This window comes from Herbaspirillum chlorophenolicum, from assembly GCF_001189955.1.
Classification (GTDB): domain Bacteria; phylum Pseudomonadota; class Gammaproteobacteria; order Burkholderiales; family Burkholderiaceae_D; genus Herbaspirillum; species Herbaspirillum chlorophenolicum.
Genome location: NZ_LFLT01000007.1, coordinates 57,473 through 160,210, shown reverse-complemented (window position 1 = coordinate 160,210; position 102,738 = coordinate 57,473). Strand labels below are relative to the sequence as shown.

The following is a 102,738-nucleotide window of genomic DNA, read 5'->3' as shown; positions in this document are numbered from 1 at the left end:
ACCTGCCCGATCATCGTCAAGAAGGCGATTTCCAAGGTCGAAGGCGTCAGTAAAGTTGACGTGACCTTCGAGAAACGCGAAGCGGTCGTCACCTTCGATGATGCCAAGACCAGCGTGCAGAAGCTGACCAAGGCAACCGAGGACGGGGGCTTTCCGTCCAGCGTCAAGCAGTGAGCCACTGAAAACGGCACCGCAGCACATCTGACGCCATCGCCTAATGCCACAAACGATAAAGGATCTGTCGCATGACCCATCTAAAAATCACCGGCATGAGTTGCGACTCGTGCGCGGCGCACGTCAAGGAAGCGCTGGAGAAAGTGCCCGGCGTGCAGTCGGCGCTGGTGTCCTATCCGAAGGGCATAGCGCAACTCGCCATCGAGGCGGGCACGTCACCGGATGCGCTGACTGTCGCCGTGGCCGGACTGGGCTACAAGGCAACGCTTGCCGATGCGCCACCGACGGACAAGCGCACTGGATTGCGCGACAAGGTGCGCGGCTGGATGGGGGCCGCCGATAAGCACAGTGGCAACGAACGCCCGTTGCAGGTAGCCGTGATCGGCAGCGGTGGAGCCGCGATGGCAGCAGCACTGAAAGCCGTCGAGCAAGGCGCGCACGTCACGCTGATTGAGCGCGGCACCATAGGCGGCACCTGCGTCAACGTCGGCTGCGTGCCGTCCAAGATCATGATCCGCGCCGCCCACATCGCCCATCTGCGTCGGGAAAGCCCGTTCGACATCGGCATCGCGACGACCGTGCCTGCGATTGATCGCAGCAAACTACTGACCCAGCAGCAAGCCCGCGTCGATGAACTGCGCCACGCCAAATACGAAGGCATCCTGGACGGCAACCCGGACATCACCGTGTTGCACGGTGAAGCGCGTTTCAAGGACGGCCAGAGCCTGGCTGTCCGTTTAAACGACGGCAGCGAGCGCGTCGTGATGTTCGACCGCTGCCTGGTCGCCTCGGGTGCCAGTCCGGCCGTGCCGCCAATTCCAGGCTTGCAAGAGTCGCCCTACTGGACTTCGACCGAGGCCCTGGTCAGCGACACCATTCCCGAACGCCTGGCCGTGATCGGCTCGTCGGTGGTGGCGCTGGAACTGGCGCAAGCCTTTGCCCGGCTGGGCAGCCAGGTGACGATCCTGGCGCGCAGCACCTTGTTCTTCCGGGAAGACCCGGCCATCGGCGAGGCCGTGACAGTCGCTTTCCGTGCCGAGGGCATCGAGGTGCTGGAGCACACGCAAGCCAGCCAGGTCGCCCATGTGGGCGGCGAATTCGTGCTGACCACCGGACACGGTGAATTGCGCGCCGACAAACTGCTGATCGCCACCGGTCGGGCACCGAACACGCGCAGCCTCGCGCTGGATGCGGCAGGGGTCACTGTCAATGCGCAAGGTGCCATCGTCATCGACAAGGGCATGCGGACGAGCAACCCGAACATTTACGCGGCCGGCGACTGCACCGACCAGCCGCAATTCGTCTATGTGGCGGCAGCGGCCGGCACGCGCGCCGCGATCAACATGACCGGTGGCGACGCAGTGCTCGACCTGACCGCAATGCCGGCCGTGGTGTTCACCGATCCGCAAGTGGCGACCGTGGGCTACAGCGAAGCGGAAGCGCATCACGACGGGATCGAGACCGACAGTCGCACCTTGACCTTGGACAACGTGCCGCGCGCGCTTGCTAACTTCGACACACGCGGCTTCATCAAGCTGGTGGCCGATGCCAGCAGCGGGCGATTGATCGGCGTGCAGGCGGTCGCGCCGGAAGCCGGCGAACTAATCCAGACGGCGGCCCTGGCAATTCGCAACCGCATGACGGTGCAGGAACTTGCCGACCAATTGTTCCCCTACCTGACGATGGTCGAGGGGCTGAAGCTCGCGGCGCAGACCTTCAACAAGGATGTGAAGCAGCTTTCCTGCTGCGCCGGTTGAGAAAAGGAGGTGTTCTTCAATGAACGCCTACACGGTGTCCCGGCTGGCCCTTGATGCCGGGGTGAGCGTGCATATCGTGCGCGACTACCTGCTGCGCGGATTGCTGAGGCCGGTGGCGTGCACCCCAGGCGGCTATGGCCTCCTTGCAGCAGCTGTGCTTCGTGCGGGCTGCCTTCGAGGCGGGGATCGGCCTGGACCTGCTGACCCGGCCGTGCCGGGCGCTGGACGCGCCGGATGCCGGTGAAGCGTCGGCGTGGTTAGCCGAGTTACGCCAGCTAGTTGAACAGAGACGCCGGGCACTGGCGGGCCTGGAGGCGCAGTTGAGCGCGTTGCGAACCGAGGTTGCCCGGCAGGAAGAGGCGTTGCCATGAAGGCCCGGAGCGCAAGCCTATCACCGGCTACCTGTGGGCCGGGTTGGCTGTGTTGAGCTGCCCTTGCCACCTGCCGATCCTGGCCGTCGTCTTGGTCGGCACGACCACCGGCGCGTTGCTCAGCGAGCATTTGGGTATCGCGGCGCTCGGGTTGATCGGCTCCTTCGTTCTGTCCCTGTCGAGGGCATCACGGGCGTTCAGGAGCACCCCTTTCAACGTCTTTGAGCAGAATTACCCGTAAGCTCCCGCCTGAGAAGAAAACAGGAGCAAAAAATCTGGCAAGCGGTTGTTGAGAGGTTCGAGCACACCGGCGCGGCGAGCGTGATGGCGCGCCTGGCGCTGGACAAGGCGCTGCCGGCGCAGTGGATCGACGAGGTGTTCCAGGAGCACCGCCAGCGCCAGTACCCGCGCGAGTTGCTGTTCTCCACCGTGGTGGAACTGATGACGCTGGTCACACTGGGCCTGCGCCCATCGCTGCATGCGGCGGCGCGCAAGATGGACGAGCTGATGCCGGTGTCGCTGGCGGCGCTGTACGCCAAGGTCAAGCGCACCGAGCCGGCGGTGCTGCGCGCGCTGGTGCAAGGCAGCGCACAGCGGCTGGCGCCGGTGGCCGCAGGTCTTTGCGGGCCGCCGAGCCTGCCGGGCTGGCAGCTGCGGGTGTTCGACGGCAACCACCTGCCGGCCAGCGAGAAGCGGCTGGCGCCGCTGCGCGGCTTTCGCGGCGCGGCGCTGCCGGGCCACACGCTGGTGGTCTACGACCCGGACAGCGCCCTGGTGTGCGACATCGTGGCCTGCGAGGATGCCTACGAGAGCGAGCGCGTGGGCGCGGCCGAACTGATCGAACGCGCCCAGGCGGGACAGGCCTGGATCGGGGATCGGCATTTCTGCACCCAGGCGATCCTGCAAGGCCTGCACGAGCGCGACGCCGGCTTCATCGTGCGCGAGAGCATATGCGCCACCCCAAGCTGGCAGCGCAAGGTCCGTGGGGTGGCTACACGCCCATCGAGACGGGGCGGGTACGCGAACAGCCCATCGAACTGGTCGAGCCGCCCCAAGGGATGGTGCAGCAGCCATGGCGGCGCATCGAGATCGAACTGGACACGCCCACCGAATCGGGCGACACCAGCATCGCGCTGTGGAGCAACCTGCTCCAGGAGATTGATGCGGCCACCATTGCACGGCTGTACCGCAAGCGCTGGCGCATCGAAGGCATGTTCCAACGGCTCGAATCGGTACTGCACAGCGAGATCAGGAGTCTGGGCCATCCGCGGGCCGCGCTGCTGGGCTTTGCCGTGGCGGTGCTGGCGTACAACGTGCTGGCGCTGCTCAAGCGGGTGACCGAACAGGCGCACCGCGCCACGCACCCCGAACTGGACGTGTCCACCTACCACCTGACGGTGGAGATCACCAGCAGCTACGAGGCCATGGTGCGCCTGCTGCCGCCCGAGCATCTGCCATGCGCAGACGACGATCCCGCGCAGTTGCTCCAGCGGCTGTTGCGCCTGACCAGCCGGCTCAGCCCCAGGCAGCTGGCCACGAGCAAGCGTAAGCCCAAACCGGCCGTGCCCAAGGGCTACGTGGACGGCTCCATCGCGCGCTCACACGTCGCAACTGACCGGATGCTCAAGGCAGCGGACAAAAGACGTTGAAAGGGGTGGCGTTCAGGAGATGGATATGAATGGTCGCACTTTGCTACGCAGCTAAGCCGGTTACAGCGGTCGTAGCGGTCCTGAATTTGCCACGCTACGGCTACGTAGGGGTTTGCGAAACAACAGAATCAATACCGCCGAGTCTCGCGATAAATTGTATGTAGTAGGCCCTGCGAAATTCAGCCCGTCGTCGCGGCAATGATTGCCGCCTGCAGCGCTGCCAACCAAGAGGCGTAAGGAAACTGATTGATGCGCCCACGGATGCAAGCGTGTGTTTCTTGTGGCAAGTGGTGGAGATGGTCTTGATCCCGCCGAAGTATTTTTTGAGCATGCAGGCCTGCTCGGGGATTCTTCTGCGGGCGGCTCGCCGTGGCAAGAAGCTGCCTGCGCTGCTGGACCTGACGCTGCAGGCGGATATGCCAGACTGAAGCAGCCTTACGGCAAGGTCACGACGACGTTCGTCTTCAGTGGCGGCACTGGCCCCGTTGATGTGGCCATCATGCCTGATGGCGGCGGATCCGAAGCACGACATCCACACTGAGACGTTCATGGTGCAGACGGTCGCTGGCGGCATCAGCCACCCCCTCAGCACCGCCAATGGCGGCAAGGGCAGCAGCGAGGACGGCACGGGCAAGGGTGTCCCGATCATCGCGTTCACCGCCCAGGGATGAGGAGCGGATGCAACGATGGAGCGGGCTCCGACGCTGCGCGCGGGCGGGCATCGCAATAGCCATGCAAATGCGGGCGTGGTGCCTGCCATTGCCTTCGCGCAGAACAATCGCGGCGAGGTGCGCTTCAAGTCGGGCCATGGACAGGTGACTTGCACCATGCTGTCCAGCGGCAAGCCGGGCTATGGCGTGCCTATGGTGGCCTGCCTTTCCTTGCCTTGCCTGGGCGTCAGCACGGTCTGGTGGCTGAACCGGGCGGCGGGGACAAGGGGTATGCACTGGCGCCCGACTACGAAGCGCATTTCCGCTACGACTGGAATGACCCCACCCCGGGGGACTGGTCGCAGTGGCGCGTGCGGCAGCTGATGCCGGTGGAGTGCGAGCGACTGCAAGGCATGCCCGACAACTACACGCTGGTCCCGTACCGCGGCAAGCCTGCCGCAGACGCCCCGCGCTACAAGGCCATTGGCAACTCCATGGCCGTTCCGTGCATGGCATGGCTGAGCGGCCGTCTTGTGCAGTGCCTGCACAAGACGGGCTCGACCGCTTCGGATTGATCGACGACGCAGCCTGCGGGCCGCTCCATTCTCCCTCCTGCATTGCCGACGTATCGGCAGCAGCCCGCAGCCAGGGTGTCAAGGCTGCCGTGGGTTTCGCCCACGCCACCCGCCAGTTCGCCACGGCATCTCACCGGCGAACGCTGCCCGCCGGGGTATCGATGCCTCCCTTCTCAAACCCACGGGATGGTCGCCACGTCCCGTCAAGGGCGTGTCGCCACCCGGTCGATTTCAGGACTTCCCATGGAAACTATCACCAAGCAAGACCGCATCACGCTGAAGAACCTCAAAGTAGCCGACTTCGCCAACGAGGAAACGCTGTGCTTCAGCGCTACCGTCGTGTTCGACGGCACTCCAATTGCCGAGGCCCACAACGAGGGCCACGGTGGCTCGACGTTCATGCGCGCGCTGCAGGGCCAGGCCGCGTTGCTGACACAGGCCGAGGAATTCGCCAAGAGCTTGCCGCCGACCTCGCTCAACATCGAACGAGAAGACGAAGAGGCGCTGCTCATCGACATCACGCTCGACTTCCTGGTCGATCAACTGGCCGATGCCATGCACGCCGAGCGCAAGCTGCGCACCGCGTTCAACCGCGACATCGGCAACAAGGTGCTGTTCATCAAGAACGGCAAGCTGTTGTTTCTCAAGGGCATCAAGCTCAAGGCCATCGCCGACCGCAAGGCGTATTTCGCTTCGCTGCGTGCGCGGCAGAAGCAGCCCATTGTGGTTCTGGCCGAACTGGGACAGGACGAGGCATTCGCCCTGTGGAAGCAGCATGTCCTGGGCGACACGCCCGAGTGAGCCAACGCACCCACGCACCACCCTGACAGCCCGCACTCGATGCGGGTTTCCTTTCTCCGCGCCCATCAATCCGGGCTGGGCCGAATGCCGTTTTCCAACTGACGCAGCGCGGCCCCCGCATGAAGCTGCCCGCATGTTCGCTGATTCGTCAGCACATCCCAGCAGCCATGGGTTCCAGGCTGCCGCGGGTTCTTCCCGCGTAACCCGCCAGTCCGTATCGCATCAAGTCTGCGGACGCGCGTCCCCGTGACGCCGATGCTTTTTATCCACCGCGTGCGGGAGCTGCCATCCCGTGAGGGACAAGGCCTCGCTTTTCCAAGGAGCCTACCCATGTCCCACAAAGCCTCTTTCGGCCAGTTGGCCTTGACCTATTGCGGCAAGTTCCTGCCGCTCGAAGTCCTGCAAAGCGCCGCCGGCCACTACATCGGCACGCGCGATACCGAAGGTCCCGTTTCGCGGGAATCGCACGAGTACTTCCGCAGCCATGCGGCGGCTCAACGTGCCCTCGAAAGAGGCGGCTGGTCCCAGCTCGCCATTCCCTGATCCAACTGGAGGAATCACGCCATGAATCAACTGCTGCCGCAGGAAGTCGTCGATCAGATCATGCGGGAAGAGCAGCATTTCGCTGCCGCGCCCCAAGCCTTCTTCGAGGCATGGAAGCGTGGTGCCGAGATCGCTGGCCCCGAATGGTTCGGCGACGGCACCCGTGACGGCCTGAACCAGGCCAAAAGCAAGTGGGATCTGCGTCCCAACATGCTGCGGCTCAACGATGCCCTCGGTGTCCTGAGCAGCGGGCAACGCATGTTCCTGTCCGCCATGGTCAGCTTCTACAACGCGCACGAGGGCGGTGCCATGCTCAAACGCTGCCACTTCCACGGGCTGTCGGACTTCGACGGTCTCGACCTGGAACGCCGCAAGGTCATTGCCGACTTGATGCTGAACTACAGCGGCTGGTGAGCCGGCCTCCGGCACACCACCGTTTTTTCGTTCCCCAAAAGGGACATGCGCCTACACGGTCATATCCCTCAATTTCCTTTCCGCTGCCCAGCGTAAGGCTGAATCAAAGCCAACGATCACCTCTGCCTGACGCATTTTCCCCTTTCAACCCACCGGGTCCAATTCCCGGTGGCGGGAATTGGCTCCATTATTCAATCTGGAGCGTTCCCATGTCTCAGAATCCCAATCCCTTTGTTCGCGGCTACTGGAATTTAAAAATCGTCCGCACGCTGTCCATCAGCTACGAGGACGGAAGCCCGCATGTCTGGCGAAACATCCACCCGAGCCAGCAGCACCTTTCCGACGAGGAACTGATTGCATCCTCTTGCATCGTCACCAGCGATTTCGCGGTGGTCACGAACGGCTCTGAACCTGTGAGTGCCGAGGTGCTGGCCGACTGCGATGCCGATGAAGGCGTTAACGGCGAAGGCGTGATCGGTGTCGTGGTTTATGCCATTCATGGCGAGGACTTCGACGGTCGCCTGATCCACGTCGGTGACAGCTATTCGGTCGAGGCCGCGCGGGAAGTCGTGCAGCGCCTGAGTTTCGAGACCGGCTACTACAGCCGATGCTGGGAGATCAGCAGCACGCACATCAGCCAGGAAACCGGCCAGTACCTCGCCAATCTGGCGGACCTTGCCACGCCGGAGGCCTTTTTGTTCATCGCCTTTCGGGTTCCGTACAGCCCGGCGATCGGCGTCAAGCTGATCTCCACGCCCTGGACGGACAAGAACCTGGAGTACGCCGAGGGCATCACCGCCGAGCAGCTTCGGCAGGAGCACCGCAGCAAGGGCATGCCAGACGACCTGGCGAACATCCTGGAACTGGCTGGCCAGGCCGATGTGCGCATCCTCATCCTCGACGCTGACGCGCCCGTGTTGCTGGGCCTGCCGCTGGCCGAGCCCTAGCAAACACACCACGCGCCCACCTTCCTCTTTGTCCTCCATACCAGCCCGTCTCCTTTCTGGGAGCCGGGCTGGTCCAATTTCATAGGAGCACTTTATGTTCCCCGACCTCATCTCGCCCGCACGCGACTTCGAGCATCAGCTTGGAGCCTGCGTCAACGCCATGGGCCAGGACGACGCCATCGGCCAGATCCTGGTATTCGAGCGCTTGAGCGGCATGCTGCACATGCGCCATATCGCCAGCGCCGATCTGGCAGACACCGACATTAATGCCTACGAAATGGTCGTCTTCGACGGTGGCAACACCGGCGGCGACACGTGGAAGCATGTGTTCTTTCCACGTCAGCGCGAACACTACTTCGTGTACCAAGCCTGACCACCCAGCCCCTTTCGAGGGGCCTTTTCTTGTCGCGGCGCAGGAAAGCGGGTGCGGCGCGGTGCGGTTTCCTGAGCGCAGGCGGCTCACTCCAGGGCCATCCTTGCCCCATGTTCGTCGGCGTTGCCGACACATGCCCAGGCAGCCAAGCCCTTCAAGGCTGCAAGCGCGGGAAACCGTGCTGGTTGTTTCTTCCTACGGACGCATCGCGCCCATTCACCCACAAGGGACCTCTCCCTTGCGGGCGGGGAATCCCTTGTTCTTCCTCAAGGAGATTCACATGGATCGCTCTCTTATCAAGACTCTGATGCCTTCGCTGGTCGCAGGCCATGTGCCCCGCAACGTGCGGTCGTTCAAGTACCGCGTGTTCGATGATCAGCCACAGTCCTCGACACTGGGCTTTGTCATCGATCCCCAGCCCTTCGACGGCAAGGTGGTCGCAGCCAGCGAGGACGCCATCGTCGTCAAGCTCAAGCCCAGCGAGTTCGCGGTACTCGATCCCAACCTGGTGACCACCGTTCCCAGCGAGGGCACCAAGGTGCATGTCCAACCCTATGCCCGTCGTCGTTTCGACGGTCTGCGTGCGGACACGCCAGAAGAGCGCACCGAAATGATGTCCGACGGCACTCCCTACACCGTCAAGACACACATCCTCGGCTCCGCGCCGGCCAAGCTGCCCATTCCCGAGCCGCAGTGCATAGAACTGGGTCAGCTCATCGAGCAGTTGGAGGAAATGCCGGCGCCCGACGGGTTCCGGCGCATCACCCATATGCTGGTCGATGCGGGCGCCCACGACTTCACCTGGGTCGATCCGAAGCCGTCCAGGATCATCGAAACGCCTCCGGCGATCAGTTTCACGGTTTCGACCGCGAAGTTCGCCGGCCAGGTGACGATCCTCTACCAGCGCGGCAGCGATACCTATGCGGTGGAGCTGTGCCGCGACGGCGAGTTGGTCGATCGGCACGACGAGGTGTATTTCGACATGCTCGGCGAAGTGCTGGAGCGGCTCATCGACGACGGGCGCTGGCGTCTGATCGATGTGAGCGTGATCGGCGCGGAGACGTCCCGACGGCGCCGCGCTGTACCGGCGTAACACCACGAAAAGAACCAGGCGACATGCCCCCCACAGGCCCTCCCTCCATTCGGAAGGAGGGCCTTTTTTCTGCCGTGTGAGATTTCATCAAAGGGAATCGCCCGGATGCCGATTGATGGCTGTCTCGCGCGCGAGGCCCGGCCATGCTGAGCCCATGCTTGCTGATGTTGTCAGCGACATGCCAGGCAACCATCGGTCTTCGAGGTTGCGGCGCAGTCCCCACTGCGTGACCGAGCCAGCTCGCACCGCATCCATCCGCGGGCGGCCACCAGTCTCTGGTGGTGGATGCTTTCGCCTTATCAACCCATCGCGGGGTTACGCACCTTTCCCCGCAGCGTGGGGCCGGTGTGTCTCCGCTTCATCCCTATGGAGATTCACCATGAACACCACGTCCAACGAGAAATCGTATTTCGACCTCCACACCTCGGGCATCGGTTACATCCAGCGTGTCCGTGAAGTGCCTGTTCGGGGCGGCCGCCGTGCGCAGCCTTTCCTGGCATGCACCATCGCCGCGCTGGTCGGTTCCGCAAAGGACCCCAGCTATCGCTATTTCGACGTCAAGGTCTCGGGTGCCGAGGCCAAGAAGCTGGTCGAGCGCTACATCGGCGTTGACGATCCCAAGCAGCGCCCACTGGTGCGCTTTCGCCTCGGCGACCTGTGGGGCGATGCGTACATCCGCGACAAGGGCGAGCAGAAAGGCCAAGCCGCCGCGTCCCTCAAGGCGCGACTGCTCAAGGCCGAGCCGCTTGACCGGGCCGAACTGGCTTCGATCAGGCAGCACGAGCTGATCACCCGCGGCATCGGCTACCTCAGCCGTCCGAAGGACGTCACGCCCAAAGATGGCGACCCGTTCCTCTCTTGCACCGTCGCCGCGCTGGCCGGGCCTGTCGATGAACCGGAGTATCGGTACTTCGACACCATCGTCACCACCCCTGAAGCCGAGCATCTGGTTCGCCGGTGCGTGCAGGCCATCGAAGGGGACTGCAAGGTGCTGATCGCCTTCCGTCTCAACGACATGAAGATCGATCCGTACATCCGCACCAAGGGTGAGCGCGCTGGGGAACCGGCCGCGAGCCTGGATTCGACACTGATCCACATCGGCCTGATCAAGATCGACGGCACCAAGGTCTATCCGACGAGCCCCGCGCAAGCCGATTCGCCGCCGGCTCAGGACGTTCCCGCGCCCGAAGCCGAGGACGCCGAACCCGCTGCCGATCAGCCTTCTGAGCCCGCCGAGTGCAAGCTCGAAGGTGAAGTCGAGGAGCAGGAGCCGGCATTGGCTGCTTCGTTCTGATCCGGCATGGCCCCTCATGGGGCCTTGCCGCTTCTCCTTGCTGCATCTGCAGCGTCCTCCATCCGCATAGCGCGCTCGCGCATTTCTTCCCCCGAGTTCCGCGTGGTCAGACGGCTGCGCGGTTGTCGCATTTTTCAAAGGAGAACAGCCATGTCTCTGGCATCCCGTTTTGCTCCGCAGTCTCCGATCCTGCGCTCAGATCGCCCGCTCTCGGACGACCGCATTCGCGCCATTGCTCCATCAATCTTCGCCGACGCTCCTCATGGGAGCCGATCCGAGCGGTATGCCTACATACCGACCTCGACCGTGCTCACCAAGCTGCGCCAGGAGGGTTTCGAGCCCTTCATGGTGTGCCAGACGCGCGTGCGCAACGAGGATCGGCGCGAGCACACCAAGCATCTCATCCGACTTCGCCATGCCAGCCAGATCAACGGCGACGAGGCGAACGAGATCATCCTGCTCAACAGCCACGACGGCACGAGCAGTTACCAGATGCTGGCAGGCATGTTCAGATTCGTCTGCCACAACGGCCTGGTCTGCGGCGATACCACCGCCGACATCCGTGTCCCGCACAAGGGGGATGTGGCCAGCCAGGTGATCGAAGGTGCCTACGAAGTCCTCGAAGGCTTCGAGCGCGTGAAGGACTCGCGCGATGCAATGCGCACCATCACCCTTGATGAGGGCGAAGCAGAAATCTTCGCGCACTCCGCGCTGGCACTCAAGTACGACGATCCTGCCAAGCCGACGCCTGTCACGGAGCGTCAACTGCTCGCGCCCAGGCGCTGGGACGACCGCAAGGATGACCTGTGGGCCGTCTTCAACCGCGTCCAGGAGAACCTCGTCAAGGGGGGCCTGAATGGACGCTCGGCCAATGGCCGCAATCAACGCACCCGCCCGGTGCAAGGCATCGACCAGAACCTGCGCCTGAATCGGGCGTTGTGGCTCCTGGCCGAAGGCATGCGCCAGCTCAAGGCGTGATGCCAAGTGGACCTTGCCCATCTCGGGCGAGGTCCATTTCCTCTCATCCACCGGGTGCCACCAACCGCCCGTCATTCATCATCAGGAGTACCGCCATGGCAGTCAAATCGGCACCCGAACAATCGGTTTCGCCCATCATCGTCCCCGGTCAACTCACGCTGCGTACCATCCGAGGCAAGAACGGCCCCTTCACAGTCGGTCGCCTCGCCACGCACCTGGGTACGTTCGAGGTTAAGGACCCGGAGCTGGAGCAATACCCCGAAGGCAAGTACGACGGGGAATTCATCATCAGGTATATCTTCCCGAAGTCCTACCCGGTCGGTGGCGGCATGCGCTTCGAGATCCGCGCCAGCCTGGACGGAATGACGCTCTACGACATCGACAAACTGAGCCGTGACGAGGCACGCAGCTTCGCCACCCAGGACCTCGATCCACTTGATGAAGAGTTGGGCGCACAGCCTGCAGTAACACCGGCAACACCGGCCAAGCCCAGCAAAACTTCCAGGCCCGCCAAGCCAGCACCCGTGCAGGCATCCACGGACCCGCTGGTCGATACCACGCCCTTCGGCGTGGATGCGCCGACGCCCGCTGCGGCAACTTCTCCCGGCAGTACCGAAGATGGCGACGCCGCGCTGTTCAGCTTGCTCTGGCCGCTGGGCGAGTCCGTGAAACTGGATTCGACCATCGACCGCCGCACCCTGCGCACGCAGATCGCCCGCCTGGGCGAACTGGGCTACGCGCTGGACTTCAAGACGCAGGAGTGGAGCCGCCAGGCCGAACTGCAACCTGCGTAGTACTGGGCACCGCATCTGCGGTGTGCTTTATCCACCCGCCGGGGGTCTTCCCCACCGGGGAGGCTTCTGGCTCAATTTTTCCAGGAGGCCTCTCATGGGCTGGTATTTCTCACCCCAATCGCGGTCTGAACTGATCGCGGAACTGATCGCACCGCAAGAGACCGAGCGCGCCAGCGTCAAGGTCATCGCCCACGCGCTGCGTGGCAACGTCCTCTGGTCTGTTGTGCAAGTGACGGCCAAGGCCGAAGGCGTACACCGTGATCTCGCACCGGGCCAGTCCCTGTGCACCATCCGCTGCGATCTGCTGGAACGCAGCGGCGGCCAGTGGGGCTATAAGCCACTGGACGAATCCATGCACCCGTACTACTACTCGTGCCCGCTGTCCTATCTGAACCTCGCACCGGAGCAATCCGCCGACTGGCGTGCAGGCGTTCGCGCCTACCACGCGCGGCGGCGCACATCCAAGGAAGCCACAGCTCCAGCTACGGCGCTGACGGTCTGAGTCAGGGACGCCTTTTTTCCACCCCAAGGGGCAGTACTTGCCCCCTGCGGGCGGTGCTGTTCCCGTTCATCCGAGGACACCACCATGCCCGCAAACACTTCTTCCACCACGCTGTACCGCATCGACGAATGCCCGGACGTGATGGCCGACGCTTGCGTCGGCGATGACCAGGGCAACCTGATCTTCCTGTCGATCTGGGCGCGGGACACCGCCGTCCAGCAGTTCCTGGCTCGCCTGACCCTCGGGCGCGACGAGCAGGGTCTGGAGCAGTTCCACGTCATCACCGACCAGGGCGGCAGCGTCCCGGTGTTCGTCGGCAACGTCGATCGCCTGGAAAAGCGCATGACCCGCGCCTACCGGCGAACGCTGTTCGGTTCGCTGTCCAACGTGTGGCTGTTCGATCGGCGCTGCGTCAAGCCCGACAAGGCCAACGCCAGCGCACTGGCATTGCTGCCCCGCGATAGCGACCACCGGCTTGACCGCCTGTGGACGTTGGTGCAGGACACCTGCCCACTGCCGTTGCTCGACCACTGGCGCGAAACCGTGCTGGAACTGCTGCAAAGCCGCGAGATGTTGACCCGCCTGCCGTTTGCCCTCGGGCCTTTGGTGGGCCATCGGCTCGCCATCGACGTGCCGGCGCTGACCCAGGCGCTCGGCTCGCTGATCCGCAGTGACGTGCTCACCGCCTATCCCTATCCGGCCAAGATTTGGACGCCGGAAACGGTAGCGGCTTGAACCACCTGCGCAGGCACGCCAAGGCCCACCTGCGCCATTCATCCCCGCCAACCAGGAGACTTCCATGGCTCTCATGTTCCCGCGGCTCGCCCGCAATTTCGTGAAGAACGGGTACTTCCCGACCGACGAACCAACGCTCGAAAGAGCCCTCAATGCACTGATGCCCAGTGCGCCTGAATCCAATGGGCCGATGTGCATCCTCGATCCCTGCGCCGGCGAAGGCGTGGCGATTGCCGAAGCGGCTCATGCCCTCGGGCGCGAGCAGGCCAAGGCGTTCGCCGTCGAGTTCGACGCAGAGCGGGCGCGCCATGCCCGCAGCCTGGTCGATCACTGCCTGCACGCGGACCTGATGGACACGATGATCTCCAAACAGTCCTTTGGGCTGCTCTGGCTCAATCCGCCGTATGGCGACCTGTCCAAGGACGTCAACGGCAACATTGGCTATCAGGGTCAGGGCCGTGCCCGCCTCGAAAAACTGTTCTACCAACGCACGCTGCCCCTGTTGCAGTACGGCGGCGTGCTGGTCTTCATCGTCCCCGGCTACGTGCTCGACGCGGAGCTGGTCGGCTGGCTGACGCGCCACTACACCGACCTGCGGATCTACCGAGCGGTGGAAACGCAGTTCAAGCAGGTGGTGATCTTCGGACGCCGGGTGCGCCAGCGCGAGCAGACGCCCGATGGCGTCAAGGCCGTGCGCAATCTGCTGCTGCAGGTTGGGCTTGGCGAAGTCGAAGCTGAGGAACTGCCGAGCGAATGGCCGTTCCTGCCGTACATCGTCCCCGCCAGCCCGGCGGAGCCGGGGCATTTCTTCCGCGTGACGATGGAGCCGGAGCAGTTCGCCGATGAGGTTGGCAGGCTGCAAGGCCTCTGGCCGTCGCGGGATACGCAGTTGGGGGCCGCGCAGCAGACGCTGCGTCCACCGGCGCGGGCCTTGTCCCACTGGCATCTCGCCCTGGCTTTGGCCGCAGGCGCGATCTCGGGAGTCGTGCAATCCAAGACGGGGCGCGTGCTCGTCGTCAAAGGTGACACCCACAAGGACAAGACGCTCCAGCGGGAATTCACCGAACGCGAAGACGGCTCGATCGCCGAGACCCGCATCCTCACCGACAAGTTCGTTCCCGTCATCCGCGCGTGGGACATGACGCCTGGCTCCCCGACACGGGGCGAGGTGTTGACCATCCGCTGATCGTTTCCACCACCGACGGTTCGCCGTCGATTTTTCCACCCACCGGGGTCCAGTCGCCCCGATGGGGTGCCGTGGCCCCTCCATATCCAGGAGCCTTCCATGGCAGCCCAAGCACTTTCCATCAGCCAGACACCGAGCCTGCGCTTCTCGCCAGGCCAGGTGGTCATGACCTGCGGCGTCGATGACCTGGTCCAACAGGGCCGGCTCAACCCGACTCCCTACCTGCGTCGTCACCTCGGCGGCGATTGGGGCGACCTCGACGACAGCGATAGGCGGCAGAACGATGCCGCGCTGAAGTCCGGCGAGGATCGTCTGTTTTCTTCTTACGAGGTCACACCCGGCCTGAAAATTTGGATCATCACCGAATGGGATCGCAGCGTCACCACGCTGTTGCTGCCCAGCGAGTACTGATCTTCTCCAACGCGGGGCCACCGACACCCCGCAAGGGTGCCATGGCCCCTATTACTCAGAAGGAAGCCACATGACATCCAACCAACATGACAAGCACCGCCGCAAACGGCTGTTCGAGATCGGTGCGCTGGAGTTCAGCGAAGGCGTCGAACGCCTGATGAACGAAGGCCGGCTCGATCCCATGCCGTTTTTCGAACGCCACATGCGTGGCGACTGGGGCGACGTCGCCGACTACCAATGGCAACAGAACAACGCTGCGTTGGAGTCTGGCGAACGCCTCGATTCGTTTTACGTCGTCACCCGTGACCTGAGTATCCGCATCTTCACCGAAGCAGATCGCAGCGCGACCCGCATCGTGCTGCCGTCCGAGTACTGACCGCGAGTTGTCACCGCAGGCCACGAGCGCCTGCACTGTCCAACCACCGACGGTTCGCCGTCTCTCTTCCCACCACGGGGCATGCCATCGCCCCGCTGGGGTGGTGCATGTCCCATTTTTCTTTGGAGCATCACCATGTCCCTCGATCTCGACACCACCGCCAACGATGCAGAGCCCGTACAGGGCGAACTGCTCGAAGCGGAATCCAACCCTCTCACCCTGAGCCTTCAGGATTTTGTCGGCGAGTTCGGCGACGAACTGCTCGACTCTCTCAACCGCGCCAACCCGCCGGTCTATACCGGCCAAGCGCAAGCACAGCGGCAACTCGTCGTCGCCAGCCTCAAGCGCAAGTTGTTCCAGGCCCAGGCCGAAGTTGTCCATGCCGCCGCCGAGCTGCTGGTCGATCAAGGCGAGCGCGCTGCGATCGTCAATGGCGAAATGGGTTGCGGCAAGACGACCGTCGGCATCGCCACGGCCGCCGTGCTCAACGCCGAAGGCTACCGCCGCACCCTGGTGCTTTCGCCTCCCCACTTGGTCTACAAGTGGCGGCGCGAGATCCAGGAGACGGTGGCTGGTGCCAAGGTCTGGGTGCTCAATGGCCCGGACACGCTGGTCAAGCTCATCAAGCTGCGCGAGCAGTTGGGTGTGCAGCCCACGGGCCAGGAGTTTTTCATCCTGGGCCGCGTCAGGATGCGGATGGGGTTCCATTGGAAGCCGGTCTTCACCCAGCGGCGCACCCGCCACGGCGACGTGGCGGCCTGCCCGGACTGCGGCACGCTCATCACCGACCTCGACGGCGAGCCGGTCAACCCGATCGGGCTCGAAGCCGAGGAGTCCCGCAGGAAGTGCAGCCACTGCGCCGCGCCCCTGTGGACGCTGATCCGCCCGCGCAGCCTGTCCGGCAGCGACCAGTCCTCGGTCGTCCTCAAAGCCTTGAAGCGCATCCCGACCATCGGGGAAGTCACCGCGCAGAAGTTGATGCAGAAGTTCGGTGACGGCTTCCTGGCCTCGATGCTGGGTGACAACATCCATGAGTTCATCAACCTCATGGATGGCAACGGCGAGCTGGTGTTTTCCGACCGTCAGGCCACGCGCATGGAACGTGCGATGGCCAACATGGAGTTTGGCTTTGGCGAGGGCGGCTACCAACCGTCCGAGTTCATCAAACGCTACCTGCCGCAAGGCACGTTCGACCTGCTCATCGCCGACGAGGCGCACGAGTACAAGAACGGTGGCAGTGCCCAGGGCCAGGCCATGGGCGTGCTGGCGGCGAAGGCTCGCAAGACCTTGCTGCTGACCGGCACGCTAATGGGCGGCTACGGCGATGATCTGTTCTACCTGCTGTTCCGGGCACTGCCAGGACGGATGATCGAAGACGGCTACCGCCCGACCACGAGCGGCAGCATGACCTCGGCTGCGATGGCGTTCATGCGCGATCACGGCGTCCTCAAGGACATCTACTCCGAGAGCGCCGGCACGGCGCACAAGACGGCCAAGGGCACCAAGGTATCGGTGCGCACGGTCAAGGCTCCCGGCTTCGGCCCGAAAGGCGTCTTGCGCTGCATCCTGCCGTTCACGATCTTTCTCAAGCTCAAGGACATCGGTGGCAACGTCCTGCCGCCGTATGACGAGGAGTTTCGTGAAGTCCAGATGGACGTGGCGCAAGCTGCGGCCTACCGCGATTTGGCGGGTCGGCTGACCGCAGAGCTGAAACAGGCTCTGGCGCGACGCGATACGACCTTGCTGGGGGTGGTGCTCAACGTGCTGCTGGCTTGGCCGGATTGCTGCTTCCGGTCGGAGACCGTGGTGCATCCGCGCACGCGCAACACCTTGGCGTTTGTCCCGGCTCAGTTCAATGAGTTCGAGATCAGCCCCAAGGAGCGTGAGCTGATCGATATCTGCAAAGCGGAGAAGGAACAGGGCCGCAAGGTTCTGGCCTACACGGTCTATACCGGCACGCGCGACACCACGTCGCGCCTGAAGGGGCTGCTGGAGCAGGAAGGCTTCAAGGTGGCGGTACTGCGCGCAAGCGTGGATGCCAGCCGCCGAGAAGACTGGATCGCCGAGCAACTGGACCGTGGCATCGACGTGCTCGTCACCAATCCCGAGCTGGTCAAGACGGGACTGGATTTGTTGGAGTTCCCGACGATTGTGTTCATGCAAAGTGGCTACAACGTGTACTCGCTCCAACAGGCAGCACGCCGCTCCTGGCGCATCGGGCAGAAACAGCCCGTGCGCGTGATCTACCTCGGCTATGCCGGTTCCTCGCAGATGACCTGCCTGGAACTGATGGCCAAGAAGATCATGGTCTCGCAGTCCACCTCGGGCGACGTGCCCGAATCGGGGCTGGATGTTCTGAATCAGGACGGTGATTCCGTCGAGGTCGCACTGGCCCGGCAATTGGTCACCGCCTGATTTCCACGCCATCGCCGGCCTAGCGCCGCCGGCTTTCTATTGTTCACAACTTGCAGCCCCACTCGCGTTCTTCGTGGGCGGGGCTGCGTTTTTCTCTCATTCCAAAGGGTTCCCGTGAAGGCCCAGCACTTGCCCAAGGCAGAAAACCGGGCACCACCCAGTTCGCATTCCTGGCTGACCGCACGACACCGTGCCGCCAAGGTATCGGCATCGCAACAGAAGAGCCGATGCCATGCCCGCAACCCATGTATCCCGGCGTCTGGTCGGCGCTGGTCTCCTGGCCGCAGCGCTGGCCAGCGGCTGCGCGACCACCACCGCGCCGCTGGTGCCAGACGCCGTAGAGGCAGTCTTGACCATTCCCGAACCCGACGCACCCGAGTTCATTCCCGTCGTGCGCTATGGCCGCTACACGCTGGTCGAGCTGGCACCCACGGCGGCGCAGCGTGACTTGCTGTTGCAGACCATCGACGTGTCCATGCCCGAGGATGCCCGTGCCACGGTGGGCGATGGCCTGCGGCATGTGCTCAAACGCAGCGGCTACCAACTTTGCGAGACGCCTCGCGCCGTGACCGAGTTGTATGCGCTCCCGCTGCCGGCGGCACACCTGCATCTTGGCCCCATGACCTTGCGCGATGCGCTGCTCACCCTGGCTGGCTCGGCCTGGGAACTGCATGCGGATGAACGGACACGGCAGATTTGCTTCGAGCGGCCTGGAGGCAGTGCGACTGCCGAGCACGCACACGAGCCGCCTGCTGCCGAGGCGGTGCAGACGTTTCCGCTGATGCCTTCGGTTTCGGGAGGCCAGCCATGAATGCCGCGCAGTCTCCCCGGCGCCCGATCACCGCCGTGGTGTTGCAGAGCCTGATGTGGCTCTGGCTGATCGGCCTCAGCGTTTTCGCTGCCCTGAGCTACCAGACCATGAACGACCAGGCCGACCAGTCGCTGCTTGATTCCCGCCTGCAACGTCTCGAAGCGCAGGCGGCGAGCCTGGCCGAGGCCATTGAGGCCATCCAGGAGCGTCCGGCCGTCGCAACAGCGGCAGACCTCAAAGATACCCGCGAACTCCTGGAAGCACGCGCTGCCCAGGTCGAGACAACGCTGAGCGGCTATGCCGCTGCCGAAGATCTTCAGGCGCTGCGCACCGAGGTCGAGCAAATCAAGACGCGCCAGACTGTTGCGCGTGCCGCAGCGCCCGCTCAGCCGCGCTCACCGAGCAGGCCCACCGCCAAACCAGCGCCGCCGCCACTGCCATTTCGCATCGTCGGTGCCGAGCTTCGGGCTGGCCAGCGCAGCCTGTCCGTTGCGCCGAGCGCCGGGTCTTACACGCCCGACCAGCTTGAGGTGCTGCTGCCCGGCGATTCGCTCGGCCCATGGCGCTTTCAGGCGATCGAGGGCAACACCGCGGTGTTCCAGACCGGCGACCAGACCCGCCGTTTGGCGATTCCGTGATCGGAGCGCACGACATGAAACCGTCGATCATCCTTTCCGTGCTTCTGCTGGTGTCTGCCCAGTTGTCCGCTTGGGCGCAGCAACCGGCCACGGCTCCCGCCGGCAATGCGCACAGTCAGGAGCGCCCGCTGGTTACTCGCTCCCTGGACGACCGGGCGGCAAGCGACTGGGGCCTGCAACCGCAGGAGTGGGCGCGCTATCGCGAACTGATGGACGGGCCGCTGGGCATCTACTCGCCCAACCTGGACCCACTGTCCGCCCTGGGCATCGAGGCGCGCACCGACGAGGAACGGCGCCGCTACGCAGAGCTGCAGGTGCAGATCGAAGCGCGCCGCGTCGAGAAGCTGCTCGCCTACCAACGTGCCTACGACGAGGCCTGGCTGCGCCTGAATCCCGGCATGCAGCGGGTGAACCTGCCTGACGACAAGCCCGGCGCCGGCACCAGCGCCAACCCCTTGCGCGGTTCAGGCCGCACGGCCGTGTTCATCAAGGACGGCTGCGCGGCATGCGGGCAGCTTGTGCAGCGCCTGCAATCGTCCGGCACCGAGTTCGACCTGTACATGGTCGGCAGCCGCCAAGACGACACGCGCATCCGCGACTGGGCCAAGCGTGCGAACGTCGATCCGGCGCGCGTGCGCAGCGGTGGCATCACGCTCAACCATGATGGCGGGCGGTGGCTGTCGCTGAGCTTGCCCGGAGACCTTCCTGCGGTCGTGCGCGAGGTGAACGGTCAATGGCAGCGCCAGCCATAGCGGCCACCTCCGTTTCGCAGTGCTTGCGCGTACTGGTGATCGCGGCGGGCCTGTGCGCCTGCGCCGCCCATGCCCATGCCCAGGAGCTTCCGCCACCGGCTTACCAGCTTGCCGCACAGCGCGCGGGCATCCCCTCGTCGGTGCTCTACGCCGTGGCCTTGCAGGAGAGCGGCATCCGCCGCAACGGGCGCATCGTCCCATGGCCGTGGTCGCTCAACGTCGCCGGTCAGTCGCGCCGCTTCGCCACCCGTGCCGACGCCTGCGCTGGTTTGCAGCAGGCGATGCGCGCCACGCCGCACACACGCATCGACGCGGGCCTGGGCCAGATCAACCTCGGCTACCACCAGCAGCGCTATGTCAGCCCGTGCGACTTGCTCGACCCGTACCGCAATCTCTCCATCGCCGCTGAAATCCTGAAGGAGCAGCACACCTCGGGCGAGGACTGGTTGCTGGCGATCGGTCGCTACCACCGTCCTGCGGGCGGAGAACCTGCCGCCCGTTACCGGCGCAGCGTGTCGCGCCACCTTGCCCGTGTGCAGGGCACGCACCCAACCGCCGCGGCCTTCGCCGCACGCCAGGAGAGCACCCCATGAAAACATCCCATTTGACCCATCTCACACTGAAGGGCTTGCTCGTGCTGCTGGCGGCTCTGCCGCTGGCCTCGCGTGCCGGCGAGCCGCTGATCGTGGTCGAAGACCGTGGCGGCACGTCGGCGCTGCCGTACTACGAGGCTCTGAACCTTCAGCCGCGCGCCAATGCTCCGGCCCGACCGCCCATCCCGATGCTCCCGGTGCCCGCCACGCCCATGGATGAGGCCGCGATGTTGCCGGTGCGCAGTGCCAAGCTCACGCCTGGCACCGTCGCGCGGCGGGTGATCGAGGCACCGGGCCTGCGGCCTTTCGTGGTCGTCGGCGACGACGAGGCGTCCCACGCCTGGCTGCGCAGCCAGGCAACACCCCTGCGCGAGCGCGGCGCGGTGGGCCTGGTGGTCAATGTCGAGACCGTGCAGGGCCTGGCACGGCTGCGCGCCCTGGTGCCGGGCGTACCCCTCGCGCCTGTGGCCGGTGACGACCTGGCCGAGCGCCTGGGTCTGCGGCATTACCCGGTGCTGATCACAGCCACCGGCATCGAGCAATGAAGCCATGTCGGGGAAACAGCCGGTCGAGGTTTTGCTGCGCCCAGCGGTGGAGCTCTATACCGTCGCGGCGTGTGCAGGCGCCGCGTTTCTGTCCCTGGTGGCCCCGTGGTCGCTCGCGCTGAGTCCCGCCATGGGCGTCGGCAGTGCGCTGGCGTTCTGCGCCTACGGCGCCATCCGCTACCGCGATGCCCGCGTCATCCTGCGCTACCGGCGCAATATTCGCCGCTTGCCGCGCTATGTGATGACCAGCAAGGACGTGCCGGTCAGCCAGCAGCGTCTGTTCGTGGGGCGCGGATTTCTGTGGGAGCAGAAACACACCCATCGGCTGATGCAGACATACAGACCGGAATTTCGCCGCTACGTCGAGCTGACGCCGGCCTACCAGCTGGCGCGCAGGTTGGAGGAACGGCTGGAGTTCGCGCCATTCCCGCTGTCCCGGCTGCCCGCGCTCACGGGCTGGGATGTGCCTTTCAACCCGGTGCGCCCGCTGCCGCCTGTGGGCGGCCTGCCGCGCCTGCACGGCATCGAACCCGATGAGGTGGACGTCAGCCTACCGCTGGGTGAGCGCGTCGGGCATTCGCTGGTGCTGGGCACCACGCGCGTGGGCAAGACGCGGTTGGCCGAGTTGTTCGTGACTCAGGACATCCGGCGCAAGAGCGCCGACGGCGAGCACGAGGTCGTCATCGTCATCGACCCCAAGGGCGACGCCGATCTTTTGAAGCGGGTGTACGTCGAGGCCAAGCGTGCGGGCCGCGAGGGCGAGTTCTATGTCTTCCATTTGGGCTGGCCGGACATTTCCGCGCGCTACAACGCCGTGGGCCGCTTTGGGCGCATCAGCGAGGTGGCCACCCGTGTTGCAGGGCAGCTCTCCGGGGAAGGCAACAGCGCGGCATTTCGCGAGTTCGCGTGGCGCTTCGTCAACATCATCGCCCGCGCCCTGGTGGAGCTGGGGCAGCGCCCGGACTACATGCTGATCCAGCGCCATGTGATCAACATCGACGCGCTGTTCATCGAGTACGCCCAGCACTACTTCGCCAAGAACGAGCCCAAGGCCTGGGAGGTGATCGTCCAGATCGAGGCCAAGCTCAACGAGAAGAACATCCCGCGCAACATGATCGGGCGCGAAAAGCGCGTGGTGGCGCTGGAGCAGTACCTCTCCCAGGCGCGCAACTACGACCCCGTGCTCGACGGCCTGCGCTCGGCAGTGCGCTACGACAAGACTTACTTCGACAAGATCGTCGCATCGCTGCTGCCGCTGCTGGAGAAGCTCACCAGCGGCAAGATCGCCCAGCTTCTGGCCCCGAACTACTCCGACCTGACCGACCCGCGTCCGATCTTCGATTGGATGCAGGTCATCCGAAAGCGCGCTGTGGTCTATGTCGGCCTGGATGCGCTGTCCGATGCCGAGGTCGCTGCGGCGGTCGGCAATTCAATGTTTTCCGACCTGGTTTCGGTCGCCGGCCACATCTACAAGCACGGGATCGACGACGGCCTGCCGGGCGCATCGGCGGGCTCGCGCGTGCCGATCAACGTCCACGCCGATGAGTTCAACGAGTTGATGGGTGACGAGTTCATTCCGCTGATCAACAAGGGCGGCGGCGCTGGCCTGCAAGTTACCGCGTACACGCAGACCCTCTCGGACATCGAAGCCCGCATCGGCAACCGCGCGAAGGCCGGTCAGGTGATCGGCAACTTCAACAACCTGTTCATGCTGCGCGTGCGCGAGACGGCTACCGCCGAATTGCTGACCCGGCAATTGCCGAAGGTCGAGGTCTATACGACCACCATCGTCAGCGGCGCGACCGACAGCTCGGACATTCGCGGCGCGACGGACTTTACGTCAAACACCCAGGATCGCATCAGCATGTCCAGCGTGCCGATGATCGAGCCATCGCACGTCGTCGGCCTGCCCAAAGGCCAGTGCTTCGCGCTGCTGCAGGGTGGCCAGCTCTGGAAGGTGCGCATGCCGTTGCCGACGCCAGACCCGGATGAAGTGATGCCGGCGGACTTGCAGCAACTGGCTGGGCACATGCGCCAGAGCTACAGCGAGGCCACGCAGTGGTGGGAGTTCACCAGCTCCCCGGTCTTGCAGGACGCGGCCTTGCCGGACGACCTGCTCGATGAGGCGGCCATCGCCACACCCATCACCGACACGGGCGACACGGCCAGCGAAGAGGCCGCGCCATGAGCGATGCCGCCTCCACTGCGCAGCGCGAGCAGAACCGCCGCCAAGGTCTGATCGTCGGCACCATCACCTTGCCGTTCCGGCTGCTAGGGGTACTGGTCGGCTCGCTGCTGTTCTCGATCCTGATGGAGTGCATCGGCATGCACCTGTTCTGGAAGGACCAGGGCTGGCAGCACTCCCAGCAGATGTTGCAGTACGAGTTGGGGCACCTGTCCAACCACTTCACACGCAGCGTGGTCGTGCAGGAGCCGGGGCGCACGGCGCATGAGTTGGTGGACACTGGCTACGAATGGGTGTTCGTGCGATCGGGGCTGCTGGAGCGCATGAGTCAGACTGCCGAGCGCGCCCGTGCGCCCAGCCAGGGGCAAGCGCGGAACTTCCGTTACTTCATCAGCCAAGTCTATGTTTGGGCCGAAAGCTACCTGATCGCTGCCGCCTTCACCACGCTCACTTTTCTGGTGCGCCTGTTGGTCCTGGCGCTCACACTTCCGCTGATCTTCACGGCGGCATTTGTTGGTTTGATCGACGGCTTGGTGCGCCGCGATGTACGCCGGTTCGGCGCGGGCCGCGAATCCGGCTTTATCTATCACCGTGCCAAAGCCAGCCTGATGCCGCTGGCCGTGCTGCCTTGGGTGACGTATCTGGCGCTACCGATCTCGGTGCATCCGTTGCTGATTCTGCTGCCGAGCGCCGCCTTGCTGGGACTGGCGGTGAGCCTGACTGCAGGGAGCTTCAAGAAGTACCTCTAGGCCATCAATCCGGTCATCCGCAGGTTCTTATTGTTTGCGGCCTGAAACGCCTCTGATCGCCACGATCAAGCCATTGCTGATCACACAGGAATGGCGCGATGTTGGCTCCGATCTGGCTGCGCGCCGCGCATCGCGGCGTGCCCACCTTTCTCGTGACGGCCCTGCTGATGGGGCAGTCTTCGATGGCGTTGGCCGAATCCCCGGCACAGCGCCAGGAGCTGGTCGCTGCGCTGCGCCAGCTCGATGCGCTGGAGCGCACCGTCGCGGGCGGCGCTGCACAGGTTCCCATCCAGCCGGGCGAGCGCTATCACTTCGATTACCCGCAACTGCTGGCTGACCTGGCGCGCGTGCGCGCCGGCATCCAGGCCCATCTCACACCGTCGCGCGCACAGCCACGCGATCTCTCCGAACTGACTGGCGAGTACCGCACTGAGCGGGCCGCCCCGCCATCGCTGCCGACGACTGCGCAGGGCAAACCATGAACGGCGCCCAGGTCTCGGCATTTCAAGCCAACAGCGGTATCGCGCCGTCCGCGATGGCGACCGTCCTGGTCGGCGTCGTGTTCGCGGTTCTGCTCGTCTGGGGCGTCTGGGCCATCCGAACGGCCTACGTGGGGTGGGCCGAGAACCGCCTCAACCAACGCCAGTTCCTCGGCGTCTGCATCCGCTTCGTCGCGATGTACCTCGTCCTGACGTTCTTCCTCCTCTCCTGACCTGAAGGGTTTGACCATGCAAAACCGCATCCTCACTACTCGTTTTGCCCAACGCGCCGCCGTCGCCCTGGGTGCCACCGCGCTGCCCGTGCTGACGTTCGCGCAAGGGCTGCCGCAGTTGGAAAACCCAACCCGCGGCGCTGGCAGCGGCATCATGGAAACGATCAGGAACTACGGCTACGACATCATCATGCTCGTGGCCCTCCTGGTGGTGGCGTCGATGTTCATTGGCGTGTGCTACCACGCCTACGGCACCTACGCGGAAATCCACACCGGCCGCAAGACCTGGGGCCAGTTCGGCCTCACGGTCGCCATCGGCGCCGTCCTGCTCGTGATCGGCATCTGGCTGCTCACCGAAGCCACCGGCATCCTGTAAGCGAGGACGGGCCATGTCCGAGCAACAGCATGTCCGTGCCGATGGGACGGTCACGTTCCTTCCACACCGGCTCAACAGGCACCCGGTGGTCGTGCGCGGCCTCACCGCCGACGAGTTGTGGATCTGCTGCGGCCTGTCCGGCGCTGCCGGCCTGGTGGTTGGCGCGCCGCTGTCCTGGATGTTCCGCACGATTGCCATCGCGCCGACCTTCGTTGTCTTGGGCGTGGCGCTGGGCGTTTTCATCGGCGGCGGCATCCTGCGCCGCCTCAAGCGTGGGCGTCCCGACACCTGGCTGTACCGGCAGTTGCAGTGGCGCATTGCCACGCACTATCCGCTGATGGCGGGCTGGGTGGGCGGCCATGTGCTGATCTCGCGCTCTGGCTTCTGGACTACCCGCAGGGGCACGCACGGGGGCGCACGATGAGCCGTTTCAAGAACGAGATCACCCACCTTCAGGCGCACATCAAGACGCTGCGCCTCGGCGCGGGCGCGCTGGTCATTGTCGCCCTGGTCATGGGCGGCGGCTGGTGGAGCGCACCGCGCGATCTGACCATCCATGTCCCGCCCGACCTGCGCTCCGGCAGTACCCGCAAGTGGTGGGAAGTACCGCCCGAGTCGGTCTATGCATTCACGTTCTACGTGTTCCAGACACTCAACCGCTGGCCGACGAATGGCGAAGAAGACTACCCGCGCAACCTCCACATGCTCTCGCCATATCTCACCCCGTCCTGCCAGGCGTTCCTCAAGGCGGACTACGACTATCGCCGCAGCACCGGCGAGCTGCGCCAGCGTGTGCGCGGCATCTACGAAATTCCCGGCCGCAGCTATGGAGACAACCCCACGGCGCGCGTGCGTGTCATTTCCGACCGCGACTGGGTGGTGACTCTGGACATCAGCGCCGACGAGTACTACGGCGCCGAGCAGGTCAAGCGCGCCCTGGTGCGCTACCCCGTAAAGGTCGCACGGGTGGACGTCGATCCAGCACGCAACCCGTTCGGCCTGGTGCTCGACTGCTACGAGGGCACGCCCCAGCGCATCAGCGCACCGGAGCCGACGCGCCCGGTGCCTGGTGGCCTGACGCCGCAAGCGCCTCAAGGAGGCAATTCCCCATGAATTCCATGAAGCATCCTGTACTCGCGCTGCTGGGGCTTCTGGCCGTGGCCGCCACAGTGGTTGTGTCCCCCGCTGTCCAGGCGGTGGAGATCCTGCGTTGGGAGCGCATGCCGCTGGCGGTGCCGTTGAAGGTCGGCCAGGAGCGCATCGTGTTCATCGACCGAAACGTCCGCGTGGGCGTTCCCGCAGGTGTCGGTGAGCGGTTGCGCGTGCAGAGCGCGGGCGGCGCGGTGTACCTGCGTGCCAGCGAGCCGATCGAGCCCACGCGGCTGCAATTGCAGGACGTCGATACGGGCGCGCTGATCCTGCTCGACATTGCGGCGGAGCCGCCCAAGGACGGCGAGGCCGAGCTGGAGCCGGTGCGCATCGTCGAGGGCAACAGCTCGCCAGCGCGCTATGGCGATCAGCCTGACGGTGCCGATGCGCCCCACGCGCGCGCCCAGGATCAGGCGGACACCTGGACGGCGCGGCGCGAAACGCCAATTCCCGTCGTGCTGACACGTTTTGCTGCGCAGAACCTCTACGCACCGCTGCGCACCGTGGAACCCTTGCCAGGCGTCATGCGGGTCAACCTGCGCCGCGACCTCGACCTCGGCACGCTGATGCCGACCTTGCCGGTGCGCGCTGTGGCGCTCGCCTCGTGGCGTCTGGAAAACCAGTGGGTCACTGCCGTGCGCCTGACCAACAACAGCAGCGACTGGATCAGCCTCGACCCGCGCATGCTGCAAGGCGATTTCCTCACCGCCACCTTCCAGCACGAGGCGCTTGGCCCGCGCGGAACCTCCGAGGACACGACCGTCCTGTACCTGGTGACGCGCGGTCGCGGCCTCGCACAGTCGCTGCTTCCAGCGATCCATCGCTTCGACCCCGCTGTGCATCGCCCGCAGCCAAAAGCAGCAGCCAGCGACGACAGGGAGGCTCGCCATGCGCAGTAACGGACTCCTGAAGTGGCTGCTGATCCCCGTGGCCCTGCTGGTGCTGTTCGTCGCCATCCGGCTGCTCTCCGGTGGAGGTACGGCGGCACCGCCTGTCGCGGATGGCGGCGGCAGGCTCACGCCGGAGGAAATGAAGGCGCTGGGCATCGAGGGCGATACCCCGCGCGACACCGTGGCAACACTCGTTGCCCAGGTGAAGCAGTTGCGTACCGAGCTTCAGACCGCGCTGTCCGACAACAGGTCGCAGCGTGAGGAGAATCAGCGACTGCGCCAGCGCGAGAACGCCATCGACCAGCGCATCAGTTCGGCCCTCGAATCCGAGCGCTCCAACTTGCGGCGCGACCAACAGCAGGCGGCCAGCGCGCGCCAGCAGACCGAGGGGCTGCTCGCTGACCTGCAGCAGCGCCTGGACAGCATCGGCGGACGTGGCGGCGGCCATGCCGATTTGCCGGTGGGGCTGGGCCTACGTGACGGCGACGAGGCTGGCATGGAAGGCGGTATGCGCTGGGTGGAGCCAGATGACGCGAAACAAAGCGACGGGCGCGGCAGGTCGAATGGCGGCATAAACTTCCCCACCAGTTTCGGTTCTGCACAGAGCACGCTGGAAACCACAGCGCAAACCGTGGCGAACGCGGGCGCACGCGCGGCAGGCGTCAAGAGCGCGACGCCCGTCTATACCGTGCCGACCAACTCAACGCTGATGGGGTCGGTGGCGATGACGGCGCTGATTGGCCGCGTGCCGATCGACGGTACGGTGAACGACCCATACCCCTTCAAGGTCTTGGTCGGGCCGGACAATTTGACCGCGAACGGTATCGACATTCCCGATGTGGCCGGAGCCGTGTTCTCCGGCACCGCATCGGGCGACTGGACGCTCTCGTGCGTGCGCGGCCAGGTGCGCAGCATTACCTTCGTGTTCCATGACGGGACCATCCGCACCATTCCCGAGGATCGCGAGGGCAACCAGCAAAACAACCAACAACGCGACGGCCTGGGCTGGATCAGCGATCCGCACGGCATTCCCTGTGTCAGCGGCGAGCGGCGCAGCAATGCGCAGCAGTACCTCGGCACCCAGGCGCTGATCACGGCGGCTGGCGCTGGCGTGGCCTCACTGATCGAATCCGACAGCGGCAGGGCGTCCTATGTCGGCGCCGACGGCTCCATCGGCAGCGTGGGCATCAGCGGCCAGGAAGCCGTGGGCCGGATTCTCGCCAGTGGCGTTCAGGACATGTCGAGCTGGGTCAACAAGCTCTACGGCCAGGCCTTCGCTGCCGTTTATGTGCAGCCCGGTGCCAAGGTCGCCATCCACCTCGAAAAGCCGCTCGCCATCGACTTCGACCCAGAAGGCCGCAAGGTCGATCACCGCGCAGGAGAAAGCCATGCTCTCGAACTTGAATAGCTGGGCTCAAGGCCTGGCGCTGGCCTTGGCCGTCGCGCTGCTCGGCGGCTGCGCCACCAGCAAGGAAAAGCTGCTGACCCACGGCGACAGCACGATGATGGACATCTGGCAACAGAACGCCGGTGACGGCGGCGGTGGCGCCGGCCAGGTGGCGCGCAGGCAGTTGCTCGATGCACGCCAGAGCCTGCGCAGGCCGCTGACCGAGATGGATGTGCAGGTAGCACCTGCCGAGCAGATGCGCTACACGCGCACGGCGCGCAACGAGGTCTATCGCCAGTTCCAGCGCCTGCCCAACCCCGACCTCGTCATGTACGTGTATCCCCATTTGGCGGGCACCGACCCGGTGCCGATTCCGGGCTATACGACCGTGTTCCCGCTGTACCAGCGCGTGCAGTACGCCATGCCAGGCGAGCGCGTGGAGGACTACTGATGCGCTGGAAACTCCCCTGGCCGAAGCTGGCCGCGTCCGGCGCTGCCGATGACGAGCAGCCGGACGGCTGGCAGCGCCACGTCGAGGCACTGCACCAGGCCGGCCTCCCCGAACCCGGCGCGGCGGTGCAAGCTCGCAGGCCGGCGACCATGGCAGACGAGCAGGCGCTGTACGAGGTCGCGCCGTCGTTCGTGGAACTGCTGCCCTGGGTGGAGTTCCTGCCGCAGTCGAAGGCCATGTTGCTGGAGGACGGGCAATCGGTGGCGGCGTTCTACGAGCTGGTGCCGCTGGGCACCGAAGGCCGGGAACCCGGCTGGCTCGCGCAGGCCCGCGATGCCTTGGAGAACGCGCTGCAGGACAGTTTCGATGAACTGGACGAGAACCCCTGGGTGCTGCAGCTCTACGCTCAGGACGAGCCCAGTTTCGACCAGTACATGCAGACCCTGCGCGACTATGTGCAGCCGCGCGCCCGTGATACGGCGTTCAGCGAGTTCTACCTGCGCTTCTTCGGCCACCACCTGCGCGCGGTGGCCAAGCCGGGCGGCCTGTTCGAGGACACGGTGGTCACACGGCTGCGCTGGCGCGGCCAGACCCGGCGCGTGCGCATGGTGGTCTATCGCCGCGTGACCGGCCAAGGGCAAAACGGCCGCCGCGGCCAGACGCCCGAGCAGATGCTCAATATCGTCTGCGACCGCCTGTGCGGCGGACTGGCGAACGCCGGCATTCAGGCCAGGCGCATGGTGGCTGCGGATGTTCACGACTGGCTGCTGCGCTGGTTCAACCCGCGTCCCACGTTGCTTGGGCCTGGGGCCGAAGACCGGGAGCGCTTCTATGCGCTGGCGCGCTACCCCGAAAGTACGGAGGCCGGCGAAGACGGCGAGATCGAATTGGCGAGCGGGCGGGATTTCAGCCAGCGGCTGTTCTTCGGCCAGCCGCGTACCGACGTGGCGCACGGCACCTGGCATTTCGACGGCATGCCGCACCGCGTACTGATCACCGACCGCCTGCGCATGCCGCCGGGCACGGGGCACCTGACCGGTGAAACCCGCAAGGGCGATGCGATCAACACGCTGTTCGACCAGATGCCCGAGGACACCACCCTTTGCCTGACGATGGTCGCCACGCCCCAGGATGTTCTCGAAGCGGATCTCAACCACCTGGCGAAGAAGGCCGTGGGCGAGACGCTGGCGTCGGAGCAGACGCTCAAGGACGTGCATGAAGCCCGCTCCCTGATCGGCAGCGCGCACAAGCTCTATCGCGGCACCCTGGCGTTCTACCTGCGCGGGCGCGATGAGGCGGAACTGGACCGACGCGGCCTGGACCTGGCGAACGTCATGCTCAACGCCGGCTTGCAGCCGGTGCGCGAGGATGACGAGGTGGCGCCGCTGAACAGCTACCTGCGCTGGCTGCCGTGCTGCTACAACCCCGGCCAGGATCGGCGCAAGTGGTACACCCAACTGATGTTCGCCCAGCACACGGCGAACCTCTCGCCCGTGTGGGGCCGCGCCCAGGGTACGGGGCACCCCGGCATCACGATGTTTAACCGCGGCGGCGGGCCGATCACCTTTGATCCGCTCAACCGCCTGGATCGGCAGATGAATGCCCACCTGTTTCTGTTCGGCCCGACGGGTTCGGGCAAGTCGGCGACCCTCAACAACCTCTTGAATCAGGTCACGGCGATCTACCGGCCACGGCTGTTCATTGTCGAGGCCGGCAACAGCTTCGGCTTGTTCAGCGATTTTGCCCGGCGCCTGGGCCTGACCGTGAACCGGGTCAAGCTCGCGCCGGGCTCGGGCGTTACCCTGGCGCCATTCGCGGATGCGCGGCGGCTGATCGAGACGCCCAGCGACGTGCAGACGCTCGATGCCGATGCGCTGGATGAAGACCTGCCACTCGATGCTGTGGCCATGGAGGCGGATGAGCAGCGCGACGTGCTGGGCGAATTGGAGATCACCGCGAGGCTGATGATCACCGGCGGCGAAGACAAGGAAGAAGCCCGGATGACGCGGGCCGACCGCTCGCTGATCCGCCAGTGCATCCTCGATGCCGCAGAGCACTGCCACAGCAAGGATGACGAGAAGCGCACCGTGCTCACGCGCGATGTGCGCAACGCGCTGCGCACGCGCAGTCAAGACCCGATGCTGCCGGAAATGCGGCGTGTGCGACTGCTGGAAATGGCCGACGCCATGGACATGTTCTGCCAAGGCACGGACGGCGAAATGTTCGACCGCGACGGTTCGCCGTGGCCCGAAGCCGACATCACCCTGGTTGATCTGGCGACCTATGCCCGCGAGGGCTACAACGCGCAGCTCTCCATTGCCTACATCAGCCTGATCAGCACGGTGAACAACATCGCCGAGCGCGATCAGTACCTGGGCCGCCCGATCATCAACGTCACCGACGAAGGGCACATCATCACCAAGAACCCGCTGCTCGCCCCCTACGTGGTGAAGATCACCAAGATGTGGCGCAAGCTGGGGGCCTGGTTCTGGCTCGCCACACAAAACATCGACGATCTGCCGCGCGCCGCAGAGCCCATGCTCAACATGATCGAGTGGTGGATCTGCCTGTCGATGCCACCCGATGAGGTGGAGAAGATCGCCCGGTTTCGCGAACTGTCACCCGCTCAGAAAGCATTGATGCTTTCCGCGCGCAAAGAAGCCGGGAAGTTCACCGAGGGTGTCATCCTCTCCAAGAGCCTGGAAGTGCTGTTCCGGGCCGTGCCACCGAGCCTCTATCTCGCACTCGCGCAGACCGAACCCGAGGAGAAAGCCGAGCGTTACCAACTCATGCAGCAGCACGGCATCAGTGAACTCGACGCGGCCTTCAAGGTGGCCGAGAAGATCGACCAGGCGCGCGGCATCGAGTCGCCAGCCTTGGGCCTGCCGCAATAGCCGCCGGAGACTGCCGTGAAACCGAAGCGTCCTTCCATTCCTATGCCGGTGCAGGCGTTCCGCCATCGGCGCTCGCGCAAGCGCTGGCCCTGGTTCTTGGCCGCTGGATTGATCGCGCTGCTGTTGATATGGCTCGTGTCCCGCATTCCCAGCGAACCCGCGTCGCTGCCTCCCGCGCCGGTCAGTACGGCGCAGGTAGCCGGGCCTCCCTGGCAGATGGGCAACCCCGAGGGCCGATTCACGCTGACGCTCTATGCCGACCTCGAATGTCCCTTCTTCCGAGCGTACTTCCCGCAGCTCAAGCGCTGGGTGGGTGCCAACGCGGACGTGGCCCTGCAATGGCACCACCAGCCGCTGGTCGCGCACGAGCCGGCCGCCTCCGCCGAGGCACGCCTGGCCGAGTGCGCCGCCGAGACAGGTGGGCATGCGGCTTTCTGGCAGGCCATTGAATGGGTCTATGCGCACACGCGCAGCGACGGCCTGGGCTTGCCTGAGGGACTGCGTTATCCCGGCCTCAACCCAGCCGTCGAGCAGTGTTTGGCAAGCGAGCGACCCGAAGCGTTGATTCGCGCTCAGGCCGAGGAAGCCATGAAGGGCGGCGTGACCGCGACGCCTTCGATTCGTCTGCACGATCGCCAGACCGGCCAGGCGATCCTGCTGCAGGGGCCGATCGAAGGCGATGCGCTGTTGTCGGCCATGGACATGCTGGCGGCTGAGGATTCCGTCGCTTCACCTGCCACCGAAATGCCTGCCGACGTCGTCGGCGACATGCCCAGGTAGCCCGCGGTCATTGAGGCTACGGCGCAGCACACTGCGCTGACCGCTACCCGTTCGCCTCGCATCCTGGCCGCGAACGATCACCGCAGCAGCGGTGATGGATGCACCTTGTTCCGTTGTTCCATTCCCTGGAGGGCCTGCCCTCCTGGGGCATGTGCGCCCTCCGATTTCCCTGTCTGGAGGTTCGCCATGTCTGTCGTCATCAATGACTCCTGCCTGGAGTCGCTTTCCAATATTTCTATTCAGAACGAGGACTGGATCGTTCAGCAAGCCATCGTGTTGCTGGAGCGGCGGGTTTTCAAAGCAGGGCCGCGCCTTGAGCGGCCCGCAGCGGTCAGGGACTACCTTCGCTTGAAGCTGGTCGCCGAGCCCAATGAGATATTCGTCGTCGTGTTCATGAACAGCATGCACGACGTGCTGGCCGTGGAGCCGATGTTCCATGGAACGATCAATGCGACCTCGGTTTATCCACGTGTCGTGCTGCAGCGCGCTTTGCAACTGAACGCCGCTGCGGTCATCTTCGCCCATCAGCACCCCTCGGGCACCACCGAGCCATCCAATGCGGATCGCGTGCTGACCGAGCAGTTGAAGACGGCCTTGGCGCTTATCGACGTGCGGGTACTCGACCATTTCGTGATTGGCCAGGGCACACCGTACTCGTTCGCCGAGTCTGGTCTTCTGTAATCACAGCGGGGGCTTCGGCCTCCGCTTTCTCCATGCGGCTGCACAACCAGGTATGCGGGGTGCTCGCGATGCGCATTGTTTGTTGGGGCGGCAGCGGGTTCGCGTTCGACTATGGCTCTGATCAACTTCCAGGGCACGCGACATGCCAGCATCTTTACTCCGCTTCGCAGCAGGCTGGCGAACCCTTGGCCTGGCCGTTGCACTACCGGCATCCTTGGCCGTTTTCAGCCCAGCCACCTTCGCCGCCGATGTGGTGGTCGTCACCGACAGCCGCTACCCGGTCAAGACCATGGGTGGTGAGCGGCTGATCGAGCTGGATGAAGGCCCGCGCATCGAAGCCGAGCTTTCCGCACAGCTGCCCGCCGACCCTGAGCAGGCCACGGCCATCGTCAAGCGCCGCCTGAACAACGGCGGTGCCGACCTCCAGCGCCGCATTGCGTCGGCATACCAGGGCGTCGCCGACGCATGGAGCCTGGGCGTCACCAGCATCCCGGCGGTCGTGGTGGATCAGCGTTACGTGGTCTATGGCGAGCCGGACGTGGCCCGTGCCGTCGCGCGCGTTGCGCAACACCGGAGGCCGCAGCCATGACCCGACCCTTCGAGCGGATGCGTCGCCTGCGTGCTGGCGTGGCCTCAGTGCTGCTGCTCAGCGCCACGGGCAGCTACGCCCTCAACACCGCAACCATCGTTGGTTCAGTGGCCTCGCCAGACTGCCTCGAATACCGCGTCGTCGGCATCTGCTACTGGCTCTACTGCACCTGGACGGGCTGCACGGTGCGCACGTCGATCAAGGTACGCCACTACATACCCGATGCGGTCGTCTCCAGCTACAGCAACACCGGCGAGAACCCCTGGGTCGAAGTCCGGGCGATGAGCGTGCCCAACCCGTCCGCACAGGCCGGCGGAGACGGCACCACCAACGAAGACCACGAAAACAATCTCGCGAAGTTCAAGAACGCGGACGTCATCGGCCATCCCGGCGTCGAGGTGTTCAACCAGTTCGTCTCGTCCTCGGGCTATTTCTGCGAGGGTGCAGGCACAGCGTTCATGCCGTATCTGCTCAGCACCCTGGACACACTGGCCTGGCGCTACAACGTGCCGGAGATGGCCTACCCGGAAGCGCTGATTCCGGGTAGACGCGAGGTCGGCGCGCGCACCACGCTCAACCTCTGGGGCAACGTCTATCCGCGCGGCGGCTTCCTGCACCAGGCCGACGACCACAAGGCTGGCTCCGTGGTGGCCCAGCGCGCCGGCGATGTCGTGACGCGCCGTGGGCAAATCCACGTCTATCAGCCGCTGCTCGCCAACTCGCGGCCCGGTTACTGGCCTGCCGGCGCGCTGATGGAAGGCGATGCCTCGACAGGCAAGTGGCAGGAACTTACCCCCGTCCTGTCCTCGTCCTGCACGGTGTTCCCGCGCAGCGGCTTCCTGACTCAGGCCCAGCAAGGCGACTACGCCTGGGCGCTGTGGCGGCCCTATGCGTGCTGCGAACGCCGGGGCCAGGTGTTCCTCGGCAGCGTCGATTTCCAATGAGGGTACGGCGATGAAGCGTCCTGAACTGACAAACCTCTCCACCAAGGCACGCCGCCTGCTGCGTCCAACGGTATTGGCTGGGGTGCTGGCTGGCGCGCTCGTTCTTGGCGGCGGCCTCGCGTGGGCGCAGACCGGCTTTCAAACCGGCGGCTCCGTGATCGGCGACGAGGTGATGTATTCGATTGGCGGCGGCAGCGCAGTGTCCATGGGCCGCGCTGCCGGCATGCGCTCGATCGGCGTTGGCGTGGGCTGGAACAGCAACCTGATCTGCGGCGACATGAGCATCCAGACCACGCTGCGCAACCAGCTCAACGGCGTCACCAACGGCTTTCAGCAGATCATGAGCAACGTGATCCAGAGCGCCACCAGCGCGGTGGCATCGCTGCCTGCGCTGATCATCCAGCGTGCCGATCCGGGCCTGTACAACCTGCTGACCAACGGCGTGCTGCAGGCACGGCTGGATTTCGACCGCTCCAAGCTGACGTGCCGCGCCATGGCCGAGAAGATGGCCGACACGGCGGGCGGACAACTTGGTTGGAGCCAGGTCGCCGAAGGCATGGCGTTGCGCGACGCGGTATCGAGCACGGACGCCGTGTCGGCGATCGAACAGGCCGAAACGCGCCGTGGCAACGACGGCGTACCCTGGGTAGGCGGCAGCAACGCGGGCGGCGCAGGTCAGTCGGCCATCCGCGTGGTCGGCGACGTCACCCGCGCGGGCTACAACCTGGTCAACAGCCGCAGCGTGACCGACACGTCGTCCATCGCTTCCGCCAGTTGCGCCAGCCTGTCCTGCCAGACCTGGACGTCGCCACAACAAGCGACCGAATGGGCCACACGGGTTCTCGGCGAACAGGTGCAGCGCACGTGCGATTCCTGCACCAAGACCGAAACGGTGCCCGGCGTCGGGCTGACGCCGCTGATCCAGGAGGAATACGAGGCCAAGCTGGAAGCTTTGCAGGAGCTGGTCTCGGGAACGCGCAACACCACCTTCGAGAACCTGCGTGCGGCCGGCAGCACCTCGCTGCCCATCACGCGCGGCGTCATCGAGGCGCTGCGCGACGAGCCGGACCAGGACCTGCTGGCGCGGCGCCTGGCCTCGGAGGTCGCGCTGGCGTCGGTGCTGGAGAAGGCATTGCTGCTCCAGCGCACCCTGCTCACCGGCAAGAAGGAGCCCAACGTCGCGGCGAACCAGTTGGCGGTCGAGGCCGTGAACCACGAGAGCGACACACTCGACCAGGAGATCCGCAACCTCAAGACCGAGCTGGAGCTGCGCCGCGAGCTGGCGAACAACTCGCCGATGGCCATCATCCAGCGCCACGGCACGCGCGCGGCTGGCTCGCGTGGCATCTACGAAGGCGATCCCATTCCCGACCGCCTAGACCGGCTTCAGAAGGGCAATCCGGGAGGCAACCCATGAACCCGCCGCGCGCCAGTTGGCTGCGCCCGCGCTGGCTGCTTAACCGGCGCACGGCGAAGACGTTGCTGTGGGCAGTGGTGCTCGTCGCCGCTGCGGTGGGCGCCAACATCGTCGGCATTTATCTCGTCGGCAGCGTTGCCGGCTGGGAGCGCTGGCTGACGGCCACGGCGGGCTACTTCCTGGTGTGGCGGCTGTGTCTGTACGGCGCGACAGCCTACGGCTGGGTCTGGATGCGTCGCCGGCTACTGGCGCGTGAGGCCCAACGCGGAGCGGATAGGCAGGCGCGGCGGCGCCTGTTGCGCAGCGAGATCGCCGGCGTCGCCGCCATTGTGGCGCTGGAAGCCAACCTGTTGATGCAGGGCTGAGGGGAGATTCGCGCCATGACGCTTTTCACGACCGACTACCTGGAGTACTACCTGACGCTGGTGTCGTGGATCGTCCATAACGGCATCTGGGCCGTGCTGGTGGCGAGCGGTGTATTCGCGCTGCCTTTCATTGCCATCATCGTGCAGGAATGGCTGAAGGCCCGTGCGGAGGGTGCCGACGAAGGCAACAAGGGCGTGCTCTCGGCTGCGCGCATCGAGAACCGGGTGTTCGTCGCCATCGTGGTGGTGATGTTCGCCGGCATACCGTTCATCGACGTGGATCTCAACACCATCCGCTACGACAGCGCACGCTCGGCCCAATGCCAGGTCAGCGTGCCGCAGCCCACGGATACCGGCTGGTCACAGTCCTTCAGCACCATCAACAACCAGTCGGCGAAGGTGCCCGTCTGGTGGGCCTTTATGCACACACTCTCACGCGCCGTCACGGGGGCCTCGGTGGCGGCGATCCCTTGCGGAACCGATCTGCGGCAGATGAGGATGGAGATCGACGCGACCCGCATCGACAACCCGGTGCTGGCTCAGGAAGTGGCGGATTTCTCGCGCGACTGCTACGGACCGGCGCGCGCCAAGCTCTTCATGCAGCGCCCGAACCTCGATGAGGCGCAGATGCACGACGTGACCTGGATCGGCTCGCGCTTCTTCACGGACACGGGCGGCTACTACGACACCTACCGCTCCAGCACACCACGCGATGACTGGCCTTACGACAGCAACCGTGATGCTGGGCTTGCGCAGGTGGCCAGCGGTGGCGGCTATCCGTCCTGCAGGCAGTGGTGGGCCGATGGCAGCAATGGCCTGCGCGCACGCCTGCTGGGGCAGGTAGACCCAAGCCTGCTGAATCGATTGGCGGGCTGGGCCGGCTTTTTGAGCCGAGCCGATGTGGACGACTCGGTGATCCGCACCATCGCCTCGCCGAGGCAGCAGAAACTGAACCAGGGCAGCGTCTATACGGACTACGGCGGCCAGATCGACAAGACCCTGCCGAACATCGTGACGCGGGCCACGGGCGACGTCGGCATGGCTGTCGGCGCGATTGCCGCGTTTCCCGCCATGGACGTGGTGCGCCAGGCGCTGCCTATGGTGCTCGCCTTGCTCAAGATGGCGCTGGTCATCTGCATCCCGCTGGTGCTGGTCGTGGGCACCTACGACCTGAAGACCGTCGTTACCGTGAGCGTCGTGCAGTTCGCGCTGTTCTTCGTCGATTTCTGGTTCCAGCTCGCGCGCTGGATCGACAGCACCATCCTCGATGCGCTCTACGGCTGGGGCTTCGGCTGGAACCGGCCACACAGCAACTTCGACCCGCTGGTGGGGCTGAACAACGCCTTTGGCGACATGCTCCTGATGTTCGTCATGGGCACGATGTTCATCGTGCTGCCTACGTTCTGGATCATGGCCCTGGCTTGGGCGGGCGTTCGCGCCGGCAACGTCTTACAAGGCCTGGCTGGAGCCACCGGAGATGCTAAAGCCGCTGGCGGAAAGGGAGGAAGTACCGCAATCAGCGCGGTGTCGAAGAAGTGATCACAGCTCGTCGTCCTGGACATGGGGATCAACGCGAAAACCATCGTAGGTGTACAGGCCGAATCCGGCGGGCCCGTTTCGCCATTCTGGCTCGGGCAGCTCATCACCCAAGTCGGAATTGCGCGCTATCCAGGCCACCACCATGACGAACACCAGCAGCAGCGCCAGCCAGAAGGCGGCATAGAACAGCAATCCCAACACAAGCAGCTTGACCGTCCACAACAGCACGGCGGCACCAGCTACCGGCACGCCCCTGGATACCAGCCAGATCGACGCCCGCCGTTCGCCACGCACATAGGCACGCCATCCACGGCCAAGGGTGCGCCCGAGGCGTTCTGCGGTGCTGGTGCGAGTCGTGGTGTTCATGGTCGTCTCCGGCTGCTTCAGGACGCTTCGTCATCCGGCCCTACCGGGCCGGGGTCGGGTTCCACACCGATGCGATAGCGGGCAACGAAACGCGGCCAATCCACATGGTCAATCAGGTCGATGTCCTCGATGATGCTGACCTTCGTTCCCGCACGTTCGAACAGGGCGATGCTCTTGGCGGGATAGTTGTTGCGCGACGGATAGAGCACCCCGTCGAACAGCGGCTGGCCGTCGTCTCCGAGCATCGCATGCACTTGGGCGGACACCTGCTGCGTATGCGTGTAGTCGCGGCTGGCCAACTGCTCCAGGTTCAGACCAAAGTAGCCGGCCATGACACCCGGTGCGGTTAGATCCGCCAGAAGCACGTCAGCCACCACGCCTACGGCGCGCACCATCCGGCTCTGGGCTTCTTTCAGCGCGATCGAGCGCTTCTTGTCCGCAAGCCACTGGTGTTTGTGGAACACCGACTCCATCAGCGCCGTGGGCAGGTCGCGCCCCAAGTAAAGCACGCCGTAGACCCGCGCCGGATCATCGTAGCGATTGGTGCTGCTGCGGCCATAGTACAGCGGGCTGCCCCGATAGACGACGCGGCTCACATGCTGGAGCAGTTCACCGGCATCGATCAGGAAGGATGGCAGCTCGCGGTTCATGACGGTTTCACTTCAATGCACCTGGACGCCCAGCACGTTGAACACCGCCTCGGCCACGTCGTCGATCGTGCCATGCGTCACCGCATCCAGCGGCGAGCGACCGCCTAAGCCTTCGAGCGGTTCGGACAGTGCGCGGTAGATCGTCCAGTGGTCGATGCCCTCGACCTCCTGAAGTACGGTTTGGGTCAACTGCTGCTTCACCGGGTCGAGTTGCCAGTCGGGCAGCTTCTGACCGCGCGGCCCCACGTTCAGCGCCAGCAGCCGACGGGCAACGATGTCCTTGTAGATCTGCTGGCGGGACTTGTCCGCCAGTTTGGCGAACTCGGGGATCGGCAGGTTGTGTGGCTGGTTGAAGGCTTCCAGCAGCATGGCGCGGCCACGCTGGACGTCGGTTTTACTCGGTGCCCAGCGCGTGTCGACACGCAGCGCGGCCGCCTTGCGTGCAAGGGCCTGCTCCACCGTCTCACCCTCCAGGTTGGCGGGCAGTTTTACCGCCTCCACACGCTCGTGGACGAACGCCTGCAACTCGGCCGCAAAAGCCTTGGCGTCCCGGATTTCGACGGTATCCGCGAAGCGACGCACATCCTTCACCGTGACGCGCGGCAGACGGTCGGCAATGAATTCAATGGCAGTGGGCATGGTCATCTCCCAAGTAGGTTTGAGACAGGGTTCACTCTAGTCGCCCTTGTCGCATTTGTCAACTTAGACGCCCGGAGTGAAAGCAACCTACCTGGCGGAAGCAGCGTTCCCGCAGCATAGGCCGAGGCCAGCGCCGGGTCGCCGTCCAATCCATTCGAGCGGGTTCCACATTGACGCTGGAGCCACTCCCCACGCCCCGCTATACCGAAACGGTTGAAGGCCAAAGGGCCGAAATGGCAAGGGAATGGGGTGCAAGGGGAAAGGCCCTACCCGAAAAGGCGAAAAGGCCTCCCGCTTGGCCCGCCACCAGGACACCCACATGCTCTCTCTGTTCCAGCGAAAACGGGCCTCGGGCGCTGTCGCTCCGTCGCCAGCACCCGTCACCGATCTCCCGAAAGGGCTGCTGCAACCCGAATCAGCCGCATCGCTGCTGGCGACACCGCGCCGACAGAAACTGCTGGAACACATCTGGCAGCGCACCTCGCTCTCGCGCAAGCAGTTCGCCGCGCTGTACCGCGCGCCGCTGGAGCGTTATGCCGAGCTGGTTCAGGCTTTCCCTGCCTCCGAGGCGCATCACCACGCTTACCCAGGCGGCATGCTCGACCACGGCCTGGAAATCGTCGCCTACAGCCTGAAGCTGCGCCAGTCTCATCTGCTGCCCATCGGCGCCAACCCCGAGGATCAGGCCGCGCAAGCCGAGGCCTGGACTGCTGCCATCGCCTACGCCGCACTGCTGCACGACATCGGCAAGATCGCTGTCGATCTGCACGTCGAGCTGGCCGACGGCAATACCTGGCATCCGTGGCACGGCCCGCTGCATCAGCCATACCGCTTCCGCTACCGTGACGATCGCGAGTACCGGCTCCACAGCGCCGCGACAGGCTTGCTCTACCGGCAACTGCTTGACCGTGAAGTCCTGGACTGGCTCAGCTGCTATCCGTCGCTGTGGGCACCGCTGCTCTACGTCCTGGCCGGGCAGTATGAGCACGCTGGGGTGCTGGGCGAACTGGTGGTGCAGGCCGACCGTGCTTCCGTGGCCCAGGAACTGGGCGGCGACCCCACACGCGCCATGGCTGCGCCCAAGCACGCGCTGCAACGCAAGCTGCTGGAAGGGCTGCGTTACCTGCTCAAGGAGGAGCTGAAGCTGAACCAGCCCGAAGCCTCCGATGGCTGGCTCACCGAGGATGGTTTGTGGCTGGTCAGCAAGACGGTCTCGGACAAGCTGCGCGCACACCTGCTATCCCAGGGCATCGACGGCATCCCAGCGAACAACACCGCCGTGTTCAACGTGCTGCAGGATCACGGCATGTTGCAGCCGACAGCAGACGGCAAAGCGATCTGGCGCGCTACCGTGACCAGTTCCACCGGCTGGAGCCACTCGTTCACCCTGTTGCGGCTCGCGCCCGCGCTGATCTGGGAATCTGGTGAGCGGCCAGCACCGTTTGCCGGGACGGTAACGATCGACACACCCACCGCAGGCGAAGCTGCCGAGGCAGCGGCCATCCGTTCTGCGGACGGCGCGGCGTCAGCCTTGGAGAACCAAGACACTCCGCCAGCGGACGGTAGTGGCATCGCATCGGCCCCTCCACCCAAGGCCCAGGCCACCCCTGACGTAATGGAGGACATGCTGGCGATGGTGGGAACGGGAAATTCGCCAACCACAGATCATGATGCGGAAATCGTCCCGGACGAAGCCCCCATCTTTCTTGCCGATGTGCCCCTGCCGACCTTGGCCGGCGCTGCGCCTTCGCCGCCGGCCTCCCCATCCTCGACGACACAGCCATCCGGCGAGCACTTCATGGCGTGGCTGAAACAGGGCATCGCCACGCGGCGGCTCATCATCAACGATGCGAAAGCGCTGGTGCATACCGTGAGCGACACCGCCTACCTGGTCAGCCCTGGCGTATTCCAGCGCTATGCGCAGGAGCACCCGCAGGTAGGGAAACTGGCCAAACAGGAGAACCTGCAGGATTGGCAGTGGGTGCAAAAGCGCTTCGAGCGGCTGCAATTGCATCGCAAGCAATCCAGCGGATTGAACATCTGGACATGCGAAGTCACCGGCCCCAGAAAATCACGGAAGCTACATGGCTACCTGCTTCTCGAACCCAGCTCGATATTCATTGACGAGCCTCCAAATAACCCATTCTTGGAGTTGGCGTAGTCAACAAAAAATAGGACGATTTCAGCGATTGATCTACTGCTGTGCAGCGCTACGGTTCGTAGCCGCATGAGGAGAGGTAGTGTCTTCTGCTTTCTTGGCAGCAGCAGCAGCAGCAGCAGCGCGTTGAGCTGCTTCCAGGTCTGCGATATGCGCCCCCAGGACACTTACTTGTTCTCGAAGCGTTTCGTTCTCATGCTGTACTGCAGAACGCTGCTGATTCCCTTGCTCGATGGCGGTCAGCAGCTTCACTTGCCACTGATCCCCGGAGGAGCTGTTGTCCCGGTCTTGAAGGTAGGCAAATCCCGAGACGATCAAGGCGAGCAAAGCCAATACCGCCGTGATACCAACCGACCAAACCGCGATGGTGATTTGCTTGCGCGCGGACTTGTCTGTTTTTCGGTCGCGCTCGTCGAACTGCTCCATCAGGGTAGTCGCCGCTTCGGCCAAATCCTTGAGCGTCTTGGCGGACTCCGCCGTCATCTGTCCAGTCAAGCGAGCCAACGCCATTTCTTCGGCGCGCTCCTCCGCACGCTCCCGTGCTTGCTCCACCATGCGCCTGTTCAAAGCATCAAAGTGATCTGTGCGAATCGGCTGGATTTCCGGTGGCGATGGCTTTGCAAATTTTGTGAGTTGTTCGTATGCGCTCAACGTCGAGCCCAAAGCGAATGTACTCTTGCGCACCTGATCGAATATGCTGCGACTGGAGCCAAGCATTTTCTCGTGCAACTGCTTTGCGGACTGGTGCTGCTGTTCGACTTCCTCTCGAACCAACCGAATCAGATAAGCCGAGGCCGTTTCGCCATCCTCCCGAGCAACAGGCTTGCGATCCTCATTGCCCTCCTGGATCTTCTTCCATACAGACGATTGCACATAAGCTTCGGAAAGCAGCTCTAGTTCATCGTCCGAAAGTGTTTTGGCTATCTCAGGATCGAGAGGAATACGTTCCTGTGCCTCATCAGATTCCAACGTCAGGCTGCCAATGCTGGTGAGGAGGTTTCTGACCTGATCGATCGCCTCCGCAGGTTCCATGTTTTCGAAGTCAGTCATATCTCGTACCCGCAGCGGGTACAGATAGATGCGGCCAATCGATGTCTCAACCTCGGCAACGGGCTTCGACCTCAGCAGTAGCTTCAGCGATTTCTTCTTCGGCTCGTCGCCATGCGGTTGTGTCGGTTCCGTCATCGACCAAATTCCGTTCTCAAATCGTGCCTCGCAACGCGACAAACTGGTTACTCGGGCCTTCTGATCGAAGGATCAGGCTCGGGCTGTTCGCCACCAAGTAAGCCAAAGGCCGCGTCAAGTTGAACGGGAACAGCACGGGCAGCGACTGCAGACTGGGTACTGAAACCGGCTTGCCGGCGTAGCGCACGGCAGCTTCGATCAGCCAAACCGTGAGCGCATCGTTGTCGATGCTCGTCTGTGGCAGGCGAATGACCCGCTTGCCTTTCTCGACCCGTTCCACTGCGCCCCAGCTCGCCTGGCTCTGAATGACCATGTTGGTCATGCGCCGCGTGCCTTCGCGCTCCCCATAGGTTTCGCTCATGCGCCGATGCACTTCGGCGGCTGCGCAGTCGCCCTGGATGGCGGACAGGCGGCCCACCAGCTCGGCCACCTTGCCAAAGAACGGGTACGTCGCCACGGACATGCCCCAGCACAGGGCGGCAACCGGAATGTCCGGCTGCGTCTTGTGGATGGCCACGCCGCGATCGGCGTAATCGACCAGTTCGGCGCGCGGCTCCAGCCACAGCCGATTCAACACGGTGCGCGTTTTCTTCTTGGCTTCCACGCCAAGCTCGGCTGCATCGAGCAGTGCCTTCAGATCATCTAGCCCAGCCACGCCTGCACGTATATTCAGTGCCGCAGCCGCCCAATCAAGCTGAATGAACCGATCAAAGCCTATTTTTGGGGCTGATGAATTCATTCGGTACCTATCACATAACTGACTTTCACAAAGGGCACGATCAGTTCTTCGACCGACACCCCGCCGTGGACCACCACCTGGTCGCCCTCCGGCACAAAGGCGGTTCGTCCGCCTGCGAACAGGGGCATGAAGTTCGCGGGAAGGCCTGCGACGTCCAGCCTGACCGTGCTGGGATAGGCCGCTGCGGAGTCGGCCAGCAATGGCTCACTCCGATACACCCGCACGCGCTCGCCGCGCGTCTCGGCAATCACGCCCTGGTTAGGTCTGCCGACGCCGGTGGACTCCACGTTGCCGTGGTCCGCCGTGAGGTAGATGTGAAACCCCTTGTCCAGCAGCATCGAAAACAGCCGGTCAACGAAACCAGTCGTCAACCAGTTGCCGATCCACATCGCCACGTCTTTCTTGGATCGCTCCTTGTGGAGCCGCTCATCCACCTCATCGATGACCAGGCCCACCACCTTCGGGCGCCGGTCGATCAAATCGGCTTCCAGTGCGTCGAGCTGATTGATCTGACGCAGTGCGCGTCGATACATCACCTCATTCGAGTTGACGCCTTCGTTCTGCCAAAACGTCTTCCACAAGGATTCCTCTTTGTCCGTGCGGTCAATGGAGTCCTCGAACTCGCGCGGCTTCAGGCCAGAGAATAGTGCCTGGCGTGACACCGAGGTCACCGTCGGCAGCCATGCGAACGCGGTTCCCTCGTCAAATGCGAAGCGCTTTGTGGTGGCAATCAGCCGCTCGCGGATCTGCACCCACTGGTCGAAGGCCAGCCCGTCGAAGACCAGCAAAGCGAGCTTGGTTTCCCCTGCGGATCGCCGATGGCGCAAGAAGCGCGGTACGTGGTGCACCATCACCGGGCCTTTGCTCACCGGCTGCAGGATCAGGTCGGCGTAATGCTTGGCCGCGACCCAGGCTTGCAGATGTTCGTCTGATTGCGCCTGCAAGGTCTTGATCCGTTCCCCGATTTGTTGAGACATGGCCGGCAGGCTCGCGCTGCCTTCGGTGCCCGGCAGGCCCTGCGTGCGGGCCAGGATTTCACCGTAACGCTTGGCAAACTCGCCCCAGTCCTTGTGCGAAGAGGCTGCTGTTGGCGTCGTCCCGATCAGGCCATCGATGCCTTTGAGCACCAAAGCCTGCAACGCCGCCGGGTCCTGAACAATGCCGGCCTTGATCCAGCTCGGCATCGCCGCCGGAACGCTGTGTACTGCCAGCGGATGCAAGCTGCCGTCGAGAAACATGGAATCGACCAGCACCTGCACATCGGAGTGGTCGAACGGAATCTCGATCCCGGCCACGCCATCTTTTTCACAATAAGCGGGTGGCGGCGGCTCCCCTGTACGGGTGCCATCCAGCCCCAGCGCCGTCAGGTAGCGATTCCATGCGTCCTGCACTACGCGCAGCAGCGCGCTCTTGGAAGCCAGCCAGGTGGCAACGGGAAGGCCCGTGAACAGCCCCTTGCCTTGGATGATGCCTGCGGCGTGCTGGGCGAACAGGGGCGGCAACGAGCGGTTGGCAAAGTGCATCCGCAGCAGTTCGCGCCAGAAGTCCACCGGGTTACGGATAGACCTGGGCGCAAGCTGGTAGACGTGTTCGAGGATGAAGTCCTTCGATTCGTTCTCGCCGCGCGCAGACTGCAATTCGGTCTGGTGGGCATGAAACAGCCCGGCAAAATGCTCCGGCTCGACTTGCTGTACCGCGCTGTATGCCAGCCTGGGAAAAATCTCAGCAAGACTGAGCCGAACCACACGCCCGTGATGCACGATGTCCCACGGCAAGGCATTCGCATCGGCGCTGCGCAAATGCAGAACCAACGAAGGCGCTGGCCCTTGCTCCCCCCGATCCCATGCTGCGCGGTAGCGTTCCTCGTACTCCGCACGGAAGGCGAACGGGTCTTCGTACAGCATCAGCTCGAAGCCCCGGCTGCGCAGTTCGGTTAGCAGCTTTTCATCCAGCAGCACATCGTCGGGGTCGCAGGCCACCCACAGCCGGGTGAGATCGACCGTGAAGTGACTCAGGATGCGCTCCGTCCAAAGGCTCATGCCTCACCTCCGACGCGCACCAACATCACGGCGTTCAAATCCGGCACGCTGACCTCCATGTCGTCCAGGGCGGCCATGCGTGCATCGTGTTCCTGTTGCAGCCGCTTGCGGCGGTGCTCGCGCACGGCGGGCAGGCCGATTCGCCCAATGGCCTGGCCTCGGGCCTCGAAGGCATACAGCGCCCGTTCGCGTTCTTCCTTCAACCGGTCGCGGTGTTCGGTCAGCAGCTCGGTGAAGATCCGCTCACCCTGGGTACTGGCCGCTGCATGGGATGCTTCAAACCACTTCGCCGACGCCTCGGCACCGGTCACGGCATGCACGTCTACGGTTTCAGTCAGCAGCAAATCCCATACGCGCTTGGCTGTTGGCACAAAGGGGCGACCTTCCTCGTTGATGAACACCGGCAGGAAGCGCTTGCGGTGCCATGCCTCACCCATTTGGCCCTCAGCCGCCAGGCTGATCTCCCATAGCGACCAGATGCCGCGCACCGAATCGGGCAAGCCGGTCACGCGGATCACCGGCAGCGGCTGCCCGGCGACAAAGCGCGGTAGCTCGCTGATCACTGCCCGAGCGCGCGGGTCTTCCATGGTGACCCATTCCAACGCCGGGTTTTCATCCGCCGTGCGCGCGTCAAAACAGGCCTGGGCCGACTCGCTGCCGTCCGCCCACTTCACTTGCCACGCTTTGCCAGCCTTCGTTGCTGAGCCGCCGCGCGCAGCCAGCCCGTTGATGATGGCCCGCTCCAGCCAGAACTGCGCCGGGTGATCACGCCACTTGCGGGCATCCTCGGCGTCCAGATCGTGCTCGGTGGTGAGCAGATCGCTGTTGCTCTGGGACTCTGACAGGGTGGATCGTAGTTGGGACACCACCGCGTCGCACTCCTGCTCGATGGCTTCCGGGTTCTGCAAGCCATGCACGAACAGCTCGTCGAAGATCGGGTCGGCTTCGACCGAGTCCATCACGTCGGCCGCCTTATCGACGCCGAACTCCTGCGCGATGACCTCCAGTTTTTCTTCCAGCACTTGGCGCACGCGGTGCTCTACCGTGTCTTCAAGCACGAAGTTGATGGCACGCACCACATGCTTCTGGCCGATACGGTCCACCCGGCCAATGCGCTGTTCGATCCGCATTGGGTTCCACGGCATGTCGAAGTTGACGATGACGTGACAGAACTGCAGGTTCAGACCTTCACCGCCGGCGTCCGTCGAAATCAGCACGCGCACATCCTTGGAGAACGCCTGCTGCGCACGGGTGCGCGCTTCCAGATCCATGCTGCCGTTGAGCGTCGTCACCGAGAAACCACGGCTTTCCAGGAAGTCGGCCAGCATGGCTTGGGTGGGCACGAACTCGGTGAAGATCAGCACCTTCAGCGCCGGATCGCCTTCTTCCTGCTGCAGCTTGTAGATCAGCTCCAGCAGCGCTTCAGCCTTGGCGTCGGTGCCGGCGGCCTCGGTTTCGCGGGCCAGCTCCAGCAGCATCTCGACTTCGGACTTCTCCAGCTCCCAGCCACTGGACTGCATAGCCAGATCCACCTGAGACTGGCCGTCGAGGTCTGCCCATTCGTCGGTGCTGGTGTGCTCAAACAGGTTGGCCTGGGGCTGCGGCACATCAAGCAGGGCCTGGCGCTTTTCCAGCGTGGTGCGGATGGCCGCTGTGCTGGATGTCACCAGCCGCTGCATCAGGATCATCAAAAAGCCGATGTGGCGCTGCTTGGCCGCCATGGCCTGGTTGTAGCCGTGGCGCACATAGTCGGTCACCGCCTCATACAGGCGCTGCTGCGAGCCATGGCGTGCCTGCCAAGCCACTGCCTGCAGCCGGGTCACGCGCGGCTTGAACAGCGGCTGGCCTTCGGCATTAATGGATGCGCGCTTTTCGGTGCGAATCACGAAAGGCCGCACCCGCTCACGGTTGACGCTGCCCTCATCCGGGAAGGCTTCCCGGTCGAGCAACTGCATCAGCCGCATGAACTGGTCGGTCTTGCCCTGGTGCGGCGTGGCCGACAGCAGCAAGAGATAGGGCGATGCTTCGGCCAGCGCCGCGCCCAACTTGTAGCGGGCCACCTGCTCGGTGCTGCCGCCCATGCGGTGGGCTTCGTCGATGATGACCAGATCCCACGACGCCGAGATCAGGTCCTCGAAGCGCTCGCGGTTGTAGGTGTTGAGTTGCTCCAGGCTCCAGCCTCGCCGACTTTCCATGGGTTTGACCGAGTCCAGCGAGCAAATCACCTGGTCGTGCATGCGCCACAGGTTCTCTTCCTCGCCCGCGCCGCCGCTGCGCCACTGGCGGAAGGCCGCCAGCTCGGACGGCTCGATGAACTGAAACGTCTCGCCAAAGTGCAGGCGCATTTCCGCCTGCCACTGGCGTACCAGCCCCTTGGGCGCCACCACCAGGATGCGCTTCACGCGGCCACGCAATTTCAACTCGCGCAGCACCAAACCGGCCTCGATGGTCTTGCCCAGGCCCACCTCATCGGCCAGCAGGTAGCGGATACGGTCGCGGCTGATGGCGCGGTTCAGTGCATAAAGCTGGTGCGGTAGCGGCACCACGCTGGACTGGATCGGCGCCAACAGCAGGTTGTCCTCCAGCGCATCCAGCAGCTTGGCTGCCGCCGTGGTGTGCAGAATCTGCTCCACACTCGGGCGCACGCTTTCCAGTGCGGCCAGGTCAACCGCCCGTGCACGCACCACCGCGTCCTTGGCTGGCAGCCACACGCGGTAGGCCACCTCGCCCCACACGTCCTGCCGCTCGATCACCCGGCACGGCGATGCCTGCCTGGTGAACCAGCACCAATTGCCGACGGTGAAGTCGCGCCCGGCTTGCGTCATTGGCCCACCTCATCGCGCAGCGCTCTGCCTTGTGCGGTCAGGCGATAGCGCTGTTTGCTGCTGTTAGGCTTGTCAGGGATGGTCATTTCGACCAGATCCAATGCCAGCAAAGGCGTCAACACCACCTCGCGGAACTTGCTCCTGTTGCTGCGACCGACCCACTGCATCAAGGTGGCCACATCGTGTTCATCGGTCATCTGAGCCAACATCCTGTGTTGCTCAGCACTGAGTCCCAACTTAGGCCCGACTTGGTCCCGACTTGGTCCCGACCTGGCCCCGGCTTGATCCCTGGCCTGTGCTTGCGCCTCTTGGGCAAAGCGCTGACGAATCGCCTCGCGGGCCTGAAACTGGGTATCGCTGAGCGGATCGAGCAGTTGCTGCCGCACCAGATGGTCGGCCACGGCGCGGGCTTGCTGGGTAGTGCTGATACCCAGGCTGCGGATTGCCGTGAGGGTGAGCGGCTCCCCGTCTGGCAGCGACAGCGACAACGCCAGCACATCCGCCTGCTCGGGCGTCAAGTTCGCCCCCAGGGTTTGGCGCAAGCGCTGCATGGCCTCGGTGACCAAGGGCTTGTTGATCAGCACCAGCTCAAATTCCTTACGCGCCTTGTCGTTCTTCAACTGGGGTGGGGTGCGCCCCAGCTCATGCCAGTTGCGGAAGATGGCGCGAATACCGGTGCCGGCCTGATCTGACAGACCAATGCGGCGAAACGCCTTGACGATGGCCGGATTGCGCACTTCCTTTTCGGTGGGGTCCAACAGCTCGGCTTCGGTAGCGAAGGCATCGCCTGGGTTCCAGAACACCGTGCGGTCGGTAAACAGCTTGATGGATGCCTTGCGCCCGTGGTCGCCGTAGTCCTGGTGGATCAGCAGGTTGATGGCCGCTTCACGGAAAGCCACATAGTCGGGCGGATCATCGTTGCGGCGCAGGGTGGCCGGATCGAGCGAGAACGGGTGCTCGGCGATGCGCATATAGCGCGCTACCAGGCCCTGCCAGGTCTGAAAGACGTTCTCCTCGAACACATAGCGGTCATGCCAGCGCTGCTCGGCAGACCACTGCTCAAAAGCGGTGTCGATGCGCTGATAGTCCAGCACCGGCCTGGGCAGTATCTGGCGCACAAAACGGCCCGTGCCAAACAGCAGCACGCCTGCACGGGTGGGGTGCAGTTTGCCGCCTTGCTCGACCACGAAATTCCAGTTCAGCAGGAAGGCAATCGGGTCGGTGATCTCGGCGTGCTCAGGGTTACGCCGTGCAAACTGGGCCTGATACCACTTGACGGTATCCAGATCGAAGCAGGCGTCCGCAGCAAGCTCGGTAAGCACCGTGCCGTCATACCGCTCTTGCGCCGCGTCGCGCAAAAATCGCTCCAGCTCACTTTGTGTGAACTGTTCATCGCCCGCGCCGCGTCGCAGGTAACTCTGGCGCGGGTCGCCTTTGAGGTAAACCGGCTTCTCCAGGCGTGGCATCTCCGGGATGTAGAAGGCAAACACATGCTTGCCGTCGATCTCAAAGCGATGCGGCTCTACCGCAATCACCCGGTTCAGCTTTTGCCCACCACGCAGCACCGCCAGAAAATCGTTCTGAACCTTGTCGGGTTCCTCAACGCCGGTCACTTCCAGCCGACCATTGGCCTCACTGACACCAAACACCAGCCAGCCGCCTGCCGTATTGGCAAATGCCGACACGGTTCTGTAGGCATCTTCCGGCACGCCGCGCTGCGCCTTTTTGCACTCGAAATCGTTCCATTCGATGCCGTTGAGTCGTGCCAGCAATTCGTCTTGGTTCATCGAGCGGCTCCGCGTGGGCTCATCAGATACCGTCCTCGGTACGGGTCAGCGCCATGTCGTACAGGGTCAGCAGCTTTTCGTCCTCTTGCAGCGTGGCTTCCGGCAGCTTGTTGGCGATTGCGAGGATGGTGGCGTAATCCTTGCCCGCCCACGCGGCGCGGAAACCCGCGCGCAGCACTTCCAGACGCGATTCCTTGATCTTGCGGCCCGTGAACGACCGATAGACCTCGAACTCCTTGAGCAGCGCCTTCTCGCGCTTCTTCTCCAGGTCTTGCGCCTTGTTCGGATCGGGCACGTACCAGCGATCCCGAGCCTTGGCGATCAGGCGCGGATCGTTCTTCTCCAAGCTGCGCAGGTCGTGGTAGTTGGTGGACAGGTAACGGTGAATCTGACTGGGCACTTCATCAACGCCGTCAAAGCGCAAGAAGTTGGCTTCCAGCAGCGCCGAGAGTTCTGGGCGGGTTTCGTGCTTCTTCCATCCTGCACCCAACTGTTTGATGAACTCGGGGTGGATGTCCTGATAGGTGGAAGGCCGCGCCTTCAGGTAATCCGCCGCCCAGTCGATGGCGCTGCGCTCATCGCTGACGAACAGCTCCATCTGCGGCGCTTGCGCCACTTGCGCGCGCTTCTTGTCGTATTCGGCCACCTGATCGGCGAGAAAGACCATGCCGTCGCGTTCGGGGAAGCGGTTGCGCAGGCCGTCCTGAAATTCCTGACTGGAAAGCGGCACCGGCGCGCTGTGCCGGACGAACCACGCCACCATGCGGTCGAACAGGATGCGCGGGTCGCGTTCAGCGATGTATTCCAACTCACTACCCCTCAGCTTCACGACTGGAAGCTGCCTCAAGTGGGTTTGAACAAAGTCCCACGCCGATTCCGGTGTCGCCCCACGTTCCGAGAAACGCTGCTCCAGCCCGCCATTCGGCTTATAGGCAGAAATGACAAGATCCTGTTTGACTGCAGTTGTCGACGTGTAGGAGTTGATGCTTCGCTGTTTCTTATCCAGCGTCGAGACATTTGCGATAACAAATCCCGCTTCTGAAAGACTACTTTGAATGCTGTTCCAAATGGCAGCACTCGTATTTGAAAATTCGACTGTCATCCATCTTCCGGGCTTCAGCACTCGGTAGAACTCTGAGAAGCATGCCCGAATGAGTGCACGATACTCGGTTACGCCCTTCTTCTGAACATGATTCTCTATTGCTTCGGAGGCTGTGTTCGTGCGAACACCGAGCCAGCACTCCCACAGGAAGTTCAAGTCGGAGTACATTATGTTCGACCCGAATGGCGGATCGACGAACACATAATCAATCGAGGAGTCTGGCAGATCCGCCAGCTTAGAAGCAGCCCCCGTACTGACAGCAGGACGGAGTGTCACACCCCTCTTCGCGTCAAGGAATCGGACGATATCTTCGAGCTTTTTCTCGTAGATCTTGCTTACGCGCCCTTCAGATGAAAGCGCCGGTATGTACAGTGTGTTCGTCTTGGGCCTATGCCCACCGCCAGCGTTATAGCGGCGCATCAAGGTTGCATGCCAAGATGTGTTGAGGAAAGCAAACCGAAACAATGGATCGCCAACTTGTAGGTGATTCCATAGCCGCGCACAGGCCAGTAAGTTCCTAGGCGTATAGAAGTGATGGAAGTGAGTCACCCCCTCCAAAGCAAGGTTGCGTTTGTAATGGCTCTCGTACATGGTCGGCAAATCGACTATGGGAACATTAAGCTGCCGCAATTCGGCCTCGACATCGTCGTAGGAGTTCCCGTCTTCGCTCAACCAAATATCCATGGCTGCACCACTCGATGGTCGGATCCTCGCAAACCGCTGGATCCGTTTCTTTGTTTGAATGACAGCATCTAGAATCGGATCACGGATCGCCGTGCGAACGTGTGTCAGTGTTTTGGATGCAATCTTTGAACCGCAGGACGGACATTTCATTTCCGCAGCAACATTCCTTGAATCAGGGTCAAAGCTCTCCGACCACTGATCGAACTGATGCTGACAGTTCGAACACTCGACAATGGCCGAGTAGATTGTGAAATCGCTCCAGCCTGTATCACGGCGGTACAGCGGCTCAACCGAGTCGTTAACTTTTGCCATCACACCTTCGATCTTTCCCTTGAAATCGATCGCCGTAGTTGTAGTGCAAAAGTTGGCGGCCAAAAAGGTTGCAAGCGGCGATAGGTCACACAGGACGGCATGCCGACCAGTTAGCTGTGCCGCGACACCTGTCATTCCGGTACCACAAAAACCATCAAGGACGATGTCGCCAGGCTTCGTGTAGTGCTCTATGTAGTGAACGATTGCCTTGTGGGGAACCTTCGTATGGTATGAATGAGCGTTGTAGACGGGGTCGTTCTTTCCTTCGCTGACATCTGAGACAAAGGGCGTTCTGCTGTATGACTCAGACGATGCGTATGGCCTACCATAGTGCTGAACGAACTCCGCCAGCCACGGGTTCGGGCAGGCGGTGTAGTACGGCGGATCGGACATGGCGAGGATGGCTGCATCCGTGCCCTGCGGAAAACCTTCCTGCTGGCGAAACGCCGGGTCTTGCAGCTTCTCGGCCAGCAGCTTGGTGAAGTGCTCCCGCCGGGCTTGCTCGCTGGGGAATGTCTGACCAAGGCATTCCACCGGGCCTGAATCTTTTTGTGTGGTGCTGAATAGATTAGTCATTTTTTTCCTCGGCGCTTTGGGCCTTGATTGCCGCGTTCGCAGACTGCTTGACCACGCCGCTCAGGTTATCGATGGATTTTCTGACCCGCTCCAACTCCTCTACGACAGGATGGCGCGGAACGCTGGTGCCCATATAGGGCCGCAGGTCCACGTGGGTCTTTTCGCTGTACTTGTTTTTCCCATACTCGTATTCGGCTGACACTTCGAATGTATGCGGACAAATCGTCGGATCAGCTCCGCTTTCAAATATCTCAAAGCCCATTCCAAGATCGAAGAGCAGCTCCGACATGGGCGGTAGGCAGTCGATAGGCAGTGAGAAGGCCGATTGCTTGGCGAGATTGCGACTCTCGCCTTGTTCGCCAAACTGAAAGAAATCCCGATCAAGGCGTAGCCGGAGATTCTGCGCAGGCGAGCGGCCCACATTCCTGATCAGCAATTGGATGACAGGTGTGCCCATGCGCACCTGTACAGTCACTGCGACAAACGGGCGATTCTGATCAGCCATCTGCTCACGCATTGCACCCACTGCGGCACGGTTGGCACGCAGAATGAAAAACGTGAGTCCGGCAAACATCGCGGTCAACAGGACGTTGGCCAGCGTCAGCCATTCCGGCAAGTTCGCCGGCATCATCAATGAGGCGACATCATTCATTCTAGGAAGCTCCGCCTTCATCCGATGCTTCCTTGTCTGGCACAGGTGCTATTTGTTGCCAGTCCTCTGCAATCGCCGTCCAATCCACGGTGCGCTCGACAGCCTCTATCTCGCCTGTTTCGTTCTCCTCCTTGCCCGACCATACCGCCCAAAAGTCCGGGTCGTCGGATTTTGGCCGTTGGCCTTCAGGCAAGGCATTCATCTGCACCAGCACGGGCAACTCAGAGGCCCAACCCAGCAGGATGGCGTGGCGTGAGGGTAGCGAAGGAAGATCGCGCAGCAGACCACGCAGGTTGTCTGGAACGAGCTTGTGCACCAATTCCTGGTCACGGTCATTGCTGATGCGGTGCAGCAGGTAGCTGTTGCATTGAGACAGCACTGTGGGTGACAACTCGCTGGGGCGCTGGGATGACAGCACCAAACCCAATCCGAACTTGCGCCCCTCGCGGGCAATTTTCTCGAATACCTGACAACAAATGGCGGCTGAGTTCTGGTTCTCAGCATCGTCCTGGTAGCGCTTGATAAACGTGTGTGCTTCTTCCATCACCAGAACGGTAGGCAGCGTTTTGCCGTGGTTGAGCTTGCGGTAGCGCTGCATGGATTCCAGCGTCATACGAGCAATAACGGCGGTGACAATGTGCACCACCTCAGCGGGCACCAGCGATAGGTCGATGACAGTTACCGTGCCGTTGGACGCTTGGTTGTCGCCGATGATGTTGGCCAGCCAGTCCTGCAAACTTACCTGATCTGAAGCTGTAGTTATTCGGCTGATCCTTGTGTCCGACAGCATAGTGCGGATACGCATAATCAGGTAATCAAAGAACTGCGCGTTGTTTTCCTGGCTGGCCAAACTTTCCAAGTGATCCGCAAATTGTGCGCCGTTAAAACGTAGCGGCGCATCTTCATTAGGGCCAGCTTGGTAGACGATGCCACCAATACTATTCAGATAGCCTTGAAGATTCGACATAACGACTTCCACTGCTGTAGCAGGAAAATCGTTATACCCGGTTTGCCCATTTTGCTTTCGGTACGTCTGCTGAGGCCGGTTGAGCAGTGCCTGCATTTGATTGCGCAGGTACTCAATGCTGTCACTGTGATCAGAGAACTCGCGTGAATATGCCTCCAGGTCCTCTATGAATACAGGGAGCTTGGGGCCAAATTTCCAGCCTTCGTAGTTTTCGCCATTCCTGACTTGAGCTTTAAGCGTGATCAGTATTGAGCTAATTTTTCTTCGTAATATAAAAACCGGATCTTCTGTGACGTCAGCGCCACTGCGCATTTCGCGTAGAGCGCGCCGAAGCAGTGGTCGTTGGGCACGTTCGCTGGCTTGAGTAAACGCACTCCACTCAGCGCTGTTCCAGAACCAAAGCGGCACCTGTAGCTGCTCAATGCCACTGTCAGGCTTCGGCTCGACAGCGAATACGCGCACTTTCCCCAAACCATCAAATGCCTTGGCGTATTCGCCGTTGGGGTCGAGCACAATGAAGCGGGCATTGGGGTCTGCTCCGCCGCGTGCTTTGCGGGCTTCTTCCATCGACCAACGGATCAAACCGGCGACTGAGCAGGATTTGCCACTGCCGGTGTTGCCCAGCACGGCCAGATGACGACCGAACAGGCGATCAGGGTCGATCTTGACCTCTGCATTGGCGGCCAGCGGACTGACGCCGATTTTCACCCGGCGGTTATCGCCAGATTCGACGATGGCGCGTAGCTGGGTTTGGGTGGGTAGCAGTACGGGGTCGCCTACCGTCGGGTAGGCTTCCACACCACGCCGGAAGGAATAGCGTTCCTTTCCAGCAATCTGGCCCTCGTAAGCCAAGCCACCCAGCGGGTTGAGGCTCATCTTGCGCAGCGGATAAGGCAAATCAACCAGGCCGAAATCCTGCATGCCCTTGCGCTTGGGGTACTGAGACCGCTCGATGGTGATCCACTCCACCTGTGCGACCAGATAACCTGTCTCACTAGGCACGAGGACATAACCATTGATCCGCGGGAACGGCCGTGGAGTACCTGTGTTCAGAGCGAGGTTGTCGGGTGCTTCGATGTCCAGCAGAACCTTGATTTCGTCGGGCGAGACAAAATCGATGCTGCCGATACGCAGTGAGTCGGCGTAGGCCAGGGGCGAGAAGCTCATATCTGGTCTGCCCCGTCAAAATCACCACCAGGTTTCGCTGCTGCCGGGCCTGGATGGGCTTCGGTGCCGAAACGCTGCTTGAGCAGTTCGCTCATGCGGAAGGTGGTTTTGTCGATAGCGGCCTTGGGCAGGAAACTTTCGGTCAGGATTTGCAAATCAGCCAGAGCGGGGCCGATCAGCAGGCTGATCTGCGAGGGACGTCCCAACTCTTGGTAGGTCTGCATGATCCGGCCAAGCGGATCGTTATAGGCAATGATCACCAGATGGGTGGACGGCACTGTGAGCATGTCGCGGATGACGCGGTTGATGTGCTCGTCACCAAAGCTGTAGCCATAGGTAATCAGCGTGCTGTTAGGGCGGCACACGGCGGCGGCGAGGTCTCGGAACAGTTCCACATAGGGGTGATCCGAAGTCTCCCGGTCCTTGGCGGCATTGGGGTAGATCATCAGCTTGTGGGCACTGGCACCATTAAGCCCAGGCGCTTGCAGATAGGGCGCGACATCATCAGCGCCGAAGGGCAGCCCGACGCGGCGGATATCCCTATCGGCCTGCACCCAATCTACCGAGCCGTGCAGCTTGGTAAAGCGAGCGACCCCCTCCAGATAGCGCGGTTCACCGCGTATGCCTGGCGGGTTGTAGTGCATGTCCAGATCCAGCCGCGATGAACGAAAGATCGGCATGAGGTTGCCGAGGAAGCGGTCCAGCAGATGCAGCCCGGCCAGTTCGGCCCCAGCTTCGATCAGCCGGTCATAGTTGGTGGTGAAGATGTTCAGCCGATCACGCACGCCGGTGCGGCTGGCGAAGCTCATCAGGAAGGTGACCAGCACATTGAGCGCTTGCTCACGTTTGTCTTCATCTGCCCTGGCAATCCCGGCTTCGCTTTCGAGGATGGACTTGGAGAAGTCTTCCAGCGTGCTGGTCAGCTCAGTCAGCAGCGTTTCGGCTTCTGCTGAATCGCCCAGTATCTCAAGCCCTCGCAGCAATTCGTTGGCGGCGCGAAGCTGGTCTTCCAGATTACCCGTTTCCCGGCCTGATCTTTGGGCGGCTTCTTTCGCTGCTTTCCTGATTGCATCCTCGTAGATGGTCAGGGTTACTTCGTTCATTCCAGCCGCTGGCTTGCCTGTCGCCAGATGGTGCACGGCATGGGTCAATCCTGAGCCAGCAAGCAGCGAAAGATGCTCCGACTGGAATAAGGCGGTCAGCCAAGGCTCGACACGGCTTCGCAACACCTTGATGTCGAAATTTTGGCTCTGAGTTAGCCAGGAGGCTTCTGCGCCTTCGCAAAGCTTGAACTTGCCGGCATCCTCGGCGCTTGCTTCGAAGCAGATAGGGGCGTGGTCGTCCCTGACTTTCAGTGTGTTGCTCATGGCAGCAGTTTCCTGTTCGTTTGCAGAGTCATGGCATCACTCGATCACGAAGCGCAGCTTGGTGGCATCCTTGCCCTTGCAGCGTTCGTTCATGAAGGCATCGAAGCGCTTGCGCAGCTCATCCGGCGTGGCCGGCGATCCGCCTTGCAGCAGTGCCTGCTTGATCTCGTCGCCTTTGACCGCGATCTTCTCCAGCCCCGACAGCGCCTCTTGCACGGCATTGGCGAACTCTTGGGTCAAGGGCTCCGGCAGCTTGCGTGAGGCCAGAAAGGCGTCGATCAGTTTCTTGCTTGCTGCGGGCAACAGGCCGAGGCTGTCCTGGGTGAACGGGTCTTCCAGGTTTTCCAGCAGGGTCTGCTGCCAGTTGGCCAGCAACTCATCCAGGTCATCGTCCAGCTTGTGCAGGCGGTTGACGGCAGGCAGCAGCTCCAGTTGCTCGGCAGCCGGGCGGAACTGGCAGTGCGGGCAGACGGCGGCCGTGACCAGCGTCGGCTCATCCAGCGATGAGCAGCTCTTTAAGCCGTTGAGGGATTCCTCGAAGGCGGTGAGCTGGCTGGTAGGCATCAGCGACACGCCGGCCAGTACGCGCAGTGCCAGCAGGCGGTCGTCCTTGCGCAGGGCGTTGCGGGTCTTGTCCTCGGCCACGCCGAGGCGCGCCTTGCTGTGGCTGGCGATGTAGGCGGTGATGTAGTCCTTCTTGAGCTGGGCCAGCGTCTGCCGGCCATTACCCAGAATCAGGGCAGCGTGCTCGGCGCTGCGGTCCTGGCTGATCTTGTCGAAGATGGCCTTGCGGGCGGCTTCAGCCTGTTTCAGCCACGGGTGCTCGGCGGGCAACACCATCTCGGCCTGCGAGAGGTAGGACGCCGTGCTGCCCAGCTCCGCCACCAGTTCGAGCAGACGCTCGACGGCAGCCAGGATTTCCAGATTCTTTTTCTGACCGTCCAGGTCTTCCTCGGTGACGCGTAGGTTCTTGAGTTTGCCGACGGTGTTGTAGGGTGTCAGCGACTCGGTGAATTTCTTCAACGAATCGAGCCGGGCGTACCAGTCCTTGGCTTCTTCCTCGCGCAGCAGGTTCTGGCCCCAGAAACCGAGCTTGCCTTGCTGCAGATCGGAGCCGGCCTTGAGCACGCGCGGCACCAGCGCGCTGACTTTTTCCTGCAGTTTGATGACCGGTTCAATGTCGCCCTGGCTGGCCTTCTGGGCCAGGCCAGACGGCAGGTCGAACAACTCGAACAAGGCGCGCAGCACGGCGAGGTTGATCTCCTTGGGCGCCTCGATGTGCTTGAACTGCTTGAGTTCCTCCAACGAGCGTTCTGCCAGTTGCGCCAGCTTGCCGGAGTCGATCTTGTCGCCGGTGATCGACAGCACGATGTCGCCGGAATAGACCAGACCGCTCAGCACAGTGACCAGCAGGTCGGGTTCCAGTCGAAATTTGTCTGGTGTGAAATACTCAATGTCGGACGAGCCTGACAGCAGTTCGTTGCGGTTGAGCACCTGGCCGTGGCCCTTGGCTTTGAGCCGGTTCAGCACTTCCTGCGCGTAGCGGGAGTTGGCCGGATCGACGCGGTCGCCATCGAGCAGTTCCAGCGCATCGAGCATAGCTGCAGCATCCTTGGTGCGCGTACCGCCGGCCAGAGCGCGCAGTGCGTTGCCGATCAGTTGCTTGCGGTTGGTCTCGGTGACCAGCACGGAAAAGCTGGGGTATTCCGGCGCGAGATCGCCGAAACGCTGGCCCAGTACCAGGCCCGAAATGACGTTCACCACGTCGCGGAAGTTGATGCGCTCGTCCGCACCGAGGCGCGCCCGGTCACGCAGCGACACGCCTTTGGCCCAGTCCTGCAGGTTCTTTTTCTTGCCTTGGTAGGTGACCTCGAAGGCGGTCATCTGCTTTTCTTGCAGCCACTTGCTCATGGCGCGCAGGAAATCCTGTGCCTTGGACAGGTAGATGCCCTTGGCGCCGCCACTGGCGGTGGAGGCCAGATCGAGCGCCGCGGCGTAGGACGACAGGTGCCGCTTGAGATCGTCGTCCAGTCCGGTGAGGCGGAAGAAGACCTCATCCGACAGGTTGTTATCGGCGAACTTCGGTTTGTCGAAGGGTTGGATGAAGTAGACGTAGAAATCGCGTTCCGGCTGGGCCGTGGGCCGATCATTCGGCGCGCCGAAGAACAGGTAGCCCATGCGCTCGACACGGCGTTCTTGCCATTCGAGCTGGTACTGCCAGATCTGGAAGCCGGGGTAGCGCAGGTCGTCGCTGCACTCCATCAGCGCTTTGACGGCGCTGTAGTAGGCACGATCCAGTGCATCGTCGGACAGAGCTTCGGCGCGCTTTTCGATCTGCGCGTCGTAGTCGATGTCTTTCTTGAGGTCGAGGTAGTACTGCTCGGTGTCAGGTGCCTTGGAGATGAACTGACCGTTGACGGTCTTCAGCACTTCCCGCATCACGGTTTGCACCATCGACAGCAGGTTCTCGGCGGGGTCGCCCGGCATGTCTTCCACGCCCGGCTGGAACAGACACAGGGCGTCACGCAGCTCGGCGGCGGTGGGGCCGATCGGAATGTGGATGTCGCCACCGGTGGTCAGTCGATGGACGGCCAGCGCGTTGATGACGCGCAGCGCCATCGGCTTGTAAGCCGGGCGCGTGAAGGCCTGCTGCACGCGCGACTCCAGCACTTCGGAGACGCGCATCACTTCCTTGATGTTCGGGTCGGCGCGCAAGACCGAGTTGGCCTTGATGGTGTTCCAGAAACTCTCGTAGCTGATGAACAGCGGCTTGTCGGCGGGCACTTCCTGGTCGAGGATGGCCAGCATGGCGGCCTCGATGGTCTTGAGCGCGCCGCGCTTCTCGGTGAAGTGGATCTGCTCGAAGGTCTTCAGGTAGTCCGGGTGCACCGGGAACAGTCGCACGTACTCGTCCATGCGCTCGTTCATGGAGCCGTAGAACTTGGCGAACGGCGTGAGGTATTCGCGGATCTTGTTCTGCTGGTCGGCAGTCTTCTTGAGCAGGCGCGCGGAGACGACGAAGCTCACGTCCTGGCGGTCGATGAGGATTTGGGTGAAGCGCTCGTTGACCCGGCGCATGCTGTCGGCCACATGCTGGAAGCGCACGCTGTCGAAGATGGCTTCCTGCACGCCGGCCACGAAGCGGAACTTGAGATGTTTGGTGATTTCGCCGATCTGCCGCAGGATGGCCAAGTCGCGAATCAGTTCGTTGTCCTTGCGCGATTGCAGGTATTCCAGGAACTCATCAACCACCAGCAGCAGGCCCTGGTCTGGGTAGACCTCATGGAAGGCGGCCATCATTTCTTCAAGAGACTCTTTGTTGTTGAGTTCCTGATCTGCCGCCGGGAAGCTGTAGCTGACGCCCAGTTTGTCGAGGAAGCGCTCAAGCTGCTGGGTGATGACCTGGCGCAGCGGCATTTCCAGGCCGCCCACCTCGATGCGAAGAACCTTGAATTTTCCGGCAATGGAGGCAACCGCCTCGGCGACCTTGGGGTGGCGAATCATCGGCGCATAAGCGGCGTCTTCTGCCACCAGCGACAGCACCGACATCAAGTGCGATTTACCGGTGCCGTAGTTGCCGACGATCAGCACGCCCTTGTGATCGACCGAATCCTCGAAACTGAGCTGGGGAACCATGAGCTTGGAGATTCGCTCGGCCATGTCATCGGAGATGACATAGGTCGCGACGAGCTTCTTGGCTTCGTCCGGGCGTCCGGCATCGAGCAGTTGAATGACTGACTCGATCTGCTCGAACTGGATCAAATCTCCGTATTTCATGTTCGTGCCCATATGCTTCTCTCTTCCCGCAGTTTTCGTAAATTCGGTCAAATTTCGAGTACGACCACACCGTCCTGGCTGTAGTCACGATGTTCTGGATGGCTCATGTCGGCGTAGATCAGCCGATCACCGCGCAGCTCGCCAGGCCAGACGGCCACGACACGCCTGGCGTGAGCCAGCCGCCTGACGAGGTCAAGCGGGTTGATCTGCAAGCTGGGCTCGAACAGCAACTCCAGGTTGTCGAGCAGCAGCGGGGTTTCGGTTCGCTCCCCGAATTGTTCAAGCAGCGCCATCTCGCGCAGCAGTTCGCCTGCCGAGAAGCCGCGCTTGTTGTTCGGCGTGGCGGCCAGCCGGCGCCCCAGCTCCAGGCCGACGTTGAGCGGCTCGATATTGAGCTTGGCGCTGAGCTGGCGCAGCAGTTGGGTCTTGCCACTGCGGCTGGGGCCGACCAGCAGGATCAACTTGCTGTTGAGGTCGCCGATTTCGCCGATGAGTCGTTCCAGTTTTGCGAGCATGCTCATCCCATCAGTCCGTCTCGGCTTCGAGCCGGTGTTGATCAGGGGAGCGGTAACCCGGCGCCAGCACCGCACTGCGCACACCATAGATGGCGAGGTGGTTCCTCAACCAAAGCCGGTATTCGGGGCCGCGCAGATTGTGGTCGGGGGAGCAGTCCACACTCCATTTGCGCAGGATGTAGCCGGCGGTGGCGGCGCGCAGCTTCATGTGCAGCACACCACCCTGCATGCCGTAGTCCATTTCAGTGATTTCTGGCCGGGGCTGATCCGGGTGAGGAACCAGCTCCAGCTCGACGATCCGGGTCCACTGAATGTCCTGATCGTTCATTTCGTGGGGCGCCACGGGCTGCCCCTTGCGCACCACAGGGCGCTTGATCCGGGTGATGACAAAATCCCGGAACTCCTGCGATTTGCGGTCGAAGGCGCGGACGTGCCAGCGCAGGCCGTTGTCGATCAGCGCGAACGGGACGATCTCCCGCACGGTGCGGCCACTGGAGATGGAGTGGTACTCGATCCCCATCGGGCATTCGTAGTGGATGGCACGAGTCACGCTCGCCAGGATGTCCAGGTCAGGGTGGGTGAGCCGGGACGGGCTCTCGCTGGCCACCCAGGCTTTGATGCGCATCGGTTCACCGTCGCCAAAACCCTGCGTCAGCCACGACAACACCCGCTCGGGCGGGAAATCGAAGATCGGCTGGAAGCTCGGGCCGAGGACGTAGAACTTGCCTTTGCCGTCGTAGTCGATGTTGCCGGGGGCGATTTCCTTGTACAGCGCCAGGTCCCTGGACGCAGCAGCGGACTGGATACCAAACCGCGCGACCAAGTCCTGGCGGCGCATCTCCCCAATGAAGCGCACGCGCAACTCCACGAACGCGAGCCGGTCGCGCTGTGGCTGGGTTAGATCGGCAAGCTGTTCGTGGGGCATCCTGGTTGGCTCGTTCGGGTTAGCGAATGCTTATGCAGATTTCTGCAGAAAGTATATGAGCTGCTTGAAAAGACGTCTATAAATCCAAGCTGGTTTGCTAGTGCGCTGCATTATGATAACCATTTTTTGAGGCGCAAATGAGTGATCTGACGTGGACGAGTAGACGATCAGCCCAGCGGAGCGCACCAGGAACGGCGTGGAATGGGGTGCATCCAGCAGGCCATCGCGGACGAAAACTGGTGCGAATAGATCCTTGATATGGAACAGGAGCATGGCCCATGGAACTGCGACACCTTCGCTGCTTTGTGGCTCTCGCAGAGGAGCTGCACTTCACTCGGGCCGCCGAGCGCCTTCATATCGAACAGCCACCCTTGTCCCGCGCCATCAAGGAGCTTGAGGGCGATCTGGGCGTGGTGCTCTTCGTGCGCAACCGCCGAGGTACGGTGCTTACCGAGGCGGGCGCAACTTTCCTGCAAGACGTGCGCAGGGTGTTCGCCGCGCTGAAGCAGGCTCAGGAGAACGCTCAGGCGGTCGCCGCGGGCCTGAGCGGAAGCCTTCGCATTGCAGTGTCCGACGGCGCAATCGATCCCCGGCTGTCGGCCCTCCTGGCCCGTTGCCGCGAGGAGGAGCCGGAGATCGAGATTCGCCTGTCCGAAGTGCCGCTGGCCGAGCAGTTGCGCGGGTTGCGCTCGGGCGACTTCTCGATCGGGTTTGCGCACACGGCGGAGGTCGGCGATGACATCCTGACCGAGCCACTCTGGCACGACTCGCTGGTGGTCGCGGTGCCCGCCCGGCACCCCTTGCTTTCACATAAGACTGTTCCGCTGCACAAGCTCGCGAGCTACCCACTGGTCTTATGCGATCCACAGGTATACGAAGGCTACTACCGTGAACTGGCGCGGCTCCTGCGGCCGCTGGAGCGTCAGCCTGACGTCGCCGAGCATGTGTCTTCGCTGGACATGATGCTCACCCTGGTCGGTGCGGGCTACGGAGTTGGCTTCATCAGGGCAACCAGGGTCGCGGCGAGCCAGCGCCCCGATGTGGTGATCCGCCCCCTGGCCATGGATTCCGCAGTCATCACGACCTACTTGCTGCGGCCCGTCAGCGAGGATATGCCGGTGTCGGCGGAGCGGTTCATTGCGCGCCTGCGCGCGCACTCGGGCGATTGATCGGGCGGCAAGGGCTGCTACTGAAGTTCGCGGCTGTTTATGGCGAGCCTTGCGGCTTACTGCCAGAGTTGAGGTTCTTTTCAGTCGCCGCCATCAACTCGCTGGCGCTGATCCCGAGCGCGGTAGCAATTTTCAGTATCAGGGGAAGCGTCGGCACATGCTCCCCGCGCTCGATCTTGCCCATGTGCGAACGCGATATTCCAGCCTGAAATGCAAAGTCGTCTTGAGCGACGCCGTGCGCGACGCGGGCGGCGCGCACGGCCCGCCCGAAAGCTAATGCTGGTTCGGATTCATAGGTGGATGTGCCAGGTGGACGACCTGGCTGAATAGTAAGCTTCTGCATCGACAGAAGCGTCAAACAATCCTCTTAAATTAACCACGTTAAAAATATAGACGTTAAAGTTCTCTCTTTACTATGATGCTGGTTTGCCCTTGACCTACTTCGTCGCTTCTGTGGGTTCTCCATGGACAACCTCACCAGCCAACCCGCCCACCTCAGGCTTGCGATAGCGCCAGGCGTATCGTCATCGCAGCTTTCGGCGCTGCTCGCGCTACAACGTGCCGAAGAACCCGAGGTCAGCATCGCGTTCTTTGAGGTTGCAGGTGACGAGTTGCTTGATGGACTTCGTGAAGGCCTCTATGACGTAGGGGTGTCGCTTCAAGGGTCGAGCGATCCGGCCCTCCAAACCCAACCCCTGTGGATTGAGCACATGGCCGTTGCGATGCCGCTGCGGTTTCCCTTGCTGGATCAGGCATCGCTCACCATCGCCGATCTACAGGACTACCCGATCTTTCGCTGGCGGGCTGAGACGTGTTCTTCGCTGGATCATCGACTGCTCTCGCACCTGCCTGCCGACCAGCAAAATCTTCAGTACGTCACGTCCTTCGAGATGATGGCGCTATGGGTTTCTGCCGGCTACGGTGTCGGGGTATCCGCGCAATCGCGCATCAAGCGCGCCCATGGATGGGGAATCAGCATGCGACCGCTGGACGACGGCCCCTACGAGATCGTGACGCACCTGCATAGACCCCAGGGACAAGCGAACTCTGTTTCCGAGCGATTCGAGCGAAGGGCACTGCAGATCGCAAAATCGGTCGCTTCCTGATCGCAGTGGCTGTCGGTGGCCGCCAGCGGAAGGCGGTGGATGTACGTCTTTCGCCAAGAGGGTCGGGGTGGTACACTTAGAGGCCATTTCTGGCTTTGATAACCAGAAAAAATCTTTATTAATCAATGAGTTGGCTGCCTTGGGTGATTCCCATCACCCGCTCCAATTCCATGCGGCTTTATGCCGGAGTTTTCCGGCTGGGATATTCCGGGCCGCGCCTCACCGATTCACGAGTACTTCATGTCTGAGAACAAATCCGGCAAGCCGCTTTTCTACGATCCCAGCGAGCGCCGCATCCGCAGCTTTGTTACCCGCACCGGGCGCGTTTCCAATGCGCAAGGGCGTGCGCTGGAGGAGCTGGGGCCGAAATTCCTGCTGCCTTATGCCAAGGAAACGCTGGATCTGGATGTCGCATTCGGCCGCAACGCGCCGACGGTGCTTGAGATCGGTTTCGGCATGGGCGAGACCAGTGCAAAGATTGCTGCGCTGATGCCGGAAAAGAATTTCATCGGCGTGGAAGTGCACACGCCGGGCGTGGGCAGTTATTTGAAACTGGTGGACGAAGGCAAACTGGACAACGTACGCATCATCCAACACGATGCCGTGGAAGTGCTGAACCACATGATTGCGCCAGACTCACTGGCCGGCGCGCACGTGTTCTTCCCCGACCCGTGGCACAAGGCGCGCCACAACAAGCGCCGCCTGATCCAAGGCCCGCTGGTGCAGCTTCTGAGCTCGCGGCTGGCGGTTGGCGGCTACCTCCACTGCGCCACCGACTGGGAAGAGTATGCGATCCAGATGCTGGAAGTGTTGAGTGCGGAGCCTACGCTGAAAAATACCTCTTCCGATCCGTCCGGTTACGCGCCGCGTCCCGATTATCGTCCTACGACCAAGTTCGAGAACCGTGGGTTACGGCTGGGGCATGGGGTGTGGGATCTGGTATTCGAGAAAAAGACCTGACGCCTCTTTGCGCTTCGGTGCTACGATAAAAAACGGCATGCTCCAATGAGCATGCCGTTTTTTTGTGCATCAACCCAGGCTGGACGACAAGAAGAAGTTCACCGCCCGCTCCTTTTATCCTCGATGCAAACCATCAACCTTGCGCTTCCTCGGCGCTGGCGATCAACGAGATGATCTGCGCGCCATAGGTTTCCAGTTTCTTTTCACCTACGCCATTGACGTGGCGCAAGTCGTCCAGCGATTGCGGACGCGCCTTGGCGATCTCGCGCATGGTGGCGTCGTGGAAGATGACGTAGGCGGGGACATTGTGCTCACGCGCGGTTTCCACGCGCCACCAGCGCAGCTTCTCGAACAATGCCTGCTCTTCCGACGACAGGTCGGTCTCGGTGAAGGTGGAACGCTGCGAACTCCGTTTGGGCTTGACGGGTTTCTGGTACTGGCGCAACTGTATGTTTTGCTCGCCGCGCAGCACCGGGCGGGCGGCTTCGGTGAGCTTGAGCGCACTGTAGTTCTCGTGGTCGACGGTCAGCAAGCCCAGTGCAATCACCTGGCGCAGGATGGCGCGCCACTCGGCCTCGCCGCGGTCGCCGCCGATGCCGAATACCGAGAGCTGGTCATGGCGCCACTGCTTGACGCGGTCGCCGTCAATGCCGCGCAGTACTTCCACCACGTGGCCGGGTGCGAAACGTTGTTCGACGCGGTAGACGGTGGACAGCAGCTTCTGCACCTCGACCGTGGCGTCGAAGGATACCGGCGGAGTCATGCAGATGTCGCAGTTGTTGCAGGGGCTTGCTTCCTGGCCGAAGTAATTGAGCAGCCGCACACGGCGGCAGTTCAGGGTTTCGCACAGGCCGAGCATGGCGTCGAGCTTGGCGCCTTGCACCCGCTTGAAGCTTTCGTCGGCCTCGGATTCTCCGATCATGCGGCGCTGCTGCACCACGTCTTGCAGGCCGTAGGCCATCCAGGCGTCGGCCGGCAAGCCGTCGCGGCCGGCACGGCCGGTTTCCTGGTAATAGCCTTCGACGCTCTTGGGCAGGTCGAGGTGGCAGACGAAACGCACATCAGGTTTATCGATGCCCATGCCGAAGGCGATGGTGGCGACCATCACGATCTTGTCCTCGCGCAGGAAGCGCGCCTGGTTGGCGGTGCGCTGCGCATAGTCCATGCCGGCGTGATAGGCCAGCGCGTTGAGGCCTTCACCGCGCAGGAATTCGGCGGTCTCTTCCACCTTCTTGCGCGAGAGGCAATAGACGATCCCGGCGTCGTCCGGATGCTCGCTCTTGATGAAGTCCAGCAACTGCTTGCGGCCGTTGGCCTTTTCCACGATCTGGTAGCGGATATTGGGACGGTCGAAGGAGGAAACGAACTGGCGCGCCTGTTCCAGCTGCAGGCGATGGATGATCTCCTCCCGCGTCTGGGCGTCCGCGGTGGCGGTGAGCGCAATGCGCGGCACCTGCGGAAAGCGCTCGTGCAGCACCGAGAGCTTAATGTATTCGGGACGGAAGTCATGCCCCCATTGCGAGACGCAATGCGCCTCATCGATGGCGAACAGCGAGATATTGGCCGACTGCAGCAGTTCCAGGCAGCGCGGCGTCATCAGCCGTTCCGGCGCGACGTAGAGCAGGTCGAGGTCGCCCTGGCGCAGGCGGCGTTCGATCTGCATCGCCTCATCGAAACTCTGGGTGGAGTTGAGGAAGGCGGCGCGCACGCCGACTTCGTCCAGCGCATCGACCTGATCCTGCATCAGCGCGATCAGCGGCGACACCACCACCCCCACGCCGTCGCGCAGCAAGGCCGGCACCTGGTAGCACAGCGACTTGCCGCCACCGGTCGGCATCAAGACCAGCGCATCGCCGCCGGTGGCGACGTGCTGGACGATCTCGCCCTGGTGCCCACGGAAGGACGAATAGCCGAACACGGTCTCCAGCACGTGCAGGGCACGCTGCGGCAAAGGGGTGTCGGCAGGCAGGGTATCGAAATCGACCATGGATCTTTATGCGGGTGTCACGGAACTTGCGGAAACGGAAGGCGCTATTTTATTGCAGCCAGCCCTGGCCTACCGCGAGCAGCAGGAATATCCCCAGCGCGGCGCGATAGACGATGAAGGGCCAGGTGGAGAACTTCTCCAGGAACTTCATCAGGCCCCAGATGGCGGCAAAGGCCGAAACGCTGGCCACCACCAAGCCGAAGAGCAGCACGCCCCAGGCCTGCAGCGGAATATTCGCGTGCAGCAGCACGGCCAGTTCTTTCAATCCGGCCAGCGCGATGGCCGGCAAACCCAGCAAAAAAGAGAAACGCGCAGCCTCTTCACGGCGGAAATTGAGGAACAAGGCGGCGGTGAGCGTAGAGCCGGAGCGCGACACGCCCGGGATCAGCGCGCCGACCTGGGCGATGCCGACGATGAGCGCATCGCGCAAGCGCATCTGGTCGACGCTGCGGCGATGGCGGCACACCAGTTCGGCAATCGCCAGCAGGATGGCCATGCCGATACAGGAATAGCCGATCACGCTCAGGCTGCGCAGCGGCGAGCCGCAGGCATTGAGCACGTGCGACAACGCCAGCCCGGCAATGCCAATGGGAATGGTGGCCAGGATGATGGCCACCGCTAGTTTGAACATCGGGTCATTGAAATCACGACGGCGCCAGGCGGCCACGCTGCCGCCGGTGACGGCCACTACGTCGCGGCGGAAATAGCTGATCACCGCGGCCAGCGCCGCCAGCTGCATCGCGGCGGAAAACGCCGAACCGGGGTCATGCCAGCCGAGGAAGGCCGGCACTATACGCATATGGGCGGTGGAAGAAATGGGCAACAATTCGGTGATGCCCTGGACGACGCCGAGAAAACCGATCTGCAGATAGCTAAGCGAAGCAAAACCGATATCGAGTCCGGCGCTGCAAACATTGGCCATAAAATTCTCTTTTGGATGAGGTTGGCGAAAGGTAATTGTGACGCCGGACGCATCTTGGCGTCCGGCCTGGTGCGGTAAAGCTGCACCGAATTAGTAAAACCTGAGGAAGACGCGTGAAATTATTCCACCCAGACCACCACGCCGCTATAAGCGGTGGCCAGCACGACGATACCAAATACGATCCGGTACCAGGCGAAGATGGTGAAATCGTGTGAGCTGATATAGCGCAGCAGCCAGCGCACGCACAGGAAGGCAGAGACGAAAGCCGCCACGGTGCCCACGGTAAACAGCGGCACATCGGCGGCCGTCAGCAGCGCACGCTCCTTGTACAGCGAATAGATGGTGGCGGCGAACAGCGTCGGGATCGCCAGGAAAAACGAGAACTCGGTAGCCGCCTTGCGCGACAAGCCGAACAGCATGCCGCCGATGATGGTGGCGCCGGAGCGGCTGGTGCCGGGAATCAGCGCGAAGGCCTGGGCGATGCCAACCTTGAGCGCGTCGAGCGGGGTCATGTCGTCCACGGTTTCGATGCGTGCCGACGCCATGCTCATGCGGTCCTTGTTGCGGCGTTCCACCCATAGAATGACCAGGCCGCCGACGATGAAGGCGACCGCCACCGAAAGCGGGTTGAACAGCATTTCCTTGATCTTCCGGCTGAACAGGAGGCCGAGGATGGCCGCCGGCAGAAAGGCGACGATCAGGTTGATCACCAGGCGCTGCGCCTTGCGGTCGGTGAACAGGCCAGCCAGCACCGAGGCGATGCGCACGCGGTATTCCCAGCACACCGCGAGGATGGCGCCGGCCTGGATGACGATTTCAAAGACGTCAACTTTTTCCTTGGGGAAATCCGGACTGCTGAACTGCAGCAGATTGCCAGCCAGGATCAGGTGTCCGGTAGAAGAAATGGGCAGAAATTCAGTCAGGCCTTCTACGATGCCCATGATGAGCGCCTTGAGCGCGAGGATGGTGTCCATACGTGGCTAGGGTGGCTTCTTTTGGTGGAGTTGACAGGAAAAAGTGGCGGGTGAATCAGGAAAACCGGCTTTTTGACTATGCTTGCGCGTAAAGGTGCGGCGCAACAAATCGAAATTCTACAGTACGACACTTAGCGCTCTATTAGTGCCGAAGCAGAAAGCCCCGCGCAACCGCGCCGGGCGGAAACGTTACCATATCGGTTTTGCCGCCAACAACCGCGGCGCGCGCCCGAAAGGATCTCCATGAGCGACATCACCATTTATCACAACCCAAAATGCGGCACTTCCCGCAACGTGCTGCAGGCGCTGCGCGACGGCGGCGCCGAACCGACCGTGATCGAATACCTGAAGACCCCGCCCGACCGCGCCACGCTGAAGAAGTTGGTCGCCGCCATGGGCGTACCGGTGCGCGACCTCATCCGCAGCAAGGAAGCGGTCTACGCCGAGCTGGGCCTGGACGATCCGGCGCTGACCGATGCCCAACTGATCGATGCGATGGCCGAACATCCCATCCTGATTAACCGCCCCATAGTGGTGGCGCCCAAGGGGACGCTGCTGGTGCGCCCCAAGGAGCGGCTGGCGGAAATCTTCCCCTGATGAAAGGGTAAGCTGATCAACTGGCCGGTGCGGTCGCCGCCTCCAGCGCGCCCAGCCAGAACATGGCCGCTGCACGGCTATCGCCGCACATGTCGGCCGACGGCTGCAAGCCGCCGCAGAAGGCCGGGCGCTCGGGCCGGCCGAAGACTTTGCAGCGCATCGCCTCATCCAGCTGCACGCAAGGCACCCCGGCCGGCTTGCCGTTGGGCATGCCGGGAAGAGGGCTGGTGATGGAAGGCGCCGTGCAGCAGGCGCCGCATTGGGGGCGGCAGTTCATGGGATGGCAAATCATCGGAGTAGCGGAGCGCGGACTGCCGGCCGGCAATTCGCAGGCGCCATTGTAAAGCCTCGACGGCGGCCAGGCCCGCCGCTTCATCCTTCCTTCATCCGGTCTTGGGTATGCTTCCATACCATTGCAGCGGCGGCTCACTTCGCCTTTGCTGCATTTCACGGTGCCCGGATCACCACCGGTCGCATGGCGCTGGCCGCCGAGCCGGCCCGTCCGTAGTCTGGCCCGTCCACTTCCCCTTGATCCTTGACGCCATGCCGTTTGCCACTTACATTGCTGACTCTCCGGTAATTTACTGGCGCACTCGTATTCCCGCCCGGCGGCAAACCCGGTTTTACGCAGGATCTTGCCGGCGACCGATGCGGTGCGCATTGTCTTGCTCGCCTATGTCCGACGCCGCCAAAGAACCCCGCTGGGAACGCCGCAAACAAGACCGCCCGCAGGAACTGCTGGCGGCGGCGATGCAATTGTTCGTGGAACGCGGTTTCGCCGCCACCCGCCTGGAAGACGTGGCCGCACGCGCCGGCGTCTCCAAGGGCACGCTGTATCTCTATTACGAAAACAAGGAAAGCCTGTTCAAGTCGGTGGTGCGCACCCACATGCTGCCGCTGCTGGACGAGGCCGAAGCGATGGTGGACAACTACCCTGGCAGCAGCGCCGACCTGCTGCGCGAGCTGATGCTGGGCTGGTGGGAGACGGCCATGCGGTCCGGCCTGAACGGCATCACCAAGCTGATGATGGCCGAGTCGGGCAACTTTCCCGAACTGGCGCGCTTCTACCATGAAGAAATCATCGTGCGCAGCGACGCCATGGTCGTGCGCATGCTGGAACGCGGCGTGACGCGCGGCGAATTTCGCCAGATCGATACCGAGTCCATGAAGAAGGTCATCGTGGCGCCGGTGCTGATGCTGATGCTGTGGGACCAGTCTTTCGGCCCCTGCTCGATCACGCCGATCGATCCGCAAGCCTACCTGGCCAGCCTGGTCGACCTGTGCATCAACGGCCTGAAGGCCTGACGCCGCAACGGCCAACAATAAATCGCGGGCGCAAACGTCTGCATGCCCAAACAGAGACTTTTCAATGAAGCTTCCCTTGCCCAAACGCCGCTGGCTGCGCTGGACCCTGTTGGCCCTGATACTGCTGGCTGCCGCCGGTTTGCTGCTAAAAAAGCGCGCCCCTGCCTCAGCCCCCGCCGCCACGCCGGCCGCCCCCAGCGCGATGGAATTCCTGCCGGGCGACCTGTACACCGTGCAGGCCGGCGAATTGCGCCGCGTGCTGCCGCTGTCGGGCGCGCTGCGCGCACTGAACCAGGCGTCGGTAAAGGCGCGCGTGGCCGGCGAGGTGCAGCAGGTGCTGGTGCGCGAAGGCGAGGCGGTCAAGGAAGGCCAGGTGCTGGCCCGCATCGAGACCGCCGATTACCAGGCCAAGGTCGACCAGGCGCGCGGCTCGCTGGTGGCCTCGCAGGGCCAGCTGGAAATCGCCACCCAGACCCGCAACAACAACCAGGTGCTGCTGGACAAGGGCTTCATCTCGCGCAACGCCTTCGACACCGCCGCCAGCCAGTTCGACATCGCAAAGGCCAACGTCGACAGCGCGCGCGGCGCGCTGGAAGTGGCGCGCAAGGCACTGGCCGATACCGTGGTGCGCTCGCCTATCACCGGCATGATCAGCGCACGCAATGTGCAGCCCGGCGAAAAGGTGGCGGTCGACGGCAAGCTGCTGGACGTGGTCGACCTGTCGCAGATGGAACTGGAAGCGCCGGTGCCGACCAACGACATCCTGAAAGTGCAAATCGGCCAGGAAGTGCTGGTCGCGGTGGAAGGCCTGCCGCAGAAAGTGGTCGGCCGCGTGGTGCGCATCAACCCGGCCACGCAGTCGGGTTCGCGCTCGATCATGGTCTACGTGCGCGTGGATAATCCCACGGGCCTCTTGCGCGCCGGCATGTTTGCCGATGCCGGCCTGACGCTGGAAAAGAAGGGCCGCGTGCTGGCCGTGCCGGGCACGGCGATCCAGGTCGAGGATGGCAACGCCTACGTCTACGCCATCGAAAACAACGTGCTGGCGCGGCGCCCGGTGGTGACCGGCCTGCAAGGCCGCAATGCCGATGGCGGCGCGGTGGAAATCGCCAGCGGCCTGGCTGAAGGCGCGCTGGTGGTCAAGGCCAACCTGGGCATCCTGCGCGCCGGTACGCCGGTGCGCATCCTGCAGCGCGGCGCGGCGCCTGCGGCCATGTCCACCATGCCCGCCGCCCAACCACAGGAGCGCTGAACGATGTGGTTCACGCGCATCTCGATCGGCAACCCGGTCCTGGCCACCATGATGATGATGGCCTTCGTGGTGCTGGGCCTGTTCTCCTACCAGCGCATGCGGGTCGACCAGTTCCCCGACATCACCTTCCCGGTGGTGGTGGTGCAGACCACCTACCCCGGCGCCTCGCCGGAGAACGTCGAATCGGACGTCACGCGCAAGATCGAGGAATCGGTCAACACCATCAACGGCATCGATTCGCTGGTCTCGCATTCGTATGAAGGCCTGTCGGTAGTGATCGTGCAGTTCGACCTCACCGTCGATCCGGCCCAGGGCGCACAGGACGTGCGCGAGAAGGTGGCGCTGGTGAAGTCCGCCTTCCGCAAGGAAGTGGACGAGCCGCGCATCACCCGCTTCGACCCGGCCGACCAGCCGATCTTCTCGATTTCGGTGACCAATGCGCCCGATGCCAAGCCGCGCACGCTGCGCGAACTCACCACCATCGCCGACCAGGTGATCAAGAAGCGGCTGGAGAACGTGCGCGGCGTGGGTTCGGTGACACTGGTGGGCGGCGTCAAGCGCCAGGTCAACATCTACGTCAAGCCGGCCGAGATGGAGGCGCTGGGCATCGGCGTGAACCAGGTGATCGACGCGGTCAGGAACGAGAACCAGGAACTGCCTACCGGCGCCATCCGCATGCTGGATGCGGAAAAGACGGTGCAGGTGCAGGGCCGGGTGAAGAACCCGGAAGATTTCAGGCGCATCATCGTAGCGCGCCGCGGCGGCCAGCCGGTAACGCTGGCGCAGGTGGCCAACGTGGTCGACGGCCAGGAAGAGCAGGAGACGCTGGCGCTGTACAACGGCCAGCGCACGCTGGCGCTGGACATCCTCAAGGCCCAGGGCCAGAACACCATCGATGTGGCTGACGGTCTCAAGCGCAGCATCAAGGAAATGGAACCCAGCCTGAAGCAGTTGTATCCGGGCGTGACGCTGCAGGTGGTCAAGGACGGCTCGCGCCAGATCCGTACCGGGGTGGAGAACGTGCGCCGCACGCTGATCGAGGGCGCGGTGCTGACCATCGTGATCGTGTTCCTGTTCCTGAACTCATGGCGCTCCACCGTCATCACCGGGCTGACCCTGCCGGTAGCGCTGATCGGCACCTTCCTGTTCATGTACATGTTCGGCTTCACCATCAACATGATCACGCTGATGGCGCTGTCGCTGTGCGTGGGCCTCTTGATCGACGATGCCATCGTGGTGCGGGAGAACATCGTGCGCCACGCCGGCATGAAGGTGCACGGCAAGTTCAAGTCGCACCGCATGGCGGCGCTGGAAGGTACGCAGGAGATCGGCCTGGCGGTGCTGGCCACCACCTTCTCCATCGTCGCGGTGTTCCTGCCGGTGGGTTTCATGGGCGGCATCATCGGACGCTTCTTCCACCAGTTCGGCGTGACCGTGGCGGCCGCCGTGCTGATCTCGATGTTCGTCTCCTTCACGCTGGACCCGATGCTGTCTTCCATCTGGCCCGATCCGGATGCGCATGGCGAACATGGCAAAAAGGCCGGCTGGTATGACAAAACCATCGGCCGCGTGCTGCAGGCCTTCGACCGCCTGGTGCAATGGCTGTCAGCGCGCTACCAGGACATGCTGCGCTGGTCGCTGAAGCACCGCGTGCTGACGCTGGTGATCGCGCTGGCGACCTTCTTTGGTGGCCTCGCACTGCCGGCATCGGGCCTGATCGGCTCCGAATTCGTGCCGCAGGCGGACTATTCCGAAACCGGCGTCACCTTCTTCACGCCGGTGGGTTCCTCGCTGGAACTGACCGAAAGCAAGGTGCACCAGGTCGAGACGATATTGCGGCAATTCCCCGAGATCACCGATATCTACAGCACCGTCAACACCGGCAACTCGCAGGGCAAAAACTACGCAACCGTGTTCGTGCGCCTGAAGCCGCGCACCGAGCGCACGCTGAGCACCGGCCAGATGGCGCCGCTGCTGCGCCAGAAGCTGGCGCAAGTGGCCGGCATCACGGTGACGCACGTCGGCACGCTCGATGGCGTGGGCGGCGACAGCAAGCAGATCCGCTTCAGCCTGCTGGGGCCGGATTTGCAGCAACTGGCCCGGCTGTCGGACCAAGTGCAGCAAAAGCTCAACCAGATTCCCGGCGTGGTCGACCTCGACTCCAGCCTGAAAGCGCAAAAGCCGACCATTTCGGTCGAACCGCGGCGCGACATCGGCTCTGACCTGGGCATCGGCGTAGCGCAATTGGGCAATGCACTCTCGCCACTGCTGGCGGGCGAAGCAGCCAGCAGCTGGCGCGCGCCGGATGACGAGAACTACGACGTCAACGTGCGTCTGGCGCCGAGCGACCGCAGCACCGTGGACGACCTCTCGCGCCTGATGCTGGCCAGCACGCTGACCAATTCGGACGGCTCACCGCGCATGGTGCCGCTGCGCCAGGTGGCCGACATCAAGAACACGCTGGGCGCCAACCAGATCAACCGGCGCGACCTGAACCGCGAAGTCGAGCTGTCGGCCAACGCTCAGGGCGCATCGGCCGGGCAGATCAACGCCCAGATCAAGACCATGCTGGACGGCATGCACTGGCCGCCGGGCTACCGCTACCAGATCGGCGGCTCCACCAAGAGCATGAACGAGTCCTTCGGCTACGCGGTGGGCGCGCTGGCGCTGGCGATCGTGTTCATCTACATGATCCTGGCCTCGCAGTTCGCCAGCTTCCTGCAGCCGGTGGCCATCATGTCGTCGCTGCCGTTGACGCTGATCGGCGTGTTCCTGGCGCTGATGCTGTTCCGCTCGACGCTGAACATGTTCTCGATCATCGGCTTCATCATGCTGATGGGCCTGGTGACCAAGAACGCCATCCTGCTGGTGGACTTCGCCAACCAGGCGCGTCGCGAAGGCATGGAACGCGGCGCGGCGCTGCTGGAAGCGGCCCATGTGCGCCTGCGCCCGATCCTGATGACCACGCTGGCGATGGTGTTCGGCATGGTGCCGCTGGCCTTCGGCGTGGCCGAGGGCTCCGAGCAGCGCGCGCCGATGGGGCAGGCGGTGATCGGCGGCATCATCACCTCCTCGCTCCTGACGCTGGTGGTGGTGCCGGTGGCCTATACCTACCTGGACGACCTGGGCGCCTGGGTCAAGCGCAAGTGGTTCGGGGCGCCTCAGGATCGCACCGGCGCGGAGGAACGCCATGAAGATTGAGCGCATGCCCGCCGCCAGGGCGGATTGCATTGAGGAAATCCCGCAACAGGCGGGATTCTGCGGGGCTTTTCCTGGCGTACATGAGCTGTTTAGCTGGGCGGTGTTTGATAAAATGGCGGCTTTCCGTCGCTATTGAGCCTACTGCCATGAATATCGAACAAGCCCGCTTCAACATGATCGAACAGCAAATCCGCCCCTGGAACGTGCTGGCGCAGGACATCCTGGACCTGCTGACGGTCGTCAAGCGTGAAGATTTCGTCCCGGCCGCGCATCGTAGCCTGGCCTTCTTCGACACCGAAATCCCGCTGCCGGGCGGCGAAAACATGCTATCGCCCAAGATGGAGGCCCGCATCCTGCAGGAAGCCAACGTCAAGAAACACGAATACGTGCTGGAAATCGGCGCCGGTTCGGGCTACATGGCGGCGCTGCTGGCGTACAAGGCGCGCCACGTGACCACCGTCGAGATCTCGCCGGAACTGAAAGCGCTGGCCGAACAGAACCTGTCCGACTACGGCGTGGCCAATGTCGACGTGCAACTGGGCAATGGCGCGCAGGGCTGGACCGGCGCCGACGGCAAGACTGGCGAATACGACGTGATCGTCATCTCCGGTTCGCTGCCGTTCCTGCCGGAAGGCTTCGGCAAGCAACTGAAAATCGGCGGCCGCCTGCTGGCGATCGTCGGCACCGAGCCGGTGATGGAGTTGAAACTCATCACCCGCACCTCCGAACAAACCTTCGACACCGTCAACGTGGTGGAAACGCTGGCAAAGCCCTTGCACGCAGCCCCCGCGCCCTCACCCTTCACCTTCTAGGATTTCTTATGGAGCACATCACCGCCCCGGACCTGGCCGCCTGGATCGCCGATCCCGACCGCCCTACCCCTCTGCTGCTGGATGTGCGCGAACCCTGGGAACACCAAACCTGCAACATCGCCGGCTCGCAGCTGGTACCGATGAACACGGTTCCCGGGCGCTTTTCCGAACTGGATGAAGAGCAACCCGTGGTGTGCATCTGCCACCACGGCGGCCGCAGCATGCAAGTCGCGGCGTTCCTCGAACGCCAGGGCTTCACCAAGGTCATCAACCTGACCGGCGGCGTCCACGCCTGGGCCAGCCAGGTCGACCCGTCCATGCCGACCTACTGAGCCTGATGCGCCCTGCCTCCCTGACCGGAGGCAGGCGCAACAAGCTCCAGGCAGCCTCCGGCGGATTTCCCCACTTCTTATTGCCTGCGTCCCTTACGGACGACGCAGGTACGTCTTCCGCCCGATGCTGTCCCGGCCGTGCCGATGCACTTGCGTTTCTATCGTTTGTCCTGCCCTGTTTTGCCCGGAGAATCCGTCCATGCGCCGTACCCTGCTCGCTCCCCTGTTGGCCGTCGGCCTTTCCTTGCACGCAGCCGCCGGCGCGGCCGACCTGCTGCAGGTCTACCAGCTCGCGCTGGCCAATGACCCGGTCTACACCAGCGCGCGCTATGCGCTGACGGCGGGCCGCGAGAAGGGAATCCAGGGACGTGCCGGCCTGTTGCCGACCGTCGGCGTAGGCGGCAGCTATATGCGCTCGGACCAAAACTTCGACAGTTCATCCAATACCTATGCGCTGCAGCTGACCCAGCCGCTGTTCCGCCTGGCCAACTGGGAGAGCTACAAGCAGGGAAAACTTTCCGTCGCCTCCAGCGAGGCGCAGTTCGCCCAGGCGCAGCAAGACCTGATCCTGCGTGTGGGCCAGGCCTACTTCGACGTGCTGGCCGCGCAGGATGCGCTGTCCTTCCTGGGTGCGCAAAAGATCGCCATCTCGGAACAACTGGCCTCGGCCAAACGCAATTTCGAGATCGGCACCTCGACCATCACCGACACCAACGAAGCCCAGGCCCGTTACGACCTGGCCAATGCGCAGGAGATCGCCGCCCAGAACGACCTGGAAGTGGCGCTTGCCAGGCTGCAGCAGATCATCGGCCAGCCGCCGACGCCGCTGGCGGTCTTGCGCAGCAGCGTCAAGCTGTCACCGCCGCAGCCTGCGCAGATCGATACCTGGGTCGCCAGCGCGCAATCCGACAACTACGGCGTGATGGCACAACAGGTGGCGCTGGAGATCGCGCAAAGCGAGATCAAGCGCAACCGCGCCGACTACACGCCGACGGTGGACCTGGTGGCGGCGCGCAATTTCAACGACCAGAAGAGCGTGCGCACACCCTACCTGAACCAGCGCGGCTACAGCAACTCGATCGGGGTGCAGTGGAATATCCCGCTGTTCTCAGGATTTTCGACCAGCAGCAAAGTGGATGAAGCCGTCGCGCTGGCCGAGAAGGCCCGCTCCGACCTGGATAACGCGCGCCGCACCGCCGTGCTCAATGCGCGCCAGGCTTACCTGGGCGTGGCCAACGGGTTGTCGCAGGTGAAGGCGTATGAAGCGGCGGAAGTGTCGAGCCAGTCATCGCTGGACTCCAACAAACTGGGCTACCAGGTTGGCGTGCGGATCAATATCGACGTGCTCAACGCGCAGCAGCAGCTGTACTCCACGCGGCGCGACCTGTCCAAGGCGCGCTACGATACATTGATGAACGGCTTGAAATTGAAGGCAGCGGCCGGTGCGCTGCGCGAGGAAGACCTGGCGCTGATCAACGTGCTGCTGACGGCGCCGCCACAGTAGAGCGACGGGATCAGGCCGCGTCGTTCTGCAGCGAAGGCGCGGTCTTTAGCGCATGCAGCGAGGCCGCCAGCATTTTTTCGCCGTCCTTGACCAGGTCGAAGCTGTCCGGCGCGAAAAACCAGTCGGTCAGCAAGCCGCTGAAGGTGGTATGCGCCATCAGGCAAGCCAGCCGTATGTTCAGCGTAGCAGGCAACTGGCCGCGGGAAATGGCGTTGGTGAGGATCTGTTCCAGGCGCAGCATGCCATCAACATGGCACTCGCGCTGGCGTATCAGGATGGGATCGTCGTGGTCGGCGAATTCGCACTTGTTGAAGATGATATCGAACACCTTGCGGCATCGTTCATCGGTGGCAGCCATGGTCAGCACATACACGCCGCTGCGCAGGAACTGCCCGAGCGGGTCGGCCAGCTGCGGGCTGGCGTTTTCTTCCAGTACCGCTTCCATGGGCAGGCGCACCCGTTCGCACATGGCATCGAACAGGTCGCTCTTGTTCTTGAAATGCCAGTAGATGGCGCCGCGCGTGACGTCGGCGGCCTTGGCCACGTCGGCCAGCGAGGTATGCGAAACGCCGCGCTCGTGAAACACATGCTCGGCAGCGTCGAGAATGCGTGCGCGCGTTTCGAGTGCCTCTTCCTTGGTCGAGCGAGCCATATCAGCTCCGCCCGGCCGCAGCCGAAACACGAGTGGAACCTGAAATCGAAGTCTGGATCATGGCAAAACCTGCATGCTGGATAGGAAAGAAGAAAAAAACCACACCGGAGCCCACAAGCGCATGGCGCTGCTTTTTCCGGCAAGCGCCGACGAACCGGCGCTCATGCTGCATCTGCACAGCGAATTTGGACACCCCGTACGGAAGTACGGCTTTTCCAAAGCACTACGGTCATGTTTTCGTAAGACAATGTTCGGCACAATGGCATGGCATGAGATTACCCGGGTCGGCCGCGGCAAATTGCCGCATGCACGAGGATTCGGGCTCGGTTTTTGACTGGCGGAAATGGCGCAAAAGCCGCATGATTCACAAAATGCAAGGAATCACTCATATTTTGCTACGCCTATTTCAACAAGTTTGATAAATTAATGTGGAGTATCAGGCAGATACATACATACACGAATGTATGTATAATAGCACCCGTTCCAAGTCCCTGCTGTAAATCAACCGCAAAAAAGTAACTGCTTCCACCGGGAAGTCGGCAGCTTATTTTTTGCTTCGCAACAATCATGCCTTAGCCTACATCTCGCAGTCAGGCGAGATCGCAACATCTGCTTTACCGAATTCGTTTCATTGCCGCTACAGCGGCCTCACTTTACTTTCGTGCGAGATATCTATGAGCTCAGTCAGTCGTTTCACGCGCCTTACCATGACCGTCGCAATCGCAGCCGCCCTGGCTGCTTGCGGACAAAAACCAGCCGCCCAAGGCGGCGCCATGCCACCGGCGGAAGTATCGGTCGTCACCGTAGCCCCGCAACGCATCGCCATTACCAATGAACTGCCGGGCCGCCTCGAGGCTTACCGCGTTGCCCAGGTCCGCGCCCGCGTGGCCGGCATCGTCCAGAAGCGCGTCTTCAAGGAAGGCAGCGAGGTCAAGGAAGGCCAGGTCCTGTACAAGATCGACCCGGCCCAATATCAGGCCACCTATGACAATGCCCAGGCCACGCTGACCCAGACCACCCTGAAGGCGCAGCGCTACAAACCGCTGGTGGAAGTCAACGCCGTCTCCAAGCAGGAATATGACGATGCCGTCGCGGCCCAGAAACAAGCCGAAGCCGCAGTCCGGATCGCCGCGCTGAACCTGGGCTATGCCACTGTGACCTCCCCCATTTCCGGCCGCATCGGCCGCGCACTGGTGACCGAGGGCGCACTGGTCGGCCAGGGCAGCGACGCCACCCAACTGGCACTGGTGCAGCAGCTCGACCCGATCTACGTCAACGTAACCCAGTCCAGCGCCGACCTGCTCAAGCTGCAGCAGGCAATGGCCAGCGGCCAGTTGAAGAGCGTGGGCGACAACAAGGCCAGCGTGACGCTGCTCCTGGAAAACGGCCAGCCCTACCCGCTGCCGGGCAAGCTGCTGTTCTCCGACGTTACCGTGGACGAAGCCACCGGCTCGATCTCGTTGCGAGCCGAATTCCCCAATCCCAAGCGCGTACTGCTGCCGGGTACCTACGTGCGCACCAAGATTGAACAGGCGATCGACGAGCAGGCACTGGTCGTGCCGCAGCAAGCCGTCATGCGCGACCTCAACGGTTCGTCCGTATTCGTGGTCGATGCCGACAACAAGGTAACGCCGCGTCCAGTCAAGACCGGTTCGGCACAAGGCAACAACTGGCAGATCCTCGATGGCCTGAAGGATGGCGACCGCGTGATCGTCGAAGGCCTGCAGAAGGTCAAGCCGGGCGCGACTGTCAAACCGGTGCAATGGAATCCCGCGGGCGCCGCTCCCCAGAACCAGTCGGGCCAACCGGCCCAACAAGGTGCAGCGGGCGCCCAACAGAAAGCTAACTAAGAGGCTGCCAGATGGGAAAGTTTTTTATCGATCGCCCCGTTTTTGCGTGGGTGTTGGCCATCTTCATCATGTTGGCCGGGGCATTGGCGATCACCGGCTTGCCGGTATCCCAGTACCCCAATATCGCGCCGCCCACCATCGTGGTGACGGCAACTTATCCGGGTGCGACCGCCCAGACCCTGGACGATTCGGTGACCAGCCTGATCGAACAGGAAATGAACGGCGCCGATGGCCTGCAGTACATGGAATCGCAAAGTCAGGCCAACGGCCAGGTGCAGATCACCGTCACCTTCTCGCCTGACACCAACCCCGACCTCGCGGCGGTGGACGTGCAAAACCGCCTCAAGCGCGTGGAAGCGCGCCTGCCGGCGGCGGTCACCCAACAGGGTGTGCAGGTCACCAAGTCGCGCAGCAACTTCCTGCTGTTCATCGCGCTGTCCTCCAGCGACGGCAAGCTGGATCCGGTCGCGCTGGGCGATTACCTGTCGCGTAACGTCCTCAACGAAGTCAAGCGCGTGCCGGGCGTGGGCCAGGCACAGCTGTTCGGTACCGAACGCGCCATGCGCATCTGGATCGACCCGAACAAGCTGATCGGCCTGAACCTGACACCGGCCGACGTGACGGCAGCCATCACCGCGCAAAACGCGCTGGTGGCCGGCGGTACGCTGGGCGCGCTGCCCAGCCCCGGCTCGCAACAGATCGCCGCGACCGTGGTGGTCAACGGCCAGCTCACTACCCCCGAGCAGTTCGGCGACATCATCCTGCGTTCCAACACCGATGGCTCTGCGGTGCGCATGCGCGACGTGGCCCGCATCGAAGTCGGCGGCCAGACCTACGATACGTCGGGCCGCCTGGACGGCAAACCCAGCTCCTTCATCGGCGTGCAGCTCTCGCCCACCGCCAACGCGCTGGGCACCGCTACCGCCGTGCACAAGAAGATGGAAGAACTGTCCAAGTATTTCCCGGCCGGCGTGAAGTACACCATCCCTTACGACACTTCCAAGTTCGTCAAGATCTCGATCGAAGAAGTGGTCAAGACCCTGATCGAAGCGATCGTGCTGGTGTTCCTGGTGATGTTCCTGTTCCTGCAGAACATCCGCTACACCATCATCCCGACGGTGGTGGTGCCGGTGGCGCTGCTGGGTACCTTCGCGACCCTGCTGCTGTTCGGCTTCTCGATCAACGTGCTGACCATGTTCGGCATGGTGCTGGCGATCGGTATCCTGGTCGACGATGCGATCGTGGTGGTGGAAAACGTCGAACGCATCATGAGCGAGGAAGGCTTGTCGCCGCCTGACGCCACGCGCAAGGCGATGGGCCAGATCAGCGGCGCGCTGATCGGCATCACGCTGGTGCTGATCGCGGTGTTCATTCCGATGGCCTTCTTCGGCGGCGCCGTGGGCGCGATCTATCGCCAGTTCTCGCTGTCGATGGTGGCATCGATGGTGTTCTCGGTGCTGATGGCGTTCACGCTGACGCCGGCGCTGTGCGCAACCATCCTCAAGCCTGTCGAGAAGGGACATCATCACGAGAAGGGCGGCTTCTTCGGCTGGTTCAACCGCCGCTTCAACGCGACTGCTTCCGGCTACCAGGGCATCATCGGCAAGATGCTGACCAAGTCCGGCCGCTACATGATCCTGTATGCACTGATCGTGGCCTGCGTGGGGCTGCTGTATGTACGCCTGCCAGCGTCCTTCCTGCCCAACGAAGACCAGGGCTACATCATCACCAACATCCAGTTGCCGCCTGGCGCCAGTACGGCACGCACCACCGAGGTGGTGAAGCAGGTGGAGGATTATTTCCTGAAGGAACCTGCGGTCGAGCACGCCATTGCGGTGCTGGGCTTCTCGTTCTCGGGTAATGGCCAGAACGCTGCGCTGGTGTTCACGCCACTCAAGGACTGGGCCGAACGCAATAAATCGCAGTCGGCCGATGCTATCGCCGGCAAGGCCTTCGGTACGTTCATGCGGATCAAGGATGCGATCGTGTTCCCGCTGAACCCGCCGCCAATCCCGGAACTGGGTAATGCCACCGGCTTCACCTTCCGTCTGCAAGACCGTGCCGGCCTCGGCCACGCGGCGCTGGTACAGGCACGCAACCAGATCCTGGGCATGGCGTCGCAAAGCAAGGTGCTGGCCGGCGTGCGTCCGGAAGGCCTGGAAGATGCGCCGCAATTGCAGCTGGACATCGACCGCGACAAGGCCAATGCGCTGGGCGTGCCGTTCTCCACGGTCAACAGCGTGCTGTCGACTGCATTGGGTTCGTCGTATGTGAACGACTTCCCCAACCAGGGCCGCCAGCAGCGCGTGATCGTGCAGGCCGACGCCAACCGCCGCCTGCAACCGGAAGACCTGGTCAACCTGTATGCCAAGAACTCCTCCGGCACCATGGTTCCGTTCTCGTCCTTCGTGACCGCAAAATGGATCAACGGCCCGGTGCAGCTGATCCGCTACAACGGCTACCCGGCCATGAAGATCGCCGGCGGCGCAGCACCCGGCCGCAGCACCGGCGAAGCGATGACCGAGATGGAATCGTTCATGGCCAAGCTGCCGGAAGGTTTCGGTTTCGAGTGGACCGGCCAGTCGCTGGAAGAAAAGACCTCCGGCAACCAGGCGCCGGCGCTGTACGCGCTGTCGCTGATCGCCGTGTTCCTGGTGCTGGCAGCCTTGTATGAAAGCACCTCGATCCCGCTGGCGGTGATGCTGGTGGTGCCGCTGGGTATCCTCGGCGCACTCCTGGGCGTGACGCTGCGCGCCATGCCCAACGATGTGTACTTCAAGGTGGGCATGATTGCGGTGGTGGGCTTGTCAGCCAAGAACGCGATCCTGATCATCGAGTTCGCCAAGGACCTGCAAGCGCAAGGCATGGGCCTGATCGAAGCGACGCTGGAAGCGGTGCACCTGCGCTTCCGCCCGATCATCATGACCTCGCTGGCGTTCATCCTGGGCGTGCTGCCATTGGCCATCGCCAGCGGCGCCGGCTCTGCCAGCCAACGCGCCATCGGTACCGGCGTCATGGGCGGCATGATCACCGCTACTGTGCTGGCCGTATTCCTGGTGCCGATCTTCTTCGTGGTCGTGCGCAAACTGTTCAAGGGTAGCGAGCGTCAGCGCAAGTTCGACGCTGAGCACTCCCCCAAGATTAATGTGGAGAATCACAATGGCTAATCTGTCGATGCCGCGCCCACCACGCCTGCTGCAACTCTGCGCAGCGCTGGCGCTGGCCGGCGTACTGGGGGGCTGCTCGCTGGCCCCCACCTATGAGCGCCCGCAAGCGCCGGTCGAAACGGCCTACCCGGCCGCTACCGACGGCCGGGCCGAGCTGGATGCCGTCAACCTGGGCTGGCGCCAGTTCTTCCCGGACCAGCGCCTGCAATCGCTGATCGCCGCCGCGCTGGAAAACAACCGTGACCTGCGCACCGCGGTGCTCAACATCGAAGAAGCGCGCGCGCAATACCAGATCGCCCGCGCCGACCTGCTGCCCAGCCTGAACGTATCCGGCTCGGCGGCCCGCACCCGCACCGCAGCCAGCCAATCGCTGACCGGCCAGCCGCTCACCAGCAACAGCTACCAGGTCGGCCTGGCAGTGCCTGCGTATGAACTGGACTTCTTCGGCCGCGTGCGCAACCTGAAGGATGCCGCGCTGGCAACCTACCTCTCCACCGAGGAAGCCAAGAAGTCGGCACAGATCAGCCTGGTCGCCCAGGTGGCGCAGGCCTACCTGAGCGAACGCTCTTACGCCGAGCAACTGCTGCTGGCCGAGCAAACGCTGAAGTCGCGCGAAGACGATATCCAGCTGGCGCAGAAACGCCTGGACGTGGGCGCCAGCTCGGCACTCGACTTCCGCCTGACGCAGACACTGGTGGAATCGGCCCGGATATCCAAGGCCCAACTGGAGCGCCAGCGTGCCCAAGCCGAGAATGCGTTGACGCTCCTGGTCGGCAAGAAGGTCTCCGACCTCCCCCCGTCGCAGTTGCTGTCGGATGAAAAAATCGTCACCGACATCCCGGCCGGCCTGCCCTCGGACCTGCTGACCAACCGTCCCGACATCCGCTCGGCCGAGCAAAGCCTGATCGCCACCAACGCCAACATCGGCGCCGCGCGCGCGGCTTTCTTCCCGAGCATCAGCCTGACCGGCAGCTTCGGGACCGCCAGCAGCACGCTGGGCGGCCTGTTCGACTCGGGCTCGGGTGCCTGGAGTTTCGGCCCGTCGCTGTCGCTGCCGATCTTCGACTTCGGCCGCAACAGCGCCAACCTGGACCTGGCTGAAGTGCGCAAGAACAAGGCAGTGGTAACGTATGAAAAGACCATCCAGACCGCCTTCCGCGAAGTGGCCGACGCCCTGGTCGCACGCGGCAGCCTGGACGACCAGGTCAAGGCCCAGGAAGCCTTCCTGAGCGCCCAGCAGGAACGCCTGAAACTGACCGACCTGCGTTTCAAGAACGGCATCGCCTCCTCGCTCGACCAGCTCGATGCGCAGCGCGATTTGTTCTCGGCGCAGCAGGCGTTGATTCAGGCGCGGCAGTTGCGGTTGAACAATGCCATTGATCTGTATAAGGCGTTGGGGGGTGGACTTAACGAAAATTCGGTGAGTTTGGCGGCCAAGCAGTAATCGCTGTCTATCCGGATCAGGGTCTGATCCAAGGCTAAAAGAGCAGGCTTTCGAGCCTGCTCTTTTTTGTGTCCGCCATCAGACAAAAATGCAAAACAGCAAGTCAATATCGCGAAGAACCGACAACTGTTGAACTGGACACCACCAGTAAAAGTGGATGACTCTTTGAAAAAGACAATCGCCTCTTACCGTAAGAGCGCCTGAGCCGCGACCTGCGGTCGCAGCAAGGCCAAGGTACGTCCGGTCGCCCCCTGATGTCGCTGGGCGAATCCGGCTGCGGCGTGCGACATACGTCGGCATTCTTCCTCGTCAAACAACATTGCAGACCAAGTTCGCAACAGCTCGACCGCGTCAACCACACGCACAGCAGCACCACCTCTGACGGCGTCTTCGGTAATGACCTGGAAATTGAAGGTGTGCTGTCCGATCAGCACTGGCTTCCCTAGCGCGAAAGCCTCAATCAGGTTCTGCCCGCCCAGCGGGAGCAAACTGCCGCCGATGAAGGCTGCGTCGCAGGCAGCATAGTAGGCGAACATCTCGCCCATGGAATCGCCCAGCAACACATCCATACCCTGTGTATCGAATTGCTCTCCCATAACTGAGCGCCGCTGCATCGAGAAGCCCTGCTCCTCTATCATCACCGCCACTTCGTCGAAACGCTGCGGATGGCGCGGCACAATCACAGTCAACCAGTCCACCTTACCCAGCTTGCCAAGCGCATCGAGGATCAATTGCTCCTCTCCTTCACGCGTGCTGGCGCACAGCAAGACCTTACGCTCGCCCATCGCCCTCTTCCACGCCAGGCCTCGCTCGACCACGTCAGCCGGAGGCTGCACATCGAACTTCAAACTGCCGGTGACTTCAACATGGCGCGCGCCAAAGACACGCAGGCGCTGCGCATCCGCCTCCGATTGCGCGCCGACGCAAGCGATAGCCTCGGCGGCCGGCCGTAGCAACGCAGCAAAACGCCGGCCACGCCGCAATGAACGTTCGGACAACCGGGCATTGGCCAGCATGACGGGCACGTCATATCGGCGGCATTGAGCGATCAAACTCGGCCAGACTTCAGTCTCCATCAGGATGCAGGCATCCGGCTTGAAATGGCGCAAGAAGCGCGCGCACATCCAGCCAGTGTCGTAGGGCAAAAAGCTTTGCACCACGCGCGCGCCATGCTTGCCGAACAGTTGCGTGCCAGTAGCTCGGCCAGTGGCGGTCATGCAGGTGAGGAGAATAGAATGCTGTGGATACTCGCGTAGCAGCGCGTCGATCAGCGGCTCGGCCGCGCGCGTCTCTCCCACCGACACGGCATGGACCCAGATGAAGCGCGGCGCCGGATCGGACAGGCGTGGATAGAAACCCAGGCGCTCGCCCACATGCTGCCGGTATCCCGGCTCCTTGCGCCCGCGCCGCCACAGGCGCAACAGCACCAGCGGCATGGCGAACCACCACAATGCAGAATAAAGCAGGCGCATGCGTCAGACCAGCGGATGCCCGACCAGACGGGTCAGGATGGCCAGCGGACTGGACGATGGATCGTATTGTTTTTCGGGCGGCAGGTGCAGTGTCTGCTCCAGCATGTACTGGCCGGACATAACCGCATGCGAGGCCTGGTCGGAGAAGCACACCCACACCGAACCGGCGGCGAAGGGCATGGTGACCTGCCCGGCGTCTTGCTGGTATTGCATGTCGCCCTTCATGCCGTCATGCAATTGCAGCATCAGGTGATCATATTCGCTGCGGAAAGACTTGGTGACGTGCAGCGCCTTGAGCAGGCTAGCCTGCCAACGCACGTAAGGCTTGGCGCGCGGCAGGAAGCGCCGCGCCACGGTTTCGAAGGGTTCGCCCACGCGCCATACGCGCGGCGCACCATCGGGATTGACGTTGGTAAATACACGCAAGATACGCTCGCCGTAATTGGGGCGCGAGGGGAAGGCGTCGACGTGCATGCGGCGGTCATCGGCGCGCCAGGACTGGCTGCGCGTCTCCACTTGCATTGGACGGTAGCTAGTGGGCGCCACGCGCAAGGCCTCGCGGTATTTGGGCAAAAGCGTATGCACCAGCGACAGCGCCTGTTCACGGAAGCGTCCAACCATCGCCGCCAGCGCCAGTTGCTGCTCGGCGCCGCCGGCCGCCCCTTTGAGGTGCCCGCGCGCATCCAGGCTGATGTTGCGAACCTTGGGGTCACGCACGGCAGGGGTGAGCAAGCCGAGTTCGGACTCCAGCAGCCCAAAGGCCAGGCGGGGGAAATACAGCACCTTGCCGGCTTCAAGCGCGGCGATCCATTGGTCGTTGGGGGTGTCGACCTGCCACTTGGCCAGGTCGATCTCGATGATTTGCGATTCCATCCCGACATTATGCCCGCAAGCATCCACGCCGTGTATCCGTCCGGCCGTGTAAAAAGCGGTGAAAACGCCCGCTACAGGCGGACAGACGAGCGTAGTGCATGGTTTGAAGCAGCGATTTGACGTGCCTCAACGCATTCGCGTGATGCACTTTCCAGTTATCAGGGAAGCAATTTCTTCACAGCTTCAAGCACCGCTTCGCCACTCGGCGGGGCCCCGGTGTCGCCCAGATTGATGATATTGGGCGACCAGTTGCCCTCGGTCTTCCAGCGCGGCGAGTCGCAGTAAAGCTCGACCGTCGGCTTGCAATAGGCGGCGGCGATGTGCGTCAGGCCGGTGTCAAGGCCAACCACCAGGCGCGCCTGCTGCACCAGGCTGACCGCCTCCATCAGCGGCAACGCCGGCAATACCTGGGCACCGGGAATCTGCGCAGCAAGCGCCTGGGCAGCCTGCTGCTCTTTCTTGCTGCCCCAGGGCAGCAGCACCGGCAAGCCGCGCTCGGACAACGCATGCCCAAGCCCAATCCATTCTGCCTGCGGCCACTGCTTGGCGGCGCGCGCGGTACCGTGGAAGAACACCGCGTAGGGCTGATCGGGCATCCAGGACAGGCGCTGTTGCCGTGGCGCTTGCAGCGCAAAATCGGGAGCAGCAGCGACATCGTCCAGCGTATAGCCAAGCGCATCGGCCGCCACCAGGCGCGCCCGCATTACCGCATGCGTATGCAAGCCGACCTTGATGCTTTGATCATGAAAGATACGTGAGATGGGCTCGTAACCTGAACCTTCGGTGGCATTGGCCAGCCCGACGCGCTTACCGCCCGGCGCCAAGCGCGCCATGCGCATCACCACGCTGGTCTTGAGCAGACCCTGGGTATCGAACACAACGTCGTATTGCTCTGCGCGCAAAGCATGCCGGAAAGCGGAAATCTCTGCGCGCGTGGCAGCCGAGAACAGGGTCTTGCGCCAGCGCCGCAGCGCGATGGGGATGATGTTGCGGACGTGGGGATTGAGGCGGACCAGGCTGGCATAGCCCTCTTCCACCACCCAGTCGATCTGGGCGCCGGGGAAATGGCGGCTGATATCGGCCACCATCGGCATGTTATGGACGACATCTCCCAACGAGGAAACGCGTACGATCAGGATCTTCAAGGCTGGCCCACGGTTGCGTTGTTCTGTGGGCCAGCATCTTACCGCATCAGAACGGCAACGTGACGTCCGGACGCGCGGCCAGGATCACCTTGCGGAACTCACTCTGGATGCGTTCCAGCGCCTCCGGCGTCTCTGCCTCGAAGCGCAGCACCACCACCGGCGTGGTGTTTGACGAGCGCGCCAGGCCGAAGCCATCGGCATATTCCACACGCAGTCCATCGATGGTGATGATGTCCTGCGCTCCCTCGAACTTCGCATCGCTTTGCAGCTTGCCGATCAGCGCGAAGTTCTCGCCTTCCTGCAACTTCAACTGCAACTCTGGCGTACTGACCGATTGCGGCAGCGAATTGAGCAGCGCCGACGGATCGGCCTCGCGCGCCAGCAACTCCAACATGCGCACGCCGGCGTACAGGCCATCGTCAAAACCGAACCAACGATCCTTGAAGAAGATGTGGCCGCTCATCTCGCCGCCCAGCGGGGCGCCAGTCTCGCGCAGCTTGGCCTTGACCAGCGAGTGGCCGGTCTTCCACATCAGAGGCTTGCCGCCGCGCGCCGAAATCCACGGTGCCAGGTGGCGCGTGCATTTCACGTCGTAGAGGATTTCCTTGCCCGGGTTACGGGTCAGCACGTCGGCCGCAAACAGCATCAGCTGACGGTCCGGATAGATGATCTGGCCGTCCTTGGTCACCAAGCCCAGGCGGTCGCCATCGCCGTCGAAGGCTAGGCCCAGTTCGTTGTCGGTCTCCTGCAGGCAGCGGATCAAGTCCTGCAGGTTTTCAGGATGAGCTGGATCGGGATGGTGATTGGGGAAGGTGCCGTCGACTTCGCAGAACAGCTCGGTCACTTCGCAACCCAGCGCACGGTAGATCTCGCCGGCGAAAGCGCCGGCCACGCCATTGCCGCAATCCACCGCGATCTTCATCGGGCGCGCCAGCTTGACGTCGCTGATCATGCGCTTGATATAGGCATCCTTGATGTCATGCGTCGAATAGGCTCCCGCCCCCTGTGGGAACTCGCCCTTGACGATGGCGTGGTACAGCGCCTGGATGGTTTCGCCGTGGATCGCCTCGCCGGCCAGCACCATCTTGAAGCCGTTGTAGTCCGGCGGATTGTGGCTGCCGGTGACCATGATGCCGGATTGGGTGTCCAGAACGTTAGTGCCGAAATAGACCATGGGAGTAGCTACCATGCCTAGGTCGACCACATCTACACCGACCGATTGCAAACCATTGGCCAGTTCGGCGGCCAACCCGGGGCCTGAGAGGCGGCCGTCGCGGCCGATCACGACTCTTTTTTGCCCTTTTGCCAAAGCGGCGGCACCGAAGGCTTGGCCAATCTGGTAGGCAATCTTGCCATCAAGGGTTTTGTCGATGATGCCACGGATGTCGTAGGCTTTAAAAATCGTTGGGGATATAATCATAGCCATAAAAGAAATCAAAACTGTTGTGGAAATCTTGGGGGGAACGCGAATGCGGCTACAAATACAAACAATCATATTCTCCATCAACATCTTTTCGTCAGTTGCTCTGTTGCACTAATATTTGAAATCGCACAGCTTTCAAAAAGACAATCAAAGGAACTGCGATGTATTGGTATCTCATTCATGCCAAACCTCGGCAGGAACAGACCGCTCTAACCAATCTGCAGCAACAGGATTTCGAGTGCTACCTGCCGCTTCATTACCGTGAACATGTATCTTCCTCCGGTTTGGTAATCAATGCCGAGCCATTGTTCCCACGATATTTGTTTATCCATCTCAACAGCGACAAATCAGCCAGAAGCTGGGCACCGATCCGATCCACTCGTGGTGTTAGTCGCCTCGTTTGCTTTGGCAACGAACCGGCGAAAATCGAATCCAGACTTATTGATGCTCTGCGCTCCCGCGAGAACGCCACGGCACCGGCCAAACAGTTCCGTACCGGCGATACAGTGTTAATCGACGAAGGGCCGTTTAAAGGATTGGAAGCCTTGTATCAGATGCAAAACGGTGAGCAACGCGCAATGATACTGATCGAGATGCTATCCCGCCCCATACTGCTCGACATCGACCGACATCAGCTACGCCGAATTAAATAACCATTTGACTATTGCCGCACTGTCACTCGTGATTGTTTATGGCCCAAAGAATTTCACTTCAGCATTTTGGCAACATTTAATTACATTTAAATTACATTTAAACTACACCATGCGAGCTTTGTGGCACAATTCTGCCTCCATGGGCGTCATCATCCCTTGCCTTCCGGCATTTGCGCTAGCTAATCGCAAAATAGCAGGGCGGTAGCTTGGCCAAATCACTTTTATGTGTTCCCAAAGTGAGTACTTGATCCAGTCCAAATACTGTCAGCAATACTTGCCACATGGAAATTCAATCATTCCCGACTAAACTAATCGGGAGAAATATAGCTTGGCCGAACTGGCCATCCGGCATATTGGTTGATACAACCCGCGATGCTCAAGCCATTACCGTCCGACAATCCAAAGCAATACTTAACTAAACATCTCTCTGGTCAGGGAGAAGCTGGCGGCTACGCATTACGCGGGAAGTCGACTGGATCAAGACGATTGACTATTTCAAAGGCCGACTGAGAACTTGAGCTGGCCACCACACCGCTGCTAACCGCAAAGAACGTAAACAAATGAATCACCAAAACATCCTCATCACCGGCGGCACCGGCTCGTTCGGGAAAGCCTTCGTCAAAACGATCCTGAACCGGTATCCCGACGTCAAGCGGCTAGTCGTATTTTCCCGGGACGAACTGAAGCAGTTCGAGATGGCCCAAACTTTTCCAGAAAGCCGCTATCCCGCGATGCGCTACTTCATCGGCGACATTCGCGACGAAAGCCGCTTGCGCCGCGCACTAGAAGGTATTGATGTAGTAATCCACGCGGCAGCACTCAAACAGGTTCCCGCTGCCGAGTACAATCCTTTCGAATGCATCAAGACCAACGTGCTTGGTGCCCAGAACCTTATCGAAGCCTGCCTCGACAGCAATGTTCGCCGGGTGGTGGCATTGTCTACGGATAAAGCCGCGGCACCAGTGAATCTTTATGGCGCGACCAAACTGTGTTCCGACAAACTGTTCGTTGCCGCAAACAATATCCGTGGCAACCGCGATATCCGCTTCAGTGTGGTTCGCTATGGCAACGTGATGGGCAGCCGTGGTTCGGTCATTCCATTCTTCCTGGCGAAAAAAGATGGGGGGGTACTGCCCATTACTGACCCAGCCATGACCCGCTTCAATATCTCGCTCCAGGAGGGCGTCGATATGGTGCTATGGTCCATCGACAATGCCTGGGGCGGCGAAGTCCTGGTTCCCAAGATTCCGTCTTACCGCATTACCGATGTCGCTACCGCCGTCGGTCCGAATTGCCGCCAGGAGATCATCGGCACCCGCCCCGGCGAGAAGGTTCACGAAGAAATGATCACGGCCAGCGATAGTTTCAACACGGTCGACTTGGGCCGGTACTATGCCATCTTGCCGTCGACACCGATCTACTCGCTGCAGGAATACTGTAAAAAGACCGGTGCCAAACAAGTACCTGTGGGCTTCGCTTATGACAGCGGCACCAATCCTGATTTCCTCAGCGTAGATCAATTGCAGGGCCTGATCGACAAGCATGTAATCGGCCAACAGTTCGACTGAGCGATCAGGACCAAGATGACCTTCATTCCCTACAGTCGCCAGAATATCCAGCAAAGCGACATTGACGCCGTCATACGGGTATTGCAGTCCGAGTACCTGACGCAGGGACCGGCTATTGCCCGCTTCGAACAGGCGTTTGGACGACGGCATGGCGTCAAGCATGCCCTCGCCGTCAGCAACGCCACCGCCGGTTTGCACATTGCGTGCGTGGCTCTCGGCCTCGGCCCTGGCGGCCTGCTGTGGACGTCGCCGGTCAGTTTCGTGGCCTCATCGAACTGCGCCCTCTATTGCGGAGCCGATATCGACTTCGTCGATATTGACCCTGCCACACGCAACATGTCGATTCCGGCGCTCGAAGCGAAACTGGTGCAAGCAGAACAAGAAGGTCGCCTGCCAGATGTGGTCGTTCCGGTCGACTTCTCCGGCCTGCCAGCAGACCTGAAACAAATCCGCGCCTTGGCCGATCGCTACGGCTTCAAGATTCTGCAGGATGCCTCACACGCAGCAGGCGCCAGTTATCTTGGCGCCCCTGTGGGTAGTGCCTGGTCCGACATCACCATCTTCAGCTTCCACGCGGTCAAAATCGTCACTACGGCCGAGGGCGGTATGGTGACCACGCAAGATGATGCCCTCGCAGCCAAACTCCAGTTGCTGCGCTCGCATGGCATCACCCGCGACGCGGCGCTGCTGCAGAAAAAGGACCAAGGAGGCTGGTACTATGAACAACAATGCCTGGGCTGGAACTACCGTATCACCGATATCCAAGCAGCACTGGGCCACTCGCAACTGGAACGCATGGAAGACATGCAGGTCCAGCGTATTGCCCGCGCGAACCGTTATGACCTTCAACTGGCAGAATTGCCCGTTATCAAGCCGGCACGGTTGGCCGACCGGCTTTCTTCTTGGCACCTGTACGCGATCGAGATCGACGAACAGCGCACCAAGGTAAACCGCCGACAGGTTTTCGACGCGCTGCGCGCCGCTCAGATCGGCGCCAACGTGCATTACATCCCCATTCACACACAACCGTACTACGCCAGCCTTGGCTTCCGGCCGGAACACTTCCCCAAGGCCATGCATTACTACGAACGAGCACTGTCGCTCCCCTTGTTCCCGGCAATGACGGATGAAGAACAGGATCGTGTGGCTAGCGTCCTCAAACAGATTTTCTCAAACTGAACGCACATGAATATCGCCGTCATTCCGGCACGGGGTGGAAGCAAGCGCATTCCTCGCAAGAACATCAAATCGTTCGCGGGCAAGCCGATGATTGCCTACGCCATCGAGGCAGCCCGGCAATCTGGCGTATTTGATCACATCATCGTCTCTACCGATGATGCTGAAATCGCCGAAATTTCGGTAGCTGCGGGGGCCGAGCTCCCCTTCGTGCGCCCCGCCCACCTCGCAGACGATATTACGCCGACCGTACCGGTAATCGCCCATGCCATCGAAAGCTGCATCGCCTTGGGCTGGAAAATCGAACAGGCTTGCTGTATCTATCCCGGCGTCCCGTTGATTCGCCATGAAGACCTCGCTGCCGCCCAATCGCTGCTGGAAAAAAATAGCGCGGCGTACGTATTTCCGGTCACATCATTTCCAAGCCCCATCCAGCGCGCTCTCAAGCGGCAACCGGATGGCACCACGCACCCATTCCATCCCGAGTACGTCAACACTCGCACGCAAGACCTTGAGCCGGCTTATCACGATGCCGGCCAGTTTTACTGGGGACGCACCCAGGCTTGGCTCGATGGGCTCAACATTCACGCCAACGGCAGTACGATCGTCCTGCCCGAGTGGCGCGTGGTGGACATCGACACGCCAGCAGACTGGGAGCGAGCAGAAGCCCTGTACCACGCGCTTAGCAAAGCAAACGCCTGATGAAAATCGCCATCCGCGCGGATGCCACACAACTAATCGGCACTGGCCACGTCATGCGTTGCCTGGCGCTGGCCAACAACCTGAATCGGTTGGGGGCAGAAGTCAGCTTCATTGCACGCCCTGTCGGCGCTCAACTGGCATCCCTGATCCGCGCCAATGGCCATGCATTGCATGAAGTGCCTGATGACGGCACATCGACTGGCCCTGCGGCCGAGCAGGTCTGGCCAGTGCAAAAGCAGGATTTTGACAGTGTGGTCAGCGCAAAACTGACTCACGGCGCCGACTGGCTGATTGTCGACCATTACGGCCTCGATGCACATTGGGAAAAAGCCTTGCGTCCGCACTGCGCACGGCTGCTGGTGATCGACGACCTTGCCAACCGCCCCCACAATGCTGATTTGCTGCTCGACCAGAACCTGGGGCGTCGTGCCGCCGACTATCGTTCTCTGGTGCCCGAAGCCTGCGAGGTGTTCGCCGGGCCATTGCATGGTTTGCTGCGCCCCGAATTTGCGCAGGCGCGGCCCCGCAGCCTAGCACAAAGGGGCAAGAATCGGCCCAGCCGGCTCTTGATCACATTAGGCGGAATCGACAAGAATAATGTCACCGGCAAATTGCTCGACGTACTTGACCGCTCGCCGGCAAAAGCGCAGTGGACGATCAGCGTTGTAATGGGAGCGCAGGCTCCGTGGCTGGAAGCCGTCAAAGAACAGGCAACGCGCATGGAGCCTCCGGCCCGGGTACTCACCAATGTTCCCGACATGGCCAGCCTGATGGCTGAGAGTGATCTCGCCATCGGCGCAGCGGGAGGAACCGCGTGGGAGCGCTGTGTGCTTGGGCTGCCGACCCTGATGGTCATATTGGCGGAAAACCAGCGCGGTGCGGCGATCGCCCTGGAACAGGCCGGATGTACTCTCAATCTGGATATGGATCTCATCCAGGAGGACTTGCCCCAAAAATTGGCACTGCTAACCGACGGCATTGCGCTACGCCCCATGGAGCAAGCCTGCAGCAGCATCACTGACGGTATGGGCGCACCGAGACTGGCGCAGCACATGCTCGACCTGACCGACGGCAACTGCCGTGTAAGACCGATGTGTCAGCAGGATCTGGCGCAAGTGCTGTCCTGGCGCAATCACCCTGAGGTAAGGCGCTATATGCGGACCCAACATGAGATCACGCTGGCCGAACACGGCGCCTGGTTTGAACGCGCGTCGAAAGATCCCGCCAACAGGCTGCTGGTAGCGGAAATCGACGGCATCCCAGCGGGCTTCGTGCAATTCTCGAAAATCTCCGCGGAAGGCGTGGCGGACTGGGGTTTCTACAATGCCCCCGATGCGCCGCACGGAACCGGCAGCAAACTCGGCAAGGCGGCGCTCAACTACGCCTTCCACCGACTCGACCTGCACAAGGTCTGCGGCCAGGCCCTCGGGTTCAATGAAGGCTCGATCCGCTTCCATCGCAAACTTGGCTTCACTCAAGAAGGAATCCTGCGCGATCAATGCCTGATTGCGGGGTCCTACCAACCTCTCGTATGCTTCGGCATGCTCAGCCATGAATGGCTTAACGACAGGCACATCCAGCTATGAAAAACATCCATATCGAGGGCCGTGAAATCGGCCCCGGCAACGCCCCGTTCATCATCGCGGAAATGTCCGCCAATCACAACGGTGTGTTAGATAATGCTCTGCGCATCATTTCCGAGGCGCGCAAGGCCGGTGCCGATGCGGTCAAATTGCAGACCTATCGTCCCGACACTATCACCATCGACTGCGACACCGAAGACTTCCAGATCCGCGGCGGCCTGTGGGACGGCAATACCCTTTACGGCCTGTACGCACAGGCGTTCATGCCGTGGGAATGGCATCGGCCGCTGTTCGAACATGCACGCAAGGAAGGCATCACCATCTTCAGTTCGCCGTTTGATACCACCGCGGTCGACCTGCTGGAAGACCTCAACGCGCCGGCCTACAAGATAGCCTCTTTCGAGGCAATTGATCTGCCTTTGATCAAGTACGTGGCCGCTACCGGCAAACCCATGATCATCTCCACCGGCATGGCCGATGCCGAAGAGATCCAGGAGGCCGTTGACGCTGCGCGATCGGGCGGCTGCAAGGAACTCGCCGTGCTGCATTGCGTGAGCGGTTATCCGGCTCCGGCGGAAGACTATAACCTGCAGACCATCCCCGACATGATCCGGCGCTACGACCTGGTCACGGGCCTGTCCGACCATACCTTAGACAACACCACCGCCATCGCCAGCATCGCGCTGGGCGCTTGTATTGTCGAAAAGCATTTCACGCTCGACCGCAACGGCGGCGGGCCGGATGACAGCTTCTCTCTGGAACCGGCCGAACTGGCAGCCCTGTGCAGTGGCACCCGCACCGCCTGGCAAGCGCTGGGCAAGATTGATTACGGCCGAAAATCGAGCGAATCAGGCAACGCCAAGTTTCGCCGTTCGCTATATTTCGTCAAGGATTTGCGCGCAGGCGACCGCATCACCGCCGATACGGTCAAAAGTATCCGGCCAGGCTTCGGCCTTGCGCCCAAGCACCTGGAAGATGTGCTTGAAAAAACAGCCGCTCAAGACATCGTACGTGGCACGCCAGTCAAGCAGGAACTGCTGAAATAAACGTCGGCCATGTCTCCTCCCCCGTTGCGAATACTGATCATCGGCTGCGGCAACATGGCTGGCGGCTTTGATGCCGGCCGCCCGGCCGACGCACCGCCGCTGACACACGCCGGCGCCTTTGCGCGCCACGGTGGCTTCTCGCTACTTGCCTGCGTCGATCCTGACGAAATTCGCCGAGATGAATTTGCCGCGCGCTGGAATGTGCCGCGCAACGCAGCATCGGTAGCAGACCTCAACGCTCGCAGGGGTGACTTCGACATCATCAGTATCTGCTCCCCTACCGCACTGCATCCAGAGCACCTGGCAGCAGCTCTGGAACTGGAGCCGCGGCTGATCTTTTGCGAAAAGCCAGTGACTCCCGGTCTCGCGCAAACCGAAGCCTGGGTACAAGCCTGCGAAGATAAGGGAATACTGCTGGCCATCAACCACACCCGCCGCTGGGCGCCCGACGTGCGGAGGCTGGCCGATGAACTCGCTGGCAACGCCTGGGGCCGAATACGCTCAGTTGTCGGGCATTACAACAAGGGCATCCTGAACAACGGCGGCCACATGATCGACCTGCTCCACCTGTTGCTGGGCCGACTGGAACTTGTGCAAACCGGGCAACCGTCATGGGATTTCTGGGACACTGATCCGACCGTTCCGGCCATGCTACGCGCAGGTGACGTGCCGGTCAGCCTGAACGTAGCCCATGCCGCCGACTATGCTCACTTCGAATTGCAGTTGATTACGGAGAAAGGCATCGTAACGATGGAAGATGGCGGCATGAATTGGCGCGTGCGCCACGCCATCGCCAGCCCGCATTTCAAGGGCTACCATGCGCTGAACGAGGGCACGCGTACCGCCGGCCAATACCCACAAGCCATGCTGGCGGCGGCGACCAACTTGCATGCTGCCGTCACGAACGGCGACGCCTTGGCCAGCGACGGTCGCTCGGCGCTCGCCGCGCAACACATTTGTGAACAGATCCGCCTGTCCGCCATCGGATCGGCATCCACCTAATGGCACCATCCACCACTTACCAGGACTGACACATCATGAGTACTGAGACTTTGGCAATCTTCGGCGGCATGCCCGCCATCCCGCGTCCGCTTGAGCTGTTCAAGAGCATTGGCGAAGATGAAGTCGCCGCCGCCACCAGCGTTATCCGTGGCGGCATCCTGTCGGCCTACATCGGCGCCCCCGGCGAGGGCTTCATGGGTGGCGAGCACGTACGCGCCTTCGAAGTAAAGGCCGCCCGCTATTTCGGCGTGGAACATGCCATCGCTGTCAACTCCTGGACCTCCGGCCTGATCGCGGCCGTCGGCGCCATTGGCATTGAACCAGGCGACGAGATCATCACTACGCCCTGGACCATGGCGGCCACTGCCACCGCGATCCTGCACTTCAATGGCATCCCGGTATTTGCCGACATCGATCCGCAAACGTTCAACATCGATCCCGCCAGCGTCGAAAAACTGATCACTCCCCGTACCCGCGCGATCCTCGCCGTGGACATCTTCGGGCAGTCCGCCGACATGAAGGCCCTGCGCGTGATCGCCGACAAACACGGCCTGAAACTTCTCACTGACACGGCACAAGCACCGGGCGCCCGTTACTTCGGCGCCTACGCAGGCACCCAGGCCGATATCGGCGGCTACAGCCTCAACTATCACAAGCATATCCACTGCGGCGAAGGCGGCGTACTAGTGACCAACGACGCCCGCCTGGCGCAACGCCTGCGCATGCTGCGCAATCATGCCGAAGCGGTCATCAAGAGCGACGATCCGCAAGAACTCAACAACATGCTCGGCTACAATTTCCGCATGGGTGAGATTGAAGCTGCTATTGCTTCCGTCCAACTCGACAAGCTGGCCCCGCGGGTCCAGTCGCGTCAACGCGCGGCTGGCGAACTCACCCACGGCCTGCACGGCCTCAAGGGCCTGACCACACCCAAGACCACCGAAGGCTGCAGCCATGTCTATTATGTATACGGTATGACTATTGATGTGGATGCACTGGGCGTATCGCGCAAGGCAATTGCAGATGCGCTCAAGGCCGAAGGCGTTCCTGGCCTGGTGGTCGGCTATCAGAACCTGCACCTGCTGCCGCTGTTCAAGAACAAGATCGCCTACGGAAGCAAGGGTTTCCCATGGACGTCCCCGTACTGCGACAACCAGCAGAACTATGGCTTAGGAATGTGCCCGGTAGCGGAAGACCTGCATGCGCGCACCTTCCTCGGCATCAACCTGTGCATGAACGAATACCATCCAGAAGATATCGAAGCAGTCGCGGCAGCCTTCAGGAAAGTATGGTCGCAGCTAGACAAGCTGCGAGGACGCGACTGATTGCAGGTTCGCAGCATGCCCTATGTCCCGCCCCCGTTCCCCCTGCACGGCAAGCTGACGACCCTGCGTCGATTCACGCCTGCCGATGTGGGCGAACGTTACGTCTCCTGGCTTAACGATCCCGACGTGGTTCGTTACAGCAACCAGCGCCTGCGTAGCCATTCGCTGGAATCATGCCGCGCGTACCTGGCATCGTTCGATGGCACGGACAACCTATTTGCCGGTATTTTCCGCAAGGATGACGATGCCCTGATCGGAACCATGACTGCCTACATCAGCCGCCACCACGGCACTGCCGACATGGGCATCATGGTGGGAGACAAGTCCACCTGGGGGAAGGGCTATGGCCAGGATGCCTGGAACACGCTCCTGTGCGCCCTGCTGCACATCCCGATGATGCGCAAGGTCACGGCGGGCACGCTGGACTGCAATACGGGCATGCTGCATCTCATCGAACGCTCGCACATGCAATTCGAAGGCGCCCGGATGCAACAGGAACTGGTTGAAGGCCGCGCCCGCGACGTGCGCTATTTCGCCCGCTTCCGTGAGGACTGAAGCAATGGATGCGCTGCACTTACTCCCCGAGCGCATTGCCGTCGTCTGCCATGATGCCGGCGGCGCCAACATGGTCCTGTCCATGCTGGAGACGCTTCCCGCGCACGAGCACCAGCTCGGCTTCTTCATGCAAGGCCCGGCTGAAAAGCTGTGGCGCATGCGTTTTCCCGATGCGCCCGCGGCATCCAGCCTGGATGAAGTCCTGGATCGGGCCGATGTGCTGATCAGCGGCACCGGCTGGGCCAGCGACCTGGAATATGAGGCCCGTGTGCAAGCCCGCGCACGGAAACTGCGTTCGATCGCGGTATTGGATCATTGGGTCAACTACGCTGAGCGCTTCGTCCGCGATGGGCAAACCGTCCTGCCTGACCAGATCTGGGTATGCGATTCCGACGCGAACAGCATCGCAAAGCAAAGCTTCCCGACCGTTCCGGTAGTACAGCTCCCCAACTTTTACCTGCAAGAACAGGTGCGTTCATTGCCCGCCGCATCCGCGGCCCCGGATGAGCTGCTTTATGTGATGGAGCCGGTGCGAAGCAATTGGGGCGGAGACACGGCGGGTGAATTTCAGGCGCTGGATTTTTTCATGTCCATGCTGCCGCAACTGGGTATTACGCATGAAACCGCCATCCGCCTGCGCCCGCATCCATCGGACCCGCCCGGCAAATACGCCGGCTGGCTCGCCGGACATGCGCACCTAAATGTATCAATGGATGACTCGCGCGATCTTCATGCGGCCCTGGTGAGTGCGCGCAGAGTTGCCGGGTGCGAAAGCTTTGCCTTGGTCGTCGCGCTGGCTGCGGGCCGTCAAGTCTATTGCACGCTCCCGCCATGGGCTCCTCCATGCCGTCTTCCGCACAAGGGCCTGATTCATCTGAAAGATTTGAGGAACTAGATGAAATACTGCAAACGTTGCCTGCAGCCGGACACTCGTCCGAACACGCATTTTACGGCGGAAGGAATTTGCCCCGCCTGCGACTACTTCGAGCGCCTCAAAGGCGTGGATTGGCAGGAGCGCTATGAAATCCTGCAAGACCTGCTGCAGAACTTCCCCCGCAAATCCGGGCAGAAATTCGACTGCATCATCGGCGTCAGCGGAGGAAAGGACAGCACCCGCCAGGCCCTCTGGGTACGCGACAAGCTTGGGCTCAAGCCGCTCCTGGCCTGCCTGAGCTACCCCCCCGAACAGGTCACCCAGCGCGGCGTGGACAACGTGTCGAATCTCATCGAGCTCGGCTTCGATGTCGTCATGTCCGCCCCGGCTCCGCAGACCTGGCAACGCCTGATGCGCGAATCCTTTTCCCGTTTCACGAATTGGGCCAAATCCACCGAGCTGGCATTGTTCAGTTCCGTGCCCCAGCTCGCCATCCGCTACCAGATTCCCCTGATTCTGTGGGGGGAAAACCCCGGCCTTCAGCTCGGGGATCTCAAGACCCTGGGCAGAACGGGCTATGACGGCAACAATCTACGCTACATGAATACGCTGGCCGGCGGCGCGGCCGACTGGATGTATGAAGCCGGCGTGACGCCGCGCGACCTGCTGCCCTATCAATACCCGAGTCCTGAAGAGTTCGACGCCCACGGGCTGCAGATCGTCTATCTCGGCTGGTTCCTGGGCGACTGGTCGCTGGTCAACAACGGCATGTATTCGACGCTCAGCGGCCTGCAGATCCGGGAAGATACCGTGGAGAATACCGGCGACCTGCTTGGGATCACCTCGCTCGACGAAGACTGGGTCACCCTCAATCAGATGATCAAATACTACAAATTCGGCTTTGGCCGCGTCACAGACTATGTCAACGAGGAAATCCGCCTGGGCCGGATCACCCGCGACAAGGGAATCGAACTGGTTTCGGCCTATGACGATGCGTGCGCGCCGGAATACATCGAGAGTTTCTGCGCCTATATCGGCATTTCGGTAGAAGCGTTCTGGACCCAGGTGCGCAATTCCGTGAACCGGAATCTGTTCGACGTGGCGGACAACGGCAAGATCACGCGCAAATTCCAGGTGGGGGCAGGACTATGAGCAACCGTACGATCGGCATCATCGATTACGGCGCAGGC

At 62.5% G+C, this 102,738-nt stretch carries 97 protein-coding genes and 2 pseudogenes (1 of these 99 running past the window's edge); 74 read left to right on the top strand and 25 right to left on the bottom strand.

Annotated features, from left to right (window positions below):
- The 46 genes and pseudogenes from AKL28_RS07115 to AKL28_RS06900 form a co-directional block, all read left to right on the top strand.
- Nucleotides 1–174 (top strand): cation transporter (locus tag AKL28_RS07115; protein ID WP_174525394.1); only part of this gene is annotated, 174 nt, incomplete at its 5' end.
- Between the two features lie 71 nt (nucleotides 175–245).
- Nucleotides 246–1,931: a mercury(II) reductase gene (gene merA / locus AKL28_RS07110; RefSeq protein WP_050467403.1), complete on the top strand. Its 1,686-nt coding sequence runs from the start codon at nucleotides 246–248 to the stop codon at nucleotides 1,929–1,931.
- 19 nt (nucleotides 1,932–1,950) lie between these two features.
- Nucleotides 1,951–2,302, top strand: a pseudogene (merD, locus tag AKL28_RS07105) (mercury resistance co-regulator MerD).
- Nucleotides 2,274–2,543 (top strand): broad-spectrum mercury transporter MerE, encoded by a 270-nt coding sequence (gene merE, locus AKL28_RS23850; protein ID WP_082221397.1) that lies wholly within the window; start codon nucleotides 2,274–2,276, stop codon nucleotides 2,541–2,543. Before merD ends, merE begins: the two are co-directional and overlap by 29 nt.
- Nucleotides 2,544–2,626: 83 nt before the next feature.
- Nucleotides 2,627–3,951 (top strand): annotated as a pseudogene (locus tag AKL28_RS07095) (IS4 family transposase).
- Between the two features lie 302 nt (nucleotides 3,952–4,253).
- Nucleotides 4,254–4,379: a hypothetical protein gene (locus tag AKL28_RS25445; protein WP_439950941.1), complete on the top strand. Its 126-nt coding sequence runs from the start codon at nucleotides 4,254–4,256 to the stop codon at nucleotides 4,377–4,379.
- A gap of 120 nt (nucleotides 4,380–4,499) precedes the next feature.
- Nucleotides 4,500–4,622, top strand: a complete 123-nt coding sequence (locus AKL28_RS25440) for a hypothetical protein (RefSeq protein WP_439950940.1) — start codon at nucleotides 4,500–4,502, stop codon at nucleotides 4,620–4,622.
- Between the two features lie 149 nt (nucleotides 4,623–4,771).
- Entirely contained in the window at nucleotides 4,772–5,176 is a 405-nt protein-coding gene (locus AKL28_RS25435; RefSeq protein ID WP_439950939.1) for a DNA cytosine methyltransferase, read from the top strand.
- Between the two features lie 243 nt (nucleotides 5,177–5,419).
- Nucleotides 5,420–5,977, top strand: a complete 558-nt coding sequence (locus AKL28_RS07085; protein WP_050467401.1) for a hypothetical protein — start codon at nucleotides 5,420–5,422, stop codon at nucleotides 5,975–5,977.
- A gap of 330 nt (nucleotides 5,978–6,307) precedes the next feature.
- Entirely contained in the window at nucleotides 6,308–6,520 is a 213-nt protein-coding gene (locus tag AKL28_RS07080; protein WP_003158617.1) for a hypothetical protein, read from the top strand.
- 21 nt (nucleotides 6,521–6,541) lie between these two features.
- Nucleotides 6,542–6,934 carry a hypothetical protein gene (locus tag AKL28_RS07075; RefSeq protein ID WP_012205962.1) on the top strand — a complete coding sequence of 131 codons (393 nt, stop codon included), beginning with the start codon at nucleotides 6,542–6,544 and terminating at the stop codon, nucleotides 6,932–6,934.
- 209 nt (nucleotides 6,935–7,143) lie between these two features.
- The gene (locus tag AKL28_RS07070) at nucleotides 7,144–7,881 is read left to right on the top strand and encodes a DUF5983 family protein (protein ID WP_050467400.1); all 738 of its coding nucleotides are present in this window, start codon (nucleotides 7,144–7,146) and stop codon (nucleotides 7,879–7,881) included.
- Nucleotides 7,882–7,975: 94 nt separating this feature from the next.
- A complete protein-coding gene (locus tag AKL28_RS07065) occupies nucleotides 7,976–8,254 on the top strand; it encodes a hypothetical protein (RefSeq protein ID WP_050467399.1) in 279 nt (92 codons plus the stop codon).
- Nucleotides 8,255–8,534: 280 nt separating this feature from the next.
- Nucleotides 8,535–9,347 carry a hypothetical protein gene (locus tag AKL28_RS07060; protein ID WP_050467398.1) on the top strand — a complete coding sequence of 271 codons (813 nt, stop codon included), beginning with the start codon at nucleotides 8,535–8,537 and terminating at the stop codon, nucleotides 9,345–9,347.
- Between the two features lie 379 nt (nucleotides 9,348–9,726).
- Nucleotides 9,727–10,641 carry a DUF3577 domain-containing protein gene (locus tag AKL28_RS07055; protein ID WP_050467397.1) on the top strand — a complete coding sequence of 305 codons (915 nt, stop codon included), beginning with the start codon at nucleotides 9,727–9,729 and terminating at the stop codon, nucleotides 10,639–10,641.
- A gap of 150 nt (nucleotides 10,642–10,791) precedes the next feature.
- The gene (locus AKL28_RS07050; protein WP_050467396.1) at nucleotides 10,792–11,619 is read left to right on the top strand and encodes a DUF932 domain-containing protein; all 828 of its coding nucleotides are present in this window, start codon (nucleotides 10,792–10,794) and stop codon (nucleotides 11,617–11,619) included.
- Nucleotides 11,620–11,714: 95 nt separating this feature from the next.
- Nucleotides 11,715–12,413 (top strand): DUF3275 family protein, encoded by a 699-nt coding sequence (locus AKL28_RS07045; RefSeq protein WP_050467395.1) that lies wholly within the window; start codon nucleotides 11,715–11,717, stop codon nucleotides 12,411–12,413.
- Between the two features lie 94 nt (nucleotides 12,414–12,507).
- Nucleotides 12,508–12,915 (top strand): hypothetical protein, encoded by a 408-nt coding sequence (locus tag AKL28_RS07040; protein ID WP_012205969.1) that lies wholly within the window; start codon nucleotides 12,508–12,510, stop codon nucleotides 12,913–12,915.
- A gap of 84 nt (nucleotides 12,916–12,999) precedes the next feature.
- Nucleotides 13,000–13,650 (top strand): hypothetical protein, encoded by a 651-nt coding sequence (locus AKL28_RS07035; protein WP_050467394.1) that lies wholly within the window; start codon nucleotides 13,000–13,002, stop codon nucleotides 13,648–13,650.
- A gap of 40 nt (nucleotides 13,651–13,690) precedes the next feature.
- Nucleotides 13,691–14,836, top strand: a complete 1,146-nt coding sequence (locus AKL28_RS07030) for a DUF6094 domain-containing protein (protein ID WP_223717301.1) — start codon at nucleotides 13,691–13,693, stop codon at nucleotides 14,834–14,836.
- 99 nt (nucleotides 14,837–14,935) lie between these two features.
- Nucleotides 14,936–15,247 carry a hypothetical protein gene (locus AKL28_RS07025; protein ID WP_050467393.1) on the top strand — a complete coding sequence of 104 codons (312 nt, stop codon included), beginning with the start codon at nucleotides 14,936–14,938 and terminating at the stop codon, nucleotides 15,245–15,247.
- A gap of 70 nt (nucleotides 15,248–15,317) precedes the next feature.
- Nucleotides 15,318–15,623 carry a hypothetical protein gene (locus AKL28_RS07020; RefSeq protein WP_008266046.1) on the top strand — a complete coding sequence of 102 codons (306 nt, stop codon included), beginning with the start codon at nucleotides 15,318–15,320 and terminating at the stop codon, nucleotides 15,621–15,623.
- 135 nt (nucleotides 15,624–15,758) lie between these two features.
- A complete protein-coding gene (locus tag AKL28_RS07015) occupies nucleotides 15,759–18,038 on the top strand; it encodes a helicase-related protein (RefSeq protein WP_050467392.1) in 2,280 nt (759 codons plus the stop codon).
- A gap of 232 nt (nucleotides 18,039–18,270) precedes the next feature.
- Entirely contained in the window at nucleotides 18,271–18,849 is a 579-nt protein-coding gene (pilL2, locus tag AKL28_RS07010; protein WP_050467391.1) for a PFGI-1 class ICE element type IV pilus protein PilL2, read from the top strand.
- Nucleotides 18,846–19,487: a hypothetical protein gene (locus AKL28_RS07005; protein WP_050467390.1), complete on the top strand. Its 642-nt coding sequence runs from the start codon at nucleotides 18,846–18,848 to the stop codon at nucleotides 19,485–19,487. Before pilL2 ends, AKL28_RS07005 begins: the two co-directional genes overlap by 4 nt.
- Before the next feature lie 14 nt (nucleotides 19,488–19,501).
- On the top strand, nucleotides 19,502–20,239 hold the full coding sequence (locus AKL28_RS07000; RefSeq protein WP_050467415.1) for a TIGR03759 family integrating conjugative element protein: 738 nt from the start codon (nucleotides 19,502–19,504) through the stop codon (nucleotides 20,237–20,239).
- A complete protein-coding gene (locus AKL28_RS06995; RefSeq protein WP_050467389.1) occupies nucleotides 20,221–20,832 on the top strand; it encodes a transglycosylase SLT domain-containing protein in 612 nt (203 codons plus the stop codon). Before AKL28_RS07000 ends, AKL28_RS06995 begins: the two co-directional genes overlap by 19 nt.
- A complete protein-coding gene (locus AKL28_RS06990; RefSeq protein ID WP_050467388.1) occupies nucleotides 20,829–21,377 on the top strand; it encodes an integrating conjugative element protein in 549 nt (182 codons plus the stop codon). The genes AKL28_RS06995 and AKL28_RS06990 overlap by 4 nt, the downstream gene beginning before the upstream one ends.
- A 4-nt stretch (nucleotides 21,378–21,381) precedes the next feature.
- Nucleotides 21,382–23,565 (top strand): type IV conjugative transfer system coupling protein TraD, encoded by a 2,184-nt coding sequence (gene traD / locus AKL28_RS06985; RefSeq protein ID WP_050467387.1) that lies wholly within the window; start codon nucleotides 21,382–21,384, stop codon nucleotides 23,563–23,565.
- Nucleotides 23,562–24,311, top strand: coding sequence for a TIGR03747 family integrating conjugative element membrane protein (locus tag AKL28_RS06980; RefSeq protein WP_050467386.1), 750 nt, complete (start codon nucleotides 23,562–23,564; stop codon nucleotides 24,309–24,311). Before traD ends, AKL28_RS06980 begins: the two co-directional genes overlap by 4 nt.
- 98 nt (nucleotides 24,312–24,409) lie before the next feature.
- Entirely contained in the window at nucleotides 24,410–24,793 is a 384-nt protein-coding gene (locus AKL28_RS06975; protein WP_050467385.1) for an integrative conjugative element protein, RAQPRD family, read from the top strand.
- The gene (locus tag AKL28_RS06970; protein WP_022579861.1) at nucleotides 24,790–25,023 is read left to right on the top strand and encodes a TIGR03758 family integrating conjugative element protein; all 234 of its coding nucleotides are present in this window, start codon (nucleotides 24,790–24,792) and stop codon (nucleotides 25,021–25,023) included. Before AKL28_RS06975 ends, AKL28_RS06970 begins: the two co-directional genes overlap by 4 nt.
- Before the next feature lie 16 nt (nucleotides 25,024–25,039).
- On the top strand, nucleotides 25,040–25,399 hold the full coding sequence (locus AKL28_RS06965) for a TIGR03745 family integrating conjugative element membrane protein (RefSeq protein ID WP_050467384.1): 360 nt from the start codon (nucleotides 25,040–25,042) through the stop codon (nucleotides 25,397–25,399).
- A 13-nt stretch (nucleotides 25,400–25,412) separates the two neighbouring features.
- Nucleotides 25,413–25,823, top strand: a complete 411-nt coding sequence (locus AKL28_RS06960) for a TIGR03750 family conjugal transfer protein (protein ID WP_050467383.1) — start codon at nucleotides 25,413–25,415, stop codon at nucleotides 25,821–25,823.
- A complete protein-coding gene (locus tag AKL28_RS06955) occupies nucleotides 25,820–26,512 on the top strand; it encodes a PFL_4703 family integrating conjugative element protein (protein ID WP_050467382.1) in 693 nt (230 codons plus the stop codon). The genes AKL28_RS06960 and AKL28_RS06955 overlap by 4 nt, the downstream gene beginning before the upstream one ends.
- A 5-nt stretch (nucleotides 26,513–26,517) precedes the next feature.
- Nucleotides 26,518–27,447, top strand: coding sequence for a TIGR03749 family integrating conjugative element protein (locus AKL28_RS06950; protein WP_050467414.1), 930 nt, complete (start codon nucleotides 26,518–26,520; stop codon nucleotides 27,445–27,447).
- Nucleotides 27,437–28,846 carry a TIGR03752 family integrating conjugative element protein gene (locus tag AKL28_RS06945; protein ID WP_050467381.1) on the top strand — a complete coding sequence of 470 codons (1,410 nt, stop codon included), beginning with the start codon at nucleotides 27,437–27,439 and terminating at the stop codon, nucleotides 28,844–28,846. The genes AKL28_RS06950 and AKL28_RS06945 overlap by 11 nt, the downstream gene beginning before the upstream one ends.
- Nucleotides 28,827–29,276, top strand: a complete 450-nt coding sequence (locus AKL28_RS06940) for a TIGR03751 family conjugal transfer lipoprotein (RefSeq protein ID WP_050467380.1) — start codon at nucleotides 28,827–28,829, stop codon at nucleotides 29,274–29,276. Before AKL28_RS06945 ends, AKL28_RS06940 begins: the two co-directional genes overlap by 20 nt.
- Nucleotides 29,276–32,170 carry a conjugative transfer ATPase gene (locus tag AKL28_RS06935; RefSeq protein WP_050467379.1) on the top strand — a complete coding sequence of 965 codons (2,895 nt, stop codon included), beginning with the start codon at nucleotides 29,276–29,278 and terminating at the stop codon, nucleotides 32,168–32,170. The genes AKL28_RS06940 and AKL28_RS06935 overlap by 1 nt, the downstream gene beginning before the upstream one ends.
- A 15-nt stretch (nucleotides 32,171–32,185) precedes the next feature.
- Nucleotides 32,186–32,950: a DsbA family protein gene (locus AKL28_RS06930; RefSeq protein WP_050467378.1), complete on the top strand. Its 765-nt coding sequence runs from the start codon at nucleotides 32,186–32,188 to the stop codon at nucleotides 32,948–32,950.
- Between the two features lie 186 nt (nucleotides 32,951–33,136).
- Nucleotides 33,137–33,631 (top strand): RadC family protein, encoded by a 495-nt coding sequence (gene radC / locus AKL28_RS06925; RefSeq protein WP_050467376.1) that lies wholly within the window; start codon nucleotides 33,137–33,139, stop codon nucleotides 33,629–33,631.
- A gap of 142 nt (nucleotides 33,632–33,773) precedes the next feature.
- Complete coding sequence (locus AKL28_RS06920) at nucleotides 33,774–34,220, top strand: TIGR03757 family integrating conjugative element protein (protein ID WP_050467375.1); 447 nt, start codon at nucleotides 33,774–33,776, stop codon at nucleotides 34,218–34,220.
- Entirely contained in the window at nucleotides 34,217–35,164 is a 948-nt protein-coding gene (locus tag AKL28_RS06915) for a TIGR03756 family integrating conjugative element protein (protein WP_050467374.1), read from the top strand. The genes AKL28_RS06920 and AKL28_RS06915 overlap by 4 nt, the downstream gene beginning before the upstream one ends.
- Before the next feature lie 10 nt (nucleotides 35,165–35,174).
- Nucleotides 35,175–36,581, top strand: coding sequence for an integrating conjugative element protein (locus AKL28_RS06910; RefSeq protein WP_050467372.1), 1,407 nt, complete (start codon nucleotides 35,175–35,177; stop codon nucleotides 36,579–36,581).
- On the top strand, nucleotides 36,578–36,946 hold the full coding sequence (locus tag AKL28_RS06905) for a hypothetical protein (RefSeq protein WP_050467371.1): 369 nt from the start codon (nucleotides 36,578–36,580) through the stop codon (nucleotides 36,944–36,946). The genes AKL28_RS06910 and AKL28_RS06905 overlap by 4 nt, the downstream gene beginning before the upstream one ends.
- A gap of 15 nt (nucleotides 36,947–36,961) precedes the next feature.
- The gene (locus tag AKL28_RS06900) at nucleotides 36,962–38,485 is read left to right on the top strand and encodes a conjugal transfer protein TraG N-terminal domain-containing protein (RefSeq protein ID WP_050467369.1); all 1,524 of its coding nucleotides are present in this window, start codon (nucleotides 36,962–36,964) and stop codon (nucleotides 38,483–38,485) included.
- On the opposite strand, the gene AKL28_RS06895 is transcribed toward AKL28_RS06900, so the two are convergent.
- The 3 genes from AKL28_RS06895 to AKL28_RS06885 are packed head-to-tail and all read right to left on the bottom strand — an operon-like array spanning nucleotide 38,486 to nucleotide 40,140.
- Complete coding sequence (locus AKL28_RS06895; RefSeq protein ID WP_050467368.1) at nucleotides 38,486–38,851, bottom strand: DUF3742 family protein; 366 nt, start codon at nucleotides 38,849–38,851, stop codon at nucleotides 38,486–38,488.
- 17 nt (nucleotides 38,852–38,868) lie between these two features.
- Nucleotides 38,869–39,501 (bottom strand): RES family NAD+ phosphorylase, encoded by a 633-nt coding sequence (locus tag AKL28_RS06890; RefSeq protein WP_050467367.1) that lies wholly within the window; start codon nucleotides 39,499–39,501, stop codon nucleotides 38,869–38,871.
- Between the two features lie 12 nt (nucleotides 39,502–39,513).
- On the bottom strand, nucleotides 39,514–40,140 hold the full coding sequence (locus AKL28_RS06885; protein WP_050467413.1) for an integrase: 627 nt from the start codon (nucleotides 40,138–40,140) through the stop codon (nucleotides 39,514–39,516).
- Between the two features lie 319 nt (nucleotides 40,141–40,459).
- Here AKL28_RS06885 and mobH point away from each other — a divergent pair, with 319 nt between their 5' ends.
- Nucleotides 40,460–42,301, top strand: coding sequence for a MobH family relaxase (gene mobH / locus AKL28_RS06880; protein ID WP_050467412.1), 1,842 nt, complete (start codon nucleotides 40,460–40,462; stop codon nucleotides 42,299–42,301).
- Nucleotides 42,302–42,334: 33 nt separating this feature from the next.
- On the opposite strand, the gene AKL28_RS06875 is transcribed toward mobH, so the two are convergent.
- From AKL28_RS06875 to AKL28_RS06820, 12 genes are read right to left on the bottom strand one after another with little or no spacing between them, the layout of a single operon-like run.
- Entirely contained in the window at nucleotides 42,335–43,483 is a 1,149-nt protein-coding gene (locus AKL28_RS06875) for a hypothetical protein (RefSeq protein WP_050467366.1), read from the bottom strand.
- A gap of 16 nt (nucleotides 43,484–43,499) precedes the next feature.
- On the bottom strand, nucleotides 43,500–44,222 hold the full coding sequence (locus tag AKL28_RS06870) for a hypothetical protein (RefSeq protein WP_050467365.1): 723 nt from the start codon (nucleotides 44,220–44,222) through the stop codon (nucleotides 43,500–43,502).
- Complete coding sequence (gene pglZ / locus AKL28_RS06865; protein ID WP_050467363.1) at nucleotides 44,219–46,261, bottom strand: BREX-3 system phosphatase PglZ; 2,043 nt, start codon at nucleotides 46,259–46,261, stop codon at nucleotides 44,219–44,221. Before pglZ ends, AKL28_RS06870 begins: the two co-directional genes overlap by 4 nt.
- Nucleotides 46,258–49,086, bottom strand: coding sequence for a DEAD/DEAH box helicase (locus AKL28_RS06860; protein ID WP_050467362.1), 2,829 nt, complete (start codon nucleotides 49,084–49,086; stop codon nucleotides 46,258–46,260). Before AKL28_RS06860 ends, pglZ begins: the two co-directional genes overlap by 4 nt.
- Nucleotides 49,083–50,873 carry a Fic family protein gene (locus tag AKL28_RS06855; protein ID WP_050467361.1) on the bottom strand — a complete coding sequence of 597 codons (1,791 nt, stop codon included), beginning with the start codon at nucleotides 50,871–50,873 and terminating at the stop codon, nucleotides 49,083–49,085. The genes AKL28_RS06860 and AKL28_RS06855 overlap by 4 nt, the downstream gene beginning before the upstream one ends.
- A gap of 22 nt (nucleotides 50,874–50,895) precedes the next feature.
- Nucleotides 50,896–53,547: a DNA methyltransferase gene (locus AKL28_RS06850; protein WP_050467360.1), complete on the bottom strand. Its 2,652-nt coding sequence runs from the start codon at nucleotides 53,545–53,547 to the stop codon at nucleotides 50,896–50,898.
- Entirely contained in the window at nucleotides 53,540–54,199 is a 660-nt protein-coding gene (locus AKL28_RS06845; protein ID WP_156226253.1) for a hypothetical protein, read from the bottom strand. The genes AKL28_RS06850 and AKL28_RS06845 overlap by 8 nt, the downstream gene beginning before the upstream one ends.
- Nucleotide 54,200: 1 nt before the next feature.
- The gene (locus AKL28_RS06840; protein WP_050467358.1) at nucleotides 54,201–56,333 is read right to left on the bottom strand and encodes an ATP-binding protein; all 2,133 of its coding nucleotides are present in this window, start codon (nucleotides 56,331–56,333) and stop codon (nucleotides 54,201–54,203) included.
- Complete coding sequence (locus tag AKL28_RS06835) at nucleotides 56,330–57,700, bottom strand: SIR2 family protein (protein ID WP_050467357.1); 1,371 nt, start codon at nucleotides 57,698–57,700, stop codon at nucleotides 56,330–56,332. The genes AKL28_RS06840 and AKL28_RS06835 overlap by 4 nt, the downstream gene beginning before the upstream one ends.
- 36 nt (nucleotides 57,701–57,736) lie before the next feature.
- Nucleotides 57,737–61,477, bottom strand: a complete 3,741-nt coding sequence (locus AKL28_RS06830; protein ID WP_050467411.1) for a DUF6079 family protein — start codon at nucleotides 61,475–61,477, stop codon at nucleotides 57,737–57,739.
- Nucleotides 61,478–61,524: 47 nt separating this feature from the next.
- On the bottom strand, nucleotides 61,525–61,998 hold the full coding sequence (gene brxF, locus AKL28_RS06825) for a BREX-3 system P-loop-containing protein BrxF (RefSeq protein WP_082221396.1): 474 nt from the start codon (nucleotides 61,996–61,998) through the stop codon (nucleotides 61,525–61,527).
- A 4-nt stretch (nucleotides 61,999–62,002) separates the two neighbouring features.
- Complete coding sequence (locus AKL28_RS06820; protein ID WP_050467356.1) at nucleotides 62,003–62,917, bottom strand: WYL domain-containing transcriptional regulator; 915 nt, start codon at nucleotides 62,915–62,917, stop codon at nucleotides 62,003–62,005.
- A gap of 278 nt (nucleotides 62,918–63,195) precedes the next feature.
- Between AKL28_RS06820 and AKL28_RS06810 the strand changes: the two genes are divergently transcribed.
- The gene (locus tag AKL28_RS06810; RefSeq protein ID WP_050467354.1) at nucleotides 63,196–64,086 is read left to right on the top strand and encodes a LysR family transcriptional regulator; all 891 of its coding nucleotides are present in this window, start codon (nucleotides 63,196–63,198) and stop codon (nucleotides 64,084–64,086) included.
- A gap of 37 nt (nucleotides 64,087–64,123) precedes the next feature.
- Here the strand turns inward: AKL28_RS06810 and AKL28_RS06805 are convergent, their stop codons facing one another.
- Nucleotides 64,124–64,429 (bottom strand): helix-turn-helix domain-containing protein, encoded by a 306-nt coding sequence (locus tag AKL28_RS06805; protein WP_050467409.1) that lies wholly within the window; start codon nucleotides 64,427–64,429, stop codon nucleotides 64,124–64,126.
- A 121-nt stretch (nucleotides 64,430–64,550) separates the two neighbouring features.
- On the opposite strand from AKL28_RS06805, the gene AKL28_RS06800 reads away from it, so the two are divergent.
- Together AKL28_RS06800 and trmB are read left to right on the top strand one after the other, a co-directional pair.
- Nucleotides 64,551–65,192, top strand: coding sequence for a substrate-binding domain-containing protein (locus tag AKL28_RS06800; RefSeq protein ID WP_050467353.1), 642 nt, complete (start codon nucleotides 64,551–64,553; stop codon nucleotides 65,190–65,192).
- Nucleotides 65,193–65,432: 240 nt separating this feature from the next.
- The gene (gene trmB, locus AKL28_RS06795; RefSeq protein WP_050467408.1) at nucleotides 65,433–66,152 is read left to right on the top strand and encodes a tRNA (guanosine(46)-N7)-methyltransferase TrmB; all 720 of its coding nucleotides are present in this window, start codon (nucleotides 65,433–65,435) and stop codon (nucleotides 66,150–66,152) included.
- 133 nt (nucleotides 66,153–66,285) lie between these two features.
- Here trmB and recQ read toward each other — a convergent pair whose 3' ends face one another.
- The 3 genes from recQ to AKL28_RS06780 all read right to left on the bottom strand — a co-directional run bounded on the left by recQ (nucleotide 66,286) and on the right by AKL28_RS06780 (nucleotide 70,035).
- Complete coding sequence (recQ, locus tag AKL28_RS06790; RefSeq protein ID WP_050467352.1) at nucleotides 66,286–68,139, bottom strand: DNA helicase RecQ; 1,854 nt, start codon at nucleotides 68,137–68,139, stop codon at nucleotides 66,286–66,288.
- A 49-nt stretch (nucleotides 68,140–68,188) separates the two neighbouring features.
- A complete protein-coding gene (locus AKL28_RS06785; RefSeq protein WP_050467351.1) occupies nucleotides 68,189–69,061 on the bottom strand; it encodes an undecaprenyl-diphosphate phosphatase in 873 nt (290 codons plus the stop codon).
- A 119-nt stretch (nucleotides 69,062–69,180) separates the two neighbouring features.
- Nucleotides 69,181–70,035 carry an undecaprenyl-diphosphate phosphatase gene (locus AKL28_RS06780; protein ID WP_050467350.1) on the bottom strand — a complete coding sequence of 285 codons (855 nt, stop codon included), beginning with the start codon at nucleotides 70,033–70,035 and terminating at the stop codon, nucleotides 69,181–69,183.
- Between the two features lie 243 nt (nucleotides 70,036–70,278).
- On the opposite strand from AKL28_RS06780, the gene arsC reads away from it, so the two are divergent.
- Nucleotides 70,279–70,632 carry an arsenate reductase (glutaredoxin) gene (gene arsC / locus AKL28_RS06775; RefSeq protein WP_050467349.1) on the top strand — a complete coding sequence of 118 codons (354 nt, stop codon included), beginning with the start codon at nucleotides 70,279–70,281 and terminating at the stop codon, nucleotides 70,630–70,632.
- A 16-nt stretch (nucleotides 70,633–70,648) separates the two neighbouring features.
- Here the strand turns inward: arsC and AKL28_RS06770 are convergent, their stop codons facing one another.
- Nucleotides 70,649–70,909 carry a YkgJ family cysteine cluster protein gene (locus tag AKL28_RS06770; protein WP_082221399.1) on the bottom strand — a complete coding sequence of 87 codons (261 nt, stop codon included), beginning with the start codon at nucleotides 70,907–70,909 and terminating at the stop codon, nucleotides 70,649–70,651.
- A 398-nt stretch (nucleotides 70,910–71,307) separates the two neighbouring features.
- Here AKL28_RS06770 and AKL28_RS06765 point away from each other — a divergent pair, with 398 nt between their 5' ends.
- From AKL28_RS06765 to AKL28_RS06740, 7 genes are all read left to right on the top strand, one after another.
- Nucleotides 71,308–71,937 carry a TetR/AcrR family transcriptional regulator gene (locus tag AKL28_RS06765; RefSeq protein WP_050467348.1) on the top strand — a complete coding sequence of 210 codons (630 nt, stop codon included), beginning with the start codon at nucleotides 71,308–71,310 and terminating at the stop codon, nucleotides 71,935–71,937.
- A gap of 64 nt (nucleotides 71,938–72,001) precedes the next feature.
- Nucleotides 72,002–73,189: an efflux RND transporter periplasmic adaptor subunit gene (locus AKL28_RS06760; RefSeq protein ID WP_050467347.1), complete on the top strand. Its 1,188-nt coding sequence runs from the start codon at nucleotides 72,002–72,004 to the stop codon at nucleotides 73,187–73,189.
- A 3-nt stretch (nucleotides 73,190–73,192) separates the two neighbouring features.
- A complete protein-coding gene (locus AKL28_RS06755) occupies nucleotides 73,193–76,390 on the top strand; it encodes an efflux RND transporter permease subunit (RefSeq protein ID WP_050467346.1) in 3,198 nt (1,065 codons plus the stop codon).
- Complete coding sequence (locus AKL28_RS24360) at nucleotides 76,380–76,526, top strand: hypothetical protein (protein WP_156226252.1); 147 nt, start codon at nucleotides 76,380–76,382, stop codon at nucleotides 76,524–76,526. Before AKL28_RS06755 ends, AKL28_RS24360 begins: the two co-directional genes overlap by 11 nt.
- 10 nt (nucleotides 76,527–76,536) lie before the next feature.
- On the top strand, nucleotides 76,537–77,202 hold the full coding sequence (locus tag AKL28_RS06750; protein WP_050467345.1) for a protein-L-isoaspartate O-methyltransferase family protein: 666 nt from the start codon (nucleotides 76,537–76,539) through the stop codon (nucleotides 77,200–77,202).
- A gap of 8 nt (nucleotides 77,203–77,210) precedes the next feature.
- The gene (locus AKL28_RS06745) at nucleotides 77,211–77,534 is read left to right on the top strand and encodes a rhodanese-like domain-containing protein (RefSeq protein WP_050467344.1); all 324 of its coding nucleotides are present in this window, start codon (nucleotides 77,211–77,213) and stop codon (nucleotides 77,532–77,534) included.
- A gap of 199 nt (nucleotides 77,535–77,733) precedes the next feature.
- Entirely contained in the window at nucleotides 77,734–79,038 is a 1,305-nt protein-coding gene (locus AKL28_RS06740) for a TolC family outer membrane protein (protein ID WP_050467343.1), read from the top strand.
- A 10-nt stretch (nucleotides 79,039–79,048) separates the two neighbouring features.
- Here AKL28_RS06740 and AKL28_RS06735 read toward each other — a convergent pair whose 3' ends face one another.
- Nucleotides 79,049–79,690 carry a TetR family transcriptional regulator gene (locus tag AKL28_RS06735; protein ID WP_050467342.1) on the bottom strand — a complete coding sequence of 214 codons (642 nt, stop codon included), beginning with the start codon at nucleotides 79,688–79,690 and terminating at the stop codon, nucleotides 79,049–79,051.
- A gap of 73 nt (nucleotides 79,691–79,763) precedes the next feature.
- Between AKL28_RS06735 and AKL28_RS06730 the strand changes: the two genes are divergently transcribed.
- The 4 genes from AKL28_RS06730 to AKL28_RS06715 all read left to right on the top strand — a co-directional run bounded on the left by AKL28_RS06730 (nucleotide 79,764) and on the right by AKL28_RS06715 (nucleotide 86,151).
- Nucleotides 79,764–80,024 (top strand): hypothetical protein, encoded by a 261-nt coding sequence (locus tag AKL28_RS06730; protein WP_050467341.1) that lies wholly within the window; start codon nucleotides 79,764–79,766, stop codon nucleotides 80,022–80,024.
- Between the two features lie 340 nt (nucleotides 80,025–80,364).
- Entirely contained in the window at nucleotides 80,365–81,540 is a 1,176-nt protein-coding gene (locus AKL28_RS06725) for an efflux RND transporter periplasmic adaptor subunit (protein ID WP_050467340.1), read from the top strand.
- 11 nt (nucleotides 81,541–81,551) lie between these two features.
- Nucleotides 81,552–84,707, top strand: a complete 3,156-nt coding sequence (locus AKL28_RS06720; protein WP_050467339.1) for an efflux RND transporter permease subunit — start codon at nucleotides 81,552–81,554, stop codon at nucleotides 84,705–84,707.
- Nucleotides 84,700–86,151 carry an efflux transporter outer membrane subunit gene (locus AKL28_RS06715; RefSeq protein WP_050467338.1) on the top strand — a complete coding sequence of 484 codons (1,452 nt, stop codon included), beginning with the start codon at nucleotides 84,700–84,702 and terminating at the stop codon, nucleotides 86,149–86,151. The genes AKL28_RS06720 and AKL28_RS06715 overlap by 8 nt, the downstream gene beginning before the upstream one ends.
- Nucleotides 86,152–86,336: 185 nt before the next feature.
- Here the strand turns inward: AKL28_RS06715 and waaA are convergent, their stop codons facing one another.
- The 4 genes from waaA to AKL28_RS06695 all read right to left on the bottom strand — a co-directional run bounded on the left by waaA (nucleotide 86,337) and on the right by AKL28_RS06695 (nucleotide 91,061).
- Complete coding sequence (gene waaA, locus AKL28_RS06710; RefSeq protein WP_050467337.1) at nucleotides 86,337–87,623, bottom strand: lipid IV(A) 3-deoxy-D-manno-octulosonic acid transferase; 1,287 nt, start codon at nucleotides 87,621–87,623, stop codon at nucleotides 86,337–86,339.
- Nucleotides 87,624–87,626: 3 nt separating this feature from the next.
- A complete protein-coding gene (locus AKL28_RS06705) occupies nucleotides 87,627–88,496 on the bottom strand; it encodes a Kdo hydroxylase family protein (RefSeq protein ID WP_050467336.1) in 870 nt (289 codons plus the stop codon).
- A 158-nt stretch (nucleotides 88,497–88,654) separates the two neighbouring features.
- Nucleotides 88,655–89,641 carry a lipopolysaccharide heptosyltransferase I gene (gene waaC / locus AKL28_RS06700; protein WP_050467335.1) on the bottom strand — a complete coding sequence of 329 codons (987 nt, stop codon included), beginning with the start codon at nucleotides 89,639–89,641 and terminating at the stop codon, nucleotides 88,655–88,657.
- Nucleotides 89,642–89,687: 46 nt separating this feature from the next.
- Entirely contained in the window at nucleotides 89,688–91,061 is a 1,374-nt protein-coding gene (locus tag AKL28_RS06695) for a phosphomannomutase/phosphoglucomutase (protein ID WP_414735691.1), read from the bottom strand.
- A 164-nt stretch (nucleotides 91,062–91,225) separates the two neighbouring features.
- Here AKL28_RS06695 and rfaH point away from each other — a divergent pair, with 164 nt between their 5' ends.
- From rfaH to hisH, 12 genes are all read left to right on the top strand, one after another.
- Nucleotides 91,226–91,717, top strand: coding sequence for a transcription/translation regulatory transformer protein RfaH (rfaH, locus tag AKL28_RS06690; protein ID WP_050467333.1), 492 nt, complete (start codon nucleotides 91,226–91,228; stop codon nucleotides 91,715–91,717).
- 560 nt (nucleotides 91,718–92,277) lie between these two features.
- Entirely contained in the window at nucleotides 92,278–93,285 is a 1,008-nt protein-coding gene (gene pseB / locus AKL28_RS06685) for a UDP-N-acetylglucosamine 4,6-dehydratase (inverting) (protein WP_050467332.1), read from the top strand.
- A gap of 15 nt (nucleotides 93,286–93,300) precedes the next feature.
- On the top strand, nucleotides 93,301–94,464 hold the full coding sequence (gene pseC / locus AKL28_RS06680; protein ID WP_050467331.1) for a UDP-4-amino-4,6-dideoxy-N-acetyl-beta-L-altrosamine transaminase: 1,164 nt from the start codon (nucleotides 93,301–93,303) through the stop codon (nucleotides 94,462–94,464).
- A gap of 6 nt (nucleotides 94,465–94,470) precedes the next feature.
- A complete protein-coding gene (gene pseF, locus AKL28_RS06675) occupies nucleotides 94,471–95,163 on the top strand; it encodes a pseudaminic acid cytidylyltransferase (protein ID WP_050467329.1) in 693 nt (230 codons plus the stop codon).
- Nucleotides 95,163–96,749: a UDP-2,4-diacetamido-2,4,6-trideoxy-beta-L-altropyranose hydrolase gene (gene pseG, locus AKL28_RS06670; protein WP_050467327.1), complete on the top strand. Its 1,587-nt coding sequence runs from the start codon at nucleotides 95,163–95,165 to the stop codon at nucleotides 96,747–96,749. Before pseF ends, pseG begins: the two co-directional genes overlap by 1 nt.
- Complete coding sequence (pseI, locus tag AKL28_RS06665; RefSeq protein WP_050467326.1) at nucleotides 96,746–97,792, top strand: pseudaminic acid synthase; 1,047 nt, start codon at nucleotides 96,746–96,748, stop codon at nucleotides 97,790–97,792. The genes pseG and pseI overlap by 4 nt, the downstream gene beginning before the upstream one ends.
- Nucleotides 97,793–97,816: 24 nt before the next feature.
- Nucleotides 97,817–98,794 (top strand): Gfo/Idh/MocA family protein, encoded by a 978-nt coding sequence (locus AKL28_RS06660; protein ID WP_197091047.1) that lies wholly within the window; start codon nucleotides 97,817–97,819, stop codon nucleotides 98,792–98,794.
- Nucleotides 98,795–98,829: 35 nt separating this feature from the next.
- The gene (locus AKL28_RS06655) at nucleotides 98,830–100,119 is read left to right on the top strand and encodes a DegT/DnrJ/EryC1/StrS family aminotransferase (RefSeq protein ID WP_050467324.1); all 1,290 of its coding nucleotides are present in this window, start codon (nucleotides 98,830–98,832) and stop codon (nucleotides 100,117–100,119) included.
- Nucleotides 100,120–100,134: 15 nt separating this feature from the next.
- Nucleotides 100,135–100,674 (top strand): GNAT family N-acetyltransferase, encoded by a 540-nt coding sequence (locus AKL28_RS06650; protein ID WP_050467323.1) that lies wholly within the window; start codon nucleotides 100,135–100,137, stop codon nucleotides 100,672–100,674.
- Nucleotides 100,675–100,678: 4 nt separating this feature from the next.
- Complete coding sequence (locus AKL28_RS06645) at nucleotides 100,679–101,569, top strand: glycosyltransferase family protein (RefSeq protein WP_050467321.1); 891 nt, start codon at nucleotides 100,679–100,681, stop codon at nucleotides 101,567–101,569.
- On the top strand, nucleotides 101,570–102,700 hold the full coding sequence (locus AKL28_RS06640) for an N-acetyl sugar amidotransferase (protein ID WP_050467320.1): 1,131 nt from the start codon (nucleotides 101,570–101,572) through the stop codon (nucleotides 102,698–102,700).
- A protein-coding gene (hisH, locus tag AKL28_RS06635) for an imidazole glycerol phosphate synthase subunit HisH (RefSeq protein WP_050467319.1) crosses the window boundary here: on the top strand, nucleotides 102,697–102,738 show its beginning. The gene runs 585 nt beyond the window's last position; the window shows 42 of its 627 coding nt (coding positions 1–42); the start codon lies at nucleotides 102,697–102,699; its stop codon lies off the right edge, out of view. The genes AKL28_RS06640 and hisH overlap by 4 nt, the downstream gene beginning before the upstream one ends.

Coding starts and splice junctions, on each gene's coding strand:
- AKL28_RS07020 (WP_008266046.1), top strand. CDS start 15,318: ATGACATCCAACCAACATGACAAGCACCGCCGCAAACGGCTGTTCGAG.
- rfaH (WP_050467333.1), top strand. CDS start 91,226: ATGTATTGGTATCTCATTCATGCCAAACCTCGGCAGGAACAGACCGCT.
- AKL28_RS07025 (WP_050467393.1), top strand. CDS start 14,936: ATGGCAGCCCAAGCACTTTCCATCAGCCAGACACCGAGCCTGCGCTTC.
- AKL28_RS06855 (WP_050467361.1), bottom strand. CDS start 50,873: ATGAACCAAGACGAATTGCTGGCACGACTCAACGGCATCGAATGGAAC.
- AKL28_RS07050 (WP_050467396.1), top strand. CDS start 10,792: ATGTCTCTGGCATCCCGTTTTGCTCCGCAGTCTCCGATCCTGCGCTCA.
- trmB (WP_050467408.1), top strand. CDS start 65,433: ATGTCTGAGAACAAATCCGGCAAGCCGCTTTTCTACGATCCCAGCGAG.
- AKL28_RS06830 (WP_050467411.1), bottom strand. CDS start 61,477: ATGAAATACGGAGATTTGATCCAGTTCGAGCAGATCGAGTCAGTCATT.
- AKL28_RS06740 (WP_050467343.1), top strand. CDS start 77,734: ATGCGCCGTACCCTGCTCGCTCCCCTGTTGGCCGTCGGCCTTTCCTTG.
- AKL28_RS07000 (WP_050467415.1), top strand. CDS start 19,502: ATGAAACCGTCGATCATCCTTTCCGTGCTTCTGCTGGTGTCTGCCCAG.
- AKL28_RS07085 (WP_050467401.1), top strand. CDS start 5,420: ATGGAAACTATCACCAAGCAAGACCGCATCACGCTGAAGAACCTCAAA.
- AKL28_RS07045 (WP_050467395.1), top strand. CDS start 11,715: ATGGCAGTCAAATCGGCACCCGAACAATCGGTTTCGCCCATCATCGTC.
- radC (WP_050467376.1), top strand. CDS start 33,137: ATGTCTGTCGTCATCAATGACTCCTGCCTGGAGTCGCTTTCCAATATT.
- AKL28_RS07005 (WP_050467390.1), top strand. CDS start 18,846: ATGAATGCCGCGCAGTCTCCCCGGCGCCCGATCACCGCCGTGGTGTTG.
- brxF (WP_082221396.1), bottom strand. CDS start 61,998: ATGAGCATGCTCGCAAAACTGGAACGACTCATCGGCGAAATCGGCGAC.
- AKL28_RS06640 (WP_050467320.1), top strand. CDS start 101,570: ATGAAATACTGCAAACGTTGCCTGCAGCCGGACACTCGTCCGAACACG.
- AKL28_RS06950 (WP_050467414.1), top strand. CDS start 26,518: ATGAAGCATCCTGTACTCGCGCTGCTGGGGCTTCTGGCCGTGGCCGCC.
- AKL28_RS06900 (WP_050467369.1), top strand. CDS start 36,962: ATGACGCTTTTCACGACCGACTACCTGGAGTACTACCTGACGCTGGTG.
- AKL28_RS06745 (WP_050467344.1), top strand. CDS start 77,211: ATGGAGCACATCACCGCCCCGGACCTGGCCGCCTGGATCGCCGATCCC.
- pglZ (WP_050467363.1), bottom strand. CDS start 46,261: ATGAGCCTTTGGACGGAGCGCATCCTGAGTCACTTCACGGTCGATCTC.
- AKL28_RS06920 (WP_050467375.1), top strand. CDS start 33,774: ATGCCAGCATCTTTACTCCGCTTCGCAGCAGGCTGGCGAACCCTTGGC.
- AKL28_RS06780 (WP_050467350.1), bottom strand. CDS start 70,035: ATGGACACCATCCTCGCGCTCAAGGCGCTCATCATGGGCATCGTAGAA.
- pseB (WP_050467332.1), top strand. CDS start 92,278: ATGAATCACCAAAACATCCTCATCACCGGCGGCACCGGCTCGTTCGGG.
- AKL28_RS06965 (WP_050467384.1), top strand. CDS start 25,040: ATGCAAAACCGCATCCTCACTACTCGTTTTGCCCAACGCGCCGCCGTC.
- AKL28_RS07040 (WP_012205969.1), top strand. CDS start 12,508: ATGGGCTGGTATTTCTCACCCCAATCGCGGTCTGAACTGATCGCGGAA.
- AKL28_RS06715 (WP_050467338.1), top strand. CDS start 84,700: ATGGCTAATCTGTCGATGCCGCGCCCACCACGCCTGCTGCAACTCTGC.
- mobH (WP_050467412.1), top strand. CDS start 40,460: ATGCTCTCTCTGTTCCAGCGAAAACGGGCCTCGGGCGCTGTCGCTCCG.
- pseC (WP_050467331.1), top strand. CDS start 93,301: ATGACCTTCATTCCCTACAGTCGCCAGAATATCCAGCAAAGCGACATT.
- AKL28_RS06960 (WP_050467383.1), top strand. CDS start 25,413: ATGTCCGAGCAACAGCATGTCCGTGCCGATGGGACGGTCACGTTCCTT.
- pilL2 (WP_050467391.1), top strand. CDS start 18,271: ATGCCCGCAACCCATGTATCCCGGCGTCTGGTCGGCGCTGGTCTCCTG.
- AKL28_RS06820 (WP_050467356.1), bottom strand. CDS start 62,917: ATGCCCCACGAACAGCTTGCCGATCTAACCCAGCCACAGCGCGACCGG.
- AKL28_RS07070 (WP_050467400.1), top strand. CDS start 7,144: ATGTCTCAGAATCCCAATCCCTTTGTTCGCGGCTACTGGAATTTAAAA.
- AKL28_RS06755 (WP_050467346.1), top strand. CDS start 73,193: ATGTGGTTCACGCGCATCTCGATCGGCAACCCGGTCCTGGCCACCATG.
- AKL28_RS06975 (WP_050467385.1), top strand. CDS start 24,410: ATGTTGGCTCCGATCTGGCTGCGCGCCGCGCATCGCGGCGTGCCCACC.
- AKL28_RS06890 (WP_050467367.1), bottom strand. CDS start 39,501: ATGAACCGCGAGCTGCCATCCTTCCTGATCGATGCCGGTGAACTGCTC.
- waaA (WP_050467337.1), bottom strand. CDS start 87,623: ATGCGCCTGCTTTATTCTGCATTGTGGTGGTTCGCCATGCCGCTGGTG.
- AKL28_RS06840 (WP_050467358.1), bottom strand. CDS start 56,333: ATGAGCTTCTCGCCCCTGGCCTACGCCGACTCACTGCGTATCGGCAGC.
- AKL28_RS06995 (WP_050467389.1), top strand. CDS start 20,221: ATGGCAGCGCCAGCCATAGCGGCCACCTCCGTTTCGCAGTGCTTGCGC.
- AKL28_RS06800 (WP_050467353.1), top strand. CDS start 64,551: ATGGACAACCTCACCAGCCAACCCGCCCACCTCAGGCTTGCGATAGCG.
- AKL28_RS06725 (WP_050467340.1), top strand. CDS start 80,365: ATGAGCTCAGTCAGTCGTTTCACGCGCCTTACCATGACCGTCGCAATC.
- AKL28_RS07065 (WP_050467399.1), top strand. CDS start 7,976: ATGTTCCCCGACCTCATCTCGCCCGCACGCGACTTCGAGCATCAGCTT.
- AKL28_RS06705 (WP_050467336.1), bottom strand. CDS start 88,496: ATGGAATCGCAAATCATCGAGATCGACCTGGCCAAGTGGCAGGTCGAC.
- AKL28_RS06835 (WP_050467357.1), bottom strand. CDS start 57,700: ATGAGCAACACACTGAAAGTCAGGGACGACCACGCCCCTATCTGCTTC.
- AKL28_RS06770 (WP_082221399.1), bottom strand. CDS start 70,909: ATGAACTGCCGCCCCCAATGCGGCGCCTGCTGCACGGCGCCTTCCATC.
- arsC (WP_050467349.1), top strand. CDS start 70,279: ATGAGCGACATCACCATTTATCACAACCCAAAATGCGGCACTTCCCGC.
- AKL28_RS07055 (WP_050467397.1), top strand. CDS start 9,727: ATGAACACCACGTCCAACGAGAAATCGTATTTCGACCTCCACACCTCG.
- AKL28_RS06785 (WP_050467351.1), bottom strand. CDS start 69,061: ATGGCCAATGTTTGCAGCGCCGGACTCGATATCGGTTTTGCTTCGCTT.
- AKL28_RS06730 (WP_050467341.1), top strand. CDS start 79,764: ATGCTGGATAGGAAAGAAGAAAAAAACCACACCGGAGCCCACAAGCGC.
- AKL28_RS06645 (WP_050467321.1), top strand. CDS start 100,679: ATGGATGCGCTGCACTTACTCCCCGAGCGCATTGCCGTCGTCTGCCAT.
- AKL28_RS06810 (WP_050467354.1), top strand. CDS start 63,196: ATGGAACTGCGACACCTTCGCTGCTTTGTGGCTCTCGCAGAGGAGCTG.
- AKL28_RS07035 (WP_050467394.1), top strand. CDS start 13,000: ATGCCCGCAAACACTTCTTCCACCACGCTGTACCGCATCGACGAATGC.
- pseG (WP_050467327.1), top strand. CDS start 95,163: ATGAAAATCGCCATCCGCGCGGATGCCACACAACTAATCGGCACTGGC.
- pseF (WP_050467329.1), top strand. CDS start 94,471: ATGAATATCGCCGTCATTCCGGCACGGGGTGGAAGCAAGCGCATTCCT.
- AKL28_RS06980 (WP_050467386.1), top strand. CDS start 23,562: ATGAGCGATGCCGCCTCCACTGCGCAGCGCGAGCAGAACCGCCGCCAA.
- recQ (WP_050467352.1), bottom strand. CDS start 68,139: ATGGTCGATTTCGATACCCTGCCTGCCGACACCCCTTTGCCGCAGCGT.
- AKL28_RS06970 (WP_022579861.1), top strand. CDS start 24,790: ATGAACGGCGCCCAGGTCTCGGCATTTCAAGCCAACAGCGGTATCGCG.
- AKL28_RS06895 (WP_050467368.1), bottom strand. CDS start 38,851: ATGAACACCACGACTCGCACCAGCACCGCAGAACGCCTCGGGCGCACC.
- AKL28_RS06945 (WP_050467381.1), top strand. CDS start 27,437: ATGCGCAGTAACGGACTCCTGAAGTGGCTGCTGATCCCCGTGGCCCTG.
- AKL28_RS06850 (WP_050467360.1), bottom strand. CDS start 53,547: ATGACTAATCTATTCAGCACCACACAAAAAGATTCAGGCCCGGTGGAA.
- AKL28_RS06915 (WP_050467374.1), top strand. CDS start 34,217: ATGACCCGACCCTTCGAGCGGATGCGTCGCCTGCGTGCTGGCGTGGCC.
- AKL28_RS06955 (WP_050467382.1), top strand. CDS start 25,820: ATGAGCCGTTTCAAGAACGAGATCACCCACCTTCAGGCGCACATCAAG.
- AKL28_RS06845 (WP_156226253.1), bottom strand. CDS start 54,199: ATGAATGATGTCGCCTCATTGATGATGCCGGCGAACTTGCCGGAATGG.
- AKL28_RS06695 (WP_414735691.1), bottom strand. CDS start 91,061: ATGATTATATCCCCAACGATTTTTAAAGCCTACGACATCCGTGGCATC.
- AKL28_RS07060 (WP_050467398.1), top strand. CDS start 8,535: ATGGATCGCTCTCTTATCAAGACTCTGATGCCTTCGCTGGTCGCAGGC.
- AKL28_RS06735 (WP_050467342.1), bottom strand. CDS start 79,690: ATGGCTCGCTCGACCAAGGAAGAGGCACTCGAAACGCGCGCACGCATT.
- AKL28_RS06765 (WP_050467348.1), top strand. CDS start 71,308: ATGTCCGACGCCGCCAAAGAACCCCGCTGGGAACGCCGCAAACAAGAC.
- AKL28_RS06655 (WP_050467324.1), top strand. CDS start 98,830: ATGAGTACTGAGACTTTGGCAATCTTCGGCGGCATGCCCGCCATCCCG.
- AKL28_RS06940 (WP_050467380.1), top strand. CDS start 28,827: ATGCTCTCGAACTTGAATAGCTGGGCTCAAGGCCTGGCGCTGGCCTTG.
- AKL28_RS06650 (WP_050467323.1), top strand. CDS start 100,135: ATGCCCTATGTCCCGCCCCCGTTCCCCCTGCACGGCAAGCTGACGACC.
- AKL28_RS06990 (WP_050467388.1), top strand. CDS start 20,829: ATGAAAACATCCCATTTGACCCATCTCACACTGAAGGGCTTGCTCGTG.
- AKL28_RS06805 (WP_050467409.1), bottom strand. CDS start 64,429: ATGCAGAAGCTTACTATTCAGCCAGGTCGTCCACCTGGCACATCCACC.
- AKL28_RS06870 (WP_050467365.1), bottom strand. CDS start 44,222: ATGAATTCATCAGCCCCAAAAATAGGCTTTGATCGGTTCATTCAGCTT.
- AKL28_RS06750 (WP_050467345.1), top strand. CDS start 76,537: ATGAATATCGAACAAGCCCGCTTCAACATGATCGAACAGCAAATCCGC.
- AKL28_RS07080 (WP_003158617.1), top strand. CDS start 6,308: ATGTCCCACAAAGCCTCTTTCGGCCAGTTGGCCTTGACCTATTGCGGC.
- AKL28_RS24360 (WP_156226252.1), top strand. CDS start 76,380: ATGAAGATTGAGCGCATGCCCGCCGCCAGGGCGGATTGCATTGAGGAA.
- AKL28_RS07075 (WP_012205962.1), top strand. CDS start 6,542: ATGAATCAACTGCTGCCGCAGGAAGTCGTCGATCAGATCATGCGGGAA.
- AKL28_RS06905 (WP_050467371.1), top strand. CDS start 36,578: ATGAACCCGCCGCGCGCCAGTTGGCTGCGCCCGCGCTGGCTGCTTAAC.
- AKL28_RS06720 (WP_050467339.1), top strand. CDS start 81,552: ATGGGAAAGTTTTTTATCGATCGCCCCGTTTTTGCGTGGGTGTTGGCC.
- AKL28_RS06935 (WP_050467379.1), top strand. CDS start 29,276: ATGCGCTGGAAACTCCCCTGGCCGAAGCTGGCCGCGTCCGGCGCTGCC.
- AKL28_RS06885 (WP_050467413.1), bottom strand. CDS start 40,140: ATGCCCACTGCCATTGAATTCATTGCCGACCGTCTGCCGCGCGTCACG.
- AKL28_RS06875 (WP_050467366.1), bottom strand. CDS start 43,483: ATGACGGAACCGACACAACCGCATGGCGACGAGCCGAAGAAGAAATCG.
- AKL28_RS06860 (WP_050467362.1), bottom strand. CDS start 49,086: ATGACGCAAGCCGGGCGCGACTTCACCGTCGGCAATTGGTGCTGGTTC.
- AKL28_RS25440 (WP_439950940.1), top strand. CDS start 4,500: ATGGTGCAGACGGTCGCTGGCGGCATCAGCCACCCCCTCAGCACCGCC.
- pseI (WP_050467326.1), top strand. CDS start 96,746: ATGAAAAACATCCATATCGAGGGCCGTGAAATCGGCCCCGGCAACGCC.
- traD (WP_050467387.1), top strand. CDS start 21,382: ATGTCGGGGAAACAGCCGGTCGAGGTTTTGCTGCGCCCAGCGGTGGAG.
- merA (WP_050467403.1), top strand. CDS start 246: ATGACCCATCTAAAAATCACCGGCATGAGTTGCGACTCGTGCGCGGCG.
- AKL28_RS06760 (WP_050467347.1), top strand. CDS start 72,002: ATGAAGCTTCCCTTGCCCAAACGCCGCTGGCTGCGCTGGACCCTGTTG.
- AKL28_RS06910 (WP_050467372.1), top strand. CDS start 35,175: ATGAAGCGTCCTGAACTGACAAACCTCTCCACCAAGGCACGCCGCCTG.
- AKL28_RS07015 (WP_050467392.1), top strand. CDS start 15,759: ATGTCCCTCGATCTCGACACCACCGCCAACGATGCAGAGCCCGTACAG.